Source organism: Curtobacterium sp. NPDC087082 (genome assembly GCF_044745045.1).
Taxonomy (GTDB): domain Bacteria; phylum Actinomycetota; class Actinomycetes; order Actinomycetales; family Microbacteriaceae; genus Curtobacterium.
In genome coordinates, this window is the sequence record NZ_JBIUZN010000001.1 from 622,008 (window position 1) to 735,984 (window position 113,977).

A 113,977-nucleotide genomic window follows, 5' to 3' on the forward strand; every position below is an offset into this window, starting at 1 on the left:
CGCCCGCTCCGGGGGCGGGGGCCGCCGGGGGGGGGGGGCCCCCCCCCCCCGGCCGCGCGCCCGGGGGGGGGGGGGGGGGGGGGGGGCCCCCCCCCGGCCGGGGGGGGGGGGGGGGGCCCCCCCCCCCGCCTCCAGTCCGTGACACTGGAAGGGTGGAACGACGTGCACTGATCCTGGAGGCCGCCGCCCGTGAGTTCGAGCGTGTCGGCTTCGCCGCCACGACGATCGCGGCCGTCGCCCGCGAGGCGGGCGTCTCGCAGGGCGCCCTGCACTTCCACTTCCCCACCAAGCTGTCCCTCGCGCTCGGGGTCATCGACGAGCAGAACGTGCGGACGTTCGACGTCGTGAGCCACCACGACGCGTCGCCCGCCGAGGCGCTCGTCCGGGCCTCCCGGGGCATCGCCGGCATGCTGCTGACCGACCCCGTCGTGAGCGCCGGCATCCGGCTCTCGCTCGAACGCGGCGAGTTCGGTGCCGCGACCGCCGCCTTCTACGACCAGTGGATCGGTGGGATCAGTGACCTGTTCCGCCTCGCGATCGCGAGCGGCGAACTCCGGACGGACCTCACACCCGAGCAGCTCGGCGCGACCGTCGTCCCGATGTTCACCGGGGTCCAGCTCGTCTCGGCGGTGCGGACCGGCCGGCAGGACCTCTTCCCCGCCGTCGCGACGATGTGGCGGATGGTGCTCACCGCCGTCGCGGACCCTCGGCACCGGCCCCGCTTGCTGGGGGTCGTGGCGGACGCGTTCGGCACGGCAGACTGACGCTGTGGGCACCAGCGAGCACGACACCCCTCCGTACGGCGACCCCGCGCTCGCGACGTCCGGGGTCGAGCGGGTGGGGTGGTCCGCGAGCGTCGTCGCGCTGCACGTCGTCGCGACCGTGCTGCTCGCGGTCGGGTTCGTCGCCGTCGCGGTGACGCTCTGGTCCCTGTTCGTCACGGTCGACGACGGTGGCGGCGCGAACATCGGCGCCGGGATCCTCGGGGTGTTCGGCCTGGGCGTCGGTGCGCTCGGGCTGGTCGTGCTCGCCGCTGCGGGCAGTGCGGCCGCGGTCACCCGTGTCCGGCGCCGACGAGCGCACTGACGCGGGACGGCACGGGGGCCGGGCCGCTGCGGGTCAGCGGTCGTGGAGCTCGCGGTCGCGGAACCACTTCAGCAGCCAGGCCGCGCTCGTGCGGTCGAAGGACCGCGGGAAGTCGACGCCGTCCGTGAGGAACGGGCTGAAGCCCTCCTCGGCGGCGATGTCGGAGTCGTCGAGCGACCGGTAGGCCATCGACCAGCCGTCGAACCGACGGCGTTCGATGTCCTCGCGCACGAGCGACTTCACCTCACCGTGGCGGGGGTCGCGCGCGATCGCGGCGAACCGGTCGTCCACGCTCCACGCCGGGCCCTCGAGCAGCTGCATGAAGCGGCCGTCCTTCGCCAGCAGGATGCCGGAGACCCCCAGCGCCTCGTTCCGGAGCCGCGACCCACGCAGGAGTTCGGTCAGGGCGGCGTCGTCGAAGGGGGTGGCCGCCCGGCTCATGTAGACGATGGAGACGAGCACGGCTCCATCTTGGCGCGGGCCCGCCGACGACACGAAATGGTGTCCGCTACACGTAGTCCGTGGTCGGAACCGTCCCGTCAGTCCGTGGACGGGGCCGGTGCGCCGACCGCGGGCTCCCGCACGTCGAGCGTGGTGCGGTTCCGGGTCGCGGGGGCGGCGAGCAGCGCCACGACGAGGAGTCCGGCGGGCACGAGCATCGCTGCCTGCAGGCCGAGGTGCTCGCCGAGGAACCCGAGTGCCGGAGGACCCGCCAGGAACGCGATGTAGCCCGCGGTCGCGACGACGGACACCCGTCGGTCGCCATCGGTCGGGTGGTCGCCGGCGGCCGAGATCGCGAGCGGGAAGCCGAGGGCGATGCCGAGACCCCACACCCCGGCGGCGGCCGCGGTCAGCACCGGGCTCGGCGACACCACGACGAGCAGCACGCCGACGGTGCCGACCGCCGCGCACACCCGGACGACCGGGGCGCGACCGAACCGGGCGACGAGCGGCGTGCCGGCCGTCCGCCCGACGAACATCGCGAGAGCGAAGCCGGTGAAGACGAGGGACCCGACGGCCTCGGGGGCGCCGTGGTCGGTCGTCATGAGCAGCGGGAGCCAGTCGCTCGCGGCACCCTCGGCGAACGCCATCGCCAGGGTGATCACGGCGATGAGCAGCACCTGCACCGTGAGCACGGCCCGGAGCCGCGGAGCCGGTGCGGCCGCGGACGACGTCTCGGGCGCAGCGCGGGGGACCGGACGGAGGTTCACGGCGGCGAACGCGGCGAGTGCGGCCATGACGACGGTGGCGCCGAGCAGGTGCCCGAGGACCGGCGTCCGGGCAGCGGTCACCGCGATGCCCGCCACGCCGCCGAGGACCGTGCCGAGACTGAAGCAGGCGTGGAGCAGCGGGACGACCGGCCGACCGATCCGCCGTTCGACCGCGGCTGCCTCGACGTTCAGGCCGATCTCGGCGACGCCGGACCCGAAGCCGATGAGGAACAGCCCGCCCGACACCCCGGCGGCGAGCTGCGCGGGGGCGGACAGGGCGACGAGGAGCATGCCGACGACGGGCAGGACCCCGCCGAGGACGATGAGCGGCCGCGTCCCGAGGCGCCGGACGAGCACACCGGCGCCGAGGATCCCGATCATCGAGCCGATCGAGAGCCCGAGGATGACGATGCCCATCGCCTCGATCGAGGCCCCGAGCTCGTCGCGGATCGCGGGCGTGCGGGTGATCCACGAGGCGATCCCGAACCCGGTCATCGTCGACGTGGCGAAGAGTGCCGCGCGGTGGCGCTCGATCATGGGTCCATCAGAACGTCCCACCGTGGTCGAGTCAAGGGAACGGCGCAGACCGCCGGTGCGAGGTCAGCGCAGCATGCCGAGCGAGCGCGCCGTGGACACCGCAGCCGTCCGCGAGGCGACCCCGAGCTTCGAGAACACGTGCACGAGGTGCGACTTGACCGTCGCCTCGCTGATGTGGAGCCGCGCCGCGACCTCGCCGTTCGCAGCGCCGGCGGCGACGAGCTCGAGGACCTCGATCTCCCGCGCCGAGAGCGACACCTGCGGGGTCCGCATCCGGGCCATCAGCCGGCCGGCGATCGCGGGCGCGAGCGCGCTCTGGCCGGACGCCGCCGCCCGGACGGCCGCGATCAGGTCGTGCGGCGGCGCGTCCTTGAGGAGGTACCCGCTCGCACCGGCCTCCACCGCGCCGAGGATGTCGCCGTCGGAGTCGTAGTTCGTGAGCACGAGGACGTACGGCGCGGCGTCGAGCGCACGGATCCGCCGGGTGGCTTCGGCACCGGAGGTGTCCTGGCCGAACTGCAGGTCCATCAGGACGAGTTCCGGCGAGAGGTCGGCGGCGAGCTCGACCGCGGTCGCCGGCGTCGCCGCCTCGCCGACGACCTCGAGGTCGTCCTCCGCGTCGAGCAGTGCGCGCAGGCCGGCCCGCACGACCGGGTGGTCGTCGGCGATCAGGATCCGGATCACGGCACCTCCAGGACGGCGACGAGGGTGGTGCCGCGTCCGGGCGCCGAGTCGATCTCCAGCCGTCCGCCGAACTGGCCGACGCGGTCCTGGGCCGCGCGCAGGCCGAACGAGTCGGACGCGACCGCCCGCGACAGGGCGGTGACCGGGTCGAAACCGACGCCGTCGTCCGAGACCGTCAGTCGCGCCTCCTGGCCGTCGACCGCGAGCGACAGCGCGACGTGCGTGGCGTGCGCGTGCTGCACCACGTTCGCGACCGCGCCCTGGGCGATGCGCAGGAGCGCCGTCTGGACGTCCATCGGCAGCACCACATCGGGCACGTCGACGGTCACGGTCAGGCCGTCGCCGGACCACTGCTGCTCGGCGAGCCGCCCGAGTGCCGCCGGGAGCCCCTGGTCGAGCGACGGCGGCGTGAGCTCGCGGATGAAGCGCCGGGTGTCGGCGAGTCCGTCCGCCGCGGTGTCACGTGCGAGCCGGATGTGCTCCAGCCCGGGGCGCTCGCCGTCCGCGCGTTCCGCGGCGTGCAGGAGCATCTGGATGCTCGACAGGCCCTGCGCGACGGTGTCGTGGATCTCGCGGGCGAGTCGTGCCCGCTCGGCGAGGACGCCCTGTTCGCGCTCGGTCGCGGCCAGGCGGTCACGGGTCGCGATGAGTTCGGCGACGAGCGCCTCGCGCTCCGTGGCCTCGCGCGCGAGGGCGCGGTACCCGAGCCCGATGAGCAACGCCACGCCGGCGCCGACGAGCGGGCCGACGACCCCGCCGACCGTGAAACCGCCGTGCAGACCGAGCGCGACGACCGCGACGAGGGTGGCGACCACGACGGCGACCGGACCGACCACGCGGGGGAGGACGTGCAGGTACAGGAAGAACAGCGGGAAGACGAGGTACGCGGCCTCGGGCACGAGCACCAGCAGGGCGATCCAGACGAGGCTCAGCGCGACGAGCCAGACCGCGCCGGCGATCGCACGACGGCGCTCGGCGGTGCGGGCGGCGACGGCGCCGAGCAGGTAGACGCCGGCGAAGACGACGCTCAGCCCGAGGGGCACCCATGGCCGCGGGCCGTCGCTGACCAGCACACGGATGACGACGAGGGCCAGGAGCGCGGCGGACAGCACGTGCAGGCCGGTCCGGAGACCGACGAAGACCGGGGTGAGCGTGCTGTGCGCCATGACGGTCCCAGCGTACGGAGCCAGGTGCGGGACCGGATCAACCGAAAGTTCGATCGGGGGACCAGTCCGGTCGACGATGTCCGCTGGGACCGGCGCGGCGAGGCTGGACGCGTGGTCGCGGAGGGTCCGTGACCGTCGTGGTCGCGGAGGGTCCGTGACCCGGAAGGGACCATCGTGTTCGTCGCCTGGCGCGACCTCCGGTTCGCTCGCGGACGCTTCGTGCTCATCGGCTCCGTCGTCGCGCTCATCACCCTGCTCGTGGGGTTCCTCGCGGGCCTCACCGGCGGACTCGCCGCCCAGAACGTCTCGGCCGTGCTCGACCTGCCGGGTGACCGACTGGTCCTGCAGCAACCGTCCGACGGGCAGCCGTCCTTCGGCGAGTCGACCATCGGCCAGGAGGCGCGGGTCGGCTGGCAGACGGCGGCCGGCGTCGACGAGGTGGTCCCGGTCGGGATCGTCCAGGGGCGGGCGACGTCGGGTCACGACGACGGGTCGGCGGTCGGGGTCGCCCTGTTCGGGCTGGCGTCCGCCGGCGGCCACGGCGGCCGCGGCGGCTCGGCCGACGCGCGTGGCTCGGTCGCCTCGCTCGCGCCGACGCGGGACGACGAGGTCGGCCTTTCCGCCGGCGCGGCCGCCGACCTCGGGGTCGACGTCGGCGACCACGTGACGATCACGGGCACCACCTACCGGGTCGCCTCCGTCGGCGGCGACGCCTGGTACAGCCACACGCCGGTCCTCGCGATGACCCCGGACGCCTGGTCCGCGGCCGATCGGCGGCTCGGCGGCGACGGCGACCCCACCGTCCTCGCGGTGAGCGGGTCGCCCGACTGGGACGCCGTCGCCACCGCGACCCACACGTCGGCCTCGTCGCACCTCGGCTCGCTCACCGCCCTCGAGACGTTCCGGTCGGAGGTCGGTTCGCTCGCCCTGATGATCGCGATGCTGTTCGGCGTCTCCGCCCTCGTCGTCGGCGCCTTCTTCACGGTGTGGACCATGCAGCGCGCGGGCGACGTCGCCGTCCTGAAGGCACTCGGTGCGAGTACCCGGTCGCTCGTCCGGGACGCCCTCGGCCAGGCGCTCGTCGTGCTCGTCGTCGGCATCGGCGTCGGGACCGCCGCGGTCGTGGGACTCGGGGCGCTCGCCGGCGGTGCGCTGCCGTTCCTGCTCAGCCCGCTCACCACGCTTGTCCCGGCGATCGCGATGGCGGCCCTCGGGCTCGCCGGAGCCGCGGTCGCCCTCCGCACCGTCACCGCCGCCGACCCCCTCACCGCACTCGGGAGCAACCGATGATCACCCTCGACGACGTCACCCTCACCTTCCCCGACGGCGACCGCCGCGTCACCGCGGTCGACCACGTCTCGCTGACGGCACGCACCGGCGAGGTCACCGGGATCACCGGCCCCTCCGGCTCCGGCAAGTCCTCGATCCTGGCCGTCGCGGCGACGCTCATCCGGCCGGACTCCGGCCGCGTCGTCATCACCGGTGCGCGGGGCGACGCGGTCGACGCCGCCGCGCTGTCGCGGGACGAGGCCACCGCGCTCCGACGGGAACGCATCGGCATCGTGTTCCAGCAGTCGAACCTGCTGCCGTCGCTGACCGCCCGCGAGCAGCTCCTCGTCATGGCGCACCTCGGGGGCCCGCGGGCCGGGCGGCGGGGTGCGGCGGTCCGCGATCGGGCCGACGACCTGATCGACGCGGTCGGGCTGTCCGGGCACGCCGACAAGCGACCGGCCCAGCTGTCCGGTGGGCAACGGCAGCGGATCGCGATCGCCCGCGCACTCGTGCACGAGCCGGAGGTCCTGCTCGTCGACGAACCCACGAGCGCACTCGACCAGGAGCGCGGCGCGGCGATCATGTCGCTCATCGCGCAGCTGACCCACGAGCGCGGCACCGCGACGATGCTCGTGACGCACGACCTCGTGCACCGGGGCGCGCTCGACTCGCTCGTGACCGTCGTGGACGGACGGGTGGTGTCCGACGCGGCGACGGGCGACGGGCGCATCGCGGCCTAGGATCGGGCACATGGCGACCGTCCTCCTCGTCCGGCACGGACGCACCACCGCGAACGCGACCGGCGTCCTCGCCGGACGGACGGCAGGGGTGGCGCTCGACGCCGTCGGTCGCGAACAGGCCGCACGGACGGCCGGACGACTGGCCGCGGTCCCGCTCGCCGCGGTCGTGTCCAGCCCGCTCGAACGGTGTCGGCAGACCGCTCGCGCGCTGCTCGGACGCCAGCCCGGCGAGCCGGAGACCCGCATCGAGCGGGCGATCACGGAGTGCGACTACGGCGACTGGCAGGGCCGGAAGCTCGCGGACCTCGCGAAGGAGCCGCTCTGGCGGACGGTCCAGGCGAACCCGAGCGCCGTCGTGTTCCCCGGCGGGGAGTCCATGCAGGGGATGCAGTCGCGCGCGGTCGCCGCCGTCCGCCGGATCGACGCCGAGGTCGAGGCCGCCCACGGTCCGGGCGCCGTCTGGGTCGCGGTGAGCCACGGTGACGTGATCAAGTCCGTGCTCGCCGACGCCCTCGGCATGCACCTCGATCTGTTCCAGCGCATCGCGGTCGGACCGGCGTCGGTGTCCATCGTGCGCTACGGCGAGCTCCGTCCCGAGGTCGTCGCCTCGAACACCGAGTCGGGTGACCTGACTTGGCTCGCGGCCGCACCGGCGCCGAGCGCGGACGCCGCGGTCGGGGGCGGCGCCGGCCACGGCGACCCCGCCACCGGGCCGGCTCCTGCCGGAGCCTGAACGACTGTCGCCCGGCGCTCCTACAATGCGGGGTATGCCCACCATCGTGCACGGCTTCGACTGGCCGGACCGTCTCGTCGTCGGGACCGTCGGCCGTCCGGGCGAGCGGTCCTTCTACATCCAGGCGCGTGACGGCCGCCGTGTCACGAGTGTCGCGCTCGAGAAGGAGCAGTCGGCCGTCCTCGCGGACAAGATCGACGAGCTCCTGGACGAGGTCGCGACCGTCGAGGACAACCGGTTCAGCGTCCCGCCGTCCGCGCCGGCAGAACTCCGTGACGGTGAACCGCTCGACCAGCCGGTCGAGGCCGAGTTCCGTGCCGGCGCCCTGAGCCTCGGGTTCGACCCCGCCACCGCCCAGGTCGTGATCGAGGCGTACCCCATCGACGACGAGCTCGAGATCGTCGCCGAGACGTCGGAGGACGGCGAGGAGATCGAGGCCGTGGTCGAGATCCCCGAGCCCGCCGAGCTGTTCCAGGTGAAGATCCCGGTCGGCACCGCTCGCGCGTTCGTCGAGCGCACGCGGGAGATCGTGGCCGCCGGCCGTCCGCCAGGGGCCGCATGAGCGACGGGTCGCTGTCCATCCGGGCACGCATCCGGGAAGCCTCGAACGCCACCTTCCTCGCCGACCTCGACGGCGAGGCGGTCGTCTACAAGCCGATCGAGGGGGAGCGACCGCTCTGGGACTTCCCGGACGGCACCCTCGCCGATCGAGAGGTCGCGGCGTACCTCGTGTCCGAGGCGTTCGGCTGGGACGTCGTCCCCCCGACGTGGATGGGCGAGGGGCCGTTCGGCCGCGGCATGGTCCAGCGGTGGCAGGACGTCGATCCCGAGCAGGACGCGGTCGACCTCGTCCCCACCGAGGACGCCGAGGCCGAGCTGTCCGGCGACGGAGCACCCCGCTGGCGGCCGGTGCTCGAGGCGATCGACGAAGCGGACCGTCCGGTGACCCTCGTGCACGAGGACACGACCGCACTGCGGCGGATGGCGGTGTTCGACGTCGTCGTGAACAACGCCGACCGCAAGGGCGGTCACGTCCTCGCGATGCCGGACGGTCACCGCTTCGGTGTCGACCACGGGCTGACCTTCCACGTCGAGCACAAGCTGCGCTCGGTGCTGTGGGGGTGGATCGGCGAACCGCTCGACGCGGACGAGCTCGAGGGCATCGACCGGGTGACCGACGCGCTGCACGGCGATCTCGGTGCCGCACTCGACGAGCACCTCACGGTGGCGGAGGTCGACACCCTGCGCGCCCGGTGCGCGGCGCTGCGGGCGGTCGGGCTGTTCCCGCCGCCACCGGGACACGGGCCCGCCGTGCCCTGGCCGCTCTTCTAGCGAAGCGCTCGGCCGCCGGCGCGGAGATCGGGTCGGCAGGTTCCGTCGGGTGCGGAACCCACCGACCCGTACCGCGTCCCGCCTGCCGGGGCGCGGTGACCCGTGGCGGTCGGACGGAGCGCGCCGTTGCCCTCCGGGACCCCACGGGGGTCGACCGGCCGAGGACGGATCAGGTGCCATCGGTCGGTCATCACCACCTCACCGACGCTGTCGGTGTACCGACAGCATCGGTTCACCGACGTGGTCGGTTCACCGACGTGGTCGGTTCACCGACGAGGTCGGTCAGGTGGAGCGGTGATCGCGGCCGGGGTCTGGGGCAGCTGTGGCGTCAGCATACGACCGAGATCGCCCGAGGAACAGACCCTGCCGTCAGATTGTCCAGTCGTCCCGGAAGAGCGCTCCACCGCGGCGCGATCCCAGGTACGACCCGACCACCGCGACGCCGAGGTCGTCGTTCTCGGGCGCGACGACCTTGCCGTCCACCCGCTTCGCCATCGCGTCGATGAAGCGCGCCAGCCCCGGGTCGTCGCCGAGCCGGAAGAAGGTCGTCTGCGCGCCGAGTCGTCCGGCGTTCTCGAGCTCCCGGACGGACAGCGCGATCGTGATCGGGTCCGGCGGGTACCCGAACCACACCTGGCCGTTCGGTTCGAGGTGGGAGGTGGGCTCGCCGTCGGTGACGATGAGCAGCACGGGCTGGGCGGTCGGGTGCTTCCGGAAGTGCCGGTTCGCGAGCAGCAGGGCGTGGTGGAGGTTGGTGCCCTTGTCCCACATCGCGTCGAGGCCGACGAGTTGCTCGATCTCCATCACCTCGGCTTCGCGGCCGAAGGCGATGAGCTGCAGGTCGTCGCCGCGGAACCGTGTGGACACGAGGGTGTGGAGTGCGAGCGCGGTGCGCTTCATCGGCACCCACCGGTCCTCCATCGCCATCGAGAACGACGTGTCGACGAGCAGGGCGACACAGGCCTGCGTCCGCGCCTCGGTCTCCTGCACCTCGACGTCGTCGATCTCCAGGCGGACGCCCGGGCCCATCCGTCCCGAGGCAGCGGTGCGGGTGAGCGCGTTCGTGATCGACCGCGTGACGTCCCACGGTTCGGTGTCGCCGTACTGCCACTGCCGGGTCGCACCGGACGGTTCGCCGGACGCACCGGAGCGGCGGAGGTCTCGGGCACCCTGGCGGCCGGACATGCGCTCGGCGACGTCCCGGAGCAGGCTCTTCCCGAGCTGCCGCATCGCCTTCGGGGTGAGCCGGAGCTGCCCGTCGGCACCGCGGCGCATCGCACCGGAGTTGCGCAGGGCCTTCTCGAGCTGCTGCAGGGTCCTCGCGTCGACGACGGCGTCGTTCCCGAGTTGGCGGCCGAGGGCGTCGAGGTCGACGTCGTCGAGGTCGGAGCCCGGTCCGGCCTGCGCGATCTGGTCGGCGAGGGCGTCGAGGTCGGCGATGTCCTGGAACACCCCGGTCCCGTCGCCGAGGCCGAGGCCCTGCTCGCCCTCCATCCGCTCGGAGCCGCCCCAGTCCTCGCCCGGCCGGAGCGAGCGGAGGGTGTCGTCGAGCTGGGCGAGCTGTCCCATCAGGTCGGGGGAGCCGAACGCCTGCTGGGCGAGGGCGTCGAGCTCGTCGCGCTGCTCCTGGGTCATCGAGTTGCGCATGCGCTGCGCCGCGGCCGCCCGGGCAGCGAGGTCGTCGAGCAGTTCCTCGACGTTCTGCGGGTCCGACGGGAAGTACTGCCCGTGCTCGGCCATGAACGCGTCGAACTGCTCCTGCGTGTCCGTGCCCGCACGGTGGTCCTCGAGCAGGGTGTTGAGGTCGCGCATCATCGCGGCGACGTCCTCGCGGTCCTGGTCGGTGGCGCCCTCGAGCGCCTGCTTCATGCCCGCGAACCGCTGGTCGAGCACCTCGCGGCCGAGCAGGTCCTTGATCTCCTCGTACTTCTGGCGCGCGGACGGCCTCGTCCAGTCGTAGCCGCTCAGTTCCTGCACCGCGGTGGCGGGCGACGGCGACAGGCTGTCGAGCTGCATCTCGGCGAGGGCTCGGTCGCCGTCGTCGATCTCGGTGTCGCGGGCGAGTTGTCCGCGTTCCGCGAGCACGGCCTCGTCGAGCAGCTGCTTGATCTGCTGCAGGGTGCCGTCGAGGTTGTTCTTCGCCGTCAGCTCGCGACGTCGCTCGGCCACGCGGCGGGCCAGGTCGTCGAGGCCGCGCTGGTCCTGACCGCCGCGGCGCAGGTACTCCCGGATGGCACGCTCGGGCGAGGTGCCACCCATGACGTCCTCGCCGATGGCGTCGAGCGCCTCGGCCAGGTCGACCGGGGGAGCGAGCGGGTCCGGGCCGTCCTCGTACTTCCCGTAGCGGGCGTCCCTCGCCAGGCGTCGGTTCGCCCTAGCCATAGACGGCTTCGCCCCCGCCGGACTCCTTGCTGATCCGCCGGGCGAGGAAGAGCCCCTCGAGCGCGAGTTCGATGGCGCCGGCACGCTCGCCGTCGTCGGTCGCTCCGAGCCGTTCGCAGATCTGGTCGTACAGGTCGGACTCGCCGATCGACGGCAGGCCCTCGAGGAATGCCCGGGCGCTGACCTGCTCACCCGTGGTCACCATCGTGCCCCCGTCGAGCGCCTCGACGAGGACCGCGAAGTCGAGCCCGCGGAAGCGCGCCCGGACGGTCTCGGCGGTCGCGGTCCGGAGCAGGTGCTCGAGCACCTCGTCGGCGCGGTCCTCCTCGCCGTTCTCGAACTCGATCTTCCCGCCGAGGACGTCGATCGCGGTCTCGAGGTCGATCGGCCGCGCGACCGCGTGCTCCTCGCCCTGCCGCGCAGCGCGGTGCACCGCGGCGGCGGAGATCGTCTCCGCGCCGGCGATCGCGAAGCGGGCGCTGACGCCGCTGCGCTGGTCGACCGCACTCGATCCGCGCAGGGCACGCGTGAACCGGGCGAGGATCTCGACCAGCGCGTCCGGCACGTCGGCGGTGAGCCGCGCCTCCTGGCGGATCACGGCGATCTCGTCCTCGAGCTCGATCGGGTAGTGGGTGCGGATCTCGGCGCCGAAGCGGTCCTTCAACGGGGTGATGATCCGACCGCGGTTCGTGTAGTCCTCGGGGTTCGCGCTGGCGACCACGAGCACGTCGAGCGGCAGTCGCAGGACGTAGCCGCGGATCTGGACGTCGCGCTCCTCCATCACGTTGAGCATCGCGACCTGGATGCGCTCGGCGAGGTCGGGGAGCTCGTTGATGGCGACGATGCCGCGGTGACCCCGGGGGACGAGACCGAAGTGGATCGTCTCGGGGTCGCCCAGGCTGCGGCCCTCGGCGACCTTCATCGGGTCGACGTCGCCGATGAGGTCCGCGACGCTCGTGTCCGGCGTCGCGAGCTTCTCGACGTAGCGGTCGTCGCGGTGCCGCCAGCTGATGGGCAGGGCGTCGCCGAGGTCCGCGGCCCGGCGGATGCTCGCCGTCGTGATCGGTTCGTAGGGGTGCTCGCCGAGTTCGGAGCCGGTGATGACGGGCGTCCACTCGTCGAGCAGGCCCTGCAGGGTGCGGAGGAGTCGGGTCTTGCCCTGTCCGCGTTCGCCGAGCAGGACGACGTCGTGCCCGGCGATCAGGGCGCGTTCGAGCTGCGGGACGACGGTGGTGGCGAAGCCGTGGAGGCCGGGCCAGGGGTCGCGGCCCTCGCGGAGGGCGCTGAGCAGGTTGTCGCGGATCTCGGCGCGGACCGTCTTCTGGAGGTGGCCAGAGGTGCGGAGCTCGCCGACCGTTCGGATGTCGGGTCGGGTCACCTCTTCGACGTTACGCCGTTCGGACCTGGAGGCGCGGTGCGGGCTGGCACCGCGCCTCCAGGCCACCTGCTTGTGAGTTTTCATAGCAATTGCAATGATTGGTGTTCCGGCATCGGAGCCGGATTCGATTAGGGGGATCCGGCTCCGAGCCCGGAACCCGTTCGTTTCCGGATCTGAACCATCTCGTCGATCTGGGCGTACGTTCCCCTCTCGTGAGCAGCACGACGAACGGGGCGATCAAGAGCCTGGTCCCCGCCAGGATGGACAGACTGCCGTGGACACGGTTCCACTGGAGTGTCGTGGTGGGACTCGGCGTCTCGTGGGTCCTCGACGGCCTCGAGATCCAGATCGTGTCGAACGCCGGGTTCCAGGCCGACCTGGACCTGTCGACGCAGCAGGTGACCTCGCTCGGCACCATCTACCTCGTCGGGCAGGTCGTCGGCGCGATCGTCTTCGGTCGGATGTCCGACCGGCTTGGTCGTCGGAAGCTCTTCATCCTCACGCTGGCCATCTACCTGATCGGCTCCGGCATCGCGGGGCTCGCGCAGGACTTCTGGTTCCTCGCGGCCTTCCGGTTCGTCGCCGGGCTCGGCATCGGCGGCGAGTACGCCGCGATCAACTCGGCGATCGACGAGCTCATCCCCGCGAAGTACCGTGGGCACGTCGACATCGCGATCAACGGCACCTACTGGGGCGGCGCGGCACTCGGCGCGTTCGCGAACATCTACCTGCTCGACACGGCCAACTTCGCCGAGAACATCGGCTGGCGCATCGGCTTCTTCCTCGGCCCGGTGCTCGGCATCGCGATCATCTTCCTGCGGCGGCACATCCCGGAGAGTCCGCGGTGGCTCATGACGCACGGACGCGAAGAGGAAGCCGAGGCAACGGTCACGCAGATCGAGGAGTCGGTCGAGAAGTCCACCGGGCACCGGCTGCCGGAGGTCGACGAGTCCAAGGCGATGACCGTCACGCCGACGGAGAACGTGCAGTTCCGGACGATCGTGAAGGTGCTGTTCCGGCAGTACCCGACCCGGACCCTGGTCGGCGCGACGATGATGATCACGCAGGCGTTCCTCTACAACGCGATCTTCTTCACCTACGCACTGGTGCTCACGAACTTCTTCGGCCTGAAGACCGCCGAGACGAGCGTGTACTTCTTCCCCTTCGCGATCGGCAACCTGCTCGGACCGATCATCCTCGGTCGGTTCTTCGACACCTGGGGTCGTCGGCAGATGATCTTCTCGACGTACCTGGTGTCCGGGCTCGTGCTCGCCACCTCGGCGTTCCTGTTCCAGGCGGACGCGATCAGCGCGGGCGTGCAGGTCGTCTTCTGGTGCATCTCGTTCTTCTTCGCCTCGGCGGGTGCGTCCAGCGCCTACCTGACCGTGAGCGAGATCTTCCCGCTCGAGCTCCGGTCGCAGGCGATCTCGTACTTCTTCGCGCTGGCGCAGATATTCGGTGCCGTCGCGCCGCTCATCTACGGCGCGCTCATCGGCGACGGGTCGTCCCGCGAGCCGCTGTTCTGGGGGTACCTGCTCGGGTCCGCAGTGATGATCGCGGGCGGTGTCGTGGCGCTGATCTTCGGCGTCGACGCGGCCCGGAAGGGGCTCGAGGACGTCACACAACCCCTGTCGGTCCTGACCAAGGAGGCGGACGCAGCGCGGAAGTAGTATTCCGTATGCGGAGTGTTTAGCGCCGCGCTCCGGGGTCTGTCATCGTCCTCGCATGGCAGTCCTCCACAGCACGACAGTGTCCTGCACGGTCCACGGGCCGACCACTCGCGAAGCCGGCGGCGTGGGCCGTGCGTGATCCTGGCGGCATGGAGCGAGCACAGCACCGACCGGGTCGCGACGACGACGATCCGCACGGCATCCGACGCAGTCTGCTGCGGGACGCGGTCTTCGCGCGGCTGCTCGACAACGTGCTGCGCGGGGTCTACCGCCGTGGCCAGCGGATCCGGCTCGACACGATCGCGGCGGACATGCGGGTGTCCCGGACCCCGGTGCGCGAAGCGCTCGTGCCGCTCGAGAACCTGCGGCTCGTCTCGGTGCAGCGGTACGTGGGGGTGGTCGTCGCGCACTGGACCGTCGACCACATGATCGAGCGGATCCGGATCGCGCGGACGATGATCACCGAGCCCTCGGCGGGCGCGGTGCGGTGCGCGGATCGCTTCGACGTCGCCTGGCTCCGCGAGTGCGTGACCGAGGGCGGGGTCTTCGTCGAGCTCGGTTCGTGGTGGCTCCGTCGAAGCGGTGCGGCCGTCAGTGCCGACTGGCTCCTGTCGCAGCGTGCCGTGCTCGACGCGTTCTTCACGGACGACGTGGCGCTGGCGAACGGGATCGACGCCGTGGTCGCTCGTCGGGAACGCCGGAAGATCGCCGAACGCGCGACCACCGCGGCCGAGCGGGACGCGCTCGACGAGTGCGCGGTGGCGCTGGTCGAGCTCGCCGATGCCCTGATCGGCCTGCCCGAACGGTTCCGGGCGGCCGCCTGAGCACTCACCGCGGATTCCGGGGCCGCTCGCACTGAATCGACAGGCGGGCGCATGGCAGGGTGGTCCGGTTGCCGTCCCCGCGGCACCGGGACCGACCGGGCCAGCGCGGGACCCCACGGTGCCCGACAGGGAGGGCACTGCCCGCGTGCTCGTCCGCTCGAGCACGCACCGTGTCCGCACACGACAGGAGTGCCCGTGAACGACGTCCGCGACCGATCCCACCGGCTGAACCGAGCGACCGGGATCGCACGGCACGGACGTCTCCGGCACCGCAACCCCGTCGGCACCGCGATGAAGGTGCTCTCCGGCGTGGCCGCGGTCGCCCTCGTGAGCACGGCGTCGGTCGCCGCGATCGCCGCCAAGCAGGTCACCGACGACTTCGGCGACGGCGTCGCGATCCAGGGGCAGCCAGCGCAGCCGGCGAAGGGACCGGCAGCGCTGAGTTCGTACCAGGGCGGCTTCAACATGCTCGTCGTCGGCACGGACAACGACCCCGAGCAGGGCACGGCGTACGGCGAACGCGACGCCACGTTGAACGACGTCAACATCCTGCTGCACGTCTCGGCCGACCACACCAACGCCACAGCGGTGAGCATCCCGCGCGACCTCGTCACGCCGATCCCCGCGTGCCGCAAGCAGGACGGCTCCGGGACGACCCCCGCCATGGCCGCGCAGCCGATCAACAGCGCGTGGGGCGAGGGCGGGCTGAACTGCGTCGTGCAGACCGTGCAGGGACTGACCGGCCTCGACGTGCAGTACTCGGCGGCGGTGTCGTTCCAGGGCGTCATCGAGATGTCGAACGCGATCGGCGGTGTGCCGGTGTGCGTCGCGCAGCCGATCCACGACCGCTACACGGGGCTCGACCTGCCGCAGGGCACCTCGACGCTGCAGGGTGACCAGGCGCTGGCGTTCCTCCGCTCCCGGCACGGTGTGGGCGACGGCTCGGACCTCGGGCGGATCTCCAGCCAGCAGGCCTTCCTGTCCTCGCTGCTCCGCACGGTGAAGTCGAACGACACCCTCACCTCGCCGCCCACCCTGTACAAGCTGGCCCGGGCAGCGGCCTCGAACATGCAGCTGTCGCAGAGCCTGAACGACGCCGGCACGATGGTGGAGATGGGGCGGGCGCTCCAGGATCTCCCGCTCGCGCAGGTCAACTTCGTGCAGTACCCGGGGACGACCGGTGGCACGGGGGTGTACTCGGGGAAGGTGCAGCCGTCGGCGGAGCTCGCGGCGCAGTTGTTCGCGAAGATCCGGGCGGACCAGTCGTTCTCGCTCGGCGCGGACAGCACCGGGATCGGGGCGGAGCGCGCGGCGGGCGCGGGGTCCGCCGCGCGGGCGTCGGCCGCGGGGGCCTCTGGCGCGCCCGCGGGAGCCTCTGCGGGCGCGGCCGCGGGGTCGGCCTCGGGCGCCGGCGGCTCGCCTGCCGGCGCGGGGACGGGTGCCGGTGCGGGCGGCGCGGGCGCGACTGCCGGCGCGGGATCGGGCACGGGCACGGGTGCGAGCGGCGCGGGCGCGGCTGCCGGTTCGGGTGCGGACCTCGGTACGGATGGTGCGGGTCTTGGTTCGGATGGTGCGAGCGCCGGCGGAGCCACCGCGCCCGCGAGCAGCCCCGCGGCCACGGCTCCGGCCGAGACCCTCGACGGCTTGCAGGGGCAGTCCGCCGACGAGCAGACCTGCTCGAAGGCCTTCGGCTCCTGACCCCCGTCCCCGAGGTTTCGCGCCCACCGACACTCCACGCGCTCCCCGGCCCGTGAGATGTCGCCCAGCGCGAAGAACCGCCCGCGAGCCCAGCGAGCCCAGCGCGCCCGAACCACCGAGAGCGGGGGCGCGGTGTCGGGCCGCGCCCCCTGGTCACTCCTCGGTCTGAGCCTCGCACGATCGGGCGCGCGTCGGGCTCGCCGCCCAGGAGCGACGTCGGTGCTGTGTCGCGACGACGGGGTGAGACCCCGGAATGTGATGGCCGCGCCTCGACGATGCTATTGACCGGGGTACGGGTGGACAACCCCCGACTGTCCCCACTTCGGGGGACCCTGCCGTGCGCCCGACACAGGGTCGGTGTCGAGACAGTGCTCGACCTCCTGTATGGTGGTGGGAGCGCTCGCGAGAGTGCTTGGAGACGTCGCATAGTCCGGCCGAGTGCACCACCCTGCTAAGGTGGAGTCCCCTTTGAGGGGACCGAGGGTTCAAATCCCTCCGTCTCCGCGGCACACGAAACCCCGGTCCTCCAGGACCGGGGTTTCGTCGTTCCCGAGGAACACCGGGAGCACGGGGCGCATCGAGTGCGCGGCGCGTCCACCGCCGGACGGGAGGCACGGTGCCAGCCCGCACCGCGCCTCCCGTCCGTGCGTGGGTGCCGTGACGTCCACGCACCTCGTGAGCAGAAATGGTCGGGTGCGCGCACGTGACCCGACCATTTCTGCTCACGAAAGCTCGCGGGGCGCCGCCCGCCCCCCGCCGCGCGCCCCGCGCCCCGCGCGTCAGACCGTCGCGACGCTGCCCGTCGGCACCGCGCCGCGCGAGCGCGCGCGCCGCGCCGCGCCCGCCGCGACGGACGTCAGCACCACGGCCGCCGCCGTGATCCCGGCCCCCGCCCAGATCGGCGAGGTGTACCCGAGCCCCGCAGCGATCGTGAGCCCACCGATCCAGGCGCCGAGCGCGTTCCCGAGGTTGAACGCCGCGATGTTCGCCCCGCTCGCCAGGGTCGGCGCGTGGTCCGCGTACTGCATCACCCGCGTCTGCAGCGCCGGCACGGTGGCGAACCCGAACGCCCCCATGAGCACGAGCGCGATCACGGTGAGCACGGGCGAGGCCGCCACTGCCGCGAACACGGCGAGCACCACCGTGAGGACGACGAGCACCACGAGCAGCGTGCCGTCGATCGACCGGGACGCGAGCTTGCCGCCCGCGAAGTTGCCGGCGAACAGCCCGACGCCGAACACGATGAGCAGCCACGGCACGGCGCCCGACGAGAACCCGGACACCGAGGTCAGCGTGTACGCGATGTAGGTGAAGGCGCCGAACATCCCGCCGTAGCCGAGCACGGTGATGCCGAGCGAGAGCCACACCTGGCCGGAGCGGAAGGCGCCGAGCTCCCGGCGGAGGGAGGGTACGGCTGCGTCGGCCGAGCGGACGGTGGGGACGAGCAGGGCGACCCCGACGAGGGCGACGACACCGATCGCCGCGATGGTCCAGAACGTGGCGCGCCAGCCGAGCGCCTGGCCGAGGAAGGTGCCGAACGGGACGCCGAGCACGTTCGAGGCGGTGAGCCCGGTGAACATCAGGGCGACCGCGGACGCCCGCTTCTCCTTCGCGACCATGTTCGACGCGACCACGGAGCCGATGCCGAAGAACGCCCCGTGGCAGAGGGCCGCGATGACCCGGCCGAGCATCATCACGCCGTACACCGGCGCGAGGGCGGACAGGGTGTTGCCGATCACGAACAGCACGAGCAACCCGATGAGCACCGGCTTCCGGGGGAGCCGGGTGGTCGCGGCGGTGAGTCCGAGCGCGCCGACGATGACGGCGAGGGCGTACCCGGTGACGAGCCACCCGGCGGTGGTCTCGGTCACGCCGTAGTCGGCGGCGACCTCGGGCAGGAGCCCGGTGATGACGAACTCGGTCAGGCCGATGCCGAATCCGCCGAGTGCGAGGGCGATGAGTCCCGCGGGCATGGATGTCCTTCCGTTGTGCGGTGCAGCTGGGCCGCGTACGCTGGTTGTTGCAGACGCGGGATATCGATAGTTGCACACGCGGGGTATCAGCGCAAGCAACCAATCCTGCCCGGAAGCACACCAGGAGGCCCCTCATGTCCGTCGACGACTCCTCCGTCGCCGTCCGCGCCCACGGCTGGCGCACGCTCGCGGCCCTGCACGGCCTCATCGAGACGCGGCTCGAGCGGGCGCTGCGCGCCGTCGACCTGTCGGTCGTCGAGTTCACGGTGCTCGACGCCCTCCGCCGCCAGGACGGCTTCCACATGCGCATGCAGCAGCTCGCCCGGGCGGCAGCGCTCAGTCCGAGTGCGACGACCCGGCTCGTGAACCGCCTGGAGGAGCGCGCCCTCCTCACCCGCGTGCTCTGCGCCGACGACCGCCGCGGGCTCTACACGGAGCTCACGCACGCGGGCCAACGGCTGCTCGACCAGGCCACGCCCGTGCACGCCGCCGCGCTCGAGGAAGCGCTCGCCGAGGCGCGCGAGGTCCCCGAGCTCGAGGAGCTCGCCGTCGCGGTCGACCGGCTCGAGGGTGCCACCGTCTGAGGTCCAGGAGGCGCGGGTCGACCCCGCCCCGCACGCTACGGTGAGCGGGTGGTGCGGCGGACAGGACTCGTGGTCGGTTTCGCGGTCGTGGTCGCGCTGGCCCTCGGTGGCGGCGCCGGCACGCGGGGTGCCGACGCCGACCTCGCTGTGGAGGCGTACGTCGAGCCGGGTGACGGATCGGGGGCGACGGTCTCGGACGCGTCCCGTCGTGCGGCGACGATCGGGATCGACGGCGTCACGGTGGCGGACGACGGTGCCGGGCTGAACGACCTGCCCGGCGGCGTGGCGGCACTCGCCCGCACGGCGCGGGCCGGTGGAGCCGCACCCGAACTGCTCGTCAGCAACTTCTCCGAGTCGATCGGGGACTTCTCACCCGAGGTCGGCACCGCGCTGCTGTCGGACGCCGGGAACCGCTCGCGGGTCGCCGAGCGCCTGGCGGAACTCGCGTCGGATGCGCACATGCGCGGCGTGCAGATCGACCTCGAGTCGCTCCGGAGCCGCGACCGTGCCGGGCTCGTGGCGTTCGCCGCGACGCTCGAGGTCGCCGTGCACGAGCGGCTCGGGTCGGACGCCGAGGTGTCGATGGCGGTCATGGCCTCGACGGACGAGCGGGGCTACCGCGACACCGGGTACGACCTCGGTGCGCTCGCGGACCACGTCGACCGGTTCGTCCTGATGACGTACGACCAGCACGGGCCCTGGAGCGGTGCCGGCACGATCGGGTCCCTGCCGTGGGCGGAGCGGGTGGTCGATGCGGCCGAGCGCTCGGGCGTCCCGGCCGACCGGATCGACCTCGGCATCGCGGGGTACGGGTACGTGTGGGGTGGCTCGGGTGACGCGCAGGTGAGCCCTGCCCGGGCGCGGGAGCTCGCGGGCGACGATGCCCGGTGGTCGGCCCGGACCGGCGAGTGGTCGGCGACGCTGGACGACGGCCGCGAGCTGCACTGGTCCGACGCACGTTCCTACCGGGCGCGGGTCGCGCTCGCCGAGGACCTCGGGCTGCACGGCGTGGCACTGTGGTCCCTGAACACGCTGGGACTGCCTGGATCGGAGGCGACGTGAAGCTCTTGCTGACCTCGGGAGGCGTCACCAACCCGACGATCCACGCCGCGCTCGTGTCGATGCTCGGCAAGCCGGTCGAGGAGGCCAACGCCCTCGTCGTCCCCACGGCGCAGTGGGGGCATCCGATGTGTGGACCGGCCTCGGTCCGGGACCTCGTGGCCGGCGGTCCCGACTCCCGCGCCTTCACCGGCCTCGGCTGGGCGTCGATCGGCGTGCTGGAGCTCACGGCGCTGCCGACGATCGACTCCGAGCGGTGGCGGCGGTGGGTCACGGGAGCCGACGTCCTGCTGGTCGACGGCGGGGACGCCACCTACCTCGCTCACTGGATGCGGACATCCGGGCTCGCGGACCTGTTGCCCTCGTTGCCCGACACGGTGTGGGTGGGCGTGAGCGCCGGTAGCATGGTCATGACGCCGCGCATCGGCGCGTCCTTCGTCGCGTGGCCGTCGGCGGTCGACGACGTGACGTTGGGAGTCGTCGACTTCTCGATCTTCCCGCACCTCGACGCGTTCCCGGAGAACACCCTCGAGAACGCCGAGCGGTGGGCGGCCGAGATCGGCGTTCCGACCGCCTACGCCATCGACGAGCAGACCGCCGTGGCGGTCGACGGTGGCTCGGTCCGGGTCGTCTCCGAGGGGCGTTGGGTGCAGCTCGCGCCGTGACGAGATCGGCACCGACCGGCGGACGCCCGTCAGGCGGCGACCGGCGGACGCCCGTCAGCCGGCGACCGGGGGATGCCCGCCGTCCGGACGGTCAGCGGGCGCGCGGGGGAGCGGTCGTCGATCGGACGACGAGCGACGGCGGCACGAGGACCCGGGTCGGCTCCGGCCGCTCGGCTGCACCGATCAGCTCGACGAGCCGGTCCGCCGCGAGCCGCCCGACCTCGTCGTTGTGCGGGTCCACGGTCGTCAGGCGCAGCAGGGGTGACGCGGCGAGCGGGGTCTCGTCGTTGCCCATGACCGACACGTCCTGCGGTACCCGGAGCCCGGCCTCGTGCACGGCGGCGATCGCGCCCATCGCCATGACGTCGTTCGCCGCGAACACCGCGGTCAGGTCCGGGTGGTCCTCCAGTGCGCGGACGGTGCCGCGGTAGCCGGTCTGCTCCGAGGTCGGTCCCTCGCCGTACACCAGTGGCTCGACGCCGGACGCGACCATCCGCGCGACGGTGGCCTCGCGGCGGACGGCAGCCGGGCCTCCTGAGCCGGTGACGTGGGCGATGCGGCGGTGGCCGAGTCCGACCAGGTGGTCCGCGGCCAGGCGTCCGCCGGCGGCTTCGTCGGAGGCGACGACGTCGAGTCCTCCCGGGACCTCAGCTCGCGCGCCGGCGATGACGACCGGGGTGTCCGCGGGGACGACGAGGTCGGGGAAGCCCTCGGCGGCGAGCACGACACCGTCGACCCGGAGCGAGACGAGGTCATCGAACGGGGAGGAGTCGAGGTGGGCGTTCGCGCGGGTGTCCGCGAGCGTGAGGCGCAGGCCGTGCGGGGCGAGCGCGTCGCGGATGCCGTCGAGCATCGGAACGTACCAGGGGTTCCGGAAGTCGTCGACGACGACGCCGATCGTGCGCGTCCGCGTGCCGGCGAGGATCGCGGCGGCACGGTTGGGGCGGTAGCCGAGCTCGGCGGCCGCGGCGAGGACGGCTGCCCGGCGGGTGTCGGAGACGCCGGGGTCGTCGCGCATCACCATCGAGACGAGCGACTTCGAGACACCGGCACGGGTCGCGACGTCGATGATCGTCGGTGGTCGGGACACGCGGCTCCTTGACAGGACATGGGTGGGTGCGTCTACAGTCTACCGACGATCTCTGGAACGTTCCAGAACCATCATCGACTTCTCGAGGGAGAGAACATGAGCGACAGCATCGGCGTCGCCGTCATCGGCGCCGGCATGGCCGGCAAGGCACACATGGCCGCGTGGCGGAACGCACCGTCCCTGTTCGGTCACACGCTGCCGCCCGTCCGGCTCGTGTCGGTCGGCGACGTCTACGAACCGCTCGCGGCCGAGGCTGCGACGCGCTTCGGGTACGACCGGCACGACACCGACTGGCGAGCGATCGCCGAGGCCGACGACATCGACGTGGTGAGCGTCGTCGTCGCGAACACGCTGCACCGCGAGATCGTCGAGGGGCTCCTCGCCGCCGGCAAGCACGTGCTGTGCGAGAAGCCGCTCTCGGACTCGCTCGACGATGCCCGCGCGATGGCGTCCGCCGCATCGCTCGCGGCCGGTCGTGGTCTCACCGCCCGCGTCGGCTTCACCTACCGCCGCGCTCCCGGCCTCGCTGCCATCAAGCAGCTCGTCGAGGACGGCACCCTCGGTCGCGTCCTGCACGTCTCCGCGCGCTACTGGACCGACTACGGCTCCTCGCCCGACGTCCCGTTCTCGTGGCGCTTCGCGGGGGCCCCGGGGACCGGCGCCCTCGCCGACGTCGGGTCGCACCTCGCGTACGTCGCCGAGTTCCTGGCCGGCGAGGTGCAGAGCGTCAACGGCGGCATGTTCACCACGGCCATCACGAAGCGGCCGATCGCCGCCGGGTTCGCCCTCCGTGGCCAGGCCGTACCGTTGACCGGGGAGTTCGCCGACGTCGAGAACGACGACTACGCCACGTTCAACGCGCGCTTCGGCGACGGCTCGGTGGTCGGTTCGCTCGAGGTCTCCCGGGTCGCGACCTCGCACCCGAACGGCCTCGTCGTCGAGGTGTTCTGCGAGCACGGCGCCGCACGCTGGGACCAGGAGCGCGCATCCGAGATCGGACTCGCGCTGCAGTCCGACGGCTCCCGTCTCGGCGGCTACCGTCAGGTCGTCCTCGGCCCGGACCACCCGTACGTCGCCGGCGGCATGGCGATGGACGCTCCCGGTGTCGGCTGGGGCCAGAACCAGATGTTCGAGTACCAGGCGCGTGCCTTCCTCGACGAGGTCGTGGGCAACACGGCCGACCCGCTGCCGGCGAACGCCACGTTCGACGACGGCGTCCACAACATGGAGATCCTCGACGCGGTGGCCCGGTCCGCCGCCGACGGAGGAGCAACCGTCGACCTCACCGCAGCGTCCGTCACCGGAGGAGCACTCGCATGAAGCTCGGTCTCTACAACGCGATCTTCCACGACCGCCCGCTCGCCGCGGCGCTCGAGGCCATCGCGGGCAACGGCCTCACCGGCATCGAGCTGAACACCGGCGGGTTCCTGCCGCCGGTGCACGTGCCGAACGTCGACGAGATCCTCGACGACGACGCGGCGCGCGACGCCTTCCTCGCGAAGTTCGACGGGACCGGCGTCTCGATCGCCGGCCTGAACTGCAACGGCAACCCGCTGCACCCGGACCCCGCGATCGGGCCGAAGCACGCGGAGGACGTCCGCCGCAGCATCCGGCTCGCGGCCCGTCTCGGCCAGGACCGGGTCGTGACGATGTCGGGCCTCCCAGCGGGGGAACCCGGCGGCGCCCGGCCGAACTGGATCGTGAACGCCTGGAACTCCGCCGCGCTCGACGTGATCGAGTACCAGTGGAGCGTCGCGGTGCCGTTCTGGCAGGAGATCGACGCCCTCGCCCGCGAGCACGGGGTCAAGGTCGCGCTCGAGCTGCACCCGCAGAACGTCGTCTTCAACCCGGCGACGATCCGCGAGCTCGTCGAGCGCGGCGGGCTGACCAACGTCGGCGTCGAGCTCGACGCGTCGCACCTGTTCTGGCAGCAGATGGACCCGGTGGCGGTCGTCCGCGACCTCGGGCCGCTCGTGTTCCACGCCGCCGCGAAGGACGTCCGGATCAACCCGCAGGCGGCGATCAACGGCGTGCTCGACAACTCGTTCCGTCGGCTCTCGCCGGACGAGCCGCGCACGAACCTCGGCGGGGACGAGTGGGCGAACGAGTGGCCGAAGCCGTCCGCGTGGGACTTCGTCGCGCTCGGCAAGGGGCACGACGAGGCGTACTGGTCGGCGTTCCTCGAGGCCCTCCGCGAGGTGGACCCGGACATGTGGGTGAACATCGAGCACGAGGACACCGAGCTCGGGCGCGAGGAGGGCGTCGCCGTGGCGGCGCAGGTCCTGCTGGCCGCCGACGCGTCGCTGGCGGCTCGCGCCTGACGCGCAGCGGGATCCGGACTGGAGGCGCGGATCACGTGCGCTGATCGGCGCACGCGACCCGCGCCTCCAGTCCGTCGCCGTGTGTCCGGCGGCCCGGTCGGTGACGCATCCCCCGGTCCCTGTCACCGGGCCGTTGTAGCATGCACGACACCTGTCCTGAGCCGAGGAGGCCTGCGTGCCGGAACCGACCGACCCCGCCTTCCCGATCGAGCGCATCCGGGACGTCGGTGACGACATCACCGCCGCCGTCTCCACGGTCGTCGACGGCAAGACCGAGGCCATCCGCACCGCCCTGACGGTGATGCTGGCCGAGGGGCACCTGCTCGTCGAGGACGTCCCCGGCGTCGGCAAGACGGTGCTGGCCAAGGCGCTCGGCGCATCGGTCGGCGGGTCCGTGAACCGCATCCAGTTCACCTCGGACATGCTGCCGTCGGACGTCACCGGCGTGAACATCTTCGACCAGTCCTCCGGCACGTTCCGGTTCTCGCCGGGGCCGGTGTTCGCGAACGTCGTGATCGGCGACGAGATCAACCGCACGAGCCCGAAGACCCAGTCGGCGCTGCTCGAGGCCATGGCCGAGGCGCAGGTGACCGTCGACGGCGTGACGCGCAAGCTGGACAGCCCGTTCATGATCGTCGCGACGCAGAACCCGATCGACATGGAGGGCACGTACCCGCTGCCCGAGGCCCAGCGCGACCGCTTCATGGCCCGACTGACGATGGGGTACCCGAGCGCCGACGCCGAACGGCAGATGCTGACCAACCGCGGTGGGGGCGACCCGCTGGCGCACCTCCGTCCGATCGTCGACGTGGACACCCTCCGCGACCTCATCCAGTCGGTGCGCACGGTCCACGTCGCGCCCGACGTCGAGGCGTACATCGTCGCGATCGTCCGGGCCACCCGCAGCCACCCCGACATCGTGCTCGGCGCCAGCCCGCGGGCGACCCTGCACCTCGCCTCGGCCGCCCGTGCCCACGCCGCGCTGCTCGGTCGTCCCTTCGTCACGCCGGACGACGTCGCCACGCTGGCGCCGGTCATCCTCGCGCACCGGCTCGTGCCGGTCGCCCGCGGCCTCGGAGGCACGGGCGGCGACACCGTCCGCGACATCGTCGTGCGCATCGTGTCCGACACGGCCGTGCCGTTCACGGCGACCCCCGTCCGCTCCTGATGTCCGGGTCCCCGGCGCCGACGTCGCTCGCGCTGCGTGCCGGCGCCCTGCGCTCCGGGGCGCTCCGGTACGGGCGGCGTGGCCTCGCGCTGCTGCGTCGCACGCCGTTCCCCCGACCGACCGTGCGCGGCTGGACCGTGATCGCGGTCGGCATCGGACTGATCGGCGGCGGGCTCGTGGGGACGACGAGCGTCGCGGTGTCCGCGGGGCTGCTGCTCCTCGTGCTCGTGGTGCTCGGCATCGTCATGGCGTTCGTCGTCGCCGCACCGCTGCGCGGCAGCCGGAGCACGGCGCGCGCGATCGTCCAGGTCGGCGAGGTGTACCGCGAACGGATCACCCTCGGCGGGACGAGCCTGCCGATCGGCCCGCGGTCGATGCTCCTCGTGCGCGAACAGCTCGACGACGCCCTGGTCAGCATGTCCACCGCCGAGACGTACGCCGCAGTCGGGCCGAACCTCCCGCCGGCGGTGCTCGACGTCGAGGCCCTGGCGATGCACCGCGGGCGCAGCGTGGTCGGCCCGGTGACGATCCGCGTCGAGGACCCGTTCGGCCTGCTCCGCATCGACCGACCGGTGGTCGCCGCGGAAGAGGTCGTCGTCGTCCCGGCATCGACCCCGCTCGCGTCGCTCGACGCGGGTGCGCTCGCCGGAGCCGTCTCCGCCGACGAAGGCCGGGTGGGCCAGGGCGGGTCGGCTGACGACAGCGAGCTCCGTCCCTACCGCCCGGGTGACCCGATCCGCCGTGTGCACTGGGCCCAGAGCGCCCGCCGCGGGGAACTCCACGTCCGCCAGACCACGCAGGCGCAGCCGCCGGAGGCCGTCATCGCGCTCGACGTCCGACGCGAGTCCTACCAGCGCCTCGGCCGCGACGACCTGGCGGAGCTCTCGGACCTCGGCGGCGACGCCGCGTTCGAGCACGCCGTCGTCGTCGCCGCGAGCGTCGCACGGACACTGGCCGCACGGACCTCGCGCGTCGTGCTCGTCAGCGACGGACCGTCCGGCAGCACCCGGCACGCGGGGGACGCCGGCGGACTGACCGACGTGCTCGTGGGGCTGGCCGACGTCCGGGTCCGCTCCGACGCCCGCGAGGTCACCGAGGTCCTCCCGGACGTCCGCGGCCGCGACGTGCACGGCATGACCGCCGTCGTCACCGGCAACTGCACCGCCGAGCAGGCCGCCGAACTCGTCTCCGCGACGACCGGGTCGAGCCGGGGGATCCTCGCGACCATCGTCCCGCCGGACCCGGTGGTGCGCGGCATCCTCGACCGCGGCGGGTGGCGGACCCTGGTGGTCCCGGTCGCCGGTGCCCACGCGCCCGGGAGCATCCGGTGAGCGGCGTCGCCACCCGTCCGGCCCCGCCCCGGGGCGAGGCGCGGCGTGAACCCGACCGACGGGTCGACCGACCGGACTCGCCGAGCCCGTGGGTCGTCGCACTCGCACCGGTGCCCGTGCTCATCGCCGCCCTCGCCATGCGTCCACTCGTGCAGGGCGTCGCGTGGTGGGTGTCCGGCGTCCTCGTCGCCGCCGTCCTCGTCGGCACGATGCTCGCGGTCCGTCGTCGGGCGCCCGGGGTGCGGTTCGTGGCACTCGTCGCGGCGCTCGTGGTCTGCTCGTGCGCCGCTGCGGTCGTGAACGACGTCCAGCCACTCGGGTGGCTCGACCGGAACGGCGCGCTCGGCGAGACGCTCGCGGCGATCCGACTGAACCCCGCACCGCTGCCGCAGTCCGACGCGATCCGGCTCATCGTCACGGTCGCGATCGGCTGGGTCGCCGGCGTCTCGCTGTTCCTCGCGGCCGTCGCCCCGACCGCCGCACTCGCCGCCGTCCCCGCGCTCGTGATCCTCATCGTGCCGGGCGTCGTCACCGGAGCCCCCGCGGCACCCGGGCTCGTGATCGCCACCGGCATCGCCTTCCTCGTCCTGCTCTGGCTCTCGGTGCGGCCGGTCCAACGGGCGTTCCCCGCCGCCGTCGTCGGGGCGATCGGACTCGTCGTCGCCGTGGGACTGCCCGCGATCGTGCCGCTCAACGCCAGCTGGTTGTCCGGCGTCACCGGGGCGATCCAGTCGCCCGTGCAGCCCGGACGCCCCGGCACGCTGCTCAACCTCGGGCAGGACCTCCGGCAGCCGAACGAGCTCGAGGTGTTCCGCTACCGCTCGTCCGACGGTCGGCCGGAGTACCTGAAGCTCGCGAACCTCGACGAGTTCGGCACCGGCGACTGGGTGCCGACCACCACCGACGCCGCGAAGTCCGAGACCGCCGACCAGCAGCAGTGGGCGGTCGGCATCAACCCGCGGCTCTCCAGCCGCGGCGACGTCACGATCCGGGTCACCGGGCTGTCGAGCAACTACCTGCCCGTCCCCGCCGGCGCGGTCTCGATCGAGTCCCGCTCGACGAACCTCGACCTGTCGCAGTGGCGCTGGATGGGGGAGTCGAGCACGGTGCGTTCCACCGGCCCGGCCACCCCGCGCGGTGCCACCTACGAGGTGTACGGCGCCTCGACGTGGTCCGGCGAGTACCTCGACGCGATCGCCGGTTCCGGCCTGCTCGGGCGTGCCGACGGCCGGGGGTTCGCGACCCCCTCGGCGAACCAGCTCCGGACCGACCGCGAACTCCCCGACAAGCTGCCGGTCAGCATCGCGCGGACGGCGCAACGCGTCGCGGGCAGCGCGGCCACCGACTACGAGAAGGGCCGCGCGCTCGAGCAGTGGTTCCGCAGCGACCTGTTCACGTACTCCGAGACCGCGCCGGTCGAACAGGGCTACGACGGCGACAGCATGGACGTCGTCGCGAAGTTCCTGCAGCTCCGCGAGGGCTACTGCGTCCACTTCTCCTCGGCGATGGCGGTGATGGCCCGCACGCTCGGCATCCCCTCGCGCATCGCGGTCGGCTACCGGGCGGGCTCCACGCAGGCCGACGGCGAGTACACGGTGTCGAACCGGCAGCTGCACTCGTGGCCGGAGCTCTACATCAAGGGCGCCGGCTGGGTGGCGTTCGAGCCGACCCCCGACTCCGACGCCGCCGCGACGCCCTCGACCGAGGCCACGTCCACCCCTTCGGCCGCCGCCCCGGAGACACCGCTGCCGGCCCCGGGCGAATCCGCTCCCGCCACGTCCGAGACGCCGACGCCGAGCGCGTCCGCAGCGCCGGGAGCCGCCGGGTCGACCGGTGGCGGGGGCAACGGGCCGCTCGGGCTCGCGGTGGGGCTGGTGATCGCCGTGGCGCTGCTGGTGTCCCCGGCGCTCGTCCGGGCACTCCGCCGTCGGACACGGCTCGGCGCGGTGCGATCCGGCAGGTCACCGGCGGTGAACGCCTGGCGTGAGGCGCTCGACGACGTCGCCGACCACGGCTACGCGCCGGGCCTCGCGCCGCCGGGTGACGCCGCCGCAGCAGCGCGGACGGCACGTGCGGTGCTCGGGCGGCTCCGGCCGTCGGTGCCGGCGACGGTGCTGCCGCACCTCGAGGCGATCGTCGACGCGGTCGACCGGGAGCGGTTCGCCGCGGGCGGTGCGGCGTCGGTGGACGCTGCGGCGTTGCTCGCGGCGGTCCAGGAGGCGCGGGTCGCCCTGGACGCCTCGGCCTCCGGTGCGCGGGTGCTCCGGTCGCGCCTGGTGCCGCCGAGCCTGCTGCCCTCGTCCGCGTGGTCGCACGAGGGGCGGCGCGCGCGCCGCAGCGCGGCGTAGCGGCGCGTGCCGCGCGCCGCGCGCCGCGCGCTCGTAGCGTGCGAGGTTCCGCGCGTGGTGCGGGGCCCGCAGGGTCCCACCGCGGGCGGAACCTCGCACACTGCGTCACCCGCCGCGGCACGGCGCGGCGTCAGCGCCGGCGGATGACCGCCTCGACGAGGGCGGCGACGACCTCGCCCGGGTTCACCCCGGGCAGCGCCGCCGCGTCGAACACGATCCCCACGTTCGCCCCGATGAGCACGCGGGAGAAGTCCTCGAGCGACATCCCCGCATCGATCTCCGGGTGCGCCCCGAACCACAGCTCCACGAGCTCGAAGACGCCGTCCTGCAGCTCCCGCCGCTGCCGCACGAACTCGGGCAGGAACTCGGGGTGGCGCGTGGCGTACCCCCGGAACTCCGACAGCAGGGCGAACTGGCCGCTCTGGTCGTGCCGCCCGAACGCTGCCCGGACGACGTCGCCGATGTCCACCGCGGCGATGTCGGCGCGGACGAGTTCCCGCAGCGACCCGAGCACCAGGTTCGTCGCGCGCTGCATGACCTGCGCGACGAGGTCTTCCTTCGACGAGAAGTTCGAGTAGACGGCACCCTTGCTGAACCCGGCGCGGGCGGCGACCTCGTCGAGCCGAGCCTCGTGCACGCCCTGCTCGGCGAAGACCTCGGCCCCGGCGGTGAGGAGTCGTTCCCGCACCTCGGCCCGCGGGGTCCGGGGCGTGGGCGAGCCGGTGACGGAGGGGCTGGGGTCGGAGGCGTCGTCGCTCATGGTTCCTGATTCGACGGGCCCGCCGTGATCCGTCGGGTCCGGCTTCGTCGGGCTGGCGTGGTGGTGGGTCACGACCATTGTGCTGGAGGCAGGGTGCGTCGGGAGACCTGCCGCGCCGCGCGTCTGATCCCGCGCGGCATCAGCGAAGCCCCCAACCACAGGTCCGTACGGAACCGGCGCGTTCGGGTCGCGTCGGTGCACCAGCGGACCATGGATGCCGGGTCGATACCCGGCGGTACTGATTGTACGACCGAGCACCGACAGATGACAGCCCCTTCGCGGATTCAGCCGTCCGACGCGTCCGCGGGCCCCGACTCGTTCTCGTGGTGCACGCTTCCCGCGCCGGACCGTCGCCCCGGCCGTCGCAGCAACCGGATCGCGTCCGGTCGGAGCTTCCGGCCGCGCTGGAGCAGGGATCCGAGCGTGGACTTCGGCTGCCACTCACGACCGTTCGGCAGCCCCCAGCCGCGCCGGACCGCGCCCCACCGCAGCCCGAGGGAGAGCACGATCGCGGCGACGATGCCGATCGAGGGCGACCCGAGGTGCGACGCGACGACCATCACGGCGGACGCGGCGACGGCGACCGTGGCGTAGAGCGCGTTGCCGCCGAACACCGCGGGGACCCGGCGGAGCAGCAGGTCCCGCATCGCACCACCGCCGACCGCCGTGATCGTGCCCATGATGATCGCGGCCGGCCAGTCGAGCCCGGCGTCGAACGTCCGCTGCACCCCGACCACCGACCAGAAGCCGATCACCGCGGCGTCGAGCACGGTGAACAGCCGGTCCCAGGTCAGCTCGGAGAACGACACGAAGAAGGCGATGAGCGCACCGGCGATCGCGACCGGCACGTACAGCGGGTCGACGAGCGCGACGGGCGGCCCGTTCTGCAACAGGGTGTCGCGGAGCATGCCGCCGCCGAGGCCGGACACGAACCCGACGACGAGGAACCCGAAGAGGTCGAAGTCCATCGTCCGTGCGAGCGATCCGCCGAGCAGCGCCGACGCGAACACCCCGGCCAGGTCGAGCACGTTCGTGACCGACGCCAGGCCATCGGCGGACAGCAGGTTCATGAGAACCATCAAACATCACCGGCGGGAGGTGGCGGGTCGCGCGCTGGTTAGGTTAGCCTCACCTTTGCCATGCTCGCCACCCTCGTCATCGGCCTCCGTGAAGGCCTCGAAGCGACGCTCATCGTCGGCATCATCGCCGCGTTCCTCCGTCGCAACCGCGTCCCCCTCGCCCCCATGTGGTTCGGCGTCGGGGTCGCCGTGGTGCTCAGCATCGCCGTGGGCTTCGGCCTGCAGGTCGTCGAGCAGGCGCTCCCGCAGGCCCAGCAGGAGGGCATGGAGGCGGTCATCGGCATCGTCGCCGTCGTCTTCGTGACGGGCATGATCGTCTGGATGCGCACCCACGCGCGGACGCTCACGACCGAGCTCGAGGCGAGCGCGACCGCAGCCCTCGGCCGCGGCACCGCCTGGGCACTCGCCGGCATGGCCTTCCTCGCCGTCCTCAAGGAGGGCTTCGAGACCGCGGTCTTCCTGCTCGCCACGTTCCAGGCGTCGTCGGACACCGGGCTCGCGGCGCTCGGTGCGGTCATCGGCATCGCGGGCGCCGTGGTCGTCGGGTACGGCATCTACACCGGCGGCGTCCGGCTGAACCTGTCGAAGTTCTTCACCGGCACGGGGATCTTCCTCGTGTTCGTCGCCGGCGGCCTCGTGCTGACCGTGCTCCGCCGCGCGCACGAGGCCGGGTGGATCGTGATCGGGCAGCAGCGCACGGTCGACCTCAGCTGGCTCGCGCCGAACGGCTCCGTGCAGGGCGCCCTCGTCACCGGCGTCCTCGGCATCCCGCCGGACCCCCGGGTCATCGAGGTGCTCGGCTGGGTGCTCTACGTCGTCCCCGTGCTCGCGATCTCCCTCTGGCCGCGTGCCTGGCGCCCGTCGCGCGAACGGGTCCCCGCCGTGCGGCTCGGCATCGCCGGTGTCCTCGCCGTCGCCGCTGCGACCCTGGCGATCGCGGTCCCGACCGGAGGCGTCGACCTCCCGTCCACGACCGCCGTGACCGGCGGCGGCTCCGTCACCGCGTCCGTCGACGGGACAGCCGCGAGCATGCGCACCAGCGGCACGGGCCAGGAGGCGCGGTTCGCCTTCCCGGCGTCGACCCACCGGAGCGTCACCCGCGCGGGCGTGACCGCCGACCGCTGGCGGCGGACCGAGGACGGGTCGGCCGCGCAGCGGCCGTCGAGCCTGACGCTCGACGACCTCGTCGACCTGTTCGGCCGCGTCCCCGTCGGCATCTCACCGAGCACGAACCCCGGGCCGTTCTCGGCGCGCTGGGCCGTCCGCGACACCGTCAGCCTCTGGACCGTCCGGGGTGGGGTCCTGGACGCGAGCCGCGCGGAACGCACCGTGCTCACGCTGAGCGGTGGGGGCCTCCCGTCCGCTCGGACCACGACCCTGGACCGCACCGTCTGGTCCGTGCCGGACGCCCGCGTCCAGCAGGCCGCCACCGCGGTGGCGGCCGCGGACACCCGCTCCGCCGAGCTGCTGCTCTGGAAGGCCTGGCTGCCGATCGCCCTGGGCATCGCCGCCGCTGCCCAGGCGTTGCTCGCCCTCCGCGACCGCCGTCGGCGGCCGGAGCCCACGACCACCACCCCCGAAACCGACCCGTCACGCGGCCCACCCGCGGACGACCCCACGAGGAGCCCTGAGTATGCCGTTCGGTAGGACTGCCCGCCCCCTGACCACCCTCGGCGCCCTCGGCGTCGTCACCGCCCTCGCCCTGACCGGCTGCGCGGACTCGTCCACGTCGGCGGGTGACACCGCGAGCAACTCCGGCAAGGTCTCCCGCGTCTCGGTCACGCTGACGAACGACGGCTCCGACAAGTGCGCCGTGTCGACCACGAAGGTCCCCGCCGGTCCGGTCACGTTCACGGTGAAGAACGAGTCGTCGACCGCGATCACCGAGGTCGAACTGCTGCAGGACCAGCGCATCCTCGGCGAGAAGGAGAACCTCGCGCCCGGGCTCGCCGCCGTCACGTTCACCGCCACGCTCACCGGCGGCAAGTACCAGGTGTACTGCCCCGGGGCCGACCAGGAACTCACCGACTTCACCGTCACCGGCAAGGTGACCTCGACGGCGAACAGCAGCGCCGCGACCCTCCTCGACGAGGGCACGAAGGGCTACGCCGAGTACGTCGACGGCCAGGTCACCGACATGGTCGCCGCGGTCGAGCAGCTGCAGAAGGACGTCGACGCGGGTGACCTCGCCGCCGCGAAGACCGACTACGCGAACGCCCGCCCGTTCTACGAGCACGTCGAGAGCGACGTCGACGGCTTCGTGAAGAAGGGCTTCAAGGCCACCGACAACGCCGGCAACCTCGACTACCTCATCGACATGCGCGCCTCGAACCTCGACCCGGCCGTCGGCTGGAGCGGGTTCCACGCGGTCGAGAAGGACCTGTTCGAGGCAGGGGCGATCACCGCGTCGACCAAGCAGACCGCCGCCGACCTGACCGAGAACGTGCAGCTGCTCGCGAAGCTCGTGCCGACCCTCGACTACAAGCCCGAGGACCTCGCCAACGGTGCCGCCGGCCTGCTCGAGGAGGTCCAATCGAACAAGATCACCGGCGAGGAGGAGGCGTACAGCCACATCGACCTCGTCGACCTCGCCGCGAACGTGGAGGGCGCCCGCCAGGCCTTCGCGTACCTCAAGCCGGGCCTGACGAAGCTCGACCCGACGCTGACGAAGCAGATCGCGACGCAGTTCGACCGCACGAACACGCTCATGGACGGCTACCGCAACGCCGACGACCTCGGCGGCTTCGACACGTGGGACGCCGCGACCAAGGCCTCGGACGCGAACACGATCTCGCAGCAGGTCCAGGCGCTGCAGGACCCGCTGTCCCGCCTCGCCGAGAAGGTCGCCACCGCGTGACGACCCCGCACGACGAGCCGGCCCGCGACGGGACGGGCCCCGCGCCCCTCTCCCGCCGCGGGCTCCTCGGCGCCGGCGTGACCGCCGGTGTCGCTGCGGCCGGAGCCGGCCTCGGCGCCGCCGCCGGGGTCGCCGGTGCCACGGCAGCGACCGGGGTGAACCCGTTCACCGCGGCGACGAACGGCGACGAGTCGATCGACCTCTCGCGGAGCCACCCGTTCTACGCGACCGCCGCCCGGCAGCCGCAGGGCGGGGTGCAGACCGCTCCGCAGCGGTACTGCGTGTTCATGACGTTCGACATGTCCTCGACGGTCCGGACCGACCTGCAGGTGCTCCTCGCCCGCTGGTCGGCGTCGATCGCGCAGCTGCAGGCCGGGAAGACCGTCGGCAGCGTCGAACCCGCCCACGGCGACGGCGTCGGTGCGGACACGGGGGAGGCGCTCGACCTCGGTCCCGCGTCCCTGACGGTCACCGTCGGCCTCGGCCCGGGGCTCTTCGACGAACGCTTCGGCCTCGCGTCGAAGAAGCCTGCGCACCTCGCCGCGATCCCGACGCTGCCGAGCGACAACCTCGACCGTGCCCTCACCGGCGGCGACCTGTCGCTGCAAGCGTGCGCGGACGACCCGCAGGTGGCGTACCATGCGGTCCGCGACCTCGCCCGGATGGCCCGCGGCACCGCGACCGTGCGGTGGACGGTGCTCGGCTTCGGTCGCGCCTCGGCCGGGCCCGACCAGTCCACGCCCCGCAACCTCATGGGGTTCAAGGACGGCACCCGGAACATCACCACCGACGAGGACTACGACCGCTTCGTCTGGGTCGACGAACCGGGGTCCGGGGCCGGCTGGATGCGCGGCGGCACGTACCAGGTGGTGCGGAAGATCCGGATGAACATCGAGATCTGGGACGCGGACGTCGTCAGCGACCAGCAGCGGGTGTTCGGCCGCACGAAGATCGAGGGCGCACCGCTCTCCGGCGGCTCGGAGCACACCACGCCCGACTTCCACGCGACGGCGTCGGACGGCACGACGAAGATCGACCCGACGTCGCACATCGCGCTCGCGGCCCACGAGGCGAACGGTGGTGTGAAGATCCTGCGGCGCCCGTACAACTACACCGACGGGCTCAACCAGTACGGTCAGCTCGACGCGGGGCTGCTCTTCGCGGCGTACATGAACGACCCGGAGCACTTCACGACGCTCCAGCGGAAGCTCGGCGCCTCCGACCGGCTCAACGAGTACGTCTCGCACATCGGGAGCGGCGTGTTCGCCGTCCCGCCGGCTCCGCGCAAGGGCTCGTACATCGGCGAGCAGCTCTTCCGCTGAGGAAGTGAGATGGGTGCCCTCCGTCGTTTCCCTGGAGACGGAGAGCACCCGCGTCGCGGAGTCCCCCGGGCGGAACCACCGTCCGGGATGAGAGGCGACCCAGCGCGACGCGTCGCGATGCGACAGGGCTGAGCGTACCCCGCCGATCGCCGGTACAGCAGGGAAGTACCGTGATGGGACAAGCGTCGCGGGCCACCCGCGGACGGGCGCCGACGCTGCGGACCGGCACCGCGCCTCCTGGACCCACGAGAACGGGCCGTCCCACCTGGGTGGGACGGCCCGTTTCTCCTGCCTGGAGGCGCGGCGTCAGTCCGTCAGGTCCGTCGCCTCGCGCTCGGCGCGCTTCCGACGCGCGAGCACCAGCGCCACGAGGCCCGCGAGGAGCAGGAGGCCGGCTGCGATGGCCGGGGCCGCGATGTCGGCACCGGTGTACGCGAGCGCTCCGCCGGCGTTCGCCGGCACCGTGCCGTCGACGACGCCGTCACCGTCGGTGTCGACACCGACCGCACCGTCGTCACCGCCGCCGGCACCCGGGGTACCAGGCGTGCCCGGGTCGGTCGGGTCCGTGGGGTCAGCGGGGTCGGTCGGATCGGTCGGGTCCACGGCCGCGGCGACGGGGATCGTCACCGCGAGCGTGATCGTCTGCCCGCTCGGCAGCGTGACGACGAGGGGCTCGTCGGTCGTGGCGGCCGGGGCCACGGCTGCCGCGAGGGTCGTCGTACCGGCTGCCCGGCCGAGTGCGGTCGCGGGGTCCGTGGTCGCGCCGGGGACGAGGAACGACAGCGTCGCCTGTCCCTGCTCGTCCGTCGTGTCGACGATCGTCGTGTCGATCGTCGCGCGGTCGAGTTCCTTCCCACCGGCGCTGACCGTGACCGTGCCGCCCTGGTCGGGTTCGTTGCTGAACGTCAGCGAGGAGAGCTCGATGGTGACCCGGTCACCGGGCTGGAAGCCGCCGTCCGGGGTCGCCGTCGTGCGGATGCCGGTGGAGCGCTGGTCGTGGGCGACCGTCACCGTGGGGTCCGCGCGGAAGTACTCGACCTGTGCCTCGAGGTCGACCTTGCCGCTGTCCTGCTTCGCCGCCGCCTGCTTGAACGCGGCGAAGTTGTCGCCGCCGCCCGCGAGGAACGAGTTGACGGTGACCTTGTAGGTCGTGTCCGCGTCGATCGCCGTTCCGTCGAGGGTCATCGTGGTGATGCGCGAGCCGGCCGGAGCACCCGGGTCGTAGGTGTACCCGAAGCCGTCCGAGGCGCCGAGCTTGAGGAACGGCCGGCTCGACCCGGAGGGCTGCCACTGCTGTTCGAGCGCCTGCCGGATCTGCGCGCCGGTCAGGTCGAGGACGACGAGCGTGTTGGCGAAGGGCTGGACGACCGCGGCCTCCTTGTAGGTGACCGTGCCCGACGCGATGTCGGCCCGGAGCCCGCCGGGGTTCATGAACGCGATCTGCGAGCCCTGGCGGGTCGTCGCGGCGCGCTGCACCTCGGCGACGAAGTTCCCCAGCGTGGACTCGCCGCCGCGGTTCTCGGAACCGTTGCGCTGCTTCGCGCGGCCCAGGTCGCGGTCGACCGTGCCGAGCTCGAACGCACCGAGGACCTCGGCCTCGGCCACCGCGTCGTCGACGGTGGCCTGCACGTCGGCGTCGGGCGTGAAGGTCCCGTCGACGAGCCGGATGTTCTCCGCGACGGTCGACGTGACGGTGCCGTCCGCCGCGACGGTGAGCTGCACGTGTCCGAGGTTGAAGCCGTACGAGCCGGTCTGGATCACCGGGCGGGTGGCCGGACCGTCGCCGATCTGCGCCTGGTGCACGTACGTCTGGTGGGTGTGCGCGGAGAGGATCGCCGAGACACGGGGGTCCACGTCGCGGACGGCACGGGCGAAGTCGGAGTCGCCGTCGAGGTCCGTCGCAGCAGCGGACTCGGCACCGTCGTGCACGAGCAGGACGAGGACGTCGGCCTCGCCGTTGCCCTCGACGCCGTCGGTGAGGTCCGCTGCGACCTTGTTCACCTCGGTCGTGATGTCGCCCATCTCGAGGCCCTCGATGCCGGCCGGGCTCACGAGGCCCTGTCCGACGAGGTCGACAGTGGCGCCGATGAACCCGACGCGCTTGCCGCTGATCTCCTCGATCGCGTACGGGTCGAACGCGGGCTCACCCGTCGCGGTGTCGAGGATGTTCGCCGAGACGTAGTCCCACTGCGCGTTCCGGTCGCCCTGGGGTCCGATGACGCGGTCGCGCAGGTCGTCCTGGCCCTTGTCGAGCTCGTGGTTCCCGATCGCGCTGACGGAGAGGTCCATCTGGTTCAGGACGTCGATCGTCGGCTGGTCGTCCTGGATGAAGGACTCGAACGTCGATCCGCCGATGTTGTCGCCGGAGCTGACGAACGCGGACGTCGTCGGGTCCGGCCCGCGGAGCTGCTCGAGCGCACCCGCCAGGGTCGCGGCACCGGCGGCGTCGCCGTCGCGCGGGGTCGGCTTGCCGTCGGTCTGCGAGATCGACTGTGCGATGCGGCCGTGGAAGTCGTTGACGTCGTAGAGGTCGATCGTGGTGTCCCCGTCGGCGGCGATGGCAGCGGACGGGACGGACAGGGCGACGAGCACGCCGGCGGTGGCGAGTGCTGCGCCGCCGACGAGGCGCCGTCGTCGGCGCGGGGAGGTGTGAGCGTTCATCGCCCAAGAACCTATGAAGTCGTACAGCCGACGCGCCAGGGTGTGCCGCAACACGTCACGTGTTGTTCACACACGCAACACGGGCACGCACGCCTCACTCGACGGCGATGAGGGGCCGTAGCGTGCGGTGGGCGATCCGGAGCCCTTCGAGGACCTTCTCGTCGGACCCGCCCCACAGCGGGTCCTCGTGCTCGACGCTCAGGGTGCCGTCGAAGCCGGCCTCGTACAGCCGGTCGACCACGTGCGGCCAGTCCACGACCCCGCGACCGGGGACCCGGAAGCGCCACCAGCCCATGTCCCACGGGTCGTCGCCCTTGTCGACCTTGCCGAAGAACCCGTACTCGTCGCGCTTGCGCGGGAAGAGCTCGACGTCCTTCGCCTGCGCGTGCACGATGTGCTCGGCGAACGGCAGGATCGTCTCGACCGGGTCGATGCCGATCCAGGTCAGGTGCGAGGGGTCCCAGTTCAGGCCGAAGCCGAGCCCGGTGACCCAGTCCCAGAGCTCGGGGGAGTACGCGAGGTTGCCCGGGTACCCGTCCGGGTGCCAGCCCTCCATCACGCAGTTCTCGATGATCAACCGCACGCCGCGTTCGCCGGCGTGGTCGACGAGCTCCGGCAGCACCTGGTCACCCAGGCGCATGTTCTCGCGCACCGACCTGCTGTTGTCGCGGCCGATGAACGTGCCGACGTACGGCACCCCGAGCACCTGGGCGGCGTCGATCGCGTGGAACAGGTGCTCCTTGATCTCGGCCCGGCGGTCGAGGTCCTGGTGCAGGTTGTTCTCGTAGTAGGCGAAGGCCGAGATCTCGAGCCCGGTGCGGTCCAGCAGCTCCCGCGTGGCCTGGGCGTCGTCGTCCGTGAAGGTGGCCACGGGCAGGTGCGCCGCCTCGAAGTCACGCCCGCCGGTGCCGGGCCAGACGCCGACCTCGAGGCGCTCGTACCCCTGCTGCTGGGCGAACGCGGCGATGCGGTCGAGCGACCACCCGGGCAGGCAGGCCGTCAGCATCCCGAGCTTCACCGGATCTCCCCCCACGTGCCGTCGGCTGCGCTGCCGACCACGGCGTCGATGATGTGGGCCGACCGGGCGCCGTCCGCGAACGTCGGCAGACCCTCGGGCCACCCGTCCGGGTCGGGGCCGCTCCGGACCGCTTCGTAGGTGTCGGCGACGAACGCGGCGAACGCGTCGAGGTAGCCCTGCGGGTGCCCCGACGGCACCACGGCCAGGCGCCGCTGGTCCGGCACGCCGAGCGACGGGTCGCGGACGACGATCTGCGCGCCGCGTTCGTTCCCGAACCACGCCGACTCGGGCTGCTCCTGGTCGAAGGCGGCGGACCCGCGGGTGCCGTCGACCTCGAACCACAGCCGGTTCTTCCGCCCGGAGGCCACCTGCGAGATGACCACGTTGCCGATGCGACCGGTGCCGGTCCGGAAGGTCGCGACCGCGGTGTCCTCGGTGGTGACCTCGGCGCGCTGCGAGGCGTCGGCCACCGGGTCGGGGTCGGGGGAGCCGGAGAACGACGGGCCGGACGCCGCCGGACGCGTCGGGTAGACGATGTCGGTCGCGGCCGAGACCGAGGCGAAGCGCTCGCCCGTGACGAACTCGACCAGGTCGCACCAGTGCGAGCCGATGTCGGCGAACGCCCGCGAGAGGCCGCCGGAGCCCGCGTCGACCCGCCACGACGAGGCGTCCTCGTCGAGCATCCAGTCCTGCAGGTAGTGGCCGTGGACGGCGAGCACGCGCCCCAGGTCGCCGTCGGCGATGCGTCCGCGGATCTCCCGGATGATCGGGTGGTACCGGTACACGAACGGCACGGTGGCCACGACGCCGGCCAGCCGTGCGGCCTCGACCAGTTCGTCGGCCTCGGTGGCGTCGATGGCGAGCGGCTTCTCGCACACGACGTTGATCCCGGCGCGGATGACCGCGAGGGCCTGCGGGTGGTGCTGGTCGTTCGGCGTGCAGACGTGCACGACGTCGGGAGCGTCCGCGATCACTTCGTCGAGCGAGGCGTACCCGCGGGGGAGGTCGAGCTGGGCGGCGACCTGCTCGGAACGGGACGGACTCCGGCCGAGCACCCCGAGGACCTCGGCGCCGGCCGCGCGGGCGGCCCGCGCGTGCACGCCGGCGATCATGCCGGTCCCGACCACGGCGACGCGCAGGCGTCGCCCTCCGTACCCACTGCTCATGGTGCTCCCTCGCGCCGGACTGGACCCCACCGTACCGACGTCTCCCGGCCACACGCCGGAACGCATGAGTACGTTCTGGGGCATGTCGAGCCTCCAGACCTCCCTGCTCATCCTCGGTGCCAGCGGCGACCTGTCCAAGCGGCTCCTGCTGCCGGGCCTGGCCACCCTCCTCGAGGTGAAGGACGACTGGGACGTCCAGCTCGTCGGAGCCGGCGTGGAGGACATCTCGGACGCCGACTGGAAGGCGCAGGTCCGCGAGTCCTTCGAGAACGCGCAGGCGTCGAAGAACGAGGAGGACGAGGGGGCTGCCGACGGCGGTGAGCGCCTCAGCGAGCGGCTCCTGGGCGTCATCGACGCCTCGACCTACCGCAAGGCCGACGTCACCGACGCCGATGACCTCCGGACCCTGCTCGGCGACTGCCGGTACGACCCCGCGATCTACTTCGCCCTGCCGCCCGCCGTCACCGAGAAGAGCTGCGAGGTGCTCAAGGACCTGGACCTGCCGTCCGGGACGCGCCTGGCGCTGGAGAAGCCGTTCGGCACCGACGCCGAGAGTGCCGAGCACCTCAACGATGTGCTGCACTCGTTCCTCCCCGAGGAGCGCATCCACCGGGTCGACCACTTCCTCGGCCGGTCCACCGTGCTGAACCTGCTCGGCCTCCGCTTCGCGAACCGCATCATCGAGCCGCTGCTGTCGTCCGCGCACGTCGCCCGCGTCGACATCGTCTACGACGAGACGCTCGGACTCGAGGCGCGTGCGCGCTACTACGACAAGGCGGGCGCGCTCGTCGACATGATCCAGAGCCACCTGCTCCAGGTGATGGCCGTGGTCGCGATGGAAGCGCCGGCGTCGATCGACGCGGACGACCTGCGCACCCAGAAGGAGCTCGTGCTCCGCGCCGTCCGGCCGTGGGGTGGCGACATCGTCGCGGCGGGCAAGCGCGCCCGGTACACCGCGGGCACGATCGGCGACCGCTCGCTGCCGTCGTACGCCGACGAGGAGGGCGTGGACCCGTCCCTCGGGACCGAGACGCTCGCGCAGCTCACCCTCGAGATCGCGAACTGGCGCTGGGCCGGGGTGCCCTTCACGCTGCGGTCCGGCAAGGCCCTCGCCGAGCAGCGCCGCGAGATCGTGATCACCTTCAAGGACTCGCCGCACGTGCCGGTCGGCCTGCACGGTGCGGAACTGCCCGACCGGCTCCGGATCTGGATCGCACCGGACGAGATGCAGCTCGAGCTCAACGTCAACGGCGCCGGCGACCCGTACACGATCGACCACACGAGCCTCGACGTGACGTTCAACCCCGGACGCCTCAGTGCCTACGGCGAGGTGCTCGCCGGGGTGCTCGAGGGCGACGCCACCCTGTCCGTCCGCGGGGACAGCGCCGTGCAGGGCTGGAAGGTCGTCGAGCCGTTCCTGCAGGCCTGGCGCAGCGGGAAGGCCCCGCTCGACGAGTACCCGGCAGGTTCCGAGGGACCCGGTTCCTGGGACAACATCGACTGCTGACGGACCGCGCGGCGTAGGTTCCGACGCGTGACCACGATCGACGACGTCCTGCAGACCGTTCCCGAACCCGCCGGAGCCGACGTGCGCGTCGATCCCGTCCGCTACGACCACGAGGGCACCCCGCTGCTGGGCGTGCTGGCGAAGGACGCGGCGATCGCCGGTCGTCGCCCGGCCGTGCTCGTCGTCCACGACTGGCACGGTGTCAACGAGCACGTCGAGGCGCGCGTCACGATGCTCGCCCGCCTCGGGTACGTGGCCTTCGGCGCCGACGTCTACGGCGAGGGCGTCCGGCCGGGCGACGACACCGCCGCCCAGGTCGCCGGGTCGTTCTACCAGGACCTGGCGCTCATGCGGGCCCGCGTCCGCGCCGGCCTCGACCGCCTGCTCGAGGACCCCGACGTCGACCCCGCCCGGGTCGTCGTGATGGGCTACTGCTTCGGCGGATCCGCCGCGCTCGAACTCGCGCGCACCGGGGCCGACCTCGTCGGCGCGGTCTCGTTCCACGGCGGGCTGCTCACGCACGACCCCTCTGACGCGTCCGCGATCCGCGCGAAGCTGCTGGTGCTCACCGGCGCATCGGACCCGGTCGTGCCCGACGAGACCGTCGTCGCGTGGGAGGACGAGATGCGGGCCGCGCCCGAGGTCGACTGGCAGCTCGTGAGCTACGCCGGTGCGATGCACGCCTTCGCAGTGCCCGGGACGGACGCACCGGACCACGGTGCGCAGTACCAGGCGCGTGCGGACCGTCGGTCGTGGCGGGCACTCGAGGTGTTCCTCGCCGAGGTCTTCGACGAGGAGCTCGCCGCGCTCTGAGGGCCGACACGCCGAGGGCCGGCTCGGGGCGGCCTCGATTGGCGTTCGGGGCCGCAGCTGTTGTAGAGTCTTCCACGGCCGCAAGGCCACGCGCTCGTAGCTCAATGGATAGAGCATCTGACTACGGATCAGAAGGTTGGGGGTTCGAGTCCCTTCGAGCGCACTGCACCACCGAACCGATCGAAGGCCCCGTCGCACTGCGACGGGGCCTTCGTCGTGTTGGCAGAGCGGCCGCAACGCGAGTTCGCATGCGAACTCCTTGCAGCCCGATCTCCGTGCTGTCTAGGTTCGTGCCCATGGCACGGCGCACCCAGCAGCAGCGGCGAGATGAGCGTCGTGCGCGTGCCACGGCAGAGCGAGTCACCGCCGACCAGACACGCGGCGAGTACCGGCCGCCGGACCGGTCCACCTGCACCGAGCGCTCCTGGTACCAGAGCGTCGACGACGCCGACACCGTCCGGGTCGACCACCGGCTCTTCCGGAGCGGCGGGAGGCTGGTCGACTTCGCCATCCTCGTCCACACGCTCGACATCGACGGGGAGTGGATCGAAGCTGCTCGTGTCGACTGCTGCCACGGGTACGTCCACCTCCACCACACCTCGGGCGAGGTCAGCGGCATCGGGCCGGTCCACAGAGCCGATGACGTGGCCGCACTCTTCGCCGTGGCATCGGACCAGGCCATGCGGTACGCCGTTACAATCCGGGACATGAAGGGCAGGGACGAGCGCGATGTCTGAGCTGGACGCATTCCGTGCGGAGATCAACCGGTCGCTCGCAGTCGGCGACTTCGCGGCCGTCGAACTCGAGGTCGTGGACGTCGAGGGCAGCACGCCGGTCGTCGTGGCCCTGGCGGACGAACGTCTCCCGGTGCTGTTGCGGCGGATCGAGGCGGTGGGCGGCTACGCGAACGTCTTCGTGAAGACGGGCAGTGGTGTTCGTCGCGTCGCCGTGATGGACGTCGACGGCGCGCTCGACGTCCGGTCCGCCGATGACATGCGGTCGGCAGCTGAACAGCCGAGCTCGGACAGCACGGTCGGGGCGTTCGTCGACTACCTCGCACACCGGGTTGGCGGTGTCGTCCTGCCGGCTCGCCTCGCGACCGCGTCGCGCAGCGCTCTGCCCGCACGTCAGGTGGAGATCGTGGCCGCCCGCTGACCGCGGGGCTGCCGCGTCAGCGCAGGCGCGCCGCCTGCTGCCGGTCCTTCTCGTGCTCCCGCACCACCGCGCTCACCGCGAGCCACAGGAGCAGCGACACGAACCACCAGAAGCTCACCACGGCAGCAGCGCCGGCGAGCGACGCCGCGAGCGGCACGAGCTCGACCGAGTCCGGTCCCTTGCCGAAGATGACGATCGCCGAGACCCAGAGCCCGATCGCCGCCAGCAGGGAGATGATCCACACGACCAAGAGACCGTCGCGCCACCCGTTGTTCACGGGACCACCGTACCGGAGCGTCTGCACAGGAACGCCGCGGACGCCGCGGAGCCCGGTCAGGGCAGGTTGATCGCCACGATCAGCGCGACGAACCCGAGCGTCACCGTCCCGACGATGAGCACCGTCCCGGCGCCCCAGGTCGTCCGGAGCCGCCGCCCGGGCTTCGCGACCTCCCGCACCCGCACGACCGGGCCGTCATCGGCGGAGACAGCCACCTCCGAGCGCTCGTCCCGCCACCGCGCCCAGCGCTCGACCCGGTCGTCGAGGGCGTCGACCGCCGCCGCGAGGGCCTCCCACCGCTCGGGTCGGTCCGTGATCAGGTCACGGGCGCTGATCAGGTACATCCAGTCGTCCACGATCTCGACGTCGAGCCCCCGCAGGTGGTCGACGAGCCGCGCCATCACGTCCGGCGTGAACAGGTACAGCGCGTCGCGTTCGTACCCGGCGGGGCAGTACAAACGGAAGTACCGGTCGAAGTCGCCCTCCAACGACAGCACCTGCGAGCCACGAACGACCGACGAGGTGTGCAGCGGGCGTCGAGGGCCCTCCTCGGACCGCAGCAGGATGTTCGGCAACGCCACCGGCAGACGCATCGCGCAGTACCCGCCGAACGCCGGCGAGGTGTTCGTCATGGTCGACCGGACGAGCTCGTGGTTCGCGAACTCCAGGCCTCGGGGCCCGGGGGTCCGGAGCACCCGGTAGCAGTTCAGCGCGCCGCGTCGACGGAGCGGGGCGTCACGACGTGTCCCGGTCGGCCCCGGGCTGTAGGTCATGCCGTTCGCCGCCGCGAACCGGGCGAGGCGGTGGTGCACCCGCTTCCGCGGGCGTCGGCGCCGCACCCGGATCCACGCCCAGGTGCAGAGGACCCCGGCCAGGCCGAGGAAGGCGCCGATCACGCTCTGCACGAGGACGGCGGTCGCCACGTCCTCGCCGCCCTCGGCGACGGTGGCGGTGATGACGAGGGCGAACGCGAGCAGGCCGATCGGTAGGCAGAGTGCTCCGGCGCCGAGGACGATCCGTCGGACGAGTCCGACCAGGTCGCGCGCCTCGGGGTGTTCGGCGACGAGGGTCTTCCAGGTCCGTCGCGCGTCGCGGCGTCGGACCGGCTCGGTGAGGGCGGTGGTGTCGATCGGTGTACGCAGTGCCTGCACGGTTCCCCCCGGTTCGCGACCTCACGACCCTACCGGGTGGCAGACGGACGGGAGGCGCGGTGCCAGCTGGCCCCGCGCCTCCCGTCCGACAGCATGACGCGTCGACTACGCGACCTGCGCGCGCACCTCGGCCAGCGTCGGGTAGTCGGTGTAGCCCTCGGCGCCGTTGCCGTAGAACAGCTCCGGGCGCGGCTCGTTCAGCTCGGTGTCCTGCTCCCAGCGGTACGCGAGGTCCGGGTTCGCGATCGCCGCGCGACCGACGCCCACGGCGTCCGCGTGGCCCTGCGTGACGAGGGCGATGGCCTCGTCACGGGTGGTCAGCGCGCTGAAGCCGGAGTTGGCGATGAACGGGGCGCCCGCGGTCCGGCGGATGTGCTGCACGAGGTCGCCGGTCGGCTCGGCGTGCAGGATGTCGACGAAGGCGAGGCCCAGCGGCGCGAGGCCCTCGGCGACGGCGGTGTAGACCGCGTGGACGTCCGCCGGGTCGCTCTCGAGGACGCCCTGGATGCCATGCTCGGGGGAGAGGCGGATGCCGGTGCGGTCGGCGCCGATGGCCTCGGCGACGGCCGTGGTGACCTCGATCGCGAAGCGGGCGCGGTTCTCGGGCGACCCGCCGTACTCGTCGGTGCGCGTGTTCGACGCTGCCGACATGAACTCGTGCACGAGGTAGCCGTTCGCCCCGTGCACCTCGACGCCGTCGAGTCCGGCGGCGATCGCGTTGCGGGCGGCGCGGACGAAGCCCTGGACGGCCTCGCGCACCTCGTCGGTGGTCAGCGCGTGGGGGACGGGCATGTCCGCCTTCGAGCCGTCGGGGAGGTGGGTCTGCCCGGGCGCGGCGATCGCGGACGGGGCGACGATGCGCGGCGTGCCGGAGATGGCGGTGTGGGACACCCGGCCACCGTGCATGAGCTGCATCACGATGCGACCGCCCTCGGCGTGCACGGCGTCGGCGACGCGGCGCCACCCGGCGATCTGCTCGTCGGTCTCGATGCCGGGCTGCCCGGGGTAGGAGCGGCCTTCCTGCACGGGCCAGGTGCCCTCGGTGACGATGAGCCCGAGGCCGGCGCGCTGGGCGTAGTGCTCGACGAGCAGGTCGTTCGGGATGCCGTGCTCACCGGCGCGCGTGCGGGTGAGGGGCGCCATCACGATGCGGTTCGACAGGGGGAGTGCGCCGAAGTCGGCGGGTTCGAAGAGCTTCACGCCCGGGTGGAACGACGTGTTGCCGGGTGCAATTCCCGCTCGGGGCGGATCGTCAGGCTCGGGGGCACACGAGCGTCGAGGAGCGCACCTGCCCCTCGGGGCGGATCACCTGGTGCTGGGAGAGGGGTTGGCCGCAGATCGGGCAACCGCGGTCGATCGTGCGGTCGTCGATGCCCTCGGGGTGGCCGGCGCCGATCTGCGACGGGCCCATCTTGGCGATGAGCGTGCTGTTCCACCGTTCGTACCACTGTCCGAAGCGACCCACGGTCCGTCCTTTCGTTCGTACACGAACCATTGTGCCACGAACGGCTTCGCGGCACACGGCCGATCACACGGTGTCGACGCGTTCGAGCAGTTCGGTGAGCTCGTCCTTCAGTGCTTCGAGGCGTTCCAGCGGCCAGCCGAGGCGGTCGGCGACGGCGAGCGGAACCGCCCGGGCTTGTTCGCGCAGGGAGCGCCCGGCGACGGTGAGGGAGACCTCGAGCTGGCGTTCGTCCGTGGTGCTCCGGGTGCGGCGGACGTAGCCGGAGGCCTCGAGACGCTTGAGCAGCGGGCTGAGTGTGGCCGAGTCGAGCCGGAGTTCGCGGGCGATCTCGCGGACGGAGCGCGGGTCCAGCTCCCAGAGGGCGAGCATGACGAGGTACTGCGGGTGCGTCAGGCCCATGGGTTCGAGCAGGTCGCGGTAGAGCCCGATGACGCTGCGGCTCGTCGCCGCGAGCGCGAAGCAGAGCTGTCGGTCGAGGGCGAGCGGGTCGACGTCGGTCTCGGTCATCCGCCCATCCTACCGTTCGTGTACGAACGAGCGGGCGGGGTCGGCGCGCGCGGTGCTCGGTCGCGTGGTTGCGGGCGCGGGATTGCGACGTCGTCGCGGTCGTACGACATCGGCGATGTCGTCGGAACGCGCGTGCAACGTTTGCGAGCGCGGGATTGCGACGTCGTCGCGGTCGTACGACATCGGCGATGTCGTTCCGGCTCGGCAGACGGGCGCCGGCCGCGACGCACAGGAGGCGCGGGCCGACCCGTGTGGGTCGACCCGCGCCTCCTGGGTGGTCGCGTCGTGCCTACGCGCGGTGCGCCGGCGGGTGCCCCGACTCGTGCGCGTTCGCGTCCGGCTCCACGGGGAGCGCGTGCGACCCGGTGTGGGTGCTCTCGTGCCCACCGGCCGGGTGCGACCGCTCGAGCTTGGCGCCCTCGACGTCGACGTCCGGCACGATCCGGTCGAGCCACTTCGGGAACCACCACGCGCTCTCGCCGAGCAGGTGCATCGCGGCCGGGATGAGCAGCATCCGGACGACGAACGCGTCGACCAGCACACCGAACGCCAGGCCGAAGCCGATCGGCTTGATGGTGGAGGAGTCCGAGAAGATGAAGCCCGCGAACACCGAGATCATGATGATCGCGGCCGCCGTGACCACCGCGCGACCGGCGTGCAGGCCCCGCTGGACCGCGACCTTCGCCGAGGCTCCGTGGGCGTACGCCTCGCGCATGCCCGACACCAGGAAGAGCTGGTAGTCCATCGCGAGCCCGAACAGGATGCCGATCTCGATGATGGGCAGGAAGCTCAGGATCGGTGCGGGGTCGTGCACCCCGAACACGCTGCCGAGCCAGCCCCACTGGTAGATCGCGGTCAGGCCACCGAACGACGCCAGGACGGACAGGATGAAACCGGCCGTCGCGGTGATCGGCACGAGGAACGACCGGAACACGATGATGAGGATGATCAGCGACAGGCCGACGACCACCACGAGGTAGAGCGGCAGCACGTTCGAGAGCTTCTCGGACACGTCGATGTTGGCGGACGCGTTGCCGGCGACCCCGAGCGTGACCTTCCCGTCGTCGGTGGAGACGGTCTGCTCGCGGAGGTCCTTCACGAGGGTCTCGGTCGAGACGCTGTCCGGGCCACCGGCGGGCTTCACCTGGAACGCGATGATGTCGCGGTCCTTCGAGGCGCCGATCGGCAGGACGGCCTTCACATCGTCGTTCTTCGCGATCGCTTCACCGATGGTGACCTCGGTCGCGGTGACGTCGTCCTCGCTGACCGAGTCCGGCAGGGTGGCGACCACGAGGAGCGGCCCGTTCTGGCCGGCACCGAACTCGTCGTCGAGGGCCTTGTACGCCTTGTACTGGCTGGACTCCACGGACTCCGACGCACCCGTCGGCAGGCCGAGGCGCATCTGCGTGGCGGGGAGGGCGATGGTGCCGAGCACCGCGACGCCGGCGACGAGCGTGATGACCGCGCGCCAGGTCGACATCGGCTTGTTCGGGACGCGGGTCGAGTCGGTGTTGCCGATCTTCGCGCGCTCCTTCTTCCGGAGGATCCGCATGCCGATGAGCGACAGCAGCGCCGGGGTGAAGGACGTCGCGATGAGGATCGCGAAGAACACGGCGACCGCACCGACCGTGCCCATCAGACCGAGGAACGGGATGCCCGTGATGTTCAGGGCGAGCAGCGCGACGATGACGGTCGCGCCCGCGAAGACCACGGCGTTGCCGGAGGTGCCGTTCGCGAGCCCGATGGACTCGTGCACGCCCATGCCCTGCTTCAGCTGGGTCCGGTGTCGGTTGAGGATGAAGAGCGAGTAGTCGATGCCGACCGCCAGGCCCAGCATCACCCCCAGCACCGGCGTGACCGAGATGAACTCGACGAGGCTCGAGAACGACAGGGCCGCGAGGGACGCCACGCCGACGCCGAGCACGGCGGAGACGAGCGGGACGGCGGCGCCGATGATCGTGCGGAGCATGAGGAACAGCACGATCGCGGCGATGATCACGCCGCCGATCTCACCGGGGCCGAGGATCGACGGGACGCCCTGGGCGATGTCGTTCGAGACGTACACGTCGACGCCGCTGATGTCGGCCGCCTCGGCGTCGTCCGCGATCTGGGTCTTCGTGTCGGCCGGGACCTCGTAGGTCGACTTCGTGAACTGCACGGTGCCGATGACGGCGCTGCCGTTCGACGACACGAAGCGGATGTCCTTCGACAGGTCGAGGAGCTTGGAGCCCTGCTCGAGCTCCTGTTCGCTGTCGTCGAGCTTCTTCGTGTTGTCGTCGATCTTCTGCTGTGCGGCCTCGATCTGCTGCTCGCCCGAGGTGATCTGCTGCTGCTGCGCGTCGATCTGTGCCTGTGCCTGGGCGAGCTGGGTCTGGGCGGCCGCCGCCGCGGCACCTCCCGCTGCCTCGGCCTGGGCCTTCTGCGCGTTCAGCTGGGCCTGCGCGCTGGCGATCTGCTCCTTGCCGGACGCCAACTGCGACTTCTGCGCGTCGAGCTCCTCCTGGCCGCTCTCGATCTGCGCACGGCCGTCGGTGATCTGCTCGCGGCCGTCGACGATCTTCTGCCGCTGGTCGTCGAGCTGCTGCTGGGTGTCGAACCCGCTCGTGGCGCCCTTGACGCCGTCGAGCTTCTCGACCTTCTGCAGGAAGTCGGCGACGTCGGACTTCTGGGCGTCGCTGAAGGCCTTGCCGTTCGTCGTCTCGAAGACGATCGTGCCGGTGCCGCCGTTCGCGGACGGGAACTTGTCGGCGAGCTCGTCCTGCACCTGGCTCGTCTTGGTGTTCGGGATCGTGATCGACGACGAGATGGTGCCGGCGAAGAGCGAGTACGTGACACCCGCGATGCCCATGATCACCACCCACGCGATGATCACGAGCCAGTGGCGTCGTGCGGAGAACCGTCCGAGACGGTAGAGGAGACCGGCCATGCGGTTGCCCCGATCCTTTCGTTGTCAGCTGCTGTGGAGCGGGGTGCGCCGGTGGACCCCTGGGAGGGAAGTGTCAGTCGTCGGCCATGTAGCCGCTGCGGACGCTGTGCACGAGTCGTGCGAGCAGGGCGTCCCAGTCGTCGAGCGCGTCCTGGTCGAGGCGGGGTCCGGTCGTCGTGAGCCAGTGCTCGGCGATCACGACGATCCCGCTCATCAGGGACTCGACGAGGAGTGCGGCGTCGAGGGCGTCGGCGGCCGGGTGGCGTCGGGCGACCTCGTCGCGGAGTCGTTCGGTGACCCGTGCGAAGGCGGTCTGCGTGAGCACCGCGGCCTTGGGGTCGTCCTTGCCGGGGTCGCCGAGGATCCGGTACATCCCGGCGATCGCGGGCGCCAGGTCGGCACCGCGGGCGGCAGACTCGAGCTCGTCGAACATCGACGACCGGCTACCGTCGCCGACCGGGGTCTTCGCCATGTCGGCGAGGAAGCGGTCGATGATGACCGAGAGCTCCTGCTCGCAGACGGCGAGCAGGACCTCGTCGAGGGACCCGAAGTGGTTGAACACGGTCCGGCGGGCGATGTCGGCCCGTGAGGCGAGGTCCTCGACGCTGAACCCGCGGCCCCCGCGCTCCTCGACGAGGTCGCGGGCGGCCTGCAGGATCGCCGCACGGTGCTTCGCCTTGAGGGCAGCACGGCGGTCGATCGACAGAGTCACGGCCACGACACTAGGTGCATCGATGCACTCGGTGCAACGATGTGGAGAGCATCTTCAGGTACGTACCCCGGCAGGAACCGTGGTTCTGAACAGATGTGCACGTGGTTGACTGGGCGAGCACGTCCGCCGTACGAAGGAGTACCCGATGCCCGTCCGTCTGTCCCCGCAGCACCTCGACGAGATCGCCGCGAGCGGTGTCGCCGTCCCGACCTACGACCGCGACGGGATCACCGCCGGCATCGTGCACTTCGGCGTCGGCGGCTTCCACCGGGCGCACCAGGCGATGGTGATCGACCGGCTGCTCCAGCAGGGCGAGGCCCGCGAGTACGGCATCTGCGGCGTCGGCGTGCTCGAGCAGGACCGTCGGATGGCCACGGCGATGGCCGAGCAGGGCGGGCTGTACACGCTCGTCCTCAAGCACCCCGACGGCACCCGCGAGTCCCGCGTGATCGGCAGCATCGTCGACTACCTGCTCGCCGTCGACGACCCCGACGCCGTCGTCGAGAAGATGGCGCACCCGGACACCCGGATCGTCAGCCTGACCATCACCGAGGGTGGCTACAACTTCGACCACGTCACCGGCGAGTTCGTCGCCGACGAGCCGGGCGTCGCGGCCGACCTGCGCGGCGACGGCCCGCCGCACACCGTGTTCGGACTCGTCGTCGAGGCCCTGCGGCGCCGGCGGGACCGTGGGCTGGAGCCCTTCACCGTGATGTCCTGCGACAACATCCAGGGGAACGGGCACGTCGCCCGCGAGATGTTCACCGCCTACGCCCGGCTGCAGGACCCGGCGTTCGCCGACTGGATGGACGAGCACGTCTCGTTCCCGAACTCGATGGTCGACCGGATCACCCCGGTCACCGCCGACGAGGACCGCGCCTGGGTCCGTGACGAGCTCGGCATCGAGGACGCCTGGCCCGTCGTCGCCGAACCGTTCTTCCAGTGGGTGCTCGAGGACGACCACCCCGCGGGCCGGCCGCCGTACGAGCAGGCCGACGTCCAGATCGTCGACGACGTCGAGCCGTACGAGCTCATGAAGTTGCGGCTGTTGAACGCGAGCCACCAGGGCCTGTGCTACTTCGGGTACCTGTCCGGGTACCGCTACGCGCACGAGGCCACGCAGGACCCGGCGATCGCGACCTTCCTGCGCCGGTACATGGACGAGGAGGGCACGCCGACCCTGCACCCGGTGCCCGGCATCGACCTCGAGGACTACAAGTCCACCCTCATCGAGCGCTTCCAGAACCCCGAGGTCCGCGACACCCTCGCCCGGCTCTGCGCCGAGTCGAGCGACCGCATCCCGAAGTGGCTGCTGCCGGTGGTGCGCGAGAACCTCGCCGCCGACCGACCCGTCACCCTGTCCGCGGGCATCGTGGCCTCGTGGGCACGCTACGACGAGGGCACCGACGAGTCCGGCGAGCCGATCCAGATCGTCGACCGGCTGGCCGAGCCGTTGCACCGCATCGCGCTCACGCAGCGGGACGACCGGCTCGCCTTCATCCGGAACCGCCAGGTCTTCGGGGACCTCGTGGACGACGACCGGTTCGTCACGGCCTACCGCGACGCCCTCGACGGGCTGATCGCGGACGGTGCCCACGCGACGGTGACGCGCCTGTCGCGTTCCTGAGACGCGACCGGATACGGTCCAGGAGGCGCGGTGCCAGGCCGCACCGCGCCTCCTGGCCCGTCCCGTGGTGCGTCCAGGGCGCTAGGGTCGCGTCGTGAACCGGACCGACCGCCTGTACGCGCTCGTCGAGGAGCTGCGCGCGGCGGCACCCGGCCGACGGAGCGCTCGTCGCCTGGCCGAGCACTTCGGGGTGAGCGTCCGCACCGTCGAACGGGACCTGCGGGCGTTGCAGGAGGCCGGCCTCCCGATCTGGTCCGAGCCCGGACGCACCGGCGGGTACACCATCGACGCCCGCGCGACGCTCCCGCCCCTCGGGCTCACGGTGGACGAGGCGCTCGCCGTGGCGATCGGCCTCGGGACCCTCGGTGCGAGCCCCTTCCGCGACGCCGCCAGGAGCGCGGCGCGCAAGGTCACCGCGGTGCTCGCCGAGGACGACGCCCGTCGGACGGCACGACTCGCGGCACGAGTGCTCCTGCTCGAGGCGGGGGACCGGGCCCCGGCACCCGTCGCACTCGCGGGGGCGCTCACCGGCGGACGCGTGGTGCGGATGCGGTACCGGGACGCGACCGGCACCGAGACCGACCGCACGGTCGAGCCGCTCGGGTACGTCGGCAAGGGGGAGGACTGGTACCTCGTCGCCTGGTGCCGACTGCGCGACGGGGTCCGGGCGTTCCGCGGCGACCGGGTGCTGGCCGTCGAGGAGACCGACGAGGTCGCGCCGCCGCGGGTCGTCCGGACCGAGGAGCTCGACATCCCGCACGGGGTGCTCCGACCCGTCCTCGGGGACTGACGGACAGATCCGCGGAAACCCCGACAGGACGGTGTCGCGGACGGCGAGGATGCTCGACCCCGGGTGGCCACGGTGGTCACCCGGGAAGGCACACCGTGGAGTTCGCATCGATCCGCATCATCACCGACGACCTGGACGGGATGGTGGCGTTCTACGAGCGCGTCACCGGCACCACCGCCCGACGTCCGGCTCCGGTCTTCGCGGAGATCGTGACCGGCGGCCTCGTGCTCGCGCTCGGGACGCCGGCGACGGTCGCGGTGCTCGGCGTCGACGCGCCTCGGGCGGGTGCGGCGGGCAGCGCGATCGTCGAGTTCCTCGTGGCGGACGTGGACGCGACGTTCGACCGCCTGCAGGTGGGTCCCGCCGACGTGGTGCTGCCGCCGACGACGATGCCGTGGGGCAACCGGTCCGCGATCCTCCGGGACCCGGACGGCACGCTGGTGAACCTGTTCAGCCGTCCCGCGTGACCGTTCCGGTTCGTCGACCCCGGTGATCGCGAACCGCGACGGTCAGCGCTCGTCGTCGTCCCACGGCACCGGCGTGGTCGCGCCCGTCTCCCAGTCGCGGCGGAGCACGCCGTAGCCGACCGAGGCGACGGGGCGTCCGCCCTCGACGGGCCAGCCCTCGCGGTAGTGCGCCTCCTTCACCCAGCCGGCGCGGACGAACACGCGCCGCATCGCGACGTTGTCCTCGCGCGTCTGCCCCTCGAAGCGCGTGACCTCGGGCAGGGTGCGGAACACGTGGTCGGTCGTCGCGCGGAGTGCCGGGACGCCGAGGCCCTGCCCGCGGAACCGACCGGCGATCCGGAGGTCGAAGAGCGGGACGGGGTCGGCCAGGTCCTCGAGCCGGACGATCCCCACGCGGCCGAGCTCGTCGTGCTCCAACCAAGAGGTGTCGTGCTCGTCGTCGCGGTACGCACCGGCGTCGACGGCGGCCTCGGCGTCGGCGCGGGGGATGGTGCGCCGGACGTGGAACGGGAACTCCTCGCCGGTGAGGAACGCGATCAGGTCGGCGCGGTCGGCGCCGGTCGGGTCGAGCCGGACGAGTGAGACGGAGGACATGGCGATCAGGGTAGCGGCGTCGTGTTCAGCGGCGTCGTGTTCAGCGGGGGAGCGAGGCGGCCCAGCGGCCGATCGCGTCGTAGGCGCGCTCGCGGACCTCGGGGGCGGAGAGCACGACGTCGTGCACGGCGCCGTGCAGGCGTCGGACCGTGACCTCGCTGCCGAGGGACAGGGCACGGTGCGCGACGACGTCCACGTTGAGCGCGACGTCCGCCCGCGCCATCCCGTCGTCCCACCGGGGTTGCAGCATGCTCTTGTCGCTGAGGAGGACGAGCACGGGCACCTCGAGGTCGAGTCCGGCCTCGACCGTGGCCTGGCCGTCGAACACCGCGGCGAGCCAGTTCGGGTGCAGGGGGAAGCCCCGGTCGGGTCGCCACTGCTGGTCGTACGTCCACGAGCCCTCGCCCGCGGCGGACACCGTGCGGGTGTAGAAGCCGGGGTCGACGGCGGGCATCGGCGCGAGCGGGTTCCGACGGGCGCCGAGCTTGATGACCGGCGCCACGATCGCACGGCCGACCGCGCTCGCCTGGAACTCGAGCCACGGGCTGTTCAGGATGAGACCGTCGATCCGGTCGGCGTGCCGGGCAGCCCACAGCGACAGGGTCAGACCGCCGGTCGAGTGGCCCATCGGCACGAGCCGACGACCGGTCTCGCCGTGGTGCTCCGCGGCGATGGCGTCGAGCGCGGCGGCGATGTCCTCGTCGTAGGTGGCGAGGTCGTCGACGTTCCCCGGGGTCTGCCGCGGTCGCAGGCTCCGCCCGTACTTGCGCAGGTCGAGGGCGTGGAACCGGGCACCGAGCCGCTCGACGCGCTCCGCGAGCTCGACCTGGAAGAAGTAGTCCGACCAGCCGTGCACGTACAGCACGTCGACGCCGTGCAGCGGACCGCGTGCGTGCAGCAGGAGGTCCGCGGCGGATCGGCGTCGTCGGACGAGCGTCGCCACCACCGGACCCTCGTGGTCCTCGCCGAGCGGGAGCTCGAGGCACTCGAACGGCGCCCCGAGGACGTCCTCGCGCCACCCGTGGTCCGCCATCCGTCGAGCGTATCCGGAGCCCCTCCGCGTGGTACCGGGGTACCACGCAGCGCGCCCGGAGATCGGTTCCGGTGCCGATGTGCGGGCGGGTGCGGTCTCCGTACGGTTGCCGCATGATCGAGATCCAGAACCTGACGAAGCGCTACGGCGAGAAGGTCGCCGTCGACGACGTGTCGTTCACCGTCCGCCCCGGGGTGGTCACCGGCTTCCTCGGCCCGAACGGCGCCGGCAAGTCCACGACCATGCGGGCCGTGATGGGCCTCGACAGCCCGACCTCGGGCAGCGCCGTGGTCGACGGGCGCCCGTACCGCGAGCTCCGCGACCCGCTCCGCCGCGTCGGGGCGCTGCTCGAGGCGAAGGCCGTGCACAAGGGCCGCAGCGCGTACGACCACCTGCGCGCCCTCGCCGCGACGCACCGGATCCCGAAGGCCCGGGTCGAGGAGGTCATCGGCATGACCGGTCTCGAGCGGGTCGCGAAGCAGCGCGTCGGTGGGTTCTCCCTCGGCATGGGGCAGCGGCTCGGCATCGCCGCGGCGCTCCTCGGCGACCCGCAGACGCTCATCCTCGACGAGCCGGTCAACGGCCTCGACCCCGAGGGCGTCGTGTGGGTGCGGCAGCTCGCCCGGAGCCTCGCCGCCGAGGGCCGTGCGGTCTTCATCTCGAGCCACCTGATGAGCGAGATGGCGCTGACCGCGGACCGCATCGTCGTGATGGGCCGCGGCCGGGTCCTCGCCGACACGGACCTCGCCGACCTCGTCGCGTCCTCGACCGAGCGCTCCGTCTCCGTCCGGACGCCGGAGCCCGACCGGCTCATGACCGCCATCGCCGGTCCGGATGTCACGGTCACGTACGAGGACGACGGCGCACTGCACGTGCGCGGACTCGGCGCGGAACAGATCGGCGAGGCGGCCGCTGCGTCCGGGATCGTCCTGCACCGGCTGGCCTCCACCGAGGCGAGCCTCGAGCAGGCGTACCTCGAACTCACGCACGACGAGGTCGAGTACCGGTCGGAGGTCGCACGATGAGCGCCACGATGACGACGGACCGGCCCCGCACGCTGCACCAGCACGACGCCGCACGCATCCGGTTCTCGGGCGTGCTGCACTCCGAGTGGATCAAGCTGCGGTCCCTCCGCTCCACGATCTGGAGCCTGCTCGTCCTCGTCCTCGTGCCGATCGGCATCGGCGTCCTGCTCGCCTCGCTGGCGGACGACGGGGGCCGGACCGTCACCGGGGACGCCGCCCGGAACGCGCTCGTGCAGTACAGCACCAGCGGTGCGACGATCGCCGTCCTGGTCGTGGCCGTCATCGGCGCCCTCGTCGTGACCGGCGAGTACGGCACCGGCATGATCCGGTCGACGTTCTCGGCGGTGCCCCGGCGGTGGGAGGCGCTCGCCGCGAAGGGCATCGTGCTCGCCGCGACCGTGTTCGTCACGAGCGCCGTCAGCGTGTGGGCGACGGCGTTCACGACGCTGCCGATCGCCGACGCGAACGGGGTCGAGGCCTCGCTCGACGCCAGCGTCGCGATGCCACTGCTCGGTGCGTCGGTGTACCTGACCCTCATCGCGCTGCTCGCCTTCGCCGTGGGCATCGTGCTGCGCTCCACCGCGGGGGCGATCGCCACCGTGCTCGGCCTCATGCTGGTGGCCCCGGTGGTGGTCCAGCTCGTGCAGGGGTTCACGAACGCGACGTGGCTCGGCACGCTGAACAACCTGCTCCCGCAGAACGCCGGGCAGCCGCTCATGCAGTTCGGCACCGAGGACACCTCGGGCTGGCACGACGGCGTCCTAGCCTTGGGAGGGTGGAGCGGATTCGCGGTGCTGGCGGCCTGGGTGGTCGCGGCGTCGGCGACGGCACTCGTCCTGGCGCACAAGCGGGACGCGTGACGATGACCGAACCCGTCCCCGACGCCGTGCACGACGGCGCCGGGGACCTCACGCTGCCCGTCGCACCCGGACGGATCCGGCGCTGGTGGGCCGGACACCCGCGTGCGGCGGACGTCCTGCTCATCCTGTTCTGGGGCGGCCCCGAGGTCGCCTTCGCGATCGGCGGTGTCTGGCGCGCGGACTCCTCGGTCACGAACACGGTCGTGGTGCTGGTCCTCGTCGGCATCGCGGTCGCGGGCATCCCGTTCCGTCGGACCCGGCCGCAGGTCACGGTCGTGGCCGGGCTCGTGTCCGTCGTCGCGATGGCGTGGACCGAGGCGGGGTACTCGCCGATGCTGTTCGCCGCCTTCGCCGCGTGCGTGTGGTGGTCGCGGGCAGCGGGGTGGTGGAGCATCGCCGTCGCGTCCGTGCTCGGTACGGCGGCCACCGCGGTCCGGGTGTGGGTCGTGGCCCCGGGATCGGGTGGACTCGGCGAGGTGTTCGCACCCGCGCTGCCGGCCTTCCTGGTCATCGCGGTGCTGATCGGCACGACGACCGGGGACCGCCGCCGCTACACCGAGGCGCTCATCGACCGGGCACGCCAGCTCGCCCGCGAGCGCGATCAGCAGGCCCGGCTCGCTGCGGCAGCCGAACGCGCACGGATCGCCCGCGAGATGCACGACATCGTTTCGCACTCGGTCACGGTCATGGTCCGACTGGCCGAGGGCGCCGCGGCGGGGCTGCCGGACGACGACCCGTCCGCGACGGCGATGCGCGGCGTCGCGGACGTCGGCCGGAGCGCGATGACCGACATGCGGCGCATGCTCGGTGTGCTGTCCGAGCCGGGTGCCGGCAGCGGCGGCGCCGACGCTGCGGACTCCCTCGCCCCGCAGCCGGCCGTCCGTGACCTCCCGCAACTCGTCGACGGCTTCCGCGCGCTCGGCACCCCCGTCACGCTCGAGGTCGCCGGTGGTCCGCCGGACGACGACGCCCTGCAGCTCGCGGTCTACCGCATCGTCCAGGAGGCCCTCACGAACGTCGTGCGGTACGCCCCCCGTGCCCGCGCGGTGACCGCCAACGTGACCACTTCGTCCGACGAGGTCGTCGTCATCGTGACGGACGACGCTCGACGGACCGCCCCCGCACCGCAGATCGGTGCCGGGCGTGGGCTCGTGGGCATCCGCGAGCGCGTGCACGCCCTCGGCGGCAGCGTCCACGCCGGTCCGCGCCCCGCGGACGGCTGGGAGGTCCGGGCGACGATCCCGGTCCGGAAGGAGGCCTGAGTGATCCGCGTCGCGATCGTCGACGACCAGCAGCTCATCCGCACGGGGTTCCGGCTCCTGCTCGACGCCCAGCCCGACATCGAGGTGGTCGGGGAGGCCGAGGACGGTGCCGCCGGCGTCCAGCTGGCACGCGCCCACCACCCGGACGTCGTGCTCATGGACGTCCGCATGCCCCGCGTCGACGGGGTCACCGCGACCGCCGCGATCGTCGAGCAGCTCCCCGACACCCGCGTGCTCGTGCTCACGACGTTCGACCTCGACGAGTACGCGTTCGGCGGGTTGCGAGCGGGGGCGAGCGGGTTCCTCCTCAAGGACATCAGCTCCGCGCAGCTGCTCGACGCGATCCGTGCCGTGGCCTCGGGTGAGGCGGTCGTCTCACCCCGCGTCACGCAGCGGATGCTCGACCTGTTCGGCACCCGGCTGCCGGATCCGGGGGACGGCGGCCCGGACCCCGCGGCCGCGCTCACACCCCGGGAACGGGACGTGCTGCTCGCGATGGCGCGGGGACTGTCGAACCAGGAGATCGCGTCGTCGCTGCACACGAGCGAGTCGACGGTGAAGACGCACGTCGGCCGGGTCCTCGCGAAGCTCGGCCTGCGGGACCGCGTGCACGCGGTCATCTTCGCGTACGAGCACGGCCTCCGGTAACGATCCGTACCGCCTCGGGACCTTCCCAGCCGCCGTGACGGACTTCCCCGGGGAAGTCCCGGCTGTCGTCCGACCTCGGCTGGGACGCTCCGGGAACCGCAGCAGCGGTGATCCACACGAGGGGGAGGCCCAGGGGATGACGTTCAGACGTGCAGGAGGAGCCGCGCTCGGCTTCGTCGGCGGGAGTGTGCTCGCCGGGTTGCTGGTCGGGGTCGGCGTGACGCCGGTGCTGGCGGTGGCCGGGGTGGGGACGACCTCGGCGATCGGGGTCTTCGACTCGATGCCGGAGTACATCGAGATCGGTGAGCTGCCGCAGCGCAACGAGGTCTGGGCGTACCGCGGCGGGAAGCCGGTGCACCTGGCGAACGTCTGGGCGCAGAACCGGCAGGAGCTCAGCCTCGACCAGATCAGCGACACCCTCGAGCACGCGGCCGTCGACGGCGAGGACAAGCGCTTCTACGAGACCGGCGGCGTCGACGCGACGAGCATGGTCCGGTCCCTCGTGAGCGTGGTCGCCGCGGGCGGCAAGGGCGGCTCCGGCGGGTCGACCATCACGATGCAGCTGGTGCGGAACATCAAGATCCAGCAGGCGAGCGAGCTCCCGACGGCCGCGGAGCGCGACGCCGCCTACAAGGAGGCGACGAAGCGTTCCGCGCAGCGCAAGCTCGCCGAGATGAAGCTGGCGATCGGCCTCGCGAAGGAGTACTCGAAGCAGGAGATCCTGTCGGCGTACCTCAACATCGCGTACTTCGGCGACCAGACGTACGGGGTGCAGGCCGCCGCGCAGCGCTACTACGGCAAGGACGCCACCGACCTGTCCCCGGCCGAGGCCGCGTCGCTCATCGCGATCGTGCAGTGGCCGGAGCGGCGGGACCTGTCGCGCCCGAGCCACTACGCCGACAACGTCGCCCGTCGCGACGTCATCCTCCGGTCGATGCACGACCAGGGGCACCTGAGCCGTGCCGAGCTCACCGAGGCACTGGCGTCGAAGCCGGCCGAGTACGTCCGCCTGACGCCCCCGCAGCAGGGGTGCGAGGCCGTCGCCCGCGGCGCCGAGTTCTTCTGCCAGTACGCGGTCGAGGCCGCTCGGGAACTGCCGCAGCTCGGCCCGACGCAGGATCGCCGCGACGACGCCTGGCGGAAGGGCGGGTACCGCGTGCAGACGACCCTCGACCTCGACCTGAACGGGCAGCAGAAGGCGCTGCTCGACCGCTACGACCCGGCCACCGAGTCCCGGTTCGCCCTCGGCGCCACGCTGGACACGGTCGAGGCCGGGACCGGTCGGGTCCTGACGATGGCGCAGAACAAGGACTACGACCGCTCGTCGAACGCCCCCGCGAGCGCGACCTCGCTGAACTACGCGACCGACGAGGCGAACGGCGACTCGACCGGGTTCCAGGTCGGCTCGACCTACAAGATGTTCACGCTCCTGCAGTGGCTCGCCGCCGGCAAGAGCCCCGACGCGGTCGTCGACGGCACCCGGCACGGTCGGAGCTCGTGGACGCAGTGCGGGCAGACGATCGACTCGTACTGGAACCCGAAGAACGACTCGCCGGGGCAGACCGGTCGCTTCACGGTCCGCGCGGCGACGGCGCAGTCGGTGAACGCCGCCTACGCGTCGATGGCCGAGCAGCTCGACCTGTGCGACATCCGCGACACCGCGGCGGCGCTCGGCGTGCACCCGGCGACCGGGGGAGCCCTGCCGGCGAACCCCGCGGCCGTGCTCGGCACGACGAGCATCGCGCCGCTCACCATGGCGGCCGCGTACGCCGGCGTGGCGAACGGCGGCGTGTACTGCGCGCCGGTCGTCATCGACCAGGTGACCTCGCGGGACGGCGAGCAACTCGGCGGCCAGCAGCGCTCGTGCCGGCAGGCCGTCCCGACCGCCGTCGCGACCACCGCGTTCGAGGTCATGCAGGGCGCGTTCCGCGGCGGTACCGCGAACGGCGGGCAGACCCCGGACGGTGCGACGGTGTTCGGCAAGACCGGCACCACCGACGACGCCGACCAGATCTGGCTCATCGGCGGGACGACCCGCGCGGTGACGGCCTACTGGCAGGGGAACACCGACGGTGGGAAGGCGAACCTGCGCCACTTCGACAACGTCGAGGGGACGTACGCGAGCACCCGTGCCGCCGTGTGGCGGCAGGCGCAGACGGCGGTCAACGCGGCGGTGTCCGTGGGGTGAGCTGCAGCGGACGAACGACGGGAGGCGCGGTGCCAGCCGGCACCGCGCCTCCCGTCCGTCGTCCGGTGGCGACTAGGACAGCTTCTTGCTGTCCTCGAGCCAGCCCGCGAGCTTCGTCATGTAGCCGGCCTGCGAGGCGTAGTCGAGCGCCGGGAAGGTCCAGCTGTGCACCTGGCCGGCCTCGAGCGCCGCGTTGTCGGCGAACGTCGGCTGCTTCTCGAGGTCGGCGACCTGGTAGCCCTGCTGCGACAGCAGGATCACGTCACCGGAGATCTGCCCGGCGTTCTCCCACGAGTAGATGCCCCAGTAGAAGCCCTTGGGCTTCGGGTTCACGAAGTCGACGCCGAAGGACGTGTACATCTGCAGGGTCGGCTCGTCGCTCGGGCGGGTGACGTAGGCGCCGTCGCCGTCGGCGTACATCGAGACGACCGAGAGGTCGGACTCCTTCGCGGCCTTCTCGAGGTCGTCCGCTGCGGTCTCGAAGCGGTCCTCGGCCGCGTCGACCGTGGACTCCTTCGCACCGAGCGACTCGGCGAGGTCGGCGATCGTCTTGATGACGTCCTCGCCCTTGCCGCCCCACTTGACCTGGGCGACCGGAGCGATCGCCTGGACCTGCTTCTGCTGTTCCTTGTCCTTGAAGCCGTAGCCCGGCTGGGTGGTGTCGAGCGTGCCCTTCTCGTCCGTCGGGTAGACCGAGGTGACGACGAGGTCGGGCTTCAGCGCGGCGAGCTGCTCGAGGTCGATGTCGCCGTAGGCCTCGCCGAGCTGCGTGATGCCGTCGGTGTCGAGGTCGTCGAAGCGGGCGTCCTTCGCCATGGTGAGCTGCCCGAAGGTGCCGACCGGCTTGAGCCCGTACTCGATGAACGAGATCGCGATGTCGTTGAGCACGACGATGCGCTTCGGGGTGTGGTCGACCTTGACGGTCGTGCCGGTGGCGTCCTTGTACGACCAGGCGCCGTCGGCTGCGGCGCTGCTGCCGCTGCCGGCGCTGTCGTCGGAGCTGTTCGTGCTGGAGCAGCCGGCGAGGAGGAGGGCCGAGACGGCCACGGAGGTCACGAGGGCGGCGCGGAAGGAGCCGCGGCGGAAGGTCTTCACGTTAGGAGAGGCTAACCTAAGTTGAGCGCGCCCGCCAGTTCGTCGTGGCGGACCACATCGTGCTCGTCGGCCTCGGGGACGATCATCGGGGCCCCGGTCACCGGGTCGGCGACGACGCGGGCGTGCAGCCCGAACGCGCGTTCCAGCAGCTCCGGCGTGAGGACGTCCGCCGGGGTGCCGTCCGCTGCGACACCGCCCTCGTGCAGGACCACGAGCCGGTCCGAGTACCGGGCCGCCAGCGTCAGGTCGTGCAGGACCATGACCACGGTCGATCCCTGTTCGCGGTTGAGGCGCCGGACGAGCCGGAGGACCTCGAGCTGGTGCGCCAGGTCGAGGTAGGTCGTCGGTTCGTCCAGCAGGAGCGTCTCGGCCTGCTGCGCGACCACGAGCGCGATCCAGGCGCGCTGCCGCTGCCCGCCCGACAGGCTCGCGACGTCCCGGTGGGCGACCTCGGTCAGACCGGTCGCCGCGATGGCCTGCTCGGCGACGTCGGCGTCGTCGGCGGTCCACGGCTTCGCCCACGACTGGTGCGGGTTCCGGCCGCGCATCACCAGGTCGAGGACGCTCGTGCCGGCCGGGGCCACGGGGGACTGCGGGAGGATCGCGAGCTTCTTCGCGACCGCTCGGTTCGACTCCCGGCGGATCGGGGTCCCGTCGAGGTGGACCTCGCCGGCCTGGGGCTTGAGCACCCGGCCGAAGGCCTTGAGGAGCGTGGACTTCCCGCAGCCGTTCGCGCCGAGGAACGTCGTGACGGTGCCCCGCTCGATCCGCAGGTCGAGGTCGGAGAGGACGGGGTGCCGGTCGTAGCCGACCGCGAGCCCGCGGGCCTCGAGCACGGGGACGGTGGCGTCGGTCGTGGTGTCCGGGGTGGGGGTCATCGGGACATCTCCTTGCGGTGACGGATGAGGAGCCAGATCAGGTAGGGGGCGCCGATCACGGTCGTGATGATGCCGACCGGCACCTGCCACGGGAACGCCGACCGGGCGAGCAGGTCCGCGGCGAGGACGAGGGCGGCACCGAGCGCTCCGGCGAGCAGCAGGGGTGGACGGTTCGTGCCGGCGAGCCGGAGCCCGACCTGCGGGACCACGAACGCGACGAAGCCGACCGGGCCGGCCGCAGCGACGGCGGCGGCGGTCAGGACGACCGCGAGCGCGATCACGACGAGTCGGTGTCGCTGCACGGCCAGGCCGACCCCGGTCGCGACCTCGTCGCCGAGCTGCCCGATGCCGAGTGCGGCGCTCGTGGCCAGGGCCAGGGGGACGGCGATCGCGGCGACCACGAGCAGCGGCCAGACGCTCGACCACGAGGTGCTCGACAGGCTGCCGACGAGCCACTGCGAGGCCGCCGCTGCCGCCGTGATCTTCGCGCGGACGAGCAGGTAGCTCGTGACGGCGTCGAGCGTGGCGCTCACCCCGATGCCGACGAGGATCAGCCGGTAGCTCTGCACGCCGCCGCGCCACCCGAACCCGTACACCGCCGCGGCCGCGAGGAGCGCACCGATCGTCGCGGCCACCGGGATGCCCCCGCCGAGGACGATCGCCGAGACCGAGTACGACCCGCCGCCGAGCACGATCGCTGCCACCGCTCCGACGCTCGCGCCGGAGGTGACCCCGATGATGTCGGGCGTCCCGAGGGGGTTCCGCGTGAAGGTCTGGGTGAGGGCGCCTGCGACGCCGAGGGTCAGGCCGACGAGTGCGCCGGTGAGGACACGGGGGAGGCGCAGGGTGGAGACGATGAAGGCGTCCGGTCCCGTCTCGAGCCCGAACAGCGAGCGGAGGACCGTGGCCGGGGCGATCCAGGTCGAGCCGATCGCGACACCGAGGACGATCAGGACGCCGACGGCACCGAGCGCTGCGACCGTGTACCAGAAGACGCGGGGGCGCCAGGCGAGCCCGACGGGACCGACCACGACGCCGCGACGGGCGGCAGCGGCGTGGGCGCGGGGGTGTGCTCCCGTGCGCGCCTGCGCCTCTGTGCCCGTGCGCGCCTGCGCCTCCGTGCGCGTTCGCGCCTGCTCCGCCGCGCTCACAGCGACACCAGCGATCGGCGACGTGCGACGGCGACGAACACGGGCCCGCCGATGACGGCCAGGACGATGCCGACCTCCACCTCGGCGAAGCCGCCGATCAGGCGACCGACCACGTCCGCGAGCACGACGAGCGCCGCACCCACCAGCGCGGACACCGGCAGGGTCCAGCGGTGCCCCGTGCCGACGAGCGCCCGGGCGACGTGCGGCACCGTGAGGCCGACGAACCCGATCGGGCCCGCGGCGGCGGTCGCCCCGGCGGCGAGGAGCGTGATGCCGCCGAGTCCGACGAGCCGCGCGACGAGCACGTTCTCGCCGAGGCCCTTCGCCAGGTCCGTCCCGAGCCCGAGTGCGTCGAGCGCCCGCACGTTCAGCACGGCGAGCACGAGTCCGGCGACGAGGAACGGCCAGACGGCTCCGAGGACGTCGAGCTGCCGTGCCGCGAGCGACCCGACGACCCACAGCCGGTACGCGTCGAGCGAGTCCTGGTCGGTGAGCACCACGAACGACGTCAGGGCACCGAGCAGCGCCGAGACCGCGGCTCCGGCGAGGGCGAGGGGCACCGGGCTCGCGGTCCCGCTGCCCGCGATCGTCACCGAGAACACGACCACGCTCGCCACGAGGGCCCCGACGAGCGCGAACCACACCGTGGCGCCCGTGCTCGTGATGCCGAACACGTAGACGCCGATCACGACCGCGAGGCCGGCACCGGACGAGACGCCGAACAGGCCGGGGTCGGCGAGGGGGTTCCGGGTGTGCCCCTGCATGAGCAGGCCCGCGATCCCGAGCGCCGCTCCGACCGCGGCACCGATGAGGGTGCGGGGGATGCGGGAGCCCCAGACGATCGCCTCGTCCGTGCTGCTGCCGGTGCGCATGAGCCCGTCGAGGACGCGGTCGGCGCCGATCCGGTTGCTGCCGAGGAGCAGGCTCGCGACCGCCACCAGGGCGAGCACCACGACGAGCGCGACGATCACCAGGGCCCGGCGTCGGACGGCGGTTCGGTGCACGCCGAGCGCGTCGGTCGGACGCGTGGCGGGGGCCTCCCGGACGGGAGCCAGGGTGGGGATGGGGGCTGGCACGGAGATCATCTTAGGTTAGCCTTGCCTCATGGCGAAGATCCCGCGGCTCCTGCCCGAGAACCCCCGGCTCTTCCGCGCGCGCGTCGTCCGCACCGAACGGGTCAGCCCGTCGATGCACCGCGTCACGGTCACCGGTGACGACCTGCACGAGTTCCGGTACCTCGGGTTCGACCACTGGTTCCGCCTGTTCGTGCAGCGCCCGGACCAGGACGCCTTCCGGATGCCCGACCTCGACGGCACCAAGTGGTGGCCGACCTACCTCGCCATCCCCGAGGACGTCCGCCCGCACTGCGCGAACTACACCGTCGCGGCCTTCCGCCGGCTCGCCGACGGCACACCCGAACTCGACGTCGACTTCGTCGTGCACACCGACGCGGACGGCACCCCCGAGGGCCGCGCAGCCATCTGGGCCTGCGACGCCCGCCCCGGTGACGAGCTCGCGATGCTCGACCAGGGCTGCATCTTCGACTGCCCGCCCGACACGAGCGAGGTGCTGGTCGCCGCCGAGGAGACCGGGCTCCCCGGGGTCGTCGGCATCGCCGCCTCGCTCCCGCGCGACGCGGTCGGCCGCATCATCCAGGAGGTCCCGTCCAGAGGCGACGTCCGTCCTCTCGACGCACCCACGGGTGTCACCGTCACGTGGATCGTCCGCGACGAGGTCGCCCCGCACGCGGTCCCCGGTCGGGCGGCGCTCGCCGAGCTCCAGCGGCACGTCCCGGCCGACGACCGCGGGTACGCCTTCGTGGTGGGCGAGTCGACGCTCGCGACGGAGGGACGTCGACATCTGCACCGTGCCGGGCTGCCGAAGTCCCGGATCACGTTCTCCGGCTTCTGGAAGCACCAGGCCCGCGAGTCCGTCTCCGCCTGACCCGCACCCCTTCGCGTCAGGGCGTCCAGCCCCGCGGCACGATGGCCGCGTCCCACAGCGCCCGTCCCGACCGATCGGCGGTGCTGACGTCGAGCATGATGCCGTCGGCGTCGGCGGGCACCGTGATGGACAGGCGGGTGGTGGCGCCGCACACGATGTCGCCCTCGTCGAGGACCGTGCGGGGATCCGTCGACTCGCCGTCGTGCTCCTTCCGCGCGGTGAAGTCGCGGATGGTCAGGTGCACGGTCGCCGTCGAGCGGCACACCGCGAGGACGTCGTACGGGCCCGAGAGCTCGTACTGGAGCGCGGCTGACCCGGTGATCGGTCCGTGGTCGTCGTCGTCGTCCGCGAGGAGCTGCCCACCCGCTCCGCCCTGCCCGTCCTCGCCGCCGCCGAGCAGGGTCGTCATGCGGTCGAGCCAGGCGTGCCCGTACTCCTTCGGGAACGCGTCGTGGCGCGCGCACCCGGTCAGGGACAGGAGGACGCCCGTGGCGGCGATGGCGGCGATGGCGGCGAGCAGCCGCCGGTGGGTCTTCGGCACCCCGCGATCATGCCGGACGACGCGGCGGTCCGGCGACCCCGCGTCCGGGGTCCTCACACGCGGGACGGGAGGGACGGTGCCAGCTGGCACCGTCCCTCCCGTCCGTCCTGTGGTCGCGTCAGCCCTTGAGGCCGGAACCCGTCACGCCCTCGACGATCTGCCGCTGGAAGATCAGGTACAGGATGATCAGCGGCAGCGCCGCCAGGATCGCGCCGGCCTGGATGTCCGCGTAGCGCTGACCGAAGCTGCCCTGGACCGTGGCGAGCCCGACCGGGATCGTCATGAGGTCGGGGTTCGACAGCACGAACAGCGGCAGCAGCAGGTTGTTCCAGACCCCGACGAACGTCAGGATCGCCACCGCCGCGATGACCGGACGCGAGAGCGGCAGGATCACCGACCAGTAGATCTTCCACATGCCGGCGCCGTCGATGCGCGCCGCCTCCTCGAGCTCCCGGGGGATGCCGTCGAAGAACTGCTTGAAGATGAACACCGCGATCACGGCGGGCACCTGCGGGAAGATGACCGACCAGTAGGTGTTCAGCAGGCCGACCGAGTTGAGCTCCTGGAAGATCGGGATGATCAGGACCTGCGTCGGGATCATGATGCCCAGGATGATGAGCAGGAACGCGACGTTCCGCCCGCGGAAGGCGAGCCGGGACAACGCGAACGCCGCCATCGACGCGAACAGCACCGTCAGGGCGGTCGTCACGAGGCTCGTGATGCCGCTCGCCAGGTACCAGTTCCAGATGTCGCCGGCCTGGAACAGTGCCGCGTAGGAGTGCAGCGTCGGGTTCCAGTTCGACAGGATCGAGTTGGCGCCGAGGGCCGCGACGCCGTTGTCGGACAGGGACGTCTTCAGGGCGAACAGGCTCGGGATGAGCCAGATCACCGCGAAGACGCCGAGGACGATGCCGGCGACGAGGTTGAAGCCCTTGCCGGAGACACCGATCTTCGCGGCGTTCGCCGGTGCCGCGGCGGAGACCCCGGTGCGGAGCTTCGGGCGGTCGGTCGTGATGCTCTCGGTGGTGGTCACGTCAGGCACCCATCTCTCGCTTGGCGGCAGCGCGCTCGACGATCTGCCGGATGATCGCGATCGCGACGATCACGATGAACAGGAGCACCGATGCGGCCGATGCTGCGCCGAGTCGGTTGTCGGTGAAGCCGACGCCGGTGATGAGCTGCAGTGAGACCTGGGTCGAGATGCCCGGTCCGCCGTTCGTCATCAGGTACACCTGGTCGAAGATCTTCAGGCTGGCGATGATCTGCAGCAGGATGACCAGCGTCGTGGTGCGGCCGAGCAGCGGGAGCGTGATCGACTTGATCTGCTGCCAGTTCGACGCGCCGTCGACGGCCGCGGCCTCGTACAGTTCGCGCGGGATCTCCTGCAGGCCGGCCAGGTAGAGCACGAAGTTGAAGCCGAGGGTCCACCAGACCGTGGCGATCGCGACACCGATCATCGCGGTGTTCGGGCTCGCCAGGACACCGGCGCCGGGGGTCAGCCCGAGCGCCGACTGGATCGACGCGAACAGACCGGTCGCGGGGGTGAAGATGAACACCCAGATCAGCGAGATCGTCGCCGACGGCAGGATGAACGGCAGGAAGAACGCCAGTCGGAAGAACCACTGGCCGCGGTTCATCCGGTTCGTCAGCACGGCGAAGAGGAACGCCAGGATGACGAGCGGCGGTGTCGTGTAGAGCGTGAACTGCAGGGTGTGCCAGAGCGACGACCAGAAGTCGTCACGGCCGAGCATCTCGGCGTAGTTCGCGAACCCGGCGAAGCTGCCGAGCCCGGTGCGGACCGTCGAGGTGTTGAAGAAGCTCGACACGATCATCCACACCGTGGGGCCGAGCAGGAAGGCCAGGTAGAACAGGCCGAAGGGGGCGAGGAAGAGCCACCCCGTGCGGCCCTGGCCGCGCGTGAGGCTGGTCCGGAAGGAGCCGGCCCGGCGTGCACGCGGCGCCGTGGTGGCGTCGGTGGGCCGGTCGAGGACAGGTGCTGTGGTCACGTCATCGTGCCTTTCGCGCGGGCTTACAGCGGGCTCGGGGTGTTGAGGTAGGTGGACAGCTGGGACTTGATCGCGGACATGGCCTGCGCGGGGGAGCTGCTGCCCTGCTGCACGAGGGCGAGCTGGGCGCCGACCGTGTTCTCGAAGGTCGACCCCGATCCGCCGTACCAGGCCGGGTCGTCGAACACGGCGCTCTCGGCGGCCGAGGCGTAGTTCGACTGCGGCGTGAGCTTCTTGTACGCGGTGCTGTCGTAGGTCGGCATGTAGGCCGGGACGTGACCGCCCTGCGCCCACGTGAGGCTCTGCTCGAGCATCTGCTTGATGAAGAGCATGTGCGCCTTGCGCTGCTCGGGCGTGCGGTCCTTCCTCGGGAGGATGAACGTGTGCGAGTCGGCCTGCGTCGCCGGCTTGTCGAAGAGCTGCGGGATCGGCGCCATGCCGAACTTCAGGCCCTTGATGGACTGCGCCGTGCTGATCTCCCACTCGCCCTGCATGAAGAAGCCCGCCTTGCCGGTGAACATCAGCGTCTGCGCGGTGGCGTAGTCGAGGCCCTTGTTGAGCCAGCCGTTCTTCACCCACTTCTGGGTCATGTCGGTGACCTTCGTGTACGCGTCCTCGTTGACGGTGAGCTTCGCGCCACCGTCGCTGATGAACGGCGTCGCACCGTCGATCTGGTTGTACATCGTCCAGAAGAACCGCCACGGGGTCGCGATCTCGCTGACGTTGGCGACGTTGAGGGCCGTGCCGCCGGTGACCTTCGCGACCGCAGCGAGCGCGCTCTCGAAGGCGTCGATCCCGGTCAGGTCCTTGAGGTTGCCGTCGCTGTCGATGAGGCCGGCCTTCTGGCACACATCAACGTTGTAGAAGAGCACGAACGGGTGGGTGTCGAGCGGGATGCAGATGTTCTTGCCGTCGGTCTTCTGCGCCGTCCAGGCCTTCTGGTTGAAGTCGCTCGCACTCAGGCCGACGCTCGCCAGGTCGTCGTTCGTGATCGGGTCGAGCAGGTCCCCGTCCCAGAGCGGCTTCGCGCGGGTGAGGTGGGCGATCGCGACGTCCGGCGGCTTGTTCCCGACGGTGGCCAGTGTGACCTTGGAGTAGTACGGGTTGCCCCACGCGAACGTGGTCGCCTGCAGCGAGGACGAGCCGCCGTGCTGCTTGGCGTAGCCGGCCTCCATCTCCTGCATGCGGAGACCGTCACCGCCACCGAACAGGTTCCAGAAGACGAGCGTCTCCGGGTTGAGCGGTGCACCGGCGATGCCGGCGGCGAGGGGGCTGGAGCAGGCGGCGAGCGGCAGGACCGTCGCGGCGGCTGCGCCCGCGGCGAGGAGGCTCCGCCGTGTGAAGGCGCCGCCTCGTGGGTGCGGGGTGGGTACGGGGATTCGGTTCGGCATGGCATCACTCCATCGGGACGGGCCGAGTCGGAGCAGGGTCGGTGCTCCGTGAGCGCTCACATTAGCGCGCGTCCCGGCGTGCCGCCACCCTTTCGGCGCGGGTGACGACCGATCCGTGATGTTCGTGGCCGCCCCCTTTCGTGTCGCGCGGAAAGCCGCTAGCGTTTCGGGAACGTGAGCGCTCACTTTCGCCGAGCGCAGGCAGCCCCACGATCGAAGGAGATCCATGCCCCGCACACACCTCGTCCTCGACGCCGCGTTCACCGTGGGGCCGGTGCGACGTCGCCTGTTCGGCGGGTTCGTCGAACACCTCGGACGCCACGTCTACGACGGCATCCACGAGCCGTCGCACGAGACCGCCGACGAGCACGGCTTCCGCAAGGACGTCGTCGAACTCGTCAAGGAACTCAACGTGTCCGCGATCCGCTACCCCGGCGGCAACTTCGTCTCCGGCTACAAGTGGGAGGACGGCGTCGGCCCGGTCGAGCAGCGCCCCCGCCGACTCGACCTCGCCTGGCACTCGACCGAGACGAACGAGGTCGGCCTGCACGAGTTCCAGCACTGGCTCGACCAGGTCGGTTCGGAGCTCATGCTCGCCGTCAACCTCGGCACGCGCGGCACGCAGGAGGCCATCGAGCTCCTCGAGTACGCGAACATCGACGCCGGCACCGCCCTCAGCGAGTACCGCAAGTCGAACGGTCGCCAGGAGCCCTTCGCCATCAAGATGTGGTGCCTCGGCAACGAGATGGACGGCCCGTGGCAGCTCGGTCACAAGAACGCCGAGGACTACGGCAAGCTCGCCGCCATGACCGCCAAGGCCATGCGGCAGATCCAGCCCGACCTCGAGCTCGTGGCCTGCGGTTCCTCCGGAGCGTCGATGCCGACGTTCGGCGAGTGGGAGCGCACCGTCCTCGAGCACACCTACGACGACGTCGACTACATCTCCGCCCACGCCTACTACGAGGAGGGCGACGACCTCGCCTCCTTCCTCGCCTCCGGCGTGAACATGGACCACTTCATCAAGACCGTCACGACCGCCGCCGACCACGTGCAGGCGCAGAAGAAGTCCGACAAGCGGATCGACATCTCCTTCGACGAGTGGAACGTCTGGTCCATCTCGAAGTGGAACGAGCAGCAGAAGACCTTCGAGCTGCAGGACTGGCCGGTCGCCCCGCGCCTGCTCGAGGACGTCTACACGGTCGCCGACGCCGTCGTCGTCGGTGGCCTGCTCATCTCGCTGCTGCGGCACGCCGACCGCGTCGCCTCGGCCTCGCTCGCGCAGCTCGTCAACGTCATCGGCCCGATCATGACCGAGCCCGGTGGCCCGGCCTGGCGCCAGACGACGTTCTTCCCGTTCTCGCTGACGTCGAAGCTCGCCAACGGCACGTCGCTCCAGGTCAAGGCCTCGGGTGACACGGTCGACGGCGGCAAGTACGGCGAGGTCCCGGTCGTCGACTCGGCCGCCACGGTCTCGGACGACGGTGCCGCGGTGTTCCTCGTGAACCGGCACCCGTCGGAGTCGACCACGGTCACGATCGACCTCGCCGGCCTGTCGGTTGACGGTGACGTCCGTGCCGAGGGTGTCTGGGACGACGACCTGCACGCCGTGAACGACCTGGCGAACACCGAGCGCGTCGGGCTCCGCACGAACGAGTCCGTCCGCCGCGAGGGTGACACCATCACGATCGAGCTCCCGCCGGTCTCCTGGACCGCCGTGTCGATCGGCTGAGACGCCTCGGCGCACGCTGCGGCGGGCGTCGAGTGAGCACAGAGGGCGTCGGACCGCTTCGCGGTGCCGGCGCCTTCTGCCGTGCGGCCGCGGCCGCGGCGCGGGGCGGGGCGGTCGCGACTTCACGGGCTGGGCGACACTTCACGGGGCGGCTGGCGCGTGAGGTGTCGGTGGGCGCGTGAGGTGCGCGACGGCGGACGGGAGGTGCGGTGCGGGCCGGCGCCGCGCCTCCCGTCCGTCGGCGGTGCGGCGCAGTCCGTGCTGCGGAAGCGACACCGTGCCGCGTGCGGCGCGCGTCCGTGTCGCCAGGGCGACAGATGTGCGCCGGAGGTTCGCTGTGACGTGTCGCTTTCGCGACGGCGGACGGGAGGCGCGGTGCGGGCTGGCGCCGCGCCTCCCGTCCGTCGGGCGGTTGCGTCCGCACGCGCGCAGCGACAGTTCACGGAGTGCCGCGCGCGTGAGGTGTCGCCGCGCGCGTGCGCTCGTCAGGCGTGCGGCGGCGGCGTGCAGCGCACAGCGCGGGCCCGCCACGAGATCTCCTCGACGAAGGCGGCCGTGTCGGGGCCGAGCGGATCGTCGGCGGCGTCCTCGATGAGGAGCCCGAGCGCCGGGGCGAGCAGGAACGACGTCGTCGTGGTGCTCCCGAACGCGTCGACGGTGGGGACGGCGACGGTGTCCGCGAGTCCGGCGTGCGCGAGTGCTGCGGCGTAGTCCAGCACGGCGTCCGCGGCCTCGTCGGAGGTCAGGACGGCGGTCAGGCCGTACACGATGTTCTTCATGATCCGAACGCGCCGAGGTGGGGAGATGAGGACCGCAGCGGTGGCTCGTCCTCCGGACACACGGAAGTGGCGCACACCCGGGGCCGGGACAGCAGACCGGCTCCGTGTGCACGGTACGCCCCGCGCGCTGACCGTGTGACGGACGCCGTTGCCGCGGGGTCGGTCAGGCCGGCGGCGGCGCCGTGCTCGCCCGGACCACCAGGCGGACCGGCACGAGGTCGGCCTCGGCGCGGACCGGCTGCCCGTCGATCTGGGCGAGGAGGTTCCGGACCGCCCGGCGCCCGACCTCGTCGAAGGACTGGTGCACGGTGGTCAGCGGCGGCCAGAACGAGTCGGACTCGGGGGAGTCGTCGAAGCCCACCACGCTGAGGGTCTCCGGCACGGGCCGCCCGAGTTCGTGGGCGGCGCGGAGCACCCCGAGGGCCGTCTGGTCGTTCGCGGCGAACACGGCCGTGATCTCGGGGCGGCGGGCGATCTCCTGCCCGGCGCGGTACCCGGACTCGGCGCCCCAGCCGCCGCGGAACACCGGCGGGACGGTGCGCCCGGCGGCCTCGAGCGTGGCCTGCCATGCGGCGAGGCGTCGGGCGGCCGAGTACGACGACTCGGGGCCGGCGACGTGCCAGACGGTGTCGTGCCCGAGGTCGAGCAGGTGCTGCGTGGCCCGGCGGGCGCCGTCGGCCTGGTCGGTGTCGATCGCCGGGTGCTGCGTGGTGCCGGTCGAGTCGACGACGACCATCGGGACGCCGTCGGGCAGGACGACCTCGGCCGTGTCGATGATGTGCGACTCGATGATGATGACGACCCCGTCGACGGCCTGTTCGTGCAGGCGGGAGAAGGCCGAGCGGACGCCTTCCTCGGTGCGTGAGGCCATCGGCAGCAGCGTGATCGTGAAGTCGGCGACACCGGCCGCGTCGGCGATCGCCTCGAGCGTCCGCATGTTGCCGTACGACGCGAGGGTGAACATGATCACGCCGATCGTCCGGAAGCGCCCGGAGCGGAGGGCCCGGGCGGCGCGGTTCGGGCGGTAGCCGAGGTCGTCCATCACACGCTGGACCCGGTCACGGGTGTCCGGCGAGACGTTGTCGAAGCCGCGAGCGACGCGGGACACGGTCTGCATCGAGACCCCGGCGGCCTCGGCCACGGCGGCCATCGAGGGGGACCGGCGCGTGGCGGACAGGTCGGTCGTCACGGGGTCTCCCATCGGTGCGAGTGGACGTCGAGCGCGACGGCCTGCACCGGACGCTAGCGCATGTTGACGTTGCCATGCTATCGTCGCGCCGTTCGATGTTGACGTCAACATCGACGGACCCGAACACAGCACGACAAGGGAGTCACATGAGCACGCTGGAAGCGCGCGCAGCCGGAGCCACCGCCCCGGCCGTGCCACCGCGGCGCCGCGCCAGACCGCGCGGCCGGTACACGGGATGGCTCTTCGTCGGCCCGTTCGTCGTCGTCCTCGTCGCGATGCTCATCGTCCCGATCGGCTACGCGCTCTGGCTCAGCCTCTTCCGCGACCAGCTCATCGGCGGCAACCAGTTCGTCTGGTTCGCCAACTACGTGCAGCTCTTCCAGGACGCGAAGTTCTGGTCGGGCCTCGGCCGGGTCGCGGTATTCCTCGTCGTGCAGGTCCCGATCATGCTCGGCCTCGCGCTCGTCGCCGCCCTCGCGCTCGACAGTGCCCGGCTCTGGGGAACGAGCTTCTTCCGCATCGCGGTGTTCCTGCCCTACGCGGTCCCCGGTGTCGTCGCCGCGCTGATCTGGGGCTTCATCTACGGCAACCAGTTCGGCCTCACCGGTACCGCGAACCACGCGCTCGGCATCGACCTGCTGCAGCCGTTCAGCCCGGACTGGGTCCTCACGTCGATCGGCAACGTGGTCACGTGGGAGTTCCTCGGCTACAACATGCTCATCTTCTACGCCGCGCTCCGCACCGTGCCCGGCGAGCTGTACGAGGCGGCCGAGCTCGACGGTGCCGGCCCGATGCGCACGGTCTTCTCGATCAAGCTCCCGGCCCTGCGCGGCCCGATGGTCATCGCCACGATCTTCTCGATCATCGGCAGCTTCCAGCTCTTCAACGAGCCGAACCTGCTCAAGACGCTCGCCCCGAACGTCATCGGCAGTGCCTTCACGCCGAACATGTACGCCTACTCGCTGTCCTTCAGCGGCCAGCAGTTCAACTACTCCGCCACCGTCGCGATCGTCATGGGCGTGATCACCGCGGTGATCGCCTACGTCGTCCAGGTCCGCGGCACCCGCGAGGAGAACCGATGAGCACCCTGCAGCACCCGGCGACCGGCGCGTCCGGCCCGGCCACCGTCACCGAGGCGACCACGACGCTGCGCGACCCGCAGGCCCGGTCGAGCCGCGCCTCCAGGCGTGCCGAGCGGAAGGCCGAGCAGCACGTCGACGGACGCAAGCCGAAGCGTTCCGGCCTGCTCACGGCCGTGATGATCGTCTTCGTCGTCTACTCGTTCGCGCCGCTGTTCTACCTGCTCGTGAACAGCACGAAGACGCAGGCCTCGCTCCTGTCGACCTTCGGCCTGTGGTTCGGCGGGAAGTTCAACCTCTGGCAGAACATCGTCGACACGCTGACGTACAACGACGGCATCTTCGTGCAGTGGCTCGGGAACACGCTGCTCTACGTGGTCGTCGGCGCCGGTGGCGCGACCCTCCTCGCCACGATCGCCGGCTACGGCATGGCGAAGTTCCAGTTCCCCGGCCGCCGTGCGGTCTTCGCCGTCGTCCTCGGAGCGATCGCCGTCCCCGGCACCGCCCTCGCCGTCCCGACCTTCCTGCTCTTCTCGCAGTTCGGCCTGACGAACACCCCGTGGGCGATCATCCTGCCGTCGCTCATCAGCCCCTTCGGCATGTACCTGATCTGGACCTACGCGGTGGACGCGATCCCCGCCGAACTCCTCGAGGCCGCCCGCATGGACGGCGCCGGCGAGTTCCGGATCTTCTTCACCATCGCGCTCCGCCTGCTCGCACCCGGTGTCGTCACGGTCCTGCTCTTCGCGGTCGTGGCCACCTGGAACAACTACTTCTTGCCGCTCATCATGCTGAGCGACCCGAAGTGGTACCCGCTGACGGTCGGCCTCAACCAGTGGAACGCGCAGGCCACCGGGTCCGGTGCCGAGCCGATCTACAACCTCGTCGTCACGGGATCGCTCCTCACGATCATCCCGATCGTGGTCGCGTTCCTCTTCCTCCAGCGCTTCTGGCAGTCCGGCCTCGCGGCCGGGTCCGTCAAGGCCTGATCCGTCGGACGGGAGGCACGCAGCGGCCCCGCCACGCGCCTCCTGCCCGACACACAGCAGCTCCACCCCCTCTCCACGAAGAAGTGAAAGGCACCTCCATGAACAAGCGTCTCCGGCGCGGCCTCAGCGCCGTCGCCATCGGCGTCACCGCAGCCGTCGCCCTCGCCGCCTGCGCCTCCGGCGGCTCCTCGTCCGGCGGTTCGTCCGACGACATCTCGAAGGCCCTCAAGGACGGCGGCACGCTGACCTACTGGTCGTGGACCCCGTCCGCGAAGGACCAGGTCGCCGCGTTCGAGAAGGCCTACCCCAAGGTGAAGGTCAAGCTCGTCAACGCCGGCACCGGCGCCGACCAGTACACGAAGCTCCAGAACACGATCAAGGCCGGCTCGGGTGCCCCCGACGTCGCCCAGGTCGAGTACTACGCGCTCCCGCAGTTCGCGCTGTCCGACTCGCTGCTCGACCTGTCCTCGTACGGGTTCGGCGACCTGAAGGACAAGTTCGCGACGAGCACGTGGAACTCGGTGGACATGGACGGCAAGATCTACGGTCTGCCCCAGGACTCCGGCCCCATGGCGCTGTTCTACAACAAGAAGGTCTTCGACAAGTACGGCATCGCCGTGCCGAAGACGTGGGACGAGTACGTCGCAGCGGCCAAGAAGCTGCACGAGGCCGACCCGGACGCGTACATCGCAGCGGACTCCGGCGACGCGGGGTTCACCACGAGCATGATCGCCCAGGCCGGCGGCACGCCCTTCACCACGAAGGGCGACAAGGTCACGATCAACCTCGAGGACGCCGGCACGAAGAAGTGGACCAAGACCTGGGACCAGCTCGTCGAGCAGGGTCTGCTGTCGAAGACCGTCGGCTGGAGCGACGACTGGTACAAGCAGCTCGGCAACGGCCAGATCGCCACGCTCATCACCGGCGCCTGGATGCCCGGCAACCTCGAGGCGAGCGTCGCCGACGCCAGCGGTGACTGGCGCGTCGCGCCGATGCCGACCTACGACGGCGGCACCGCGCAGACCGCGAACAACGGCGGCAGCGCCGAGGCGGTCATGAAGCAGTCCAAGAACCCGGCCCTCGCGGCGGGCTTCCTCAAGTGGCTGAACTCCTCGAAGGAGTCGACCGGGATCTTCATGAAGTCCGGTGGGTTCCCGTCGACCACCGCCGACCTCGAGTCCTCGGCGTTCCTCGACGAGAAGCCGGAGTACTTCGGCGGCCAGCAGATCAACAAGGTGCTCGTCGACGCGTCGAAGTCGTCCGACAACGACTTCACCTACCTGCCCTACCAGGTGTACGCGAACAGCGTGTACGCGGACACCGTCGGCCAGTCGTACGAGAACGGCACCTCGCTCGAGAGCGGTCTCGCCGCCTGGCAGAAGGCCCTCGCGAAGTACGGCAAGGACCAGGGCTTCACGGTCTCGTCCAAGTAGTCACCACACCAGTTCGACCCGGGGCCGTGCGGAACCTTCCGCACGGCCCCGTCTCCTGAAAGAGTTCCCCCATGCGCTTCGCCATCGGCGACACCGACTTCCTGCTCGACGGCGAGCCGCACCGGATCCTGTCCGGCGCGATCCACTACTTCCGCGTGCACCCCGACCTGTGGGCGGACCGGATCCGCAAGGCGAAGCTGATGGGGCTCAACACCATCGAGACGTACGTCGCCTGGAACGCGCACGCGCCGTCGCCTTCTTCGTTCAGTTTCGAGGACGGTCTCGACCTCGGCCGCTTCCTGGACCTCGTCGCCGCCGAAGGCATGCACGCCATCGTCCGACCAGGCCCCTACATCTGCGCCGAGTGGACGAACGGCGGCCTGCCGTACTGGCTCTTCGCCGACGGCACCGTCGGGGTCCGCCGTGACGAGCCGGGGTTCCTCGCCGCCGTGCAGGGGTACTTGGAGCGTCTCGCGCCGGTGCTGGTCCCGAGGCAGATCGACCACGGCGGCCCGATCGTGCTCGTGCAGGTCGAGAACGAGTACGGCGCCTACGGCTCCGACCCCGTGTACCTGCGGAAGCTCGAGGCGATGCACCGCGCGATCGGGCTCACCGTTCCCTTCACGAGCGTCGACCAGCCGATGGGCACGATGCTCGAGGACGGTTCGCTGCCCTCGCTGCACAAGACCGGTTCGTTCGGCTCGCGTTCCGTCGAGCGGCTCGAGCGACTCCGACAGGCCCAGCCGACCGGCCCCCTGATGTGCTCGGAGTTCTGGGACGGCTGGTTCGACAGCTGGGGCGAGCACCACCACACCACGCCGGCCGCTGCTTCGGCATCGGACCTCGACGACCTGCTGGCCGCGGGCGGCTCCGTCAACATCTACATGTTCCACGGCGGCACGAACTTCGGCTTCACGAACGGCGCGAACGACAAGGGTGTGTACCGCCCGATCGCGACGTCGTACGACTACGACGCCCCGCTCGACGAGGCCGGCCGTCCGACGGAGAAGTTCCACGCCTTCCGCTCGGTCATCGAGCGCTACGCGCCTGTGCCGCCGCTGCCCGCTGCGATGCAGCCCGGTGGGTCGGGTCGGCTCGGGTCCGTCGGTCCCGTCGGGTCGGCTCCGGGCCAGGAGGCGCGGCTCGCCCCCGCCTCGGACGTCGCCGTCCGCCTCGACCGCGTCACACCCCTGCGCGCCCTGCTGCCGTCCCTCACGTCGTGGTCCGCGCACGACACCCCGCCGACGTTCGACGCCCTCGGCGCTGCGAGCGGCTTCGTGTTGTACCGGACCGAGGTGGACCTGCCGTCCGGCGGCGTGCTCACCGTCGGCGAGGAGGTCCGCGACCGCGCCGTCGTCTCCGTGGACGGGATCGTCGTCGGGGTCCTCGAGCGGGAGCACCACGACCGCGCCATCGCCCTGCCCCCGGTCACCGGCACGCTCGAGCTCCTCGTCGAGGACCAGGGCCGCGTCGACTACGGCCCACGCATCGGCGAGCCGAAGGGCCTGATCGGCGGGATCGCCGTCGACGGAGTCCCGCTCGCCCGCTGGACCGCGTCGCCCCTGGCCCTCGACCCGATGCCCGAGGCCGCGCTGACGATCCTCGCCGACGCCCTGCCCACCGACGGCGACGTGCTGGCCGGACCGGTGTTCGCCACGGGGTCGTTCGACCTCGCCGAGGCAGGGGACCGCTACCTCGCCCTCGACGGGTTCCGGAAGGGCGTCGCCTGGGTGAACGGGTTCTGCCTCGGCCGGTACTGGTCCCGCGGGCCGCAGCGCACCCTGGCCGTCCCCGGACCGGTGCTCCGCGCCGGGAGGAACGACGTCATCGTCCTCGAACTGCACGCCGCCGCGTCCCGGTCGGTGTGCCTGCGGGTCGAGCCGGACCTCGGGCACACGGAGGGCTGACGGGGTTAGGCTTCGCTGGAGTCCGAGCAGCCGAGGGGGATGCGATGGTGCGGGTGTTGCAGTGGGTGTGGCGCGTGGTCGTCTCCGTGCTCCACGTCCTGGCGGGGGTGCTCACCTCGTTCGGTTCCGGCGGGATCGTCGGTGCGGGAGCGCCGCCGACCCCGACCCCGAACAAGCCCGACGACTACCGCCCCTGACCGTTCCGGGAGTCAGACTGCTCGAGCTCCGGCCCACGCCCGCACCTCGAGCAGCGCCGCACGTCGCCACCGCCACAGTGGGGCGAACTTGGTGCCGTCGTCCTCCCTCGCCTGCGTGAGCATCCAGATCTGCCGCCGGTGTTCCGTGCCGCTGTCATCACGCCACTCGACGAACGCATCGTCGAGCACCGTGGTGATGCCGTCGCGCGGCGCCGACCAGCTGACGAGGAAGCCGTGGTACCGCAGCGTGTCTCCGCACAGTTGGACGCCGAGCCGCGGGAGCCGGACCAACACCCAGGTAGCGATCGCAGCGAACACGACACCCAGGACGAAGACGAAGACCCGGGCTGACGCGCCCGGTGAGAAGGCGACCGAAGCAACCGCGACACCCGTCCCGATGCCGACGGGACCGAAGACGATGATGTTGAGCACGCGGTCGAGTCGCGGCGGCCGGATGGTCTTCACGGCAGCGGCCGGCTCGAGGCGTCGGGCGAATCGGTGTCGAGGGCGTCGAGGTCGTGCAGTGCTCGCCGGGCGTCGGCGATCCGGTCGGCCTCGGGGCGGGTCCACCACTCGGGCCCGCGTTCGCCGAGCCCGTGCTTCGCCAGGCCGTTGCGGTGCCGTGCTGCGGCGAGGGCGTCCTCGTCGCCGGAGCGCTTGGCCTGCTTGACGGCGTTGCGGCCCCGACCGAGGTGCGACCGGAGGGCTGCGGCGACGTCCTCGGGGAGTGCCGGGTCGGTCCGTCGCCACCGCCGACCGTCGACCACGAAGAAGTGGTCGTCGGGCGTCGCGGTCATGCACCCGAGTCTCGCAGCGGATACCGGGTTCGTCCGGAGGGATGACCGTTCTGGTTCGTTGAGTCCGGGGATCGCGAACCAGGACGGTCACCGCGCGGATCCGGTGCACGGTGTCAGGGGTGGGCGGTAGAACGGCGGTGATGCCCGAACCCCGAACCCGCGCCCTGCTCGACGTCCGCCGGATCTACGCCGAGCCGGCAGCCCTCGAGCTCCAGCGCGGGCAGGAGGTCGTCGGGCAGTGGCCCGACGCCGAGATCGTCCCCGTCGAGTCGCACTGGAACATCCCCGAGGTGCACGGCGACGAGCGGAACGTCCAGCGGTGGGTGCGCATCAAGACCGAGGCGCTCGTCCTCGGCGTGAAGAAGTCGCTCGTGACCCGGCCGAACGGGCGCTCCGCGGACTTCATCGCCCCGTCGACGGCGAACGGCTGCGCCATGGCGTGCGCCTACTGCTACGTCCCGCGGCGCAAGGGCTACAGCAACCCAGTGACGGTCTTCGCGAACATCGACCAGATCACGAAGCACGTCGCCCGCAACATCACGAAGCAGGGGCCGAAGACCGAGCCGAACCAGTGCGACCCGCACGCGTGGGTCTACGACATCGGCGAGAACAGCGACTGCTCGGTGGACGCGATGCTCAGCGACAACGTGCGGGACCTCTGCGACCTGTTCCGGATGTCACCGACGGCCAAGGCCTCCTTCGCGACGAAGTACGTCAACCGCGACCTGCTCGACTGGGACCCGATGGGGCGCACGCGCATCCGGTTCTCGCTCATGCCGCACGAGACCGCGAAGGTCACCGACATCCGCACCAGCCCGATCGCCGAGCGGATCGCCGCGGCGAACGACTTCGTCGACGCCGGGTACGAGGTCCACCTCAACTTCTCGCCCGTCATCCTGACCCCGACGTGGGAGTCCGACTGGGCCGACCTCCTGCGTCAGGTGGACGACGTCCTGTCCCCGGCGGCGAAGGCGCAGCTCGCGGCCGAGGTCATCTTCCTCATCCACAACGAGCCCCTGCACGAGGTCAACCTCGGCTGGCACCCGAAGGCCGAGGACCTGCTGTGGCGCCCGGACCTGCAGGAGCAGAAGGTGTCGCAGAACGGTGCGGTCAACGTCCGCTACCGCTCCGGGATGAAGGGGCAGCTGGTCGAGCGGTTCCGGGAACTCGTCGCGGAGCAGCTGCCGAGCTGCCGCATCCGCTACGCCTTCTGAGACGACGAACGCCCGCGCCGTCGGGCGCGGGCGTTGCGTGGTGCGACGGGCTCAGTGACCGTCGAGGTTGTCCTTCGCCTTCTCGGTCTCGAGACGGCCCTCGCCCATGACCTGGTCCTTCTGGCCCTGGTGCTTGAGCTCGTCGTCGTCGGTGTGCTTGCCGACCGCTTCCTCGACCTTGCCGACGACCTTCTGGGTGACGTCCTTCGCCTTGTCTCCGAGCGACATGGTGTCTTCCTTCCTCCGGGGACCGCCGAGGGTCCTCGGGGCCTGTGTCATGAACACAACCAGGGGCAGCAGCGCGGCTCGCGGCCGGGCCGCAGGTTCGTGTCCCCCGATTGCTTCTACCGGGGTACGGATCAGGGGATCAGTCGGTCGGCCCGGTAGCGGTCGAAGAGCTCGGCGAAGGCGCGCTCGGTGCGACGGAAGGCGGTGAACCCAGCGTCGCGGCTCTTGCCCATGTCGGTGACGACCTCCATCGCGCGACCGAGGTCGGCGTCAGTGTGCCACCACGAGGCGAGCCGGGCGATGTCGGGTTCGACGAGGCCGTGGCGCTCCGCGATGTCGGCCCACGCGGCCTCGTGCGGCGCCATCTGCTCCTCGAGCGGACGCGTCGCATCCTCGTACCCCACGACCCGCGCCGGGTCGACACCGAGGTGGGCGGCGAGCCGGGGCCACATCCAGCGCCAGCGGAACACGTCGCCGTTCACGATGTTGAACGCCTCGTCGGCGCCCTCGGGCGTGGTCGACGCCCAGACCATGTGCTCGGCCAGGATGCCCGCGTCGGTCATGTCGGTGAGGCCGTTCCACTGCGCCTCGCTGCCCGGGAACACGAAGTCCAGACCGAGCTCCTTCGCCAGGGTCGCCTGCACCGCGATCGTCAGCCCCATGTTCATCGCGTTGCCCACCGCGTGGCCGATCACCGTGTGCGAGCGGTGCACCGACCAGGTGAAGCCCTGGCGGTCGGCGGCGGCGAAGAGCTCGTCCTCCTGGGCGTAGTAGAAGTTCGGGGTGTCGAGGCGCGGTTCTTCCTCGTGGAACGGGGTGTCGGGCATCTCGCCGGCGGCGTACGCCTCGAACGGGCCGAGGTAGTGCTTCAGCCCGGTGACGAGGGCGACGTGCTCGAGCGGCGCGTGGGCGAGGGCGGCGAGGAGGTCGCGCACCATGCCGCCGTTCACGCGGATGTTCTCGGCCTCGGTGTCCTGCCGCTGCCACGCGGTGAAGAAGACGTGGGTCGGGCGCTCGTCGGCGAGGGCGGTGCCCAGTGAGTCCGGGTCCCGCAGGTCCGCGGCCACGGTGCGGACACCGTCGCGGGCGAGGGGCCGGCGGGAGAGCGCGATCACCTCCCACCCGAGGTCGAGCAGGTGCGAGACGAGCGCCGATCCGGTGATGCCGCTGGCACCCACCACGAGGGCTCGGAGACGGTCGGGGGACTGTGCGGCGGTGTCGTCGAGGGTCATCCCGGTGCTCAACACGTGTCGTGCTGCGCTTGTTCCCGGACGAGCAACTGACGCCGCGATTCGAGGCGACCGGCCACGGTGATGAACACCGCGACGGCGAAGAGGCCGACCATCAAGGACCATCCAGCCGTCCCGTTGGTCATCGCGACCGAACCGGAGAGCCCGACCAGACTGAGGAACACCCCGACGAGCACCGGGACGGCGGCACGCGACGAGCGGCGCTGCCAGTCGATCATGCTCCGGACGAGTCCCGCGTACGGTTCCGTGACGGTGCCCGGTCGCCGCAACTGCCGTCGGAGTTCGCGACGTTGCGCCGGGGTGAGGACCGCGAGCGGCCGCTCGGGAGCGGTGAGGAAGAACGGCAGCAAGGCCCCCGTCCGGCGGGCACGAATCCACACGGTGACGGTGAGCACTGCACCGATCGCTGCGATGATCGTCCAGACGAGTTCCGCGGGCCGGGTGATCCCGACGGCGCCGAGTGCGGTCCACAACACGGAGAGTCCGGCGAGGGCGGCCTGTTGCGAGATGCCGATGACGGTGCCGCCGATGGCAGCGAGGTGATCGGCGCGGCGGGTGGCCGTGATGAGGCGGTCGTCCATGTCAGCGCGGTCGGCGGATACGGATCGGGCCCTTGGCGGTGGACGGGTCGACGACGCTGCCGTGCTGGGTGATCTCGACCTCGCCTCTGGACATCATCCGCCGCGCCGCACGCCGGGCGGGTTCCATCAGGTCACGCCAGCCGTCGGGGTCGAGGGCCCGGGCGGCGTCGGACGGGCAGATGCTGGACGTGCGGGCCCGTGCGGCGAGGAGTTCGTCGATGCGCTGTTCGAGCGCGAGGTCGGTCTCGTCCACGCCGTGCTTCCGGCACGCGGCCGAGCAGTACTTCGCATCCGGGGCGGCGGAACCGGGCATCCGGCGGCCGCACGAGGCACACGTCCGATCGGCGTGCTCCGCCTCGTTCGCGGCGGCGTCCGCCTCGGTCCTGATCGCTCGTCCCATGCGACCATCCTGTCCCCGCTGTCCGGTCTCGCACCCAGCCCAGGCACGGCTGGCAGCATCGGGTCGGTGAACACCGACACCGCACCCGAGCGTCCCGCCGAGCCCGCCTGGGTCGAGCACGTCATGTGGTGGCACGTCTACCCGCTCGGGTTCGTCGGTGCCGACGTCCGGCCGGACACCCCCGTGGACGAACGCCCCGTCGACCACCGGCTCGGCCGCATCGAGCCCTGGCTCGACCACGTCGTGGACCTCGGGCTGAACGGGCTGCTGCTCGGTCCGGTCTTCACGAGCTCGACGCACGGCTACGACACGGTCGACCACTTCCGGATCGACCCGCGGCTCGGTGACGACGACGACTTCGACCGGCTCGTCACGGCCGCGCACGACCGGGGGATCCGGGTCCTGCTCGACGGGGTTTTCAACCACGTCGGACGGGAGCACCCGGCCTTCCGCGCCGTCGAGGAGCAGGGCCCGGACGCACCGACGGCGGATCTGTTCGCGATCGACTGGGCAGGCTGGTCGCCCGGCGACGACGTGCCGGTGGGACTGTTCGAAGGGCACGACATCCTCGTCGCGCTCGACCACGGCAGCCGGGCCACCGAGGACCTCGTCGTCGAGGTGATGACGCACTGGCTCGCACGGGGCGTCGACGGCTGGCGACTCGACGCGGCCTACGCGGTACCGACGGCGTTCTGGGCACGGGTGCTGCCGCGCGTCCGGGAGCGCTTCCCGGACGCCTGGTTCACGGGCGAGGTCATCCACGGCGACACGGCTGCGTTCGTCCGCGCCTCGACGGTCGACTCCACCACGCAGTACGAGCTCTGGCAGGGCATCTGGCACGGCATCGCCGACCGGAACTGCTTCGAGCTCGCCCACGCCGTCGAACGGCACGACGAACTGCTGGCCGCACAGGCACCGAGCACGTTCGTCGGCAACCACGACGTGACGCGCATCGCGAGCGCCGTGGGGGAGCGGTTCGCCGGGCACACCGCCGCCGTCCTCTTCACCGTCGCCGGGACCCCGAACGTCTGGGCCGGTGACGAGTACGGCTGGACGGGGGTGAAGGAGGAGCGCGTCGGCGGGGACGATGCCGTCCGCCCGGAGTTCCCGGCCGCTCCGCCCGAGTCCGTGGCGCTCACGCACGCGTACGCGGCGCTCATCGCCCTCCGTCGCCGTGAGCCCTGGCTGCACCGCGCCCACACCGACGTCGTCCACCTGACGAACACCGCGATCGTGCTGCGGACCGCGACCGCGGAGCGGGCGGTGGTGACCGCCCTGAACCTGTCGCCCGATCCCGTCGACCTGCCCACAGCGGGTGCGACGCGCGTCGAGGCGGGCGGAGCCGACCTCGGGGACGGGACCCTGCGCCTCCAGGCCGCCGCCTGGGCCGTGCTCTCCGGATCGTGAGCAGAAATGGTCGGGTCCCCGGACAGGACCCGACCAATTCTGCACACGAAGCGAACGCGCGCCCGCGCTACTTGCGCGCGGACGCCGCCCGGCGCTTGTTGAACACGTCGAACGCGACGGCGGCGAGCAGCACCAGGCCCTTGATGAGCGACTGGTACTCGGTCCCGATGCCGAGGATCGACATGCCGTTGTTCAGGATGCCGATGATGAGACCACCGACGATCGCTCCCGGCACGGTCCCGATGCCACCGGTGACGGCCGCGCCGCCGATGAACACCGCGGCGATGGCGTCGAGCTCGAAGCCGTTGCCGGCACCCGGAGCCGCGAGGTTGAGCTGGCCGGTGAACACCACGCCGGCCAGGGCCGAGATGACGCCCATGTTGACGAAGAGCAGGAACGTGACCCGCTTCGTCTTCACACCGGAGAGCTGGGCGGCGAGGGCGTTCCCGCCGATCGCGTAGATGTGACGGCCGAACACCGCGCTCCGCATGACGACCGAGTAGATCACCACGAGGGCGCCGAGCACGACGAGCACGATCGGGGTGCCGTTGTAGCTCGCGAGCAGGAGTGCCACGTAGATGACGAGCGCGACCGTGAAGGCGAGCTTCGTGATGAACCAGGCGAACGGTTCGCTCTCGAGCTGGTACTTGCGGCGCGTCGCCCGGCCGCGGAAGGCCGTGATCACGAGGACGATCGCGGCCGCGAAGCCGAGGATCATCGTGAGCGGCTCGTACCCGGTGGTGCCGAACGACGGCAGGAAGCCGGAGCCGAGGGAGCGGAAGCCCTCCGGGAACGGCGAGATCTGCTGGTTGTGCAGGACGATCTGCGCGGCACCGCGGAACGCGAGCATGCCCGCGAGCGTGACGATGAACGCCGGGATCCCGAAGTAGGCGATCCAGAACCCCTGCCAGGCACCGACGAGGGCGCCGACCACCAGGCAGAGCACGACCGCGATCGGCCAGGGCAGGCCCCACTGCGTGATCATGACACCGGCCATGGCGCCGGTGAAGGCCACGACCGAGCCGACCGAGAGGTCGATGTGCCCGGCGATGATGACCATCACCATGCCGATGGCGAGGATGAGGATGTAGCTGTTCTGGACGATCAGGTTCGAGACGTTGATCGGGGCGAGGGTGATGCCGTTCGTCGTCACCTGGAAGAAGATGACGATGACGATCAGCGCGATGAACAGGCCGATCTGTCGGAGCTGCCCGGTGAGGTAGCCGGCGGCGGACTTAAGCGCGTTCATTGACAGGGGTCTCCCGTTCCTGGGTCATGTACTGCATGAGGGCCTCGGGCGTGGCCTCGGAGCGGGGCACGTCGGCGGTGATCGTGCCCTCGGAGAGCGTGTAGATGCGGTCGCAGATGCCGAGGAGCTCGGGGAGCTCGGAGGAGATCACGATGATCCCCTTCCCCTGGTCCGCGAGCTGGTTGATGATCGTGTAGATCTCGTACTTCGCGCCGACGTCGATGCCCCGCGTGGGCTCGTCGAGGATGAGCACGTCGGGGTCGGCGTACATCCACTTCGACAGGACGACCTTCTGCTGGTTGCCGCCGGAGAGCTTCCCGGTGACGACGTCGACGTTCGGTGCCTTGATGTTGAGGCTCCGGAGGAACTGCCCGGCGACGGTGGTCTCCTCGGACGCGTTGACGAAGCCCCAGTTCGCGAGCTTCCCGAGCGCCGACCCGGAGATGTTCCGCTTGATGTCGTCGATGAGGTTGAGTCCGTAGCGCTTCCGGTCCTCGGTGACGTAGGCGATGCCGTTGTCGATCGCCTGCGACACCGTGTGGGTCTTGATCGGGACGCCGCGCTTGTACACGGTGCCGCTGATCCCGGTGCCGTAGGACTGGCCGAACACGCTCATCGCGAGCTCGGTCCGTCCGGCACCCATGAGCCCGGCGATGCCGACGACCTCGCCCGCGCGGACGGAGAGGTTCGCCTGGTGGATGATCTCGCGCGAGGCGTCGAGCTGGTGGTGGACGGTCCAGTCCTCGATGCGGAGGAGCTCCTCGCCGATCTGCGGGTCCTCGCGCTCCGGGTACCGGTTCGACAGGTCGCGACCGACCATGCCGCGGATGATCCGGTCCTCGGAGACGTCGTCGGCGTGCATGTCGAGCGTCTCGATGGTCTTGCCGTCGCGGATGATCGTGACCTTGTCCGCGATCGCCTTGATCTCGTTGAGCTTGTGACTGATGATGATCGCCGTCATCCCCTCGGCCTGCAGCGACCGGATGAGGTCGAGCAGGTGCGCCGAGTCGTCGTCGTTCAGCGCTGCCGTCGGCTCGTCGAGGATGAGGAGCTTCACCCGCTTCGACAGGGCCTTCGCGATCTCGACGAGCTGCTGCTTGCCGACGCCGATGTCGACGATCTTCGTGACCGGGTTGTCCTTGAGGCCGACGCGCTGCAGGAGCTCGGCGGCCGCGAGGTTCGTCTTGTTCCAGTCGATGAACCCGGCCTTCGACTGTTCGTTGCCGAGGAAGATGTTCTCGGCGATCGACAGGAACGGGCTGAGCGCGAGCTCCTGGTGGATGATCACGACCCCGGCCGCTTCCGAGCCGTTGATGTCGCCGAACTCCACGGGGGATCCGTCGATGAGGATCTCGCCGTCGAAGGAGCCGTGCGGGTAGACCCCGGACAGCACCTTCATCAGGGTGGACTTGCCGGCGCCGTTCTCGCCGCAGATCGCGTGGACCTGGCCGCGCTCGACCTCGATCGAGACCCCCTGCAGCGCCTTGACCCCGGGGAACGTCTTGGTGATGTCACGCATCTCGAGGATGGTGTCCGCCATGTGGGACCGCCTTTTCGTCGTCCGCGCGTGGGCGCGCGGGTGGTGACGGACTGGAGGCGCGGGGCGGGGTCGACCCGCGCCTCCAGTCCGACAGATGGGTTGCGTCCTACTTGAGGTCGGCCTCGGTGTAGTAGCCCGAGTCGACGAGGACTTCCTTGTAGTTGTCCTTCGTCACGACGGTCGGCTGGAACAGGTAGGTCGGGACGACCTTGACCTTGTTGTCGTAGCTCTTCGTGTCGTTGACCTCGGGCTTCTTGCCGGTGAGCAGGTCCTCGGCCATGGTGACCGACTGCTTGGCGAGCTTGCGCGTGTCCTTGTAGATGGTCGAGTACTGCTGACCGGCGATGATCGACTTCACGCTGGCCTGCTCGGCGTCCTGTCCCGTGATGGTCGGGAGCGGGCGGTCGCTCGAGCCGTACCCGGCGCCCTGCAGCGCCGAGATGATGCCGATCGACATGCCGTCGTACGGCGAGAGCACGCCGTTCAGCGTGGTGCCGCCGGAGTACGACTTCGCGATGAGGTTCTGCATGCGGGCCTTGGCGGTCGCCGGGTCCCACTGCTGCGTCGCGGCCTGGGAGAGCTGGTCCTGGCCGGACTGGATCTTCAGGGTGCCGTCCTCGAGGTACGGCTTGAGGGTCTTCATCGCACCGTCGAAGAAGAAGCCCGCGTTGTTGTCGTCGAGCGAGCCGGCGAAGACCTCGATGTTGAAGGGGCCCTTCTCGCCGGTCTTCTTGCCGTCCGCGTCGAGCACGCCGAGGCCGGTGAGCAGGCTCGTCGCCTGGTCGACGCCGACCTTCTCGTTGTCGAACGACACGTAGTAGTCGACGTTCTTGTTGCCCGTGAGCAGGCGGTCGTAGGAGATCACCTTGATGCCGGCCTTGGCGGCGGCGTCGAGCTGGTCGGAGAGCGCTCCGCCGTCGATCGACGCGATGATGAGGACCTTCGCGCCCTTCGTGATCATGTTGCTGACCTGCTGCGCCTGCTGCTGGACCTTGTTGTCGCCGTACTCGAGGTCGACCTTGTAGCCGGCCTTCTCGAGGTCGCTCTTGACGGCGTTGCCGTCCTTGATCCAGCGTTCCGAGACCTTGGTCGGCATCGCGACGCCCACCAGGGCGCCCTTGTTGTCGCCGCTGCTGCTCCCACCGTCGGTGGACGCGCGTCCGCCGGCGGAGCAGCCGGCGAGTGCGATGGCGATGCCGAGGGCGGCGACGCCCGCGACGATCTTGCGCTTCATCATCGAAGTACCTCTGTTCCTGCGCGTCCACGTCGACGCGCTCGGTGCCGGGGCTGCTGTGCCCCGAGGGATTTGCTCGTGTGAGCGCTCACATACTGGGGGTTCCGTGACGGGGTGTCAACTCACCGTGACCGTTTCGCGATCTTGTCGCGTCGGCCGGACTGCGCGGTACGGTTGGCGACGTGACGACCACGACCGCGCTCGGGGACGCCGGCGGCAAACGTCGCAAGGCACCCACGATCTTCGACGTCGCCGAGCGCGCGGGCGTCTCCCACCAGACCGTCTCGCGGGTGATCAACGGCGACCCGACGGTCCGCGAGCAGTTCCGCGCCCAGGTGTCCGACGCGGTCACCGAACTCGGGTACCGGCCCCGTGCCGCGGCCCGGGCGCTGGCCGGGGGGCGCAGTCGGGCGCTCGGCATCATCACCGCGGGGGACGCGCTGTACGGACCGTCGAGCACCGCCATCGGGTTCGAGCGGGCAGCCCGGTCCGCCGGCTACCACGTCCTGCTCTCCACGCTGCCCGACGACCCGCGCCCCGTCGACCTGTCGAACGCCCTCGTGACGCTGCTCGCCCAGGACGTCGCCGCCATCGTGCTCGTCGCCGCCGACAACCGGGTGCTCGACGCCCTCGCCTCGCTGACCGTCCCGGTCTCGGTGCCCGTCGTCGTCGCGAACGCCGTGCAGCGGGACGCGGCAAGGGCCCCGGTGGTACCGAGCGTCGCGGCGGTCGCGATCGACCAGGCGGCGGGGACCTCGCTCGTGATGGAGCACCTGTTCGCCCGCGGGCACCGCCGGATCGTGCACATCGCCGGCCCTGCGGTCTCGCAGGAGTCCGAGGTCCGCCGGGTGACCTACGAGCGGATCATGCGCGACGCCGGACTCGAACCCGTGGTGCTCGACGGCGACTGGACCCCGGCGAGCGGGTTCGCGGCTGCCCGGACCATCGACGTGCACACGGTCGACGCGGTCTTCGCCGGGAACGACCAGATGGCGCTCGGGGTCCTGCACGCCTTCGCCGACGAGGGACTGCGGGTGCCGGACGACATCGCCGTGGTGGGCTTCGACGACGTTCCCGAGGCGGCGCACTTCACGCCGCCGCTCACCACCGTGCGGCAGGACTTCCGGGCGATGGGGGAGCGGGTGCTCGACACCGTGCGGGCCCTCGTCGAGGGGGAGCCGCGGGACGAGACGTTGCTCGTGCCCGAGCTCGTGGTGCGCCGGAGCGCGTAGGGCGCGGGGCGCGGGGCACGCGGCGCGGGCGCGGGGCGCGGGGCGCGGGGTGCGGGCGCGGGAACACGGCGGCGCGGCGCAGCTTCGCGGGTTCGCCGAGCGGGCACGACTCGCCGCCGGTTCGTCGTCGAGCGGGCAGAACAGGCCGGGTGTGCGGGCCGAATGTGACGTTTTTCGCCCGCTCGGGGCCGCCCCGGCCCGCGGCAACGCCGCCCGGCGCGCGGCAGCGCCGCCCCCGCACGGTGCGAGGACGGCGCCGCGCGGCGGCGCCGACCGTCAGCCCTTCAGCGCGCCGGACGACAGCCCGGCGACGTAGAACCGCTGCAGCCCGACGTACAGCGCGATGCACGGGATCATCGCCACGACCGACCCCGCCACGAGGTTCCCGTACGACACCTGCCCGTACGCCCCGGTCTGCAGGTTGAGCAGCGCGACGGGCAGCGTGTAGAGCGAGTCCTTCGTGAGGAAGGTCAGCGCCCCGAGGAACTCCGTCCACGACGCCAGGAACGCGTAGAGCGCGGCCGTCGCGGCACCGGGCAGGAGCAGCGGCCGCAGCACCGACACGACGACCCGGAAGCGCGAGGCGCCGTCGACGAACGCCGAGTCCTCGAGCTCCGTCGGGATCGACTCGAACGCGTTCCGCATCACGAACACCCCGAACGGTAGGTTCACCGTCGTGTAGAAGAGCACGAGCCCGAGCAGTGAGTTCGTGAGCTTCATCGCGTTCATCTCGAGGTAGAGCGGCGTGAGGATCGCCTGGAACGGCACCATCATCGTCAGCAGCACCAGTCCGAAGACGACGCCGGAACCGCGGAACCGGAATCGCGCGAACCCGTACCCGGCCATCGTCGCGATCACGGCGGTCAGGACGGCCGTGGCGATCGACACGACGAGCGAGTTCACGACGCCGGTGAGCAGGTGCGACGAGGGGCTGAAGACCGCGGCGAAGTTCTGCCAGCCGAGCTGGAAGAACGTCGCCGGGTCGGCCGCCTGCGTGATGACGGCCTCGGACTGGAAGGCCCGCAGGATCGACCAGATGAGCGGGACGCCGAACACCAGCGTCGCGCCGACCCCGGCGATGACGTACAGCGTGCGCTTCACGGCGGTGTCGCGCGGGTGGCGCACGCTGCCCTGGTGGCGGCGACGGCGGCCTCCGTCGCCGGAGGTGGTGAGCGTGCGGGTGGACAGGTCCGGGGCCGCGAGGCCCGCACGGGAAGCGGTGGTGCTCATGGCTCAGTCCTTCTCTCGCAGTGCCCAGAACTGGAACACGGTGACGGCGGCGATGACGACGACGAGGGCGATCGACTCGGCGGTCGCTGCGCCGAGCTGCAGGTTCACGAAGCCGCGGTTGTAGATCGCGTTGACGATCGTCGTGGTCTCCGTGCCCGGCCCGCCCTGGGTCAGGATGTAGAACTGGTTGAACGCGAGCAGTGACCCGATGACCGAGATGATCGCGCTGAGGGCGAGCGTGGAGCGGATCATCGGCATCGTGATGAGGCGTTCGGTCTGCCACCACGAGGCCCCTTCGAGCTGGGCGGACTCGTACACCTCGTCGGGGATGCCCTGCATGGCGGACATCACGAGCACCATCGTCAGCCCGGACACCGCCCAGACGACGAGCACGCAGATGAGCAGCGTCGCGAGCGGGCCGTTCACGAGCCACGCCGTGCTGCCGTCGGTGATCCCGAGCCAGCGCAGCACCATGTTCACCGCGCCGGAGTTCGGTTGCGCCTCGAGCACGAGCATGAACGACAGCGTGGTCAGCCCGACGACGTACGGCAGGAAGAACACCGTGCGCAGGAAGGTCGACCCGCGCCGTCGGGCCCGGATGAGCACGGCGAGGAAGTACCCGAGCGCCAGGATCGGCACCGTCACGATCGCCGTGTAGAGCAGCGTGTACCCGATGGCGTGCACGAACGTCGGGTCCTGGAACAGCGTCAGGTAGTTCTGCAGTCCGATGAACCGGTACGGGCCGATCAGGGGCCAGTTCGTGAACGAGATGTAGAGCGCGAACACCAGCGGCGCGAGGACGAACACCGCGACGAACACGATCGCCGGGGTGACGAGCACGGCGCCGGTGCGCGGCGGGTGCGTGAGCGAGTTCCGGGACGGACCCGGGCGGCTGACGCCACGGCCGACGGTCGGACGGCCGGCGCCGGTCCGTCGGTTGGAGACGGTGGTCATGTCTGCACCTCTCTGTGCAACGAGCGAACGAGCGAACGAGCGAGCGAGCGAACGAACGAACGAACGGTCGCTCAGGCCTGGACCTGGTCGAGGATGCGGGTGTAGTCCGACTGCGCCGTCTTCATGGCCGCAGCGGCCCCCGAGCCGAACACCGCCTCGCGGAACATCGCGAAGTACGGCGACGAGGGCTGGTTGACGAGCAGGTTGTACGCGAGCGTCTGCGGCGCGTACCCCTTCTCGATCGCGTCGAGCGGGCCGAACGCGAGCGGGTACTTCTTCCGGTAGGCGGGTGTCGCGGCGTCGGACCGGGTCGGGAAGTACCCGCCGTCCGGCAGCGCCTGCTGTTGCTGCAGACCGTTCGCGTACTGCATGAACGCCCAGCCCCCGGACGGGTTCGCCGCCCCGTTCGGGATGCACATGTTGTCGCCGCCGTCGAAGAACGACCGCTTGCCGTCCCACGACGGGATGAGCACCGTCTGCATCTTCGCGCGCATCGCCTTCGTCGCGGCGGGCACGGTCGCACCGTACGAGGTCGGGAAGATGCCGACCTTGCCGGCCCGGAAGTCGGCGCCCCACGTGGTCCCGGCGTCCGCGTAGGTCGCCTTCGACAGCACGCCGTCCTTCCACAGCTGCCGGTAGAACTCGAGCATGCGTTCGAGCGCCTCGTTGCCGGTGATGTTCGCCGTCTGCTTGCCGACCTCGCCGGACATCATGTCGACGCCGGTGGCCCAGACGTGCGGCTGCGTGACGAACCCGATGATGCCGGCGGCGTTGCCCGAGATCGACCACCCGTACACGTCGTCGCCGGTCTTCCGGATCGCCTTCGCGGCGGCGAGCAGTGAGTCGAGGTCCTTCGTCGCGTCCTCGACGTCGAGGCCGGCCCGGTCGAACAGCTCGGTGTTGACGAACAACTGCGAGTTGTCCGCCAGGTACGGCAGCCCGTAGTACCGGTCGCGGTACTCGAGCAGCCGGAGGTGGCCGGGCGAGATCGCGTCGAAGTAGTCGAGCCCCTTCACGACGTCGGTGAGGTCGGCGAACGCCTCGCGGAAGATGAACAGCTGCGAGTTGATGTCGTCGATGTCCACGACGTCCGGCGGCTCACCACCACGGATCGCGGTCGCGAGCTTCGTCACGTACTGCCCGTCCGGCACCGGCGTCAGCTCGACCTGCAGCTTCGGGTTCGCCTTGTTGAACCCGGCGACCGCCGCCGTCAGTCCGGCCTGCGTCGCGGAGCGGCACCAGACGTGCACGGTGCCGGTCGCGTTCCGGCCGAAGCTCGCGACGCGCGCGTCGACCTTCGGCAGGGTGCCGGAGCACCCCGCCAGGGCGAGGGCCGCCCCGCCGGCGAGACCGCCGGCGAGGAACGCTCTGCGGTCCATCGTGTCACCGCGCCAGCGGGAGCCAGACGCGCATCGGCGCGGCTCCGCGGTTCGCCCAGGCGTAGTACGGGACCGCGGTGGCGGTGACGTCCTGGAGGCGCGTGGCGGCCGCCGTGGACCCGGCCGCGTCGTCGACGCTGGTCGTCGCACCTGCGTGATCCGTTCCTCCTGGACCGTCCAGTCGGCGGTACGGCCACGCTGCCTGCGCGTGCTCGGCCGGGGCGTGTCCGGCGACGCGCAGCGTGACGACGCCGTCGAGGAGCCCGTCCTGGCGCTCCTCGGTGATCGGCGCGTCGGCGTCGACCGTCAGGTCGTCGACCGTGAAGCCCTGCTGGTCCGCCTGCTCGACCGCGTACACGAGCGGTCCGCGCTCGATGGCGACCTGCCCGCGTGCGGCGTCGATCCGGGCGTCGGCGACGTACCGGTGCGGCGTCGTGTCGAAGACGAGCTCGACGGTGTCGCCGGCCGTCCACTCGCGGTCGATGACGTGCAGCGTGCCCGCGGCGGGGCTGGCCGTGCCGTCCGGACCCTGCACCGTCGTGGTGTCCGACCACGACGGGATCCGCAGGCCGAGGGCGAGCGGGCCGTCCTCGGTGACGGTGACGACCACGCGGCCGTCGTGCGGGTACCCGGTCTCGACGTCGACCGGGCCGAGCGAGGCCGTGGCGTACTGGTGCAGCTGGAGGCCGCCGTCGGTCGCGGTGGCGAGGTAGCCGTCGAGGCTCGCGAACGTCCGCATGATGTTCGGCGGGCAGCAGGCGCAGTCGAACCAGCCGCGGCGGCCGTGCGCGGGGGAGCGGTTCTCGTCCTGGTGCGCGTGGTCACGCTGCTGCAGCGGGTTGACGTAGAAGTACTCGGTGCCGGCGAGGCTCACGCCCGCGAGGAACGCGTTGTACAGCAGGCGCTCGATCGCGTCGGCGTACACGGGCTTCCCGGTCGCGAGGAGCAGGCGCCAGGCCCACTGGATCCCGCCGATGGCCGCGCAGGTCTCGGCGTACCCGCGGTCGGTCGGGAGTTCGTACGGGTCGCCGAACGCCTCCCAGTCCCAGCGCGCACCGAGGCCGCCGGTGATGAACGCCTTCGTGGCCATCATGTCCGCGAACTGCGTCTCGCTCGCGGTCAGGAGCTCGGTGTCGCCGGTCTCGATCGCGACGTCCACGGCGCCGGCTGCGAGGTACACGGCGCGGACCGCGTGGCCCTCGACGGTCGTCGCCTGCCGGCTCGGGACCCGGTCGGAGAAGTACGTCGGCTCGCCGCCGGCGCGCTCGATGATGCCGGTGCCCCGGGCGTCGACGAACCAGTGCGCGAGGTCGAGGTACTCGCGGGTGCCGGTCTCGCGGTAGAGCTCCACGAGGCCCATCTCGACCACCGGGTGGCCGTCGACGTCGCGGACCTTGCCGGGGCCGTCGCCGAACGTGCGGACGAGGTGGTCCGCGTTCTTGATCGCGACGTCGAGCAGCCCGGTGTCGCCGGTCGCGCGGTGCTGTGCCACGGCCGCCTGGTACAGGTGTCCGGCGCAGTACATCTCGTGGCTCCACTTGAGGTCCGTGTACCGCTCGCCCTTCCCGCGGATCTGCTGCACCGAGTCGAGGTAGCCGTCGTCGGCCTGCGCCCGGGCGTACAGGGCGGTGACCTCGCGCTGGAGTTCCAGCAGGTCATCGGCGGGGGCTCGGCCGTACTCCCACGCCACCGCCTCGAGCCACTTCGTGACGTCGGAGTCCATGAAGATCGGGCCGGTCGCGTCGCCCTCCTCGAGACCGGCGGCGATGCGGAGGTTCCGGAAGTTCCCGGCAGCCTCGAGCAGGGCGTACCCGCCGCGGACCGCGTCGCGGCCGTTCCGCTCCTGTCGGAGGGCCCAGAAGCCGCCCGTGATCCGGGCGTCGCCCGTGGGCAGCGGTCGAAGCGTCAGGTGCGCGTCCGCGGTCGGGAAGACCGGGGTCGCGGTGTGCGCGCGGCTGTCGGTCGCGAGCGTGGTGGTCATGTCGCCTCCTTGCGATGTGACTCAGGCCGGGTCCGGTTCCGTGCTGGTTCCGGAAAACGGTTTCTGCGGAGGACGTTACGACACGACCTGGAGGCGCGCAAGGGCGTCTTCTCACATCGTGCGTATAGTCATGGTCAGTTTCCCGCATCCGGAAAGGGGTTTGCCGTGACACTGGAGCGCGCTGGGCGGACCGTCCGGATCACCGACGTGGCGGCGCTCGCCGGCGTGTCGATCGGCACCGCCTCGAAGGCACTGAACGGCACCGGGCAGCTCCGGGAGTCGACGCGCGCGCGGGTGAAGGACGCCGCCGAGAAGCTCGGGTTCGTCGGCGACGCCCGGGCCCGCGCGCTCTCCTCGGGACGGACCTACACGGTGGGCATGATCACGACGGACTCGTTCGGCCGGTTCTCGATCCCGGTGCTCCTCGGCGCTGAGGACGCCCTCTCCGCCGGGCAGATGGCCGTGCTGCTGTGCGACACCCGCGACGACCACGTCCGCGAGGCCCACTACCTCCGCTCGCTCGCCGCCCGCGGGGTCGACGGCATCATCGTGACCGGCCGTTCCGCCGACGCCCGGCCGCCGATCGACGTGCCGATCCCGGTCGTGTACGCGTTCACGCCCTCGACCGACCCGGACGACGTGTCGGTCACGCTCGACGACGCCGCCGGGTCGGCGGCCGTCGCCGCGCACGTGCTGTCGACCGGGCGACGGCGGGTGGCGATCGTCACGGGGCCCGAGCGGCACCGGTCGGCGGTCCGGCGTGTGTCCGGGGCCACCGAGGTGCTCGGTGCGAGCCTCGTGGCCGAACCGCTGTACGGCGAGTGGTCGGAGCGGTGGGGGCGGCAGGCGGTGGACGTGCTGGCTCGGGGCGTGGGGCTCGCGTCGGCAGGGACCGGGGCCGGGGTGGCGTCGGGGTCGGGTGCGCTCGGCGTGGACGCGATCGTCTGCGGCAGCGACCAGATCGCGCGGGGCGTGTGCGACCGGCTGCGGGAGCTCGGGCTGTCGGTGCCGGACGACGTCGCGGTCGCCGGGTTCGACGACTGGGACGTGATGGCGCTCGCGAGCCGGCCGCCGCTGACCACGGTGGACCTGCGCCTCGAGGAGCTCGGGCGCGTTGCTGGTCGGGCGCTGCTCGACCTCATCGACGGGGGCGCTGCGGCGTCCGCGACCGTGACCCCGGCCCTGGTCGTCCGCGAGAGCACCGTCGGCGCGTAGGACCCGCGCGGGTCCGCGTGCCGAGGTCGCACGACTCGCCGTGGCCTGGTCGGTCAGGTCGCACGACGTGCCGTTCGGGGCGGCGGCGAGCGGCAGTTCGTGCGACCTCGCCGAGCGCGGGCGGGCGGCGGCGGGCGGCAGTTCGTGCGACCTCGCCGAGCGCGGGCGGGCGGCGGCGGGTGGCGGCGAGCGGCGGTTCGTGCGACCTGGGCGGGCGCGGGCGTGGCGGCGTTGCGGGAGTGAGCGCTCACGTGCCAGGATGTGAGCGCTCACGGAGGACGACGAGGTTCTGGAGGAACGCATGGGCGACGACCGCAGGCAGCAGGTCGTGGACGGCCGCACCACGCTGGGGATCGAGCTCGGTTCCACCCGCATCAAGGCGTGCCTCGTGGACGAGGACCTCGTCCCCGTCGCCGCGGGCGCCCACGAGTGGGAGAACGAGTTCGTCGACGGGCGCTGGACGTACTCGCTCGAGGCCGTCGAGACCGGACTCCGCGCGGCCTACGCCGCCCTCGTGGCCGATGTGGAGGCCCAGTACGGCGTCACCCCGACGACCTACCGCGCCGCCGGCGTGAGCGCGATGATGCACGGCTACCTCGCGTTCGACGCCGCGGGCGAGCTGCTCGTGCCGTTCCGCACCTGGCGCAACACCTCGACCGGCCCCGCCGCCGAACGACTCAGCGATGCCCTCGGGTTCAACATCCCGCTGCGCTGGTCCATCGCGCACCTGTACCAGGCCGTCCTCGACGACGAGCCGCACGTCGCCGACCTCGCGAGCGTCACGACCCTCGCCGGGTACGTGCACCGACGGCTCACGGGGCGGGACGTGCTCGGCGTCGGTGATGCGAGCGGTGTCTTCCCGATCGACAGCACCCCGGCGGACAGCGGACCGGGCGACCCGGGCACGCGCGACTACGACGGCGCGATGCTCCGGACGGCCGAGGACCAGATCGGGGTCGGGGACCTCCGGGCGCTCCTGCCCGAGGTGCTCGTCGCCGGGGACGACGCGGGAGCCCTCACCCCCGAGGGCGCCGCGTGGCTCGACCCCTCCCGCACCCTGCTCCCCGGCGTTCCCCTCTGCCCGCCCGAGGGCGACGCCGGCACGGGCATGGTCGCGACGAACGCCGTCGCACCACGCACGGGCAACGTCAGCGTCGGCACGAGCATCTTCGCGATGGTCGTGCTGGAGCACCCGCTCTCGACCCCGCACGAGGAGCTCGATGTCGTCACCACGCCCTCCGGGGACGCCGTCGCGATGGTGCACTGCAACAACGGTGCGAGCGAGATCGCGAGCTGGGCGCGCGTGTTCGGCCGGTTCGCCGAGGCCGCGAGCGAGCGCACCGGCAGCACGGCACCGGACATCGACACCGTCTACGCGACGCTGTTGGCCGAGGCCGAGCACGCGGACCCCGACGCCGGCGGCCTGCTCTCCTTCAACTACCTCGCCGGGGAGCCGGTCACGCACGTCGAGGACGGCCGCCCCCTGTTGCTCCGGACCCCGGACGCACGCTTCACGCTCGGCAACCTCGTGCGCTCCGAGGTGCACGGCGCCTTCGCCACCCTCGCGATCGGCATGGACGTCCTGCACGGCGAGGAGGTCCAGGTCGACCGGATGACGGCCCACGGCGGGCTCTTCCGGACGCCCGGCGCACCGCAACGCCTGCTCGCAGCCGCCCTCCGCGTGCCCGTCGCGCTCGAGGAGACTGCGGGCGAGGGCGGTGCGTGGGGGATCGCGGTGCTCGCCGCCTACCTCGAGCACACCGACCAGCACCTGGCGGACTTCCTCGCCGACACGGTGTTCGGGGGTGACGCCGTGCACGTGGCCGAGCCCGAGCCGGCCGACGTCGACGGGTTCCAGACGTACCTCGAGCGCTACCGGCGGGCACTGCCCGTCCAGGACGTCGCCGCCGCCGCGACCCGCCCCGAAGCGACCCCCGCAAGCACCGACACCAGCGCCAGCGCGACCACCCCCGGAGCCGAGCCGACGACGGCAGGCGAGCCGCGCCTCCAGGCCGAGAAGGAGCCGACCCGATGACCACCGACACCCAGCAGGCCGTCGCCGCCACCCGCGAACGCGTCGCCCGCCTGCACGGCGAACTCGTCCGCTACGGCCTCGTGATCTGGACCGGCGGCAACGTCTCCGAGCGGGTGCCGGGCACGGACCTCTTCGTCATCAAGCCGAGCGGCGTGTCCAGCGACGACCTGACCCCCGGGAACCAGGTCGTCTGCACGCTCGACGGGGTGCCGGCCGACGGCTGGGACAACAGCCACGGGCCGAGCTCCGACACCGCCGCGCACGCCTACGTCTACCGGAACATGCCGGAGGTCGGCGGCGTCGTGCACACCCACTCGACGTACGCGACGGCGTGGGCGGCACGGGCGGAGCCCATCCCGTGCGTCATCACCGCGATGGCGGACGAGTTCGGCGGACCGATCCCGGTCGGGCCGTTCGCGATCATCGGCGACGACTCGATCGGACACGGCATCGTCGAGACCCTCGCCGGCCACCGCTCGCGTGCGGTGCTCATGCAGAACCACGGCGTCTTCACGATCGGCCGCGACGCGAAGGACGCCGTGAAGGCCGCCGTGATGTGCGAGGACGTCGCCCGGACCGTGCACATCGCGAAGCAGGGCGGGGACGTCGTCCCGATCGCCGAAGCAGACATCGACCGACTCTTCGATCGCTACCAGAACGTCTACGGACAGACCCCCGAAGGAGCACTCCAGTGACCCACGACACCGCGACGCACGTCGTCGACCCCGCCGAGACGTTGGCGGGCTACGAGGTCTGGTTCCTCACCGGGTCCCAGGGGCTGTACGGCGAGGAGACTCTGCGCCAGGTGGAGTCGCAGAGCAAGCACGTGCACGAGACGCTGGCACCGCACGTGCCGGTGAAGCTCGTCTGGAAGCCCGTGCTCAAGGACGCCGACGGCATCCGGCGCGCCCTCATCGAGGCCAGCGCGGACGACAAGGTCATCGGTGTGACGACGTGGATGCACACGTTCAGCCCCGCGAAGATGTGGATCGGCGGCCTGCAGGCGCTCACGAAGCCGCTGCTGCACCTGCACACCCAGGCGAACGTCACACTGCCCTGGGCGGACATCGACTTCGACTTCATGAACCTCAACCAGGCAGCGCACGGTGACCGGGAGTTCGGGTACGCCCTGGCGCGCCTCGGCGTCCGGCACGCCACCGCCGTCGGGCACGTCTCGGACCCCCGCGTCCAGCAGCGGGTCGCGAACTGGACCCGCGCCGCCGCCGGTGCCGCGGCCGTGCGGGAGCTCAAGCTCACCCGGTTCGGCGACAACATGCGGTACGTCGCGGTCACCGAGGGTGACAAGACCGAGGCGGAGATCGAGCTCGGCGTGCAGGTGAACACCTGGGCCGTCAACGAGCTGGCCGAGGCGGTCGCCTCGGCGGAAGCCGACACGGCAGCGGTCGATGCGCTCGTCGCGACCTACCAGCAGGACTACGACGTCGACCCGTCGCTCCGTGACGACGGTGACCGCCACCAGTCCCTCCGCGACGGTGCCGCCATCGAGATCGGCCTCCGTACCCTGCTCGCGCAGAACGGGTCCGCCGCCTTCACCACCAACTTCGAGGACCTCGGCACGCTCAAGCAGCTGCCCGGCCTCGCCGTGCAGCGCCTGATGGCCGACGGGTACGGCTTCGGTGCCGAGGGCGACTGGAAGACCGCCGTCCTCGTCCGTGCGATGAACGTCGCCGGCGCCGGCCTCCCCGGTGGCGCGTCGCTCATGGAGGACTACACGTACGACCTCACGCCGGGTGCCGAGAAGATCCTCGGCGCGCACATGCTCGAGGTCTCGCCGACCCTCACCACCACGAAGCCGACGCTCGAGATCCACCCGCTCGGCATCGGCGGCAAGGACGACCCGGTGCGCCTGGTCTTCACCGCCGACGCCGGCGAGGCCGTCGTGGTCGCCCTCTCCGACACCCGCGACGGCTTCCGCCTCACGGCGAACGTCGTGGACGTCGTGCCGCCGACCGCCGCGTTGCCGAAGCTGCCCGTCGGTCGCGCCGTCTGGGAGCCGCGCCCGTCGTTCCCCGTCGCCGCCGAGGCCTGGCTCACCGCCGGCGCCGCCCACCACACCGTCATGACGACGGCCGTCGGCCTGCAGGTGGTCGAGGACTTCGCGACCATGGTCGGCACGGAGTTCCTCGTCATCGACGAGCACACCACCGAGCGCGGGTTCCGCGACGAGCTGCGCCTCCAGCAGACGTGGCACCGTCTCGACCGGGGGTTCTAGGCTCGTGACCGTGAGCGCGACGACGCGGACGAACTGGGCGGGCAACGTCACCTACCGGGCGTCCGGCCTGGCGCGCCCGACGTCGGTCGACGAGCTGCAGCAGCTCGTCGCGTCGACGCCGCGCCTGACGGCGCTCGGGTCACGGCACTCGTTCAACACGATCGCCGACACCGACGCGCTCCAGGTGTCGCTGGCGGACCTGCCGCCGGTGCTCGACATCGACGAGGACCGGCGGGTCGTGCGCGTCGCCGCCGGCATGATCCACAGCCAGGTGGCCGCGGGCCTGGAGGCGCGGGGCTGGGCACTCGCGAACCTCGCCTCCCTGCCGCACATCTCCACCGCCGGCGCGGTCGCCACCGGCACGCACGGCTCCGGCGTCCGCAACCCGTCGCTCGCGCAGGCTGTGGTCGGTCTCGAGATCGTCCGTGCTTCCGGAGACCTGGCGTTCGTCGATGCGTCGACACCGGACGGTTCCCTCGACGCGCACCGGGTGGCGCTCGGCGCGCTCGGTGTCGTCACCGCGGTCGAGCTCGCGATCGAGCCCACCTTCCAGGTCGCCACGACCGTGCACCTCGACCTGCCGTGGGACGCCGTCGCGGAGCACTTCGACGAGGTCGTGTCGGACGTGTACTCGGTGTCGCTGTTCACCTCGTTCGACGACCGCGGAGCCCGGCAGGTCTGGGTCAAGCACCGCGTGGGCGAACCGGCACCGGCCGTCGACCTCGTCGCGCTCGGCGCCCGTCCCGCCGACGGTCCGGTGCACCCGGGGGAGAACGACCCCGCCGGCGTCACCGAGCAGGGCGGCGTGCCGGGGCCCTGGTCCGAGCGACTCCCGCACTTCCGGTCCTCGTTCACGCCGTCGACCGGGGCGGAGATCCAGGCGGAGTACCTGCTGCCGGCCGGTTCCGCGGTCGACGCACTGCAGGCACTCCGACCCCTGGAGTCGCTGTTCGCGCCGATCCTCATCGCGGCCGAGGTCCGGACGATCGCCGCCGACACCGCGTGGCTCGCACCGTCCTCGGAGCGGCAGTCGGTCGGCATCCACTTCACGTTCCGGCGGGACGTGAGCGCGGTGGCAGCCGCGGTGGAGCGGATCGAGGACGTCCTCGCGCCGTTCGACGCCCGCCCGCACTGGGGGAAGGTGTCGGCGGCTAGCTCCGAGCGGCTGCACGAGGTGTACCCGCGGCTGTCCGACTTCGCGGCGCTCGCCCGTGACCTCGACCCGACCGGACGGTTCCGGAACGCGTTCCTCGCGCGCATCCTGAACTGACCGGGGTCGGCGCTCCCAGGGGCTTCGGATGACATCTCCGGCCGATCCACCGGGGCGTTCCTGAGTGCTCACATGTGCGATCACAAAGGTTGGGGCATGGCGAACCTCAACCGCATCATCGGCATGGCCGGCAAGGTCATCGACAAGCAGCTCCAGAAGCGCGGGCAGGCGGGACCCGCGGCCGGCGCCGGGCAGCAGCAGGGCGGGACGGACTGGCGCGGCATCGTCCGGAGCGCGGCGGACAAGCTGACCGGGGACGACCGGAACCAGCAGGCGCAGCACGGGCACCAGCAGCCGTACGGGCAGCAGCAGCCGTACGGCCAGGCGCCCGGCCAGCAGCAGCCGTACGGCCAGGCGCCCGGCCAGCAGCAGCACGGCCACCAGCAGCACGGGGCCGCCGACTCCGACCAGGTCGCGATCGCCAAGTACGACTACCTGCTGCGGACCGCCCCGCCGGAGCAGCTCGAGCAGGTCCACCACGACGCCTTCGCCCGGCTCACCCCCGCGCAGCGCCAGCAGATCCGCAACCGCCTGAACTCCGAGCTGCCGCCGCACGAGCACCTCCGCGACGACTCCGCCGGTGGGATGGCCCGCGCGATGACCCGCGGCGAGGTCGCTCGGCCCGGACTCGTCCGACGCGTCCTGGGCGGCGGCGGATCGGCGGGGCGCGGCCGCGGTGGAGCGTTCGCCGGCGGGGCAGCGGTCGGCGCCGGTGCGATGGCGCTCGGCGGTCTGGGTGCGGCGGTCGCCGGTGGTGCGGTGCTCAGCGCGGCCGCGGGGCCGGTGCTGGCCGAGGCCGCGAACCTCGGCGTCGACTTCGAGGGCATCGCCGCCGGGATCGGCGACCTCGGACTCGGGGACCTCGGCGGTGGTGTCGAGGGACTCGCGGGCGAGGGCGAGCAGCTGCTCGGTGGGCTCGGCGAGCAGGCGTCGAACCTCGGCAACGACTTCCTCGGCGGGCTGTTCGACCGCTGATCGGGTGGTCAGCGGTGACCGTTCTGGTTCGCGATTCCCGGGGATCGCGAACCAGGACGGTCACTCGCCCAGAAGACCGCGCGGACCCGGTTGCGCAGCGGTTCGATCGGTGATGCCCGAGGAGGGTCCTCCCGGGCCGGCTGCCCGCAGCACGACGCATCGGGAATAGACGGTGGTCGCACGGCGATTGGACCGTTACGCCGTGCGACGTCGGCCGTGCCCGGGATTCGGACACCGTCCGATCGCGGTGTCAGGATGGACGACGCCCCGACAGCCCGACGCCCCGACACACGGAGCCTGCACCGGCTCCGGAGCGCGGCGACACGTCACGGCCACCCCACGGCTGCGCACCACCACTTCCCCACGAGGAGCACCACCGTCATGAGACGCCCGAACCGCCTGACCATCACCGCTGCGGTCGCCGCAGCTGCAGCCCTGGTCCTCACCGGCTGCTCGGGCGGGGGTGCCTCGGACGACGCCTCTGGCGGAACGTCCAAGGGCGGCACGCTCAACATCCTGACGACGGCCACCGCGGTGCACCTCGACCCGGCGACCAGCCAGAACCTCAACATCACGACGCTCGGCCTCGTGCTCCGTCGTCTCACCGCGTGGGACGTCGAGCCCGGCAAGACGGCCAAGGTCGTCCCGGACCTCGCGACGAACACCGGCGACTCGAGCGACGGCGGCAAGACCTGGACCTACCACCTCAAGAAGGGGCTGAAGTTCCAGGACGGCACCGAGATCACCACGAAGGACATCAAGTGGGGCATCGAGCGCTCGTTCGCGCCGACGCTCACCGGTGGCCTGAGCTACCACAAGTCGCTCCTCGTCGGCGGTGACAGCTACAAGGGTCCGTTCGACGGCAAGACCCTCGACAGCATCGAGACCCCGGACGACTCGACGATCGTCTTCAAGCTCAACGCGGCGTACGGCGACTGGCCGTGGATCGTGTCGATGCCCGCGTTCGCCCCGGTCCCCGAGGGCGACGGCACCGACACCGGTGCGTACGACGCCAAGCCCGTCGCCTCCGGCCCCTACGAGGTGCAGTCCAACACGCAGGGCTCGCAGATCACCCTCGTGCGGAACGAGGAGTGGAGCGCGAAGACCGACGACGTCCGCACCGCCGGCCCGTCGAAGGTCGTGTTCAAGGAGAGCCAGGACCCGTCGACCGTCACCCAGACGCTCATCGCCGACAACGGTGACGCGAAGGACTCGTTCGGCGCGACGTACCTCGGTGCTGCCGAGCTGAACCAGGTCCGCTCGAACCCGGCCGCCCAGGACCGCCTCGCCACCTCGAAGGCCGGCCCGATCAACTACCTCGCGATCAACACGCAGAAGGTGTCGCTCAAGGAGCTCAAGGTCCGGCAGGCGCTGCAGTACGCCGTCGACAAGAAGTCGTACCGGATCGCCGCCGGTGGTGCCCTCGCCGGCTCCTACGCGACGACGCTCATCACGCCCGGCATCGCGGGGCGCCAGCAGTACGACCTGTACGAGCCCGGTGCCACCGGTGACGTGGCCAAGGCGAAGAAGCTCCTGCAGGAAGCGGGTGTCTCGGACCTCAAGCTGACCCTGGTCACGCAGAACGACTCGGCGAACCTCGCCGAGGCGCAGGCGATCCAGGCCGGCCTCAAGCGCGCGGGCATCACCGTGACGCTCAAGCCGCTCGACATCGACTCGTTCTACACGGCGACGACGGACGGCGACGACTTCGACCTCGCGATGTTCAGCTGGCAGCCGGACTTCCCGAGCGCGAACGCCAACATCCAGCCGCTGTACGACTCGTCGCAGATCGGTGGGGGCGGCTACAACGTCTCGAAGTACAGCAACCCCGAGGTCGACGCCCTGATCAAGCAGGCGACGGGCACCATCGACCAGCAGGATGCGCAGAAGCTCTGGGCCGAGGCGGACAAGAAGATCATGGCCGATGCCCCGATCGTCCCGCTCACCTACGCGAAGCAGTCCTTCCTCGCCGGTTCGAACGTGCAGAACTTCCAGATCGCGGACTTCCCGGCGTACCCGAACTACCTCAAGGTCTCGCTCGCCAAGTGAGTGCACCGCTGCTCGAGGTCGAGGGGCTCCACGTCGCGTTCGGCGACGCGGAGCCCGTCGTCCGTGACGTCTCCTTCACCCTGACGCCCGGCCGCGTGCTCGCCCTCGTCGGCGAGTCCGGCTCGGGCAAGTCCGTCAGCGCGATGAGCGTGCTCGGCCTGCTCCCGCCGGAGGCCCGCGTCACCGGCAGCATCCGCTTCCGCGGCACGGAGCTCGTCGGGGCGTCGGACGACGAGCTCCGAGCGGTCCGCGGGGCCGGCATCGGCGTCGTGTTCCAGGAGCCGATGAACTCCTTCACCCCCGTGCTCTCGATCGGCACCCAGATCGCCGAGGCGATCACGGCCCACCCGACGGACCTCGACCGACGCGGTGTGTCCGCGCGGACCGACGAACTCCTCCGCGCGGCCGGGCTCCCGGACCCGCAGCGGATCCGGAAGGCCTACCCGCACGAGCTCTCCGGCGGCCAGCTCCAGCGCGCGATGATCGCGATGGCCCTCGCCGGTGACCCCGTCGCCCTCATCGCGGACGAGCCGACCACCGCGCTCGACGTCACGGTGCAGGCGGGCATCCTCGACCTGCTCCGCACGCTCGGTCGCGAGCGCGACCTCGCCGTGCTGCTCATCACGCACGACATGGGCGTGGTGGCGGACGTCGCCGACGAGGTGCTCGTGATGCGGCGCGGCGACCCGGTCGAGCACGGGACCGTCGCCGAGGTGTTCGCGCACCCGGACGCCGAGTACACGCGGGCACTCCTCGCGGCGGTACCGGCCCTGGAGGCGCGACCCACCTCCGCACCGCACGCTGCGGACGGTGCGACGGTCGCGTCCACCGCGCCGGCCGACGAGACGGAGACGAGCCGCGCCTCCCGGCCCCTCGTCGCGCAGCTGCGCGACGTAGCCGTGCGCTACGCGCGCCGTGGTGACCCGACCGTCTCCGGCATCGACCTGACGCTCCGCGCGGGCGAGACGCTGGGACTCGTGGGGGAGTCGGGGTCCGGGAAGTCCACCATCGGGCGTGCGCTCGCCGGTCTCGTGCCGGTGGTCGCGGGGGCCGTCGAGGTGGACGGCAGCGACCTCCGCACCGCTCGTGGTGCACGCCTGCGCGAGCTCCGCAGCCGGGTGGGCATCGTCTTCCAGGACCCCGCGTCCTCGCTCAACCCGCGACAGACCATTGGGTGGAGCATCGCCGAGCCGCTCCTCGTGCACGGCACGGCCTCGGCGGCGGACCGTGCCGAACGGGTCCGCGAGCTGCTCGTGGCGGTCCAGCTCGACCCGTCGTGGGCCGAGCGCTTCCCGCACCAGCTCTCCGGCGGGCAGCGGCAGCGCGTGGCGGTCGCCCGGGCCCTCGCGCTCCGGCCCGCGCTCGTGATCGCCGACGAACCGACCTCGGCGCTGGACGTCACCGTGCAGGCCGCCGTGCTCGACCTCCTCGCGGCGCTGCAGCAGGACTTCGGCTTCGGCATGCTCCTCATCAGCCACGACCTCGCCGTGGTGCGGCAGCTCGCCGACGAGGTGGTCGTGCTGCACGACGGCCGCGTGGTCGAGCGCGGCACGACCGACGCCGTGCTCGACGATCCGCAGCAGGACTACACGCGCATGCTCCTCGCGGCAGCGCCCGTCGCCGACCCGGCGCGACAGGCCGCCCGCCGCGAGGCCTGGCGCGCGTGGGAAGGGGTGGCCTCGTGACCGCCAACGTCGTCGACCGTCCGGTCGCGGCATCCGCGAACCGGAGCACCGGCTTCCGCGCCGTCGTCCGCCGCGTGCGTCAGGACCGCTGGGCGGTCGCGTCCGCGGTCGTCATCGTGGTGTTCGTCGTCGTGGCGCTCGCGGCGCCGCTCATCGCCGCCGTCACCGGCCAGGACCCGTACGGGTACCACATCGACGCGCTCAACTCGTTCGGCGCCCCGCGCGGGGTCGGCGGCGGGATCAGCGCCGAGCACTGGTTCGGGGTCGAGCCCCTGACCGGGCGCGACCTGTTCGCGATCGTCACCTACGGTGCCCGCACCTCGCTCGGCATCGGGATCGCCGCGACGATCGTCTCGATCGTCATCGGCGTGCTCGTCGGCGTGACGACCGGGTTCTTCGGCGGCTGGTACGACCGGGTGCTCTCCCGCGTCGTCGACGTCATCTTCGGCTTCCCGTCGCTCGTCTTCATGATCGCCCTGACCGCGATCGTCCCGACGTCGTTCCCGAAGCCCGTGCTCGTCGTCCTCGTCATCGGGTTCTTCGGGTGGCCCTCGGTCGCCCGTGTCGTGCGCGGGCAGACGCTGTCGCTCGTCACCCGGAACTACGTCGTCGCCTCCACCGCGATGGGCGCAGGGCGCTGGCACGTCATCCGGACGCAGCTGCTGCCGAACCTCGCCGCGACGATCACCGTCTACGCGACGATCTCGATCCCGTCGATGATCGGCGCCGAGGCCGCGCTGTCGTTCCTCGCCGTCGGCGTCACCCCGCCGACGCCGTCGTGGGGCCGCAGCATCGGTGACGCGATCGGCTGGGTGCAGACCGACCCGATGTACCTCGTGTTCCCGGGCTTGGCGCTGTTCCTCATCACCCTGGCGTTCAACGTGCTCGGCGACGCCCTGCGCGACGCCCTCGACCCGCGGAGGAGCAACCGGTGACCACCTTCCGCTTCATCGCGATCCGCGTGCTCGGCGCCGCAGTCGTCCTGCTCGTCGTGGCCGCGATCACCTACGCCCTGTTCATGCTGCTGCCGACGAACCCGGCGCGCGCGATCTGCGACAAGCCCTGCACGCCCGACCGGCTGCGCGAGGTGCAGGCGTTCCTCGGGACGGACAAGCCGTGGATCGCCCAGTTCGGGGCGTACCTCGCGGGCATCTTCACCGGGCGGACGTTCGGGTCCGGCGCCTCCGTCATCCACTGCGCGGCGCCCTGCTTCGGGTACTCGTTCCAGCTCCACGACAGCGTCACGAACCTCATCCTCACGCGCCTGCCCGTCACGGCGTCGATCGCCGTCGGTGCAGCCGTGCTCTGGCTCGTCGCCGGTGTGGCCGGTGGCGCGCTGTCGGCGCTGCGCCGAGGCACGTACGTCGACCGCACGGTCATGACGATCGCCGTCGCCGGGGTGTCCGCGCCGTCGTACCTCGTCGGGCTGCTGGCGATCCTGCTGTTCGGGTTCGTGCTCGGCGTCCTGCCCACCAGCGGCTACGTCGCGTTCGGGGACGATCCCGTCGGGTGGTTCACGCACCTCGTCCTGCCGTGGTGCGTGCTCGCCTTCATCAGTGCGGCGATCTACGCCCGGCTGACCCGGGGCGAGATGCTCGAGTCGATGTCGCAGGACTTCGTCCGGACCGCCCGCGCGAAGGGCCTCCGCGAACGCCAGGTCGTCGTGCGCCACGGGCTGCGGACGGCGATCCTCCCGGTCGTGACGCTGTTCGGGCTCGACCTCGGGTCGCTGCTCGGCGGTGCCGTCATCACCGAGAAGGTGTTCTCGATGCAGGGGCTCGGTGCGCTGCTCATCGACGCGGTGCACACGCTCGACCTGCAGGTCGTCGTGGGGTTCACGCTGTTCTCGGCACTGCTCATCGTCACGGCGAACGTCATCGTCGACGTCGTGTACGCGTTCGTCGACCCGCGGGTGCGCCGCCGGGCCTAGGGGGCGCGGCGCGGCCGGGCCGCAGCGTGCGAGGTTCCGCGCAGTGTGGGACGCTCGCGGCGTCCCACGGTGGCCGGGACCTCGCACACTGCGGGAGCGCCCTCGCACGGTGCGGGCGGGGGGTGAGTCGAGCGGACTCAGCCGTCGACCGGCTCGGCGGACCGTGCAGCCCGGACGACCTGCCAGACCGCGACGGCGACGAAGGCGGCCCCAGCGGCCCCGGCGATCCACGATCCGGCGACCCCGAGCACGGGTTCGGTCTCGCAGGCGCTCGTGCCCTGGCCGGGAGCGGCATCGGAGCAGCTGGTCACCTGGACCAGGACCAACCACAGCACCGTCACGGCCACGATGACTGCGACCGTGCTCCACCCCACCACTCGCTCCACGACCCGCTCCGTCCCCGACGTCATCAGTGACGACCAGGCTCGCACGGTCCGGGCGGCCCGTCGGTCTCGATCGTGCAACAGGACACAGCCGTCGAGCCGTCAGTCGGTCCGCCTCCGGTGCCTCGAGACGACGACGATGGTGCCGGTGGCCGTCGCCGCGGCGACGGCAGCGAGGCCGGCCCAGCCAGGCAAGGGCAGCAGCGCCGAGAACACCGGACCGACCAGCGGTGCGGCGGCGAACGCCCCGGTGACGATCGCGGTCAGGAAGACGACCGCCGCGACGGCCCCGAGGACGCTGGGCGGTCGACGCCGCAAGCACCAGTCGGGCAGGCCGGCGAGGGCTCCGGCAGCGAGACCGAAGACGAACGCGACGGCGACCCCGACGACGAGCACCGGGACCATCATGACGAGGAAGGGCGCCCCGGTGAGCGACTGCTCGACGATCATGCCCACGATCGTCCAGCCGACCGGCACGGCGACGACGGCGATGGTGCCCGCCCACGCCGTCGTCAGCGGCAGGACGGACAGGGGCGTCCGGCGCGGGGCAGCGTCCTCGCTGCTCGTCTGGTCCTCCGGCACGACCGCAACCCTAGGGGGCATCGCTGGACGGGGCCGATCCGCGGGACAGGGTCGAGGGCTCAGTCGCCGTCCCACCACCGCAGCACTCGCGTGCCCACGAGCGTGAGCCAGCGGGACGGCTCGCCGGCCGGCACGTCCACCTCGAACCACTGCCGGCCCGGCGGGCGGACGCCCTGGAGCCACCGTCCGTCAGCACCACGGGCAGCGCGGACCACCTCGATCGCCTCGGCGGCGCGGGGGTCCGGCGCCGCCTCGTCCCGGAGCGCCGCGGCCCGGAGGTGGTCGGTCGCGCGGAGCACGCTGTACTTCCAGCGGAACGGGTACGCGAACTCCGTGGCCCAGGGGCCGACGGGCGCGCCGTCGGACTTCCGGTGGAGCAGTCGTCGGTCGAGCAGGTAGTCGGCGCCTCGGTGGCGGGCGTCCCGGAGCTCGGCCGCGCGGGGATGCCGTCCGTCGGTCAGGACCTCGTGCTGCAGGAGCCCCTCGAGCACGTTGAGGGTCGAGTGGAACGACGAGACCGTGGAGCCCTCGACCCACTCGCAGTTCCACCCGCCGTCGGGCTGCTGGTGTTCGAGCACCCAATCGGCGATGCCGTCGACGTCGGCGCCGAGCCACGCACCGTTCGCGAGGGTGAAGGCGTTGATGCAGCAGTCGACCTCGCCGCCCCAGTACGGCAGGTCGTCGTACTCCCATCGGCTGTTCGCGTCGAGTCGTGCGGCGGTGTCGCCGAGGACCGCGGCGTCCAGGCCCCACTCGCGCAGGGCATTGAGCGACCAGGTCGTCGCGGTGTACGGCTGCCCGGGTCCTTCGGGCTCGGGTTCGGCGGGGAAGTACGCGCCGCCTGCCCACTGTCCGTCGGGGTCCTGGTGGGCGAGGAGTGCGGCGCCGAGGCCCTCGGTCGCGACCCGGGCACGCGTGGCCTGCCAGGTCGGTGCCGGCGCGCCGACGATGTCCCGTTCCACCTGCCACCGCAGGGCCGGGTCCGAGTCGAGGAGCCAGTCGACCACCGTGTCGTCCATGGCGCGGACACTACGCCGACCACGGCGGGCGGGCGCCCGCCCGCGGCCGGGTCCGCACAACGGGAGTCGATCGGAGCCGTGCGTTCCCGTGGTTCGCGCGCACTTCGGTTGTGCGCCACCGCGCCGAACCGCGCCAGCGCCGCGCGCCAGGCCCGCCGCGCCCGCGCCGCCGCGCGTCAGCCGACGAAGCGGTACGACGCCCCGTCGTCCGTCCGCACGAGCACGCCGAGGTCCACCGCGTCCCGCCGCACGATCGCGACGTCCTCGGCGAACATGGCGATCGCGGCGTTGAGCACCGACTCGGGGACCGGCCTGCCCGTGCCGAGCCGCTCGAACACGAGCTCGACGATGCGCACGGACAGCGGGTGGCGCTGGTCGTCCGGCACCGGCATCCGGGCGATCCGGTCGAACTCGAGCAGCGCCGCCGGCCCCTGCAGCCGCTGCAGCTCCTGCGCCGTCCGCCCGAGGAGCGGTGTGTCGGGTCCGTCGTCGCCGACCCAGTCGAAGGCCGCGACGGCAGCACTCGTCCGGTCGTCGAGCGCTGCGCCGCCGACGATCGCGGACCGGAGCGACGGGCTCGCCAGCACCGCGACGGCCTGGCGAGCCCGTGCGACCGACTCGCGGAGGGGCATCAGAAGTACGTGATGCCGTGCGGCGTCCGCGGCGGGGTCAGCATCGCCCGCAGGAGTGCCGGCGCCGCCGGGTCCGCCGCGCGGAGGAGCCCGGCCGCCGCGAGCGTCGTCGGCGACACCGACCCGATGAGCAACGCACCGAGGTCCGCGACGTCGAGCTGGAGGTCGGACCCGGCCGCGTCGGCGTCGTCGGCGGTCTTCGTCACGGTGCCCCGCGCCTCCTGGACGTCCAGCCGGTACGTGCCGGAGGCGAACCCGAGCGCGTCCGTCACGGCGAGCGTCAGCGAACCGTCGACGGCGTACGGACGCGATGCGAGCACGCGCTCGACGTCGAGGACGCGCAGCCAGACGTGGTCCTCCTCGTGGTCGACGTCGTAAGCGCGGTTGTCGCCGAGCGCGGCGACGATCGGGTCGTCGAGCCGCGACCGGTTGTACCTGACGACGTCGTTGAGGTCGATCGAGAGCAGGAACTCCCAGAGCGACAGGTAGGCGTCGTCGGTGGCGTAGACCAGGTCGACGACCTCGAGCGTGGTGTCGCCGTCGCGGCTCTCCTTGACGCGCCAGGTCACGTAGCCGTCGAGCTCGTCGGAGCCGTCCGGGCGGTGCACGGCTGCGCGGACGTCCTTCGCCTTCTCACCGTCGCCGTTGCGCAGCCCGAACACGACGGGCCAGGTGCCGGCGTTGCGCACCATGGAGCCCGGCGTCCGCGCGTTGAACCGGTCGAAGACGGCACGGCCGGGGCCGCCGGCGAGCCACTCGGGCGTGACGACGCTGACGACACCGGTGGTCGGTGCGAGGAGCGGGAGCGCACGCTCGCGGCGGACCCGGACGGCCCGCTCGCGGATCGCGCTGCCGAAGCCGAAGCGGCGGTAGATGGTGCCCTCGGACGCGGTCAGCGAGGCCACGGCGTAGCCCTCGGCGACACCGCGCGCGAGGGCGTGCGTCATCATCGCGCGGAGGATCCCGCGGCGACGCTCGGTCGGTCGGACGGTCACGGCCGAGATCGCCTGGGTGTCGATCGACGAACCGTCGCCCCAGCTCAGCTCCTTGCCGAACCAGGCGAAGGTGCCGGCCGGCCAGGTCTCGTCGACGGAGCCCGGTGCGGGTCGGCGGACGTACGCGCCGAGCCAGGTCTCGTCGTCCTCGATGAAGTGCGCGACCATGCGCGCGGCCGCCTCGTCGCCGGGGTGCGGTTCGTGGAACCCGAGTCCGACGGCCTGCATCCAGGCCTCGGTCTCGGCGTTCGGTGCCCCCTGCTCGTCCGTCCCGGGCGCGAAGGCGCGCAGCTCGTAGCGGTCGTCGAATGCCTCGTTGCTCACGTTCCCGACCCTATCGGGGTCCGGTGACGGAACGACAGGCGCGACGAGCGGGCCAGGATGCGTGGGTCGGCCCCGCCAGATCGACGACACGGAGCGTATGCGCATGTAAAATACGAAATATGAACGCACATGCGACCGACTGGGCAACCGGGCGGCAGCGATCGCTCGACGACGTCGCCGGACTCTGCCGCGGAGCGGATCGCGGTGCGGCCCGAGCGCTCGAACTCCTCATCCGCGAACCCCTCACCCCCGTGCACGAGATGCTCGCCGACCACGGTGTCGGCCTCCCGGCCGTGCGCGAGGCGTACCGCATCGCCCGAGAGGACCCACGGTTCGCCGCCGTCGTCCGCTCCCCGTTCTACGAGCACAAGCTCGCCTACTCCTTCGCGACGACGATGCTCACGCAGTGGCGTGACGACGGCGACGAGCTGCTGCGCCTCCTCCGTGGCGGCGACGGCGCCTCGCGGACCGTCGAGATCCACCCGACGAAGGACTCCTGTGGCTACAAGTGCGCCATGTGCCTCTGGTCCGACCGTCGCACGGA

At 71.7% G+C, this 113,977-nt stretch carries 104 protein-coding genes and 2 tRNA genes (1 of these 106 running past the window's edge); 56 read left to right on the plus strand and 50 right to left on the minus strand.

Annotation, left to right across the window (positions count from 1 at the left end):
• Window positions 1–152 precede the first annotated feature (152 nt).
• Together ACIPEP_RS02975 and ACIPEP_RS02980 are read left to right on the plus strand one after the other, a co-directional pair.
• Window positions 153–764 (plus strand): ScbR family autoregulator-binding transcription factor, encoded by a 612-nt coding sequence (locus ACIPEP_RS02975; protein WP_070418133.1) that lies wholly within the window; start codon window positions 153–155, stop codon window positions 762–764.
• Between the two features lie 4 nt (window positions 765–768).
• Entirely contained in the window at window positions 769–1,086 is a 318-nt protein-coding gene (locus ACIPEP_RS02980; RefSeq protein WP_402716451.1) for a hypothetical protein, read from the plus strand.
• A 33-nt stretch (window positions 1,087–1,119) separates the two neighbouring features.
• On the opposite strand, the gene ACIPEP_RS02985 is transcribed toward ACIPEP_RS02980, so the two are convergent.
• From ACIPEP_RS02985 to ACIPEP_RS03000, 4 genes are all read right to left on the minus strand, one after another.
• Window positions 1,120–1,548, minus strand: a complete 429-nt coding sequence (locus ACIPEP_RS02985) for a BLUF domain-containing protein (protein ID WP_083295228.1) — start codon at window positions 1,546–1,548, stop codon at window positions 1,120–1,122.
• Window positions 1,549–1,625: 77 nt separating this feature from the next.
• Window positions 1,626–2,834 carry an MFS transporter gene (locus tag ACIPEP_RS02990; RefSeq protein WP_402716452.1) on the minus strand — a complete coding sequence of 403 codons (1,209 nt, stop codon included), beginning with the start codon at window positions 2,832–2,834 and terminating at the stop codon, window positions 1,626–1,628.
• 63 nt (window positions 2,835–2,897) lie between these two features.
• Window positions 2,898–3,518 (minus strand): response regulator, encoded by a 621-nt coding sequence (locus ACIPEP_RS02995; protein WP_402716453.1) that lies wholly within the window; start codon window positions 3,516–3,518, stop codon window positions 2,898–2,900.
• The gene (locus ACIPEP_RS03000; protein WP_402716454.1) at window positions 3,515–4,684 is read right to left on the minus strand and encodes a sensor histidine kinase; all 1,170 of its coding nucleotides are present in this window, start codon (window positions 4,682–4,684) and stop codon (window positions 3,515–3,517) included. Before ACIPEP_RS03000 ends, ACIPEP_RS02995 begins: the two co-directional genes overlap by 4 nt.
• A 174-nt stretch (window positions 4,685–4,858) precedes the next feature.
• Between ACIPEP_RS03000 and ACIPEP_RS03005 the strand changes: the two genes are divergently transcribed.
• Genes ACIPEP_RS03005 through ACIPEP_RS03025 form a run of 5 tightly spaced genes read left to right on the plus strand, consistent with a single transcriptional unit; the run spans window position 4,859 to window position 8,761 of the window.
• A complete protein-coding gene (locus ACIPEP_RS03005; RefSeq protein ID WP_071296044.1) occupies window positions 4,859–5,974 on the plus strand; it encodes an FtsX-like permease family protein in 1,116 nt (371 codons plus the stop codon).
• Window positions 5,971–6,696, plus strand: a complete 726-nt coding sequence (locus ACIPEP_RS03010; RefSeq protein ID WP_402716455.1) for an ABC transporter ATP-binding protein — start codon at window positions 5,971–5,973, stop codon at window positions 6,694–6,696. Before ACIPEP_RS03005 ends, ACIPEP_RS03010 begins: the two co-directional genes overlap by 4 nt.
• A gap of 10 nt (window positions 6,697–6,706) precedes the next feature.
• A complete protein-coding gene (locus ACIPEP_RS03015) occupies window positions 6,707–7,429 on the plus strand; it encodes a histidine phosphatase family protein (protein WP_402716456.1) in 723 nt (240 codons plus the stop codon).
• A gap of 34 nt (window positions 7,430–7,463) precedes the next feature.
• Window positions 7,464–7,991, plus strand: a complete 528-nt coding sequence (locus ACIPEP_RS03020; RefSeq protein WP_402716457.1) for a DUF3090 domain-containing protein — start codon at window positions 7,464–7,466, stop codon at window positions 7,989–7,991.
• A complete protein-coding gene (locus ACIPEP_RS03025) occupies window positions 7,988–8,761 on the plus strand; it encodes an SCO1664 family protein (RefSeq protein WP_070418141.1) in 774 nt (257 codons plus the stop codon). Before ACIPEP_RS03020 ends, ACIPEP_RS03025 begins: the two co-directional genes overlap by 4 nt.
• 369 nt (window positions 8,762–9,130) lie before the next feature.
• Here ACIPEP_RS03025 and ACIPEP_RS03030 read toward each other — a convergent pair whose 3' ends face one another.
• Window positions 9,131–11,143, minus strand: a complete 2,013-nt coding sequence (locus ACIPEP_RS03030; RefSeq protein WP_402716458.1) for a VWA domain-containing protein — start codon at window positions 11,141–11,143, stop codon at window positions 9,131–9,133.
• Complete coding sequence (locus tag ACIPEP_RS03035) at window positions 11,136–12,521, minus strand: AAA family ATPase (RefSeq protein ID WP_070418142.1); 1,386 nt, start codon at window positions 12,519–12,521, stop codon at window positions 11,136–11,138. The genes ACIPEP_RS03030 and ACIPEP_RS03035 overlap by 8 nt, the downstream gene beginning before the upstream one ends.
• 212 nt (window positions 12,522–12,733) lie before the next feature.
• Here ACIPEP_RS03035 and ACIPEP_RS03040 point away from each other — a divergent pair, with 212 nt between their 5' ends.
• The 4 genes from ACIPEP_RS03040 to ACIPEP_RS03055 all read left to right on the plus strand — a co-directional run bounded on the left by ACIPEP_RS03040 (window position 12,734) and on the right by ACIPEP_RS03055 (window position 17,217).
• Window positions 12,734–14,191, plus strand: coding sequence for an MFS transporter (locus ACIPEP_RS03040; RefSeq protein WP_402716459.1), 1,458 nt, complete (start codon window positions 12,734–12,736; stop codon window positions 14,189–14,191).
• 149 nt (window positions 14,192–14,340) lie between these two features.
• Window positions 14,341–15,015, plus strand: a complete 675-nt coding sequence (locus tag ACIPEP_RS03045) for a GntR family transcriptional regulator (protein WP_071296032.1) — start codon at window positions 14,341–14,343, stop codon at window positions 15,013–15,015.
• 195 nt (window positions 15,016–15,210) lie between these two features.
• Window positions 15,211–16,713: an LCP family protein gene (locus ACIPEP_RS03050; protein ID WP_402716460.1), complete on the plus strand. Its 1,503-nt coding sequence runs from the start codon at window positions 15,211–15,213 to the stop codon at window positions 16,711–16,713.
• A 414-nt stretch (window positions 16,714–17,127) separates the two neighbouring features.
• Window positions 17,128–17,217, plus strand: a tRNA-Ser gene (locus ACIPEP_RS03055).
• Window positions 17,218–17,492: 275 nt separating this feature from the next.
• Here ACIPEP_RS03055 and ACIPEP_RS03060 read toward each other — a convergent pair.
• Window positions 17,493–18,686: an MFS transporter gene (locus ACIPEP_RS03060; RefSeq protein ID WP_402716461.1), complete on the minus strand. Its 1,194-nt coding sequence runs from the start codon at window positions 18,684–18,686 to the stop codon at window positions 17,493–17,495.
• A 134-nt stretch (window positions 18,687–18,820) separates the two neighbouring features.
• Here ACIPEP_RS03060 and ACIPEP_RS03065 point away from each other — a divergent pair, with 134 nt between their 5' ends.
• Genes ACIPEP_RS03065 through ACIPEP_RS03075 form a run of 3 tightly spaced genes read left to right on the plus strand, consistent with a single transcriptional unit; the run spans window position 18,821 to window position 20,994 of the window.
• Window positions 18,821–19,270: a MarR family winged helix-turn-helix transcriptional regulator gene (locus tag ACIPEP_RS03065; RefSeq protein WP_402716462.1), complete on the plus strand. Its 450-nt coding sequence runs from the start codon at window positions 18,821–18,823 to the stop codon at window positions 19,268–19,270.
• Between the two features lie 48 nt (window positions 19,271–19,318).
• A complete protein-coding gene (locus ACIPEP_RS03070) occupies window positions 19,319–20,332 on the plus strand; it encodes a glycosyl hydrolase family 18 protein (protein ID WP_402716463.1) in 1,014 nt (337 codons plus the stop codon).
• A complete protein-coding gene (locus ACIPEP_RS03075; RefSeq protein WP_402716464.1) occupies window positions 20,329–20,994 on the plus strand; it encodes a Type 1 glutamine amidotransferase-like domain-containing protein in 666 nt (221 codons plus the stop codon). The genes ACIPEP_RS03070 and ACIPEP_RS03075 overlap by 4 nt, the downstream gene beginning before the upstream one ends.
• A 91-nt stretch (window positions 20,995–21,085) precedes the next feature.
• Here the strand turns inward: ACIPEP_RS03075 and ACIPEP_RS03080 are convergent, their stop codons facing one another.
• Entirely contained in the window at window positions 21,086–22,084 is a 999-nt protein-coding gene (locus ACIPEP_RS03080) for a LacI family DNA-binding transcriptional regulator (RefSeq protein WP_402716465.1), read from the minus strand.
• Window positions 22,085–22,180: 96 nt separating this feature from the next.
• Here ACIPEP_RS03080 and ACIPEP_RS03085 point away from each other — a divergent pair, with 96 nt between their 5' ends.
• The 5 genes from ACIPEP_RS03085 to ACIPEP_RS03105 all read left to right on the plus strand — a co-directional run bounded on the left by ACIPEP_RS03085 (window position 22,181) and on the right by ACIPEP_RS03105 (window position 29,252).
• Window positions 22,181–23,404: a Gfo/Idh/MocA family protein gene (locus ACIPEP_RS03085; protein WP_402716466.1), complete on the plus strand. Its 1,224-nt coding sequence runs from the start codon at window positions 22,181–22,183 to the stop codon at window positions 23,402–23,404.
• A complete protein-coding gene (locus ACIPEP_RS03090; protein WP_402716467.1) occupies window positions 23,401–24,405 on the plus strand; it encodes a sugar phosphate isomerase/epimerase family protein in 1,005 nt (334 codons plus the stop codon). The genes ACIPEP_RS03085 and ACIPEP_RS03090 overlap by 4 nt, the downstream gene beginning before the upstream one ends.
• 175 nt (window positions 24,406–24,580) lie before the next feature.
• Complete coding sequence (locus ACIPEP_RS03095; RefSeq protein ID WP_402716468.1) at window positions 24,581–25,573, plus strand: AAA family ATPase; 993 nt, start codon at window positions 24,581–24,583, stop codon at window positions 25,571–25,573.
• Window positions 25,573–26,904: a DUF58 domain-containing protein gene (locus ACIPEP_RS03100; RefSeq protein WP_402716469.1), complete on the plus strand. Its 1,332-nt coding sequence runs from the start codon at window positions 25,573–25,575 to the stop codon at window positions 26,902–26,904. Before ACIPEP_RS03095 ends, ACIPEP_RS03100 begins: the two co-directional genes overlap by 1 nt.
• Entirely contained in the window at window positions 26,901–29,252 is a 2,352-nt protein-coding gene (locus ACIPEP_RS03105) for a transglutaminaseTgpA domain-containing protein (RefSeq protein ID WP_402716470.1), read from the plus strand. Before ACIPEP_RS03100 ends, ACIPEP_RS03105 begins: the two co-directional genes overlap by 4 nt.
• A 130-nt stretch (window positions 29,253–29,382) precedes the next feature.
• On the opposite strand, the gene ACIPEP_RS03110 is transcribed toward ACIPEP_RS03105, so the two are convergent.
• Together ACIPEP_RS03110 and ACIPEP_RS03115 are read right to left on the minus strand one after the other, a co-directional pair.
• Window positions 29,383–30,012: a TetR/AcrR family transcriptional regulator gene (locus tag ACIPEP_RS03110; RefSeq protein ID WP_402716471.1), complete on the minus strand. Its 630-nt coding sequence runs from the start codon at window positions 30,010–30,012 to the stop codon at window positions 29,383–29,385.
• Window positions 30,013–30,296: 284 nt separating this feature from the next.
• Window positions 30,297–31,082: a trimeric intracellular cation channel family protein gene (locus ACIPEP_RS03115; protein ID WP_402716472.1), complete on the minus strand. Its 786-nt coding sequence runs from the start codon at window positions 31,080–31,082 to the stop codon at window positions 30,297–30,299.
• Window positions 31,083–31,151: 69 nt separating this feature from the next.
• On the opposite strand from ACIPEP_RS03115, the gene efeU reads away from it, so the two are divergent.
• From efeU to efeB, 3 genes are read left to right on the plus strand one after another with little or no spacing between them, the layout of a single operon-like run.
• A complete protein-coding gene (gene efeU / locus ACIPEP_RS03120) occupies window positions 31,152–32,738 on the plus strand; it encodes an iron uptake transporter permease EfeU (protein WP_402716473.1) in 1,587 nt (528 codons plus the stop codon).
• Entirely contained in the window at window positions 32,725–33,948 is a 1,224-nt protein-coding gene (efeO, locus tag ACIPEP_RS03125) for an iron uptake system protein EfeO (RefSeq protein WP_402716474.1), read from the plus strand. The genes efeU and efeO overlap by 14 nt, the downstream gene beginning before the upstream one ends.
• Complete coding sequence (gene efeB / locus ACIPEP_RS03130; RefSeq protein ID WP_070418156.1) at window positions 33,945–35,270, plus strand: iron uptake transporter deferrochelatase/peroxidase subunit; 1,326 nt, start codon at window positions 33,945–33,947, stop codon at window positions 35,268–35,270. Before efeO ends, efeB begins: the two co-directional genes overlap by 4 nt.
• Before the next feature lie 306 nt (window positions 35,271–35,576).
• On the opposite strand, the gene ACIPEP_RS03135 is transcribed toward efeB, so the two are convergent.
• From ACIPEP_RS03135 to ACIPEP_RS03145, 3 genes are all read right to left on the minus strand, one after another.
• Window positions 35,577–37,931 carry a bifunctional metallophosphatase/5'-nucleotidase gene (locus ACIPEP_RS03135; protein ID WP_402716475.1) on the minus strand — a complete coding sequence of 785 codons (2,355 nt, stop codon included), beginning with the start codon at window positions 37,929–37,931 and terminating at the stop codon, window positions 35,577–35,579.
• Between the two features lie 94 nt (window positions 37,932–38,025).
• The gene (locus tag ACIPEP_RS03140; RefSeq protein WP_402716476.1) at window positions 38,026–38,949 is read right to left on the minus strand and encodes a sugar phosphate isomerase/epimerase family protein; all 924 of its coding nucleotides are present in this window, start codon (window positions 38,947–38,949) and stop codon (window positions 38,026–38,028) included.
• Complete coding sequence (locus ACIPEP_RS03145) at window positions 38,946–40,115, minus strand: Gfo/Idh/MocA family protein (protein ID WP_071302785.1); 1,170 nt, start codon at window positions 40,113–40,115, stop codon at window positions 38,946–38,948. The genes ACIPEP_RS03140 and ACIPEP_RS03145 overlap by 4 nt, the downstream gene beginning before the upstream one ends.
• Window positions 40,116–40,197: 82 nt before the next feature.
• Between ACIPEP_RS03145 and ACIPEP_RS03150 the strand changes: the two genes are divergently transcribed.
• From ACIPEP_RS03150 to ACIPEP_RS03170, 5 genes are all read left to right on the plus strand, one after another.
• Window positions 40,198–41,622: a glucose-6-phosphate dehydrogenase gene (locus tag ACIPEP_RS03150; RefSeq protein WP_402716477.1), complete on the plus strand. Its 1,425-nt coding sequence runs from the start codon at window positions 40,198–40,200 to the stop codon at window positions 41,620–41,622.
• A 27-nt stretch (window positions 41,623–41,649) separates the two neighbouring features.
• Window positions 41,650–42,435 carry a dienelactone hydrolase family protein gene (locus tag ACIPEP_RS03155; protein WP_402716478.1) on the plus strand — a complete coding sequence of 262 codons (786 nt, stop codon included), beginning with the start codon at window positions 41,650–41,652 and terminating at the stop codon, window positions 42,433–42,435.
• A gap of 90 nt (window positions 42,436–42,525) precedes the next feature.
• A tRNA-Arg gene (locus tag ACIPEP_RS03160) sits at window positions 42,526–42,598 on the plus strand.
• 133 nt (window positions 42,599–42,731) lie between these two features.
• Window positions 42,732–43,172 (plus strand): hypothetical protein, encoded by a 441-nt coding sequence (locus tag ACIPEP_RS03165; protein ID WP_402716479.1) that lies wholly within the window; start codon window positions 42,732–42,734, stop codon window positions 43,170–43,172.
• Window positions 43,165–43,590, plus strand: coding sequence for a hypothetical protein (locus ACIPEP_RS03170; protein ID WP_402716480.1), 426 nt, complete (start codon window positions 43,165–43,167; stop codon window positions 43,588–43,590). The genes ACIPEP_RS03165 and ACIPEP_RS03170 overlap by 8 nt, the downstream gene beginning before the upstream one ends.
• A 16-nt stretch (window positions 43,591–43,606) precedes the next feature.
• On the opposite strand, the gene ACIPEP_RS03175 is transcribed toward ACIPEP_RS03170, so the two are convergent.
• The 7 genes from ACIPEP_RS03175 to ACIPEP_RS03205 all read right to left on the minus strand — a co-directional run bounded on the left by ACIPEP_RS03175 (window position 43,607) and on the right by ACIPEP_RS03205 (window position 50,628).
• Window positions 43,607–43,867, minus strand: coding sequence for a hypothetical protein (locus ACIPEP_RS03175; protein WP_092386063.1), 261 nt, complete (start codon window positions 43,865–43,867; stop codon window positions 43,607–43,609).
• Between the two features lie 56 nt (window positions 43,868–43,923).
• Window positions 43,924–45,018: a hypothetical protein gene (locus tag ACIPEP_RS03180; protein ID WP_402716481.1), complete on the minus strand. Its 1,095-nt coding sequence runs from the start codon at window positions 45,016–45,018 to the stop codon at window positions 43,924–43,926.
• Between the two features lie 105 nt (window positions 45,019–45,123).
• On the minus strand, window positions 45,124–46,218 hold the full coding sequence (locus ACIPEP_RS03185) for an alkene reductase (protein WP_092386067.1): 1,095 nt from the start codon (window positions 46,216–46,218) through the stop codon (window positions 45,124–45,126).
• A 52-nt stretch (window positions 46,219–46,270) separates the two neighbouring features.
• On the minus strand, window positions 46,271–46,483 hold the full coding sequence (locus ACIPEP_RS03190; RefSeq protein ID WP_175473687.1) for a hypothetical protein: 213 nt from the start codon (window positions 46,481–46,483) through the stop codon (window positions 46,271–46,273).
• 63 nt (window positions 46,484–46,546) lie between these two features.
• A complete protein-coding gene (locus ACIPEP_RS03195; protein WP_402716482.1) occupies window positions 46,547–46,990 on the minus strand; it encodes a MarR family winged helix-turn-helix transcriptional regulator in 444 nt (147 codons plus the stop codon).
• A gap of 289 nt (window positions 46,991–47,279) precedes the next feature.
• Window positions 47,280–49,916 carry an MMPL family transporter gene (locus ACIPEP_RS03200; protein ID WP_402716483.1) on the minus strand — a complete coding sequence of 879 codons (2,637 nt, stop codon included), beginning with the start codon at window positions 49,914–49,916 and terminating at the stop codon, window positions 47,280–47,282.
• Window positions 49,917–49,989: 73 nt separating this feature from the next.
• Complete coding sequence (locus tag ACIPEP_RS03205; RefSeq protein ID WP_139219791.1) at window positions 49,990–50,628, minus strand: TetR/AcrR family transcriptional regulator; 639 nt, start codon at window positions 50,626–50,628, stop codon at window positions 49,990–49,992.
• 145 nt (window positions 50,629–50,773) lie between these two features.
• On the opposite strand from ACIPEP_RS03205, the gene ACIPEP_RS03210 reads away from it, so the two are divergent.
• From ACIPEP_RS03210 to ACIPEP_RS03220, 3 genes are all read left to right on the plus strand, one after another.
• Entirely contained in the window at window positions 50,774–52,255 is a 1,482-nt protein-coding gene (locus ACIPEP_RS03210; protein ID WP_071296010.1) for a mannitol dehydrogenase family protein, read from the plus strand.
• A gap of 94 nt (window positions 52,256–52,349) precedes the next feature.
• Window positions 52,350–53,045: a YafY family protein gene (locus ACIPEP_RS03215; protein WP_071296009.1), complete on the plus strand. Its 696-nt coding sequence runs from the start codon at window positions 52,350–52,352 to the stop codon at window positions 53,043–53,045.
• Between the two features lie 95 nt (window positions 53,046–53,140).
• Window positions 53,141–53,512 (plus strand): VOC family protein, encoded by a 372-nt coding sequence (locus ACIPEP_RS03220; protein WP_071296008.1) that lies wholly within the window; start codon window positions 53,141–53,143, stop codon window positions 53,510–53,512.
• A gap of 42 nt (window positions 53,513–53,554) precedes the next feature.
• Here ACIPEP_RS03220 and ACIPEP_RS03225 read toward each other — a convergent pair whose 3' ends face one another.
• Window positions 53,555–54,106: a GNAT family N-acetyltransferase gene (locus ACIPEP_RS03225; protein ID WP_402716484.1), complete on the minus strand. Its 552-nt coding sequence runs from the start codon at window positions 54,104–54,106 to the stop codon at window positions 53,555–53,557.
• Between the two features lie 40 nt (window positions 54,107–54,146).
• The gene (locus tag ACIPEP_RS03230) at window positions 54,147–55,139 is read right to left on the minus strand and encodes an alpha/beta hydrolase (RefSeq protein WP_402716485.1); all 993 of its coding nucleotides are present in this window, start codon (window positions 55,137–55,139) and stop codon (window positions 54,147–54,149) included.
• 113 nt (window positions 55,140–55,252) lie between these two features.
• On the opposite strand from ACIPEP_RS03230, the gene ACIPEP_RS03235 reads away from it, so the two are divergent.
• The 5 genes from ACIPEP_RS03235 to ACIPEP_RS03255 all read left to right on the plus strand — a co-directional run bounded on the left by ACIPEP_RS03235 (window position 55,253) and on the right by ACIPEP_RS03255 (window position 61,122).
• Window positions 55,253–56,164 carry an ABC transporter ATP-binding protein gene (locus ACIPEP_RS03235; protein ID WP_070418174.1) on the plus strand — a complete coding sequence of 304 codons (912 nt, stop codon included), beginning with the start codon at window positions 55,253–55,255 and terminating at the stop codon, window positions 56,162–56,164.
• Entirely contained in the window at window positions 56,161–57,024 is an 864-nt protein-coding gene (locus ACIPEP_RS03240; protein WP_402716486.1) for an ABC transporter permease subunit, read from the plus strand. The genes ACIPEP_RS03235 and ACIPEP_RS03240 overlap by 4 nt, the downstream gene beginning before the upstream one ends.
• Before the next feature lie 2 nt (window positions 57,025–57,026).
• Window positions 57,027–58,286: a sensor histidine kinase gene (locus tag ACIPEP_RS03245; protein ID WP_402716487.1), complete on the plus strand. Its 1,260-nt coding sequence runs from the start codon at window positions 57,027–57,029 to the stop codon at window positions 58,284–58,286.
• Window positions 58,287–58,934 (plus strand): response regulator, encoded by a 648-nt coding sequence (locus ACIPEP_RS03250; protein ID WP_402716488.1) that lies wholly within the window; start codon window positions 58,287–58,289, stop codon window positions 58,932–58,934. It begins immediately after the preceding gene.
• Window positions 58,935–59,070: 136 nt separating this feature from the next.
• A complete protein-coding gene (locus ACIPEP_RS03255) occupies window positions 59,071–61,122 on the plus strand; it encodes a transglycosylase domain-containing protein (RefSeq protein WP_402716489.1) in 2,052 nt (683 codons plus the stop codon).
• Window positions 61,123–61,194: 72 nt separating this feature from the next.
• Here the strand turns inward: ACIPEP_RS03255 and ACIPEP_RS03260 are convergent, their stop codons facing one another.
• From ACIPEP_RS03260 to ACIPEP_RS03275, 4 genes are all read right to left on the minus strand, one after another.
• Complete coding sequence (locus tag ACIPEP_RS03260; protein ID WP_402716490.1) at window positions 61,195–62,217, minus strand: ABC transporter substrate-binding protein; 1,023 nt, start codon at window positions 62,215–62,217, stop codon at window positions 61,195–61,197.
• Between the two features lie 11 nt (window positions 62,218–62,228).
• Window positions 62,229–63,095: an ABC transporter ATP-binding protein gene (locus ACIPEP_RS03265; protein ID WP_070418178.1), complete on the minus strand. Its 867-nt coding sequence runs from the start codon at window positions 63,093–63,095 to the stop codon at window positions 62,229–62,231.
• Window positions 63,092–64,126: an iron chelate uptake ABC transporter family permease subunit gene (locus ACIPEP_RS03270; protein ID WP_071296038.1), complete on the minus strand. Its 1,035-nt coding sequence runs from the start codon at window positions 64,124–64,126 to the stop codon at window positions 63,092–63,094. Before ACIPEP_RS03270 ends, ACIPEP_RS03265 begins: the two co-directional genes overlap by 4 nt.
• A gap of 116 nt (window positions 64,127–64,242) precedes the next feature.
• Window positions 64,243–65,322, minus strand: a complete 1,080-nt coding sequence (locus ACIPEP_RS03275; RefSeq protein ID WP_254790889.1) for an iron ABC transporter permease — start codon at window positions 65,320–65,322, stop codon at window positions 64,243–64,245.
• Window positions 65,323–65,350: 28 nt separating this feature from the next.
• On the opposite strand from ACIPEP_RS03275, the gene ACIPEP_RS03280 reads away from it, so the two are divergent.
• The gene (locus ACIPEP_RS03280) at window positions 65,351–66,190 is read left to right on the plus strand and encodes a siderophore-interacting protein (protein ID WP_402716491.1); all 840 of its coding nucleotides are present in this window, start codon (window positions 65,351–65,353) and stop codon (window positions 66,188–66,190) included.
• 16 nt (window positions 66,191–66,206) lie between these two features.
• Here ACIPEP_RS03280 and ACIPEP_RS03285 read toward each other — a convergent pair whose 3' ends face one another.
• From ACIPEP_RS03285 to ACIPEP_RS03300, 4 genes are all read right to left on the minus strand, one after another.
• Complete coding sequence (locus ACIPEP_RS03285; protein ID WP_402716492.1) at window positions 66,207–66,731, minus strand: hypothetical protein; 525 nt, start codon at window positions 66,729–66,731, stop codon at window positions 66,207–66,209.
• A gap of 118 nt (window positions 66,732–66,849) precedes the next feature.
• Complete coding sequence (locus ACIPEP_RS03290; protein WP_083295235.1) at window positions 66,850–67,764, minus strand: carbohydrate ABC transporter permease; 915 nt, start codon at window positions 67,762–67,764, stop codon at window positions 66,850–66,852.
• A gap of 1 nt (window position 67,765) precedes the next feature.
• On the minus strand, window positions 67,766–68,737 hold the full coding sequence (locus ACIPEP_RS03295; RefSeq protein WP_070418180.1) for a carbohydrate ABC transporter permease: 972 nt from the start codon (window positions 68,735–68,737) through the stop codon (window positions 67,766–67,768).
• A gap of 23 nt (window positions 68,738–68,760) precedes the next feature.
• Entirely contained in the window at window positions 68,761–70,128 is a 1,368-nt protein-coding gene (locus ACIPEP_RS03300) for an extracellular solute-binding protein (RefSeq protein WP_070418181.1), read from the minus strand.
• A 226-nt stretch (window positions 70,129–70,354) separates the two neighbouring features.
• On the opposite strand from ACIPEP_RS03300, the gene ACIPEP_RS03305 reads away from it, so the two are divergent.
• The gene (locus ACIPEP_RS03305; RefSeq protein WP_070418182.1) at window positions 70,355–71,857 is read left to right on the plus strand and encodes an alpha-N-arabinofuranosidase; all 1,503 of its coding nucleotides are present in this window, start codon (window positions 70,355–70,357) and stop codon (window positions 71,855–71,857) included.
• Window positions 71,858–72,342: 485 nt separating this feature from the next.
• Here ACIPEP_RS03305 and ACIPEP_RS03310 read toward each other — a convergent pair whose 3' ends face one another.
• Entirely contained in the window at window positions 72,343–72,636 is a 294-nt protein-coding gene (locus tag ACIPEP_RS03310; RefSeq protein WP_071295568.1) for a hypothetical protein, read from the minus strand.
• Between the two features lie 163 nt (window positions 72,637–72,799).
• Window positions 72,800–73,837, minus strand: a complete 1,038-nt coding sequence (locus ACIPEP_RS03315; RefSeq protein ID WP_402716493.1) for a LacI family DNA-binding transcriptional regulator — start codon at window positions 73,835–73,837, stop codon at window positions 72,800–72,802.
• 134 nt (window positions 73,838–73,971) lie between these two features.
• Here ACIPEP_RS03315 and ACIPEP_RS03320 point away from each other — a divergent pair, with 134 nt between their 5' ends.
• From ACIPEP_RS03320 to ACIPEP_RS03340, 5 genes are all read left to right on the plus strand, one after another.
• Complete coding sequence (locus ACIPEP_RS03320; RefSeq protein WP_070418185.1) at window positions 73,972–74,907, plus strand: carbohydrate ABC transporter permease; 936 nt, start codon at window positions 73,972–73,974, stop codon at window positions 74,905–74,907.
• Window positions 74,904–75,893, plus strand: a complete 990-nt coding sequence (locus ACIPEP_RS03325) for a carbohydrate ABC transporter permease (RefSeq protein WP_175473685.1) — start codon at window positions 74,904–74,906, stop codon at window positions 75,891–75,893. The genes ACIPEP_RS03320 and ACIPEP_RS03325 overlap by 4 nt, the downstream gene beginning before the upstream one ends.
• A gap of 98 nt (window positions 75,894–75,991) precedes the next feature.
• Entirely contained in the window at window positions 75,992–77,326 is a 1,335-nt protein-coding gene (locus ACIPEP_RS03330) for a sugar ABC transporter substrate-binding protein (RefSeq protein WP_175496037.1), read from the plus strand.
• A gap of 71 nt (window positions 77,327–77,397) precedes the next feature.
• Complete coding sequence (locus ACIPEP_RS03335) at window positions 77,398–79,233, plus strand: beta-galactosidase family protein (protein WP_402716494.1); 1,836 nt, start codon at window positions 77,398–77,400, stop codon at window positions 79,231–79,233.
• A gap of 44 nt (window positions 79,234–79,277) precedes the next feature.
• Entirely contained in the window at window positions 79,278–79,430 is a 153-nt protein-coding gene (locus ACIPEP_RS03340) for a hypothetical protein (protein WP_175496038.1), read from the plus strand.
• A gap of 12 nt (window positions 79,431–79,442) precedes the next feature.
• On the opposite strand, the gene ACIPEP_RS03345 is transcribed toward ACIPEP_RS03340, so the two are convergent.
• Complete coding sequence (locus ACIPEP_RS03345) at window positions 79,443–79,895, minus strand: hypothetical protein (protein WP_071302764.1); 453 nt, start codon at window positions 79,893–79,895, stop codon at window positions 79,443–79,445.
• Window positions 79,892–80,227 carry a biopolymer transporter Tol gene (locus tag ACIPEP_RS03350; protein WP_071302763.1) on the minus strand — a complete coding sequence of 112 codons (336 nt, stop codon included), beginning with the start codon at window positions 80,225–80,227 and terminating at the stop codon, window positions 79,892–79,894. Before ACIPEP_RS03350 ends, ACIPEP_RS03345 begins: the two co-directional genes overlap by 4 nt.
• 140 nt (window positions 80,228–80,367) lie before the next feature.
• Here ACIPEP_RS03350 and ACIPEP_RS03355 point away from each other — a divergent pair, with 140 nt between their 5' ends.
• Window positions 80,368–81,441, plus strand: a complete 1,074-nt coding sequence (locus ACIPEP_RS03355; protein ID WP_402716495.1) for a spore photoproduct lyase family protein — start codon at window positions 80,368–80,370, stop codon at window positions 81,439–81,441.
• A 51-nt stretch (window positions 81,442–81,492) separates the two neighbouring features.
• On the opposite strand, the gene ACIPEP_RS03360 is transcribed toward ACIPEP_RS03355, so the two are convergent.
• From ACIPEP_RS03360 to ACIPEP_RS03375, 4 genes are all read right to left on the minus strand, one after another.
• Window positions 81,493–81,669 (minus strand): CsbD family protein, encoded by a 177-nt coding sequence (locus ACIPEP_RS03360; protein ID WP_229086017.1) that lies wholly within the window; start codon window positions 81,667–81,669, stop codon window positions 81,493–81,495.
• Window positions 81,670–81,800: 131 nt separating this feature from the next.
• The gene (locus ACIPEP_RS03365) at window positions 81,801–82,901 is read right to left on the minus strand and encodes an SDR family oxidoreductase (protein WP_402716496.1); all 1,101 of its coding nucleotides are present in this window, start codon (window positions 82,899–82,901) and stop codon (window positions 81,801–81,803) included.
• Window positions 82,902–82,909: 8 nt separating this feature from the next.
• Entirely contained in the window at window positions 82,910–83,500 is a 591-nt protein-coding gene (locus ACIPEP_RS03370; RefSeq protein WP_402716497.1) for a hypothetical protein, read from the minus strand.
• Between the two features lies 1 nt (window position 83,501).
• The gene (locus ACIPEP_RS03375; RefSeq protein ID WP_070418193.1) at window positions 83,502–83,900 is read right to left on the minus strand and encodes a DUF3253 domain-containing protein; all 399 of its coding nucleotides are present in this window, start codon (window positions 83,898–83,900) and stop codon (window positions 83,502–83,504) included.
• Window positions 83,901–83,966: 66 nt separating this feature from the next.
• On the opposite strand from ACIPEP_RS03375, the gene ACIPEP_RS03380 reads away from it, so the two are divergent.
• A complete protein-coding gene (locus ACIPEP_RS03380; protein WP_402716498.1) occupies window positions 83,967–85,307 on the plus strand; it encodes an alpha-amylase family glycosyl hydrolase in 1,341 nt (446 codons plus the stop codon).
• Between the two features lie 67 nt (window positions 85,308–85,374).
• On the opposite strand, the gene mmsB is transcribed toward ACIPEP_RS03380, so the two are convergent.
• The 3 genes from mmsB to chvE all read right to left on the minus strand — a co-directional run bounded on the left by mmsB (window position 85,375) and on the right by chvE (window position 89,333).
• Window positions 85,375–86,556, minus strand: a complete 1,182-nt coding sequence (gene mmsB / locus ACIPEP_RS03385) for a multiple monosaccharide ABC transporter permease (protein ID WP_229086009.1) — start codon at window positions 86,554–86,556, stop codon at window positions 85,375–85,377.
• Window positions 86,543–88,096, minus strand: coding sequence for a multiple monosaccharide ABC transporter ATP-binding protein (gene mmsA / locus ACIPEP_RS03390; RefSeq protein WP_070418195.1), 1,554 nt, complete (start codon window positions 88,094–88,096; stop codon window positions 86,543–86,545). The genes mmsB and mmsA overlap by 14 nt, the downstream gene beginning before the upstream one ends.
• A gap of 106 nt (window positions 88,097–88,202) precedes the next feature.
• Window positions 88,203–89,333 carry a multiple monosaccharide ABC transporter substrate-binding protein gene (chvE, locus tag ACIPEP_RS03395; protein ID WP_083295236.1) on the minus strand — a complete coding sequence of 377 codons (1,131 nt, stop codon included), beginning with the start codon at window positions 89,331–89,333 and terminating at the stop codon, window positions 88,203–88,205.
• Window positions 89,334–89,512: 179 nt separating this feature from the next.
• Here chvE and ACIPEP_RS03400 point away from each other — a divergent pair, with 179 nt between their 5' ends.
• Window positions 89,513–90,562, plus strand: a complete 1,050-nt coding sequence (locus ACIPEP_RS03400) for a substrate-binding domain-containing protein (RefSeq protein WP_402716499.1) — start codon at window positions 89,513–89,515, stop codon at window positions 90,560–90,562.
• A 276-nt stretch (window positions 90,563–90,838) separates the two neighbouring features.
• Here ACIPEP_RS03400 and ACIPEP_RS03405 read toward each other — a convergent pair whose 3' ends face one another.
• The 4 genes from ACIPEP_RS03405 to ACIPEP_RS03420 form a co-directional block, all read right to left on the minus strand.
• Window positions 90,839–91,792 carry a carbohydrate ABC transporter permease gene (locus ACIPEP_RS03405; RefSeq protein ID WP_071295577.1) on the minus strand — a complete coding sequence of 318 codons (954 nt, stop codon included), beginning with the start codon at window positions 91,790–91,792 and terminating at the stop codon, window positions 90,839–90,841.
• 3 nt (window positions 91,793–91,795) lie between these two features.
• Complete coding sequence (locus ACIPEP_RS03410; RefSeq protein WP_070418198.1) at window positions 91,796–92,746, minus strand: carbohydrate ABC transporter permease; 951 nt, start codon at window positions 92,744–92,746, stop codon at window positions 91,796–91,798.
• A gap of 71 nt (window positions 92,747–92,817) precedes the next feature.
• Window positions 92,818–94,125 (minus strand): sugar ABC transporter substrate-binding protein, encoded by a 1,308-nt coding sequence (locus ACIPEP_RS03415; RefSeq protein ID WP_070418199.1) that lies wholly within the window; start codon window positions 94,123–94,125, stop codon window positions 92,818–92,820.
• 4 nt (window positions 94,126–94,129) lie between these two features.
• A complete protein-coding gene (locus tag ACIPEP_RS03420; protein ID WP_402716500.1) occupies window positions 94,130–96,106 on the minus strand; it encodes a glycoside hydrolase family 127 protein in 1,977 nt (658 codons plus the stop codon).
• Between the two features lie 165 nt (window positions 96,107–96,271).
• Between ACIPEP_RS03420 and ACIPEP_RS03425 the strand changes: the two genes are divergently transcribed.
• From ACIPEP_RS03425 to ACIPEP_RS03470, 10 genes are all read left to right on the plus strand, one after another.
• On the plus strand, window positions 96,272–97,321 hold the full coding sequence (locus ACIPEP_RS03425; protein ID WP_402716501.1) for a LacI family DNA-binding transcriptional regulator: 1,050 nt from the start codon (window positions 96,272–96,274) through the stop codon (window positions 97,319–97,321).
• Window positions 97,322–97,622: 301 nt separating this feature from the next.
• Window positions 97,623–99,356, plus strand: a complete 1,734-nt coding sequence (locus tag ACIPEP_RS03430) for a xylulokinase (protein WP_402716502.1) — start codon at window positions 97,623–97,625, stop codon at window positions 99,354–99,356.
• Window positions 99,353–100,051 carry an L-ribulose-5-phosphate 4-epimerase gene (locus ACIPEP_RS03435; RefSeq protein WP_402716503.1) on the plus strand — a complete coding sequence of 233 codons (699 nt, stop codon included), beginning with the start codon at window positions 99,353–99,355 and terminating at the stop codon, window positions 100,049–100,051. The genes ACIPEP_RS03430 and ACIPEP_RS03435 overlap by 4 nt, the downstream gene beginning before the upstream one ends.
• Window positions 100,048–101,589 (plus strand): L-arabinose isomerase, encoded by a 1,542-nt coding sequence (gene araA, locus ACIPEP_RS03440; RefSeq protein ID WP_402716504.1) that lies wholly within the window; start codon window positions 100,048–100,050, stop codon window positions 101,587–101,589. Before ACIPEP_RS03435 ends, araA begins: the two co-directional genes overlap by 4 nt.
• 10 nt (window positions 101,590–101,599) lie before the next feature.
• Entirely contained in the window at window positions 101,600–102,859 is a 1,260-nt protein-coding gene (locus tag ACIPEP_RS03445) for a D-arabinono-1,4-lactone oxidase (RefSeq protein WP_402716505.1), read from the plus strand.
• 96 nt (window positions 102,860–102,955) lie between these two features.
• A complete protein-coding gene (locus tag ACIPEP_RS03450; protein ID WP_402716506.1) occupies window positions 102,956–103,834 on the plus strand; it encodes a cation-transporting ATPase in 879 nt (292 codons plus the stop codon).
• A 381-nt stretch (window positions 103,835–104,215) separates the two neighbouring features.
• On the plus strand, window positions 104,216–105,883 hold the full coding sequence (locus ACIPEP_RS03455; protein WP_402716507.1) for an ABC transporter substrate-binding protein: 1,668 nt from the start codon (window positions 104,216–104,218) through the stop codon (window positions 105,881–105,883).
• A complete protein-coding gene (locus ACIPEP_RS03460; protein ID WP_402716508.1) occupies window positions 105,880–107,568 on the plus strand; it encodes a dipeptide ABC transporter ATP-binding protein in 1,689 nt (562 codons plus the stop codon). The genes ACIPEP_RS03455 and ACIPEP_RS03460 overlap by 4 nt, the downstream gene beginning before the upstream one ends.
• Window positions 107,565–108,503, plus strand: coding sequence for an ABC transporter permease (locus tag ACIPEP_RS03465; protein WP_402716509.1), 939 nt, complete (start codon window positions 107,565–107,567; stop codon window positions 108,501–108,503). Before ACIPEP_RS03460 ends, ACIPEP_RS03465 begins: the two co-directional genes overlap by 4 nt.
• On the plus strand, window positions 108,500–109,498 hold the full coding sequence (locus ACIPEP_RS03470; protein WP_071295586.1) for an ABC transporter permease: 999 nt from the start codon (window positions 108,500–108,502) through the stop codon (window positions 109,496–109,498). Before ACIPEP_RS03465 ends, ACIPEP_RS03470 begins: the two co-directional genes overlap by 4 nt.
• A 137-nt stretch (window positions 109,499–109,635) precedes the next feature.
• Here ACIPEP_RS03470 and ACIPEP_RS03475 read toward each other — a convergent pair whose 3' ends face one another.
• The 5 genes from ACIPEP_RS03475 to ACIPEP_RS03495 all read right to left on the minus strand — a co-directional run bounded on the left by ACIPEP_RS03475 (window position 109,636) and on the right by ACIPEP_RS03495 (window position 113,433).
• Complete coding sequence (locus ACIPEP_RS03475) at window positions 109,636–109,884, minus strand: hypothetical protein (RefSeq protein WP_402716510.1); 249 nt, start codon at window positions 109,882–109,884, stop codon at window positions 109,636–109,638.
• Between the two features lie 99 nt (window positions 109,885–109,983).
• Entirely contained in the window at window positions 109,984–110,463 is a 480-nt protein-coding gene (locus ACIPEP_RS03480) for a hypothetical protein (protein ID WP_402716511.1), read from the minus strand.
• 59 nt (window positions 110,464–110,522) lie between these two features.
• A complete protein-coding gene (locus ACIPEP_RS03485; RefSeq protein WP_402716512.1) occupies window positions 110,523–111,482 on the minus strand; it encodes a prenyltransferase/squalene oxidase repeat-containing protein in 960 nt (319 codons plus the stop codon).
• 176 nt (window positions 111,483–111,658) lie between these two features.
• The gene (locus tag ACIPEP_RS03490) at window positions 111,659–112,114 is read right to left on the minus strand and encodes a DUF2087 domain-containing protein (protein ID WP_402716513.1); all 456 of its coding nucleotides are present in this window, start codon (window positions 112,112–112,114) and stop codon (window positions 111,659–111,661) included.
• Entirely contained in the window at window positions 112,114–113,433 is a 1,320-nt protein-coding gene (locus tag ACIPEP_RS03495) for a GNAT family N-acetyltransferase (RefSeq protein WP_402716514.1), read from the minus strand. Before ACIPEP_RS03495 ends, ACIPEP_RS03490 begins: the two co-directional genes overlap by 1 nt.
• A gap of 119 nt (window positions 113,434–113,552) precedes the next feature.
• Here ACIPEP_RS03495 and ACIPEP_RS03500 point away from each other — a divergent pair, with 119 nt between their 5' ends.
• Window positions 113,553–113,977, plus strand: partial view of a radical SAM protein gene (locus ACIPEP_RS03500; RefSeq protein ID WP_402716515.1) — the 5' portion only. Its footprint extends 943 nt past the window's final position; the window shows 425 of its 1,368 coding nt (coding positions 1–425); its start codon is at window positions 113,553–113,555; the stop codon falls past the right edge of the window.

What these genes read in the sequence shown, in the direction of transcription:
- ACIPEP_RS03370 (WP_402716497.1), bottom strand. Translation starts at nt 83,500, where the DNA reads ATGGACGACCGCCTCATCACGGCCACCCGCCGCGCCGATCACCTCGCT.
- ACIPEP_RS03360 (WP_229086017.1), bottom strand. Translation starts at nt 81,669, where the DNA reads ATGTCGCTCGGAGACAAGGCGAAGGACGTCACCCAGAAGGTCGTCGGC.
- ACIPEP_RS03450 (WP_402716506.1), top strand. Translation starts at nt 102,956, where the DNA reads ATGGCGAACCTCAACCGCATCATCGGCATGGCCGGCAAGGTCATCGAC.
- ACIPEP_RS03200 (WP_402716483.1), bottom strand. Translation starts at nt 49,916, where the DNA reads ATGGCCGGTCTCCTCTACCGTCTCGGACGGTTCTCCGCACGACGCCAC.
- ACIPEP_RS03145 (WP_071302785.1), bottom strand. Translation starts at nt 40,115, where the DNA reads ATGAGCAGTGGGTACGGAGGGCGACGCCTGCGCGTCGCCGTGGTCGGG.
- ACIPEP_RS03410 (WP_070418198.1), bottom strand. Translation starts at nt 92,746, where the DNA reads ATGACCACCGTCTCCAACCGACGGACCGGCGCCGGCCGTCCGACCGTC.
- ACIPEP_RS03135 (WP_402716475.1), bottom strand. Translation starts at nt 37,931, where the DNA reads ATGAACGCTCACACCTCCCCGCGCCGACGACGGCGCCTCGTCGGCGGC.
- ACIPEP_RS03330 (WP_175496037.1), top strand. Translation starts at nt 75,992, where the DNA reads ATGAACAAGCGTCTCCGGCGCGGCCTCAGCGCCGTCGCCATCGGCGTC.
- ACIPEP_RS03335 (WP_402716494.1), top strand. Translation starts at nt 77,398, where the DNA reads ATGCGCTTCGCCATCGGCGACACCGACTTCCTGCTCGACGGCGAGCCG.
- chvE (WP_083295236.1), bottom strand. Translation starts at nt 89,333, where the DNA reads ATGATGAAGCGCAAGATCGTCGCGGGCGTCGCCGCCCTCGGCATCGCC.
- ACIPEP_RS03150 (WP_402716477.1), top strand. Translation starts at nt 40,198, where the DNA reads ATGTCGAGCCTCCAGACCTCCCTGCTCATCCTCGGTGCCAGCGGCGAC.
- ACIPEP_RS03405 (WP_071295577.1), bottom strand. Translation starts at nt 91,792, where the DNA reads ATGAGCACCACCGCTTCCCGTGCGGGCCTCGCGGCCCCGGACCTGTCC.
- ACIPEP_RS03490 (WP_402716513.1), bottom strand. Translation starts at nt 112,114, where the DNA reads ATGCCCCTCCGCGAGTCGGTCGCACGGGCTCGCCAGGCCGTCGCGGTG.
- ACIPEP_RS03030 (WP_402716458.1), bottom strand. Translation starts at nt 11,143, where the DNA reads ATGGCTAGGGCGAACCGACGCCTGGCGAGGGACGCCCGCTACGGGAAG.
- ACIPEP_RS03340 (WP_175496038.1), top strand. Translation starts at nt 79,278, where the DNA reads ATGGTGCGGGTGTTGCAGTGGGTGTGGCGCGTGGTCGTCTCCGTGCTC.
- ACIPEP_RS03015 (WP_402716456.1), top strand. Translation starts at nt 6,707, where the DNA reads ATGGCGACCGTCCTCCTCGTCCGGCACGGACGCACCACCGCGAACGCG.
- ACIPEP_RS03485 (WP_402716512.1), bottom strand. Translation starts at nt 111,482, where the DNA reads ATGGACGACACGGTGGTCGACTGGCTCCTCGACTCGGACCCGGCCCTG.
- ACIPEP_RS02990 (WP_402716452.1), bottom strand. Translation starts at nt 2,834, where the DNA reads ATGATCGAGCGCCACCGCGCGGCACTCTTCGCCACGTCGACGATGACC.
- ACIPEP_RS03430 (WP_402716502.1), top strand. Translation starts at nt 97,623, where the DNA reads ATGGGCGACGACCGCAGGCAGCAGGTCGTGGACGGCCGCACCACGCTG.
- ACIPEP_RS03235 (WP_070418174.1), top strand. Translation starts at nt 55,253, where the DNA reads ATGATCGAGATCCAGAACCTGACGAAGCGCTACGGCGAGAAGGTCGCC.
- ACIPEP_RS03355 (WP_402716495.1), top strand. Translation starts at nt 80,368, where the DNA reads ATGCCCGAACCCCGAACCCGCGCCCTGCTCGACGTCCGCCGGATCTAC.
- ACIPEP_RS03255 (WP_402716489.1), top strand. Translation starts at nt 59,071, where the DNA reads ATGACGTTCAGACGTGCAGGAGGAGCCGCGCTCGGCTTCGTCGGCGGG.
- ACIPEP_RS03415 (WP_070418199.1), bottom strand. Translation starts at nt 94,125, where the DNA reads ATGGACCGCAGAGCGTTCCTCGCCGGCGGTCTCGCCGGCGGGGCGGCC.
- ACIPEP_RS03085 (WP_402716466.1), top strand. Translation starts at nt 22,181, where the DNA reads ATGAGCGACAGCATCGGCGTCGCCGTCATCGGCGCCGGCATGGCCGGC.
- ACIPEP_RS03420 (WP_402716500.1), bottom strand. Translation starts at nt 96,106, where the DNA reads ATGACCACCACGCTCGCGACCGACAGCCGCGCGCACACCGCGACCCCG.
- ACIPEP_RS03170 (WP_402716480.1), top strand. Translation starts at nt 43,165, where the DNA reads ATGTCTGAGCTGGACGCATTCCGTGCGGAGATCAACCGGTCGCTCGCA.
- ACIPEP_RS03265 (WP_070418178.1), bottom strand. Translation starts at nt 63,095, where the DNA reads ATGACCCCCACCCCGGACACCACGACCGACGCCACCGTCCCCGTGCTC.
- ACIPEP_RS03110 (WP_402716471.1), bottom strand. Translation starts at nt 30,012, where the DNA reads ATGAGCGACGACGCCTCCGACCCCAGCCCCTCCGTCACCGGCTCGCCC.
- ACIPEP_RS03305 (WP_070418182.1), top strand. Translation starts at nt 70,355, where the DNA reads ATGCCCCGCACACACCTCGTCCTCGACGCCGCGTTCACCGTGGGGCCG.
- ACIPEP_RS03090 (WP_402716467.1), top strand. Translation starts at nt 23,401, where the DNA reads ATGAAGCTCGGTCTCTACAACGCGATCTTCCACGACCGCCCGCTCGCC.
- ACIPEP_RS03375 (WP_070418193.1), bottom strand. Translation starts at nt 83,900, where the DNA reads ATGGGACGAGCGATCAGGACCGAGGCGGACGCCGCCGCGAACGAGGCG.
- ACIPEP_RS03225 (WP_402716484.1), bottom strand. Translation starts at nt 54,106, where the DNA reads ATGTCCTCCGTCTCACTCGTCCGGCTCGACCCGACCGGCGCCGACCGC.
- ACIPEP_RS03230 (WP_402716485.1), bottom strand. Translation starts at nt 55,139, where the DNA reads ATGGCGGACCACGGGTGGCGCGAGGACGTCCTCGGGGCGCCGTTCGAG.
- efeO (WP_402716474.1), top strand. Translation starts at nt 32,725, where the DNA reads ATGCCGTTCGGTAGGACTGCCCGCCCCCTGACCACCCTCGGCGCCCTC.
- efeU (WP_402716473.1), top strand. Translation starts at nt 31,152, where the DNA reads ATGCTCGCCACCCTCGTCATCGGCCTCCGTGAAGGCCTCGAAGCGACG.
- ACIPEP_RS03045 (WP_071296032.1), top strand. Translation starts at nt 14,341, where the DNA reads ATGGAGCGAGCACAGCACCGACCGGGTCGCGACGACGACGATCCGCAC.
- ACIPEP_RS03455 (WP_402716507.1), top strand. Translation starts at nt 104,216, where the DNA reads ATGAGACGCCCGAACCGCCTGACCATCACCGCTGCGGTCGCCGCAGCT.
- ACIPEP_RS03280 (WP_402716491.1), top strand. Translation starts at nt 65,351, where the DNA reads ATGGCGAAGATCCCGCGGCTCCTGCCCGAGAACCCCCGGCTCTTCCGC.
- ACIPEP_RS03165 (WP_402716479.1), top strand. Translation starts at nt 42,732, where the DNA reads ATGGCACGGCGCACCCAGCAGCAGCGGCGAGATGAGCGTCGTGCGCGT.
- ACIPEP_RS03100 (WP_402716469.1), top strand. Translation starts at nt 25,573, where the DNA reads ATGTCCGGGTCCCCGGCGCCGACGTCGCTCGCGCTGCGTGCCGGCGCC.
- ACIPEP_RS03065 (WP_402716462.1), top strand. Translation starts at nt 18,821, where the DNA reads ATGTCCGTCGACGACTCCTCCGTCGCCGTCCGCGCCCACGGCTGGCGC.
- mmsB (WP_229086009.1), bottom strand. Translation starts at nt 86,556, where the DNA reads ATGAACGCGCTTAAGTCCGCCGCCGGCTACCTCACCGGGCAGCTCCGA.
- ACIPEP_RS03320 (WP_070418185.1), top strand. Translation starts at nt 73,972, where the DNA reads ATGAGCACGCTGGAAGCGCGCGCAGCCGGAGCCACCGCCCCGGCCGTG.
- ACIPEP_RS03025 (WP_070418141.1), top strand. Translation starts at nt 7,988, where the DNA reads ATGAGCGACGGGTCGCTGTCCATCCGGGCACGCATCCGGGAAGCCTCG.
- ACIPEP_RS03245 (WP_402716487.1), top strand. Translation starts at nt 57,027, where the DNA reads ATGACCGAACCCGTCCCCGACGCCGTGCACGACGGCGCCGGGGACCTC.
- ACIPEP_RS03060 (WP_402716461.1), bottom strand. Translation starts at nt 18,686, where the DNA reads ATGCCCGCGGGACTCATCGCCCTCGCACTCGGCGGATTCGGCATCGGC.
- ACIPEP_RS03325 (WP_175473685.1), top strand. Translation starts at nt 74,904, where the DNA reads ATGAGCACCCTGCAGCACCCGGCGACCGGCGCGTCCGGCCCGGCCACC.
- ACIPEP_RS03115 (WP_402716472.1), bottom strand. Translation starts at nt 31,082, where the DNA reads ATGAACCTGCTGTCCGCCGATGGCCTGGCGTCGGTCACGAACGTGCTC.
- ACIPEP_RS03020 (WP_402716457.1), top strand. Translation starts at nt 7,464, where the DNA reads ATGCCCACCATCGTGCACGGCTTCGACTGGCCGGACCGTCTCGTCGTC.
- ACIPEP_RS03300 (WP_070418181.1), bottom strand. Translation starts at nt 70,128, where the DNA reads ATGCCGAACCGAATCCCCGTACCCACCCCGCACCCACGAGGCGGCGCC.
- ACIPEP_RS03365 (WP_402716496.1), bottom strand. Translation starts at nt 82,901, where the DNA reads ATGACCCTCGACGACACCGCCGCACAGTCCCCCGACCGTCTCCGAGCC.
- ACIPEP_RS03010 (WP_402716455.1), top strand. Translation starts at nt 5,971, where the DNA reads ATGATCACCCTCGACGACGTCACCCTCACCTTCCCCGACGGCGACCGC.
- ACIPEP_RS03240 (WP_402716486.1), top strand. Translation starts at nt 56,161, where the DNA reads ATGAGCGCCACGATGACGACGGACCGGCCCCGCACGCTGCACCAGCAC.
- ACIPEP_RS03350 (WP_071302763.1), bottom strand. Translation starts at nt 80,227, where the DNA reads ATGACCGCGACGCCCGACGACCACTTCTTCGTGGTCGACGGTCGGCGG.
- mmsA (WP_070418195.1), bottom strand. Translation starts at nt 88,096, where the DNA reads ATGGCGGACACCATCCTCGAGATGCGTGACATCACCAAGACGTTCCCC.
- ACIPEP_RS03435 (WP_402716503.1), top strand. Translation starts at nt 99,353, where the DNA reads ATGACCACCGACACCCAGCAGGCCGTCGCCGCCACCCGCGAACGCGTC.
- ACIPEP_RS03195 (WP_402716482.1), bottom strand. Translation starts at nt 46,990, where the DNA reads ATGACCGAGACCGACGTCGACCCGCTCGCCCTCGACCGACAGCTCTGC.
- ACIPEP_RS03000 (WP_402716454.1), bottom strand. Translation starts at nt 4,684, where the DNA reads ATGGCGCACAGCACGCTCACCCCGGTCTTCGTCGGTCTCCGGACCGGC.
- ACIPEP_RS03210 (WP_071296010.1), top strand. Translation starts at nt 50,774, where the DNA reads ATGCCCGTCCGTCTGTCCCCGCAGCACCTCGACGAGATCGCCGCGAGC.
- ACIPEP_RS03310 (WP_071295568.1), bottom strand. Translation starts at nt 72,636, where the DNA reads ATGAAGAACATCGTGTACGGCCTGACCGCCGTCCTGACCTCCGACGAG.
- ACIPEP_RS03315 (WP_402716493.1), bottom strand. Translation starts at nt 73,837, where the DNA reads ATGGGAGACCCCGTGACGACCGACCTGTCCGCCACGCGCCGGTCCCCC.